The sequence below is a fragment of the Paenibacillus sp. FSL W8-0194 genome (genome assembly GCF_037969745.1).
Classification (GTDB): Bacteria; Bacillota; Bacilli; order Paenibacillales; family Paenibacillaceae; genus Paenibacillus_AQ; species Paenibacillus_AQ cookii.
In genome coordinates, this window is sequence record NZ_CP150205.1 from 3,928,562 (window position 1) to 4,043,904 (window position 115,343).

Annotated in this window: 102 protein-coding genes and 1 pseudogene (2 of these 103 running past the window's edge); 32 read left to right on the forward strand and 71 right to left on the reverse strand. The window is 51.7% G+C overall.

The window, feature by feature from the left end; translation table 11 throughout:
• The 3 genes in view from MKY58_RS17900 to MKY58_RS17910 are tightly spaced (at most 30 nt apart) and all read left to right on the forward strand, a layout consistent with a single transcriptional unit that may run on beyond the window.
• Positions 1–609, forward strand: the 3' portion of a protein-coding gene (locus tag MKY58_RS17900) for a D-alanyl-D-alanine carboxypeptidase family protein (protein WP_339321440.1). It extends 327 nt beyond the left edge of the window; 609 of the gene's 936 nt are visible here — the last part of the coding sequence; its start codon lies off the left edge, out of view; it ends in the stop codon at positions 607–609.
• Between the two features lie 30 nt (positions 610–639).
• Positions 640–1,338 carry a response regulator transcription factor gene (locus MKY58_RS17905; protein ID WP_339321441.1) on the forward strand — a complete coding sequence of 233 codons (699 nt, stop codon included), beginning with the start codon at positions 640–642 and terminating at the stop codon, positions 1,336–1,338.
• A complete protein-coding gene (locus MKY58_RS17910; RefSeq protein WP_339321442.1) occupies positions 1,331–2,434 on the forward strand; it encodes a HAMP domain-containing sensor histidine kinase in 1,104 nt (367 codons plus the stop codon). Before MKY58_RS17905 ends, MKY58_RS17910 begins: the two co-directional genes overlap by 8 nt.
• 83 nt (positions 2,435–2,517) lie before the next feature.
• Here MKY58_RS17910 and MKY58_RS17915 read toward each other — a convergent pair whose 3' ends face one another.
• Entirely contained in the window at positions 2,518–3,567 is a 1,050-nt protein-coding gene (locus MKY58_RS17915) for an aromatic acid exporter family protein (RefSeq protein ID WP_339321443.1), read from the reverse strand.
• A 230-nt stretch (positions 3,568–3,797) separates the two neighbouring features.
• Here MKY58_RS17915 and MKY58_RS17920 point away from each other — a divergent pair, with 230 nt between their 5' ends.
• Positions 3,798–4,298: a hypothetical protein gene (locus MKY58_RS17920; protein ID WP_339321444.1), complete on the forward strand. Its 501-nt coding sequence runs from the start codon at positions 3,798–3,800 to the stop codon at positions 4,296–4,298.
• A gap of 54 nt (positions 4,299–4,352) precedes the next feature.
• Here MKY58_RS17920 and MKY58_RS17925 read toward each other — a convergent pair whose 3' ends face one another.
• From MKY58_RS17925 to MKY58_RS17935, 3 genes are all read right to left on the reverse strand, one after another.
• Positions 4,353–5,429 (reverse strand): AI-2E family transporter, encoded by a 1,077-nt coding sequence (locus MKY58_RS17925; RefSeq protein ID WP_339321445.1) that lies wholly within the window; start codon positions 5,427–5,429, stop codon positions 4,353–4,355.
• A gap of 76 nt (positions 5,430–5,505) precedes the next feature.
• Entirely contained in the window at positions 5,506–6,174 is a 669-nt protein-coding gene (locus tag MKY58_RS17930; RefSeq protein ID WP_339321446.1) for a phosphatase PAP2 family protein, read from the reverse strand.
• A 181-nt stretch (positions 6,175–6,355) separates the two neighbouring features.
• Positions 6,356–6,562, reverse strand: coding sequence for a DUF1657 domain-containing protein (locus MKY58_RS17935; protein ID WP_036711707.1), 207 nt, complete (start codon positions 6,560–6,562; stop codon positions 6,356–6,358).
• Between the two features lie 127 nt (positions 6,563–6,689).
• Between MKY58_RS17935 and MKY58_RS17940 the strand changes: the two genes are divergently transcribed.
• The 4 genes from MKY58_RS17940 to MKY58_RS17955 all read left to right on the forward strand — a co-directional run bounded on the left by MKY58_RS17940 (position 6,690) and on the right by MKY58_RS17955 (position 10,378).
• Complete coding sequence (locus MKY58_RS17940) at positions 6,690–7,550, forward strand: DUF421 domain-containing protein (RefSeq protein ID WP_339321447.1); 861 nt, start codon at positions 6,690–6,692, stop codon at positions 7,548–7,550.
• 15 nt (positions 7,551–7,565) lie between these two features.
• On the forward strand, positions 7,566–8,048 hold the full coding sequence (gene spoVAC, locus MKY58_RS17945; RefSeq protein ID WP_339321448.1) for a stage V sporulation protein AC: 483 nt from the start codon (positions 7,566–7,568) through the stop codon (positions 8,046–8,048).
• 7 nt (positions 8,049–8,055) lie between these two features.
• Positions 8,056–9,066 carry a stage V sporulation protein AD gene (gene spoVAD, locus MKY58_RS17950; protein WP_339321449.1) on the forward strand — a complete coding sequence of 337 codons (1,011 nt, stop codon included), beginning with the start codon at positions 8,056–8,058 and terminating at the stop codon, positions 9,064–9,066.
• A 187-nt stretch (positions 9,067–9,253) separates the two neighbouring features.
• Complete coding sequence (locus MKY58_RS17955) at positions 9,254–10,378, forward strand: peptidylprolyl isomerase (protein WP_339321450.1); 1,125 nt, start codon at positions 9,254–9,256, stop codon at positions 10,376–10,378.
• A gap of 105 nt (positions 10,379–10,483) precedes the next feature.
• On the opposite strand, the gene MKY58_RS17960 is transcribed toward MKY58_RS17955, so the two are convergent.
• The 5 genes from MKY58_RS17960 to rhaD all read right to left on the reverse strand — a co-directional run bounded on the left by MKY58_RS17960 (position 10,484) and on the right by rhaD (position 16,774).
• Complete coding sequence (locus MKY58_RS17960; protein ID WP_339321451.1) at positions 10,484–11,179, reverse strand: response regulator transcription factor; 696 nt, start codon at positions 11,177–11,179, stop codon at positions 10,484–10,486.
• Positions 11,151–12,593, reverse strand: coding sequence for a HAMP domain-containing sensor histidine kinase (locus MKY58_RS17965; RefSeq protein ID WP_339321452.1), 1,443 nt, complete (start codon positions 12,591–12,593; stop codon positions 11,151–11,153). Before MKY58_RS17965 ends, MKY58_RS17960 begins: the two co-directional genes overlap by 29 nt.
• Positions 12,594–12,752: 159 nt before the next feature.
• Entirely contained in the window at positions 12,753–14,177 is a 1,425-nt protein-coding gene (locus MKY58_RS17970) for an NAD-dependent succinate-semialdehyde dehydrogenase (RefSeq protein WP_339321453.1), read from the reverse strand.
• 181 nt (positions 14,178–14,358) lie between these two features.
• A complete protein-coding gene (locus MKY58_RS17975) occupies positions 14,359–15,618 on the reverse strand; it encodes an MFS transporter (RefSeq protein WP_339321454.1) in 1,260 nt (419 codons plus the stop codon).
• Between the two features lie 307 nt (positions 15,619–15,925).
• Positions 15,926–16,774 carry a rhamnulose-1-phosphate aldolase gene (gene rhaD, locus MKY58_RS17980; protein ID WP_339321455.1) on the reverse strand — a complete coding sequence of 283 codons (849 nt, stop codon included), beginning with the start codon at positions 16,772–16,774 and terminating at the stop codon, positions 15,926–15,928.
• Between the two features lie 335 nt (positions 16,775–17,109).
• Here rhaD and MKY58_RS17985 point away from each other — a divergent pair, with 335 nt between their 5' ends.
• From MKY58_RS17985 to MKY58_RS18000, 4 genes are all read left to right on the forward strand, one after another.
• The gene (locus MKY58_RS17985) at positions 17,110–17,937 is read left to right on the forward strand and encodes a hypothetical protein (RefSeq protein ID WP_339321456.1); all 828 of its coding nucleotides are present in this window, start codon (positions 17,110–17,112) and stop codon (positions 17,935–17,937) included.
• Positions 17,938–18,081: 144 nt separating this feature from the next.
• On the forward strand, positions 18,082–18,858 hold the full coding sequence (locus tag MKY58_RS17990) for an ABC-2 family transporter protein (protein ID WP_339321457.1): 777 nt from the start codon (positions 18,082–18,084) through the stop codon (positions 18,856–18,858).
• Positions 18,855–19,655 carry an ABC-2 family transporter protein gene (locus MKY58_RS17995; protein ID WP_339321458.1) on the forward strand — a complete coding sequence of 267 codons (801 nt, stop codon included), beginning with the start codon at positions 18,855–18,857 and terminating at the stop codon, positions 19,653–19,655. The genes MKY58_RS17990 and MKY58_RS17995 overlap by 4 nt, the downstream gene beginning before the upstream one ends.
• Before the next feature lie 27 nt (positions 19,656–19,682).
• Positions 19,683–20,690, forward strand: coding sequence for an ATP-binding cassette domain-containing protein (locus tag MKY58_RS18000; protein ID WP_339325194.1), 1,008 nt, complete (start codon positions 19,683–19,685; stop codon positions 20,688–20,690).
• A gap of 99 nt (positions 20,691–20,789) precedes the next feature.
• On the opposite strand, the gene MKY58_RS18005 is transcribed toward MKY58_RS18000, so the two are convergent.
• The 21 genes from MKY58_RS18005 to MKY58_RS18105 form a co-directional block, all read right to left on the reverse strand.
• Positions 20,790–22,595 carry an ABC transporter ATP-binding protein gene (locus tag MKY58_RS18005; protein ID WP_339321459.1) on the reverse strand — a complete coding sequence of 602 codons (1,806 nt, stop codon included), beginning with the start codon at positions 22,593–22,595 and terminating at the stop codon, positions 20,790–20,792.
• Positions 22,596–22,631: 36 nt separating this feature from the next.
• On the reverse strand, positions 22,632–23,111 hold the full coding sequence (locus MKY58_RS18010) for a lasso peptide biosynthesis B2 protein (protein ID WP_339321460.1): 480 nt from the start codon (positions 23,109–23,111) through the stop codon (positions 22,632–22,634).
• A complete protein-coding gene (locus MKY58_RS18015; protein ID WP_339321461.1) occupies positions 23,108–23,404 on the reverse strand; it encodes a lasso peptide biosynthesis PqqD family chaperone in 297 nt (98 codons plus the stop codon). Before MKY58_RS18015 ends, MKY58_RS18010 begins: the two co-directional genes overlap by 4 nt.
• Before the next feature lie 104 nt (positions 23,405–23,508).
• Complete coding sequence (locus MKY58_RS18020; protein ID WP_339321462.1) at positions 23,509–24,678, reverse strand: nucleotidyltransferase family protein; 1,170 nt, start codon at positions 24,676–24,678, stop codon at positions 23,509–23,511.
• Between the two features lie 39 nt (positions 24,679–24,717).
• Entirely contained in the window at positions 24,718–26,049 is a 1,332-nt protein-coding gene (locus tag MKY58_RS18025; protein WP_339321463.1) for a UDP-glucose/GDP-mannose dehydrogenase family protein, read from the reverse strand.
• Between the two features lie 59 nt (positions 26,050–26,108).
• Entirely contained in the window at positions 26,109–27,485 is a 1,377-nt protein-coding gene (locus MKY58_RS18030; protein ID WP_339325195.1) for a sugar phosphate nucleotidyltransferase, read from the reverse strand.
• A gap of 2 nt (positions 27,486–27,487) precedes the next feature.
• Positions 27,488–28,627 carry a glycosyltransferase gene (locus tag MKY58_RS18035; RefSeq protein ID WP_339321464.1) on the reverse strand — a complete coding sequence of 380 codons (1,140 nt, stop codon included), beginning with the start codon at positions 28,625–28,627 and terminating at the stop codon, positions 27,488–27,490.
• Positions 28,624–29,823, reverse strand: a complete 1,200-nt coding sequence (locus MKY58_RS18040; RefSeq protein WP_339321465.1) for a glycosyltransferase family 4 protein — start codon at positions 29,821–29,823, stop codon at positions 28,624–28,626. The genes MKY58_RS18035 and MKY58_RS18040 overlap by 4 nt, the downstream gene beginning before the upstream one ends.
• Positions 29,820–31,010 (reverse strand): glycosyltransferase family 4 protein, encoded by a 1,191-nt coding sequence (locus MKY58_RS18045; protein WP_339321466.1) that lies wholly within the window; start codon positions 31,008–31,010, stop codon positions 29,820–29,822. The genes MKY58_RS18040 and MKY58_RS18045 overlap by 4 nt, the downstream gene beginning before the upstream one ends.
• A 72-nt stretch (positions 31,011–31,082) precedes the next feature.
• Positions 31,083–32,252, reverse strand: coding sequence for a glycosyltransferase (locus MKY58_RS18050; protein ID WP_339321467.1), 1,170 nt, complete (start codon positions 32,250–32,252; stop codon positions 31,083–31,085).
• A gap of 26 nt (positions 32,253–32,278) precedes the next feature.
• Positions 32,279–33,610, reverse strand: coding sequence for an oligosaccharide flippase family protein (locus MKY58_RS18055; protein ID WP_339321468.1), 1,332 nt, complete (start codon positions 33,608–33,610; stop codon positions 32,279–32,281).
• A 93-nt stretch (positions 33,611–33,703) separates the two neighbouring features.
• Positions 33,704–34,759: a glycosyltransferase family 4 protein gene (locus tag MKY58_RS18060; protein ID WP_339321469.1), complete on the reverse strand. Its 1,056-nt coding sequence runs from the start codon at positions 34,757–34,759 to the stop codon at positions 33,704–33,706.
• Between the two features lie 63 nt (positions 34,760–34,822).
• Complete coding sequence (locus MKY58_RS18065) at positions 34,823–35,944, reverse strand: glycosyltransferase family 4 protein (protein ID WP_339321470.1); 1,122 nt, start codon at positions 35,942–35,944, stop codon at positions 34,823–34,825.
• Positions 35,941–36,723, reverse strand: coding sequence for an SGNH/GDSL hydrolase family protein (locus MKY58_RS18070; protein WP_339321471.1), 783 nt, complete (start codon positions 36,721–36,723; stop codon positions 35,941–35,943). The genes MKY58_RS18065 and MKY58_RS18070 overlap by 4 nt, the downstream gene beginning before the upstream one ends.
• A 1-nt stretch (position 36,724) precedes the next feature.
• Positions 36,725–38,149 carry a hypothetical protein gene (locus MKY58_RS18075; protein WP_339321472.1) on the reverse strand — a complete coding sequence of 475 codons (1,425 nt, stop codon included), beginning with the start codon at positions 38,147–38,149 and terminating at the stop codon, positions 36,725–36,727.
• On the reverse strand, positions 38,128–39,057 hold the full coding sequence (locus MKY58_RS18080; RefSeq protein ID WP_339321473.1) for a glycosyltransferase: 930 nt from the start codon (positions 39,055–39,057) through the stop codon (positions 38,128–38,130). The genes MKY58_RS18075 and MKY58_RS18080 overlap by 22 nt, the downstream gene beginning before the upstream one ends.
• A gap of 17 nt (positions 39,058–39,074) precedes the next feature.
• Positions 39,075–39,773, reverse strand: a complete 699-nt coding sequence (locus MKY58_RS18085; protein ID WP_339321474.1) for a sugar transferase — start codon at positions 39,771–39,773, stop codon at positions 39,075–39,077.
• Between the two features lie 12 nt (positions 39,774–39,785).
• Complete coding sequence (gene galU / locus MKY58_RS18090; RefSeq protein WP_339321475.1) at positions 39,786–40,676, reverse strand: UTP--glucose-1-phosphate uridylyltransferase GalU; 891 nt, start codon at positions 40,674–40,676, stop codon at positions 39,786–39,788.
• Positions 40,677–40,866: 190 nt separating this feature from the next.
• The gene (locus MKY58_RS18095; protein WP_339321476.1) at positions 40,867–41,556 is read right to left on the reverse strand and encodes a CpsD/CapB family tyrosine-protein kinase; all 690 of its coding nucleotides are present in this window, start codon (positions 41,554–41,556) and stop codon (positions 40,867–40,869) included.
• Complete coding sequence (locus tag MKY58_RS18100; RefSeq protein ID WP_339321477.1) at positions 41,537–42,286, reverse strand: Wzz/FepE/Etk N-terminal domain-containing protein; 750 nt, start codon at positions 42,284–42,286, stop codon at positions 41,537–41,539. Before MKY58_RS18100 ends, MKY58_RS18095 begins: the two co-directional genes overlap by 20 nt.
• Positions 42,287–42,550: 264 nt before the next feature.
• On the reverse strand, positions 42,551–44,512 hold the full coding sequence (locus MKY58_RS18105) for a glycosyl hydrolase family 28-related protein (protein WP_339321478.1): 1,962 nt from the start codon (positions 44,510–44,512) through the stop codon (positions 42,551–42,553).
• Between the two features lie 734 nt (positions 44,513–45,246).
• On the opposite strand from MKY58_RS18105, the gene MKY58_RS18110 reads away from it, so the two are divergent.
• The 3 genes from MKY58_RS18110 to MKY58_RS18120 all read left to right on the forward strand — a co-directional run bounded on the left by MKY58_RS18110 (position 45,247) and on the right by MKY58_RS18120 (position 48,377).
• On the forward strand, positions 45,247–47,196 hold the full coding sequence (locus tag MKY58_RS18110; RefSeq protein ID WP_339321479.1) for an asparagine synthase-related protein: 1,950 nt from the start codon (positions 45,247–45,249) through the stop codon (positions 47,194–47,196).
• A gap of 16 nt (positions 47,197–47,212) precedes the next feature.
• Complete coding sequence (locus MKY58_RS18115) at positions 47,213–47,341, forward strand: paeninodin family lasso peptide (protein ID WP_339321480.1); 129 nt, start codon at positions 47,213–47,215, stop codon at positions 47,339–47,341.
• A gap of 259 nt (positions 47,342–47,600) precedes the next feature.
• On the forward strand, positions 47,601–48,377 hold the full coding sequence (locus MKY58_RS18120) for an aldolase (RefSeq protein WP_339321481.1): 777 nt from the start codon (positions 47,601–47,603) through the stop codon (positions 48,375–48,377).
• A 247-nt stretch (positions 48,378–48,624) separates the two neighbouring features.
• On the opposite strand, the gene MKY58_RS18125 is transcribed toward MKY58_RS18120, so the two are convergent.
• Positions 48,625–49,368 (reverse strand): CpsB/CapC family capsule biosynthesis tyrosine phosphatase, encoded by a 744-nt coding sequence (locus MKY58_RS18125; RefSeq protein WP_339321482.1) that lies wholly within the window; start codon positions 49,366–49,368, stop codon positions 48,625–48,627.
• 305 nt (positions 49,369–49,673) lie between these two features.
• Here MKY58_RS18125 and MKY58_RS18130 point away from each other — a divergent pair.
• The 3 genes and pseudogenes from MKY58_RS18130 to MKY58_RS18140 all read left to right on the forward strand — a co-directional run.
• A pseudogene (locus tag MKY58_RS18130) lies at positions 49,674–49,865 on the forward strand (helix-turn-helix transcriptional regulator); the annotation flags it as partial.
• Positions 49,866–50,136: 271 nt separating this feature from the next.
• The gene (locus MKY58_RS18135; RefSeq protein WP_339321483.1) at positions 50,137–50,784 is read left to right on the forward strand and encodes a metal-dependent hydrolase; all 648 of its coding nucleotides are present in this window, start codon (positions 50,137–50,139) and stop codon (positions 50,782–50,784) included.
• Positions 50,785–51,046: 262 nt separating this feature from the next.
• Positions 51,047–51,940: a cation diffusion facilitator family transporter gene (locus MKY58_RS18140; protein ID WP_339321484.1), complete on the forward strand. Its 894-nt coding sequence runs from the start codon at positions 51,047–51,049 to the stop codon at positions 51,938–51,940.
• A 38-nt stretch (positions 51,941–51,978) separates the two neighbouring features.
• Here the strand turns inward: MKY58_RS18140 and MKY58_RS18145 are convergent, their stop codons facing one another.
• Complete coding sequence (locus MKY58_RS18145; protein WP_339321485.1) at positions 51,979–53,736, reverse strand: beta-galactosidase family protein; 1,758 nt, start codon at positions 53,734–53,736, stop codon at positions 51,979–51,981.
• A 533-nt stretch (positions 53,737–54,269) separates the two neighbouring features.
• Between MKY58_RS18145 and MKY58_RS18150 the strand changes: the two genes are divergently transcribed.
• From MKY58_RS18150 to MKY58_RS18160, 3 genes are all read left to right on the forward strand, one after another.
• Entirely contained in the window at positions 54,270–55,514 is a 1,245-nt protein-coding gene (locus MKY58_RS18150; protein ID WP_339321486.1) for a sensor histidine kinase, read from the forward strand.
• The gene (locus MKY58_RS18155; protein WP_339321487.1) at positions 55,489–56,169 is read left to right on the forward strand and encodes a response regulator transcription factor; all 681 of its coding nucleotides are present in this window, start codon (positions 55,489–55,491) and stop codon (positions 56,167–56,169) included. The genes MKY58_RS18150 and MKY58_RS18155 overlap by 26 nt, the downstream gene beginning before the upstream one ends.
• Positions 56,170–56,316: 147 nt before the next feature.
• Positions 56,317–57,771, forward strand: coding sequence for a serine hydrolase domain-containing protein (locus tag MKY58_RS18160; RefSeq protein WP_339321488.1), 1,455 nt, complete (start codon positions 56,317–56,319; stop codon positions 57,769–57,771).
• A gap of 260 nt (positions 57,772–58,031) precedes the next feature.
• Here MKY58_RS18160 and MKY58_RS18165 read toward each other — a convergent pair whose 3' ends face one another.
• Together MKY58_RS18165 and MKY58_RS18170 are read right to left on the reverse strand one after the other, a co-directional pair.
• Positions 58,032–58,286, reverse strand: coding sequence for an anthrone oxygenase family protein (locus MKY58_RS18165; RefSeq protein WP_339321489.1), 255 nt, complete (start codon positions 58,284–58,286; stop codon positions 58,032–58,034).
• Entirely contained in the window at positions 58,261–58,647 is a 387-nt protein-coding gene (locus MKY58_RS18170; protein ID WP_339321490.1) for a VOC family protein, read from the reverse strand. Before MKY58_RS18170 ends, MKY58_RS18165 begins: the two co-directional genes overlap by 26 nt.
• Before the next feature lie 341 nt (positions 58,648–58,988).
• Between MKY58_RS18170 and MKY58_RS18175 the strand changes: the two genes are divergently transcribed.
• The 3 genes from MKY58_RS18175 to MKY58_RS18185 all read left to right on the forward strand — a co-directional run bounded on the left by MKY58_RS18175 (position 58,989) and on the right by MKY58_RS18185 (position 61,514).
• The gene (locus MKY58_RS18175) at positions 58,989–59,753 is read left to right on the forward strand and encodes a WYL domain-containing protein (protein WP_339325196.1); all 765 of its coding nucleotides are present in this window, start codon (positions 58,989–58,991) and stop codon (positions 59,751–59,753) included.
• A gap of 302 nt (positions 59,754–60,055) precedes the next feature.
• Complete coding sequence (locus MKY58_RS18180; protein ID WP_339321491.1) at positions 60,056–61,012, forward strand: sigma-70 family RNA polymerase sigma factor; 957 nt, start codon at positions 60,056–60,058, stop codon at positions 61,010–61,012.
• Between the two features lie 76 nt (positions 61,013–61,088).
• A complete protein-coding gene (locus MKY58_RS18185; protein ID WP_339321492.1) occupies positions 61,089–61,514 on the forward strand; it encodes an SRPBCC family protein in 426 nt (141 codons plus the stop codon).
• A gap of 79 nt (positions 61,515–61,593) precedes the next feature.
• Here MKY58_RS18185 and MKY58_RS18190 read toward each other — a convergent pair whose 3' ends face one another.
• The 14 genes from MKY58_RS18190 to MKY58_RS18255 form a co-directional block, all read right to left on the reverse strand.
• Positions 61,594–61,998, reverse strand: coding sequence for a VOC family protein (locus MKY58_RS18190; RefSeq protein WP_339321493.1), 405 nt, complete (start codon positions 61,996–61,998; stop codon positions 61,594–61,596).
• 266 nt (positions 61,999–62,264) lie between these two features.
• The gene (locus MKY58_RS18195; protein ID WP_339321494.1) at positions 62,265–65,084 is read right to left on the reverse strand and encodes an alpha-mannosidase; all 2,820 of its coding nucleotides are present in this window, start codon (positions 65,082–65,084) and stop codon (positions 62,265–62,267) included.
• Positions 65,085–65,198: 114 nt separating this feature from the next.
• Entirely contained in the window at positions 65,199–66,152 is a 954-nt protein-coding gene (locus MKY58_RS18200; RefSeq protein ID WP_052147280.1) for a carbohydrate ABC transporter permease, read from the reverse strand.
• Positions 66,153–66,167: 15 nt separating this feature from the next.
• The gene (locus MKY58_RS18205; protein ID WP_036713845.1) at positions 66,168–67,064 is read right to left on the reverse strand and encodes a sugar ABC transporter permease; all 897 of its coding nucleotides are present in this window, start codon (positions 67,062–67,064) and stop codon (positions 66,168–66,170) included.
• Position 67,065: 1 nt separating this feature from the next.
• Positions 67,066–69,669 carry a DUF5696 domain-containing protein gene (locus MKY58_RS18210; protein WP_339321495.1) on the reverse strand — a complete coding sequence of 868 codons (2,604 nt, stop codon included), beginning with the start codon at positions 69,667–69,669 and terminating at the stop codon, positions 67,066–67,068.
• Between the two features lie 12 nt (positions 69,670–69,681).
• Positions 69,682–71,739 (reverse strand): YIP1 family protein, encoded by a 2,058-nt coding sequence (locus MKY58_RS18215; protein WP_339321496.1) that lies wholly within the window; start codon positions 71,737–71,739, stop codon positions 69,682–69,684.
• A 16-nt stretch (positions 71,740–71,755) separates the two neighbouring features.
• A complete protein-coding gene (locus MKY58_RS18220; protein ID WP_052147278.1) occupies positions 71,756–72,628 on the reverse strand; it encodes a carbohydrate ABC transporter permease in 873 nt (290 codons plus the stop codon).
• Between the two features lie 3 nt (positions 72,629–72,631).
• Positions 72,632–73,540 (reverse strand): sugar ABC transporter permease, encoded by a 909-nt coding sequence (locus tag MKY58_RS18225; RefSeq protein WP_331480723.1) that lies wholly within the window; start codon positions 73,538–73,540, stop codon positions 72,632–72,634.
• Positions 73,541–73,608: 68 nt separating this feature from the next.
• Positions 73,609–76,575, reverse strand: coding sequence for an extracellular solute-binding protein (locus tag MKY58_RS18230; protein ID WP_339321497.1), 2,967 nt, complete (start codon positions 76,573–76,575; stop codon positions 73,609–73,611).
• Positions 76,576–76,665: 90 nt separating this feature from the next.
• A complete protein-coding gene (locus tag MKY58_RS18235) occupies positions 76,666–78,078 on the reverse strand; it encodes an extracellular solute-binding protein (RefSeq protein ID WP_339325197.1) in 1,413 nt (470 codons plus the stop codon).
• 486 nt (positions 78,079–78,564) lie between these two features.
• Complete coding sequence (locus tag MKY58_RS18240) at positions 78,565–79,704, reverse strand: GntR family transcriptional regulator (protein WP_339321498.1); 1,140 nt, start codon at positions 79,702–79,704, stop codon at positions 78,565–78,567.
• Positions 79,705–79,966: 262 nt separating this feature from the next.
• Complete coding sequence (locus MKY58_RS18245) at positions 79,967–81,781, reverse strand: S9 family peptidase (RefSeq protein WP_339321499.1); 1,815 nt, start codon at positions 81,779–81,781, stop codon at positions 79,967–79,969.
• Between the two features lie 204 nt (positions 81,782–81,985).
• Positions 81,986–82,948 carry an L-threonine 3-dehydrogenase gene (locus MKY58_RS18250; RefSeq protein ID WP_339321500.1) on the reverse strand — a complete coding sequence of 321 codons (963 nt, stop codon included), beginning with the start codon at positions 82,946–82,948 and terminating at the stop codon, positions 81,986–81,988.
• Between the two features lie 63 nt (positions 82,949–83,011).
• Positions 83,012–84,202, reverse strand: coding sequence for a glycine C-acetyltransferase (locus tag MKY58_RS18255; protein WP_212950806.1), 1,191 nt, complete (start codon positions 84,200–84,202; stop codon positions 83,012–83,014).
• Between the two features lie 285 nt (positions 84,203–84,487).
• Here MKY58_RS18255 and kduI point away from each other — a divergent pair, with 285 nt between their 5' ends.
• The 5 genes from kduI (at position 84,488) to MKY58_RS18280 (ending at position 88,856) form a co-directional block, all read left to right on the forward strand.
• Complete coding sequence (gene kduI / locus MKY58_RS18260) at positions 84,488–85,321, forward strand: 5-dehydro-4-deoxy-D-glucuronate isomerase (protein WP_339321501.1); 834 nt, start codon at positions 84,488–84,490, stop codon at positions 85,319–85,321.
• Between the two features lie 49 nt (positions 85,322–85,370).
• Positions 85,371–86,135 carry a DeoR/GlpR family DNA-binding transcription regulator gene (locus MKY58_RS18265; RefSeq protein ID WP_036706788.1) on the forward strand — a complete coding sequence of 255 codons (765 nt, stop codon included), beginning with the start codon at positions 85,371–85,373 and terminating at the stop codon, positions 86,133–86,135.
• A gap of 35 nt (positions 86,136–86,170) precedes the next feature.
• A complete protein-coding gene (kduD, locus tag MKY58_RS18270; RefSeq protein ID WP_339321502.1) occupies positions 86,171–86,923 on the forward strand; it encodes a 2-dehydro-3-deoxy-D-gluconate 5-dehydrogenase KduD in 753 nt (250 codons plus the stop codon).
• Positions 86,924–87,044: 121 nt separating this feature from the next.
• Positions 87,045–87,464 (forward strand): NUDIX domain-containing protein, encoded by a 420-nt coding sequence (locus MKY58_RS18275; RefSeq protein WP_339321503.1) that lies wholly within the window; start codon positions 87,045–87,047, stop codon positions 87,462–87,464.
• Between the two features lie 759 nt (positions 87,465–88,223).
• Entirely contained in the window at positions 88,224–88,856 is a 633-nt protein-coding gene (locus tag MKY58_RS18280; RefSeq protein ID WP_339321504.1) for a glycoside hydrolase domain-containing protein, read from the forward strand.
• Between the two features lie 66 nt (positions 88,857–88,922).
• On the opposite strand, the gene MKY58_RS18285 is transcribed toward MKY58_RS18280, so the two are convergent.
• From MKY58_RS18285 to MKY58_RS18305, 5 genes are all read right to left on the reverse strand, one after another.
• On the reverse strand, positions 88,923–90,737 hold the full coding sequence (locus tag MKY58_RS18285; protein ID WP_339321505.1) for a M56 family metallopeptidase: 1,815 nt from the start codon (positions 90,735–90,737) through the stop codon (positions 88,923–88,925).
• Complete coding sequence (locus MKY58_RS18290) at positions 90,737–91,123, reverse strand: BlaI/MecI/CopY family transcriptional regulator (protein WP_339321506.1); 387 nt, start codon at positions 91,121–91,123, stop codon at positions 90,737–90,739. Before MKY58_RS18290 ends, MKY58_RS18285 begins: the two co-directional genes overlap by 1 nt.
• A gap of 362 nt (positions 91,124–91,485) precedes the next feature.
• Entirely contained in the window at positions 91,486–91,833 is a 348-nt protein-coding gene (locus tag MKY58_RS18295; RefSeq protein WP_339321507.1) for a hypothetical protein, read from the reverse strand.
• Between the two features lie 322 nt (positions 91,834–92,155).
• A complete protein-coding gene (locus tag MKY58_RS18300; RefSeq protein WP_339321508.1) occupies positions 92,156–92,407 on the reverse strand; it encodes a hypothetical protein in 252 nt (83 codons plus the stop codon).
• Positions 92,362–92,694, reverse strand: a complete 333-nt coding sequence (locus MKY58_RS18305; protein ID WP_339321509.1) for a sigma-70 family RNA polymerase sigma factor — start codon at positions 92,692–92,694, stop codon at positions 92,362–92,364. Before MKY58_RS18305 ends, MKY58_RS18300 begins: the two co-directional genes overlap by 46 nt.
• A 168-nt stretch (positions 92,695–92,862) precedes the next feature.
• On the opposite strand from MKY58_RS18305, the gene MKY58_RS18310 reads away from it, so the two are divergent.
• Positions 92,863–93,039: a hypothetical protein gene (locus MKY58_RS18310; RefSeq protein ID WP_339321510.1), complete on the forward strand. Its 177-nt coding sequence runs from the start codon at positions 92,863–92,865 to the stop codon at positions 93,037–93,039.
• A gap of 240 nt (positions 93,040–93,279) precedes the next feature.
• Positions 93,280–94,149 carry a copper amine oxidase N-terminal domain-containing protein gene (locus tag MKY58_RS18315; RefSeq protein WP_339321511.1) on the forward strand — a complete coding sequence of 290 codons (870 nt, stop codon included), beginning with the start codon at positions 93,280–93,282 and terminating at the stop codon, positions 94,147–94,149.
• A gap of 62 nt (positions 94,150–94,211) precedes the next feature.
• Here MKY58_RS18315 and MKY58_RS18320 read toward each other — a convergent pair whose 3' ends face one another.
• Positions 94,212–94,940, reverse strand: a complete 729-nt coding sequence (locus tag MKY58_RS18320; RefSeq protein WP_339321512.1) for a hypothetical protein — start codon at positions 94,938–94,940, stop codon at positions 94,212–94,214.
• Between the two features lie 805 nt (positions 94,941–95,745).
• On the opposite strand from MKY58_RS18320, the gene MKY58_RS18325 reads away from it, so the two are divergent.
• The gene (locus tag MKY58_RS18325) at positions 95,746–96,636 is read left to right on the forward strand and encodes a DUF2268 domain-containing protein (protein WP_339325198.1); all 891 of its coding nucleotides are present in this window, start codon (positions 95,746–95,748) and stop codon (positions 96,634–96,636) included.
• Between the two features lie 314 nt (positions 96,637–96,950).
• Here MKY58_RS18325 and MKY58_RS18330 read toward each other — a convergent pair whose 3' ends face one another.
• From MKY58_RS18330 to MKY58_RS18410, 17 genes are all read right to left on the reverse strand, one after another.
• Positions 96,951–97,481 (reverse strand): hypothetical protein, encoded by a 531-nt coding sequence (locus MKY58_RS18330; RefSeq protein ID WP_339321513.1) that lies wholly within the window; start codon positions 97,479–97,481, stop codon positions 96,951–96,953.
• A 52-nt stretch (positions 97,482–97,533) separates the two neighbouring features.
• Complete coding sequence (locus MKY58_RS18335) at positions 97,534–98,721, reverse strand: MFS transporter (protein WP_339321514.1); 1,188 nt, start codon at positions 98,719–98,721, stop codon at positions 97,534–97,536.
• A 238-nt stretch (positions 98,722–98,959) separates the two neighbouring features.
• Entirely contained in the window at positions 98,960–99,718 is a 759-nt protein-coding gene (locus tag MKY58_RS18340; RefSeq protein WP_339321515.1) for a helix-turn-helix domain-containing protein, read from the reverse strand.
• 405 nt (positions 99,719–100,123) lie between these two features.
• A complete protein-coding gene (gene rarD, locus MKY58_RS18345; protein ID WP_339321516.1) occupies positions 100,124–101,002 on the reverse strand; it encodes an EamA family transporter RarD in 879 nt (292 codons plus the stop codon).
• Positions 101,003–101,112: 110 nt separating this feature from the next.
• Positions 101,113–102,324: an ABC transporter permease gene (locus MKY58_RS18350; RefSeq protein ID WP_339321517.1), complete on the reverse strand. Its 1,212-nt coding sequence runs from the start codon at positions 102,322–102,324 to the stop codon at positions 101,113–101,115.
• Complete coding sequence (locus MKY58_RS18355; RefSeq protein WP_339321518.1) at positions 102,321–103,040, reverse strand: ABC transporter ATP-binding protein; 720 nt, start codon at positions 103,038–103,040, stop codon at positions 102,321–102,323. The genes MKY58_RS18350 and MKY58_RS18355 overlap by 4 nt, the downstream gene beginning before the upstream one ends.
• 43 nt (positions 103,041–103,083) lie before the next feature.
• Complete coding sequence (locus MKY58_RS18360) at positions 103,084–104,721, reverse strand: efflux RND transporter periplasmic adaptor subunit (protein ID WP_339321519.1); 1,638 nt, start codon at positions 104,719–104,721, stop codon at positions 103,084–103,086.
• Positions 104,722–104,742: 21 nt separating this feature from the next.
• Complete coding sequence (locus MKY58_RS18365; RefSeq protein ID WP_339321520.1) at positions 104,743–105,891, reverse strand: TolC family protein; 1,149 nt, start codon at positions 105,889–105,891, stop codon at positions 104,743–104,745.
• Positions 105,892–106,208: 317 nt separating this feature from the next.
• Entirely contained in the window at positions 106,209–107,039 is an 831-nt protein-coding gene (locus tag MKY58_RS18370) for an energy-coupling factor transporter transmembrane component T (protein WP_339321521.1), read from the reverse strand.
• Positions 107,032–108,738, reverse strand: a complete 1,707-nt coding sequence (locus MKY58_RS18375; protein ID WP_339321522.1) for a DUF3744 domain-containing protein — start codon at positions 108,736–108,738, stop codon at positions 107,032–107,034. Before MKY58_RS18375 ends, MKY58_RS18370 begins: the two co-directional genes overlap by 8 nt.
• Before the next feature lie 42 nt (positions 108,739–108,780).
• Positions 108,781–109,329 carry an ECF-type riboflavin transporter substrate-binding protein gene (locus MKY58_RS18380; protein ID WP_339325199.1) on the reverse strand — a complete coding sequence of 183 codons (549 nt, stop codon included), beginning with the start codon at positions 109,327–109,329 and terminating at the stop codon, positions 108,781–108,783.
• A 294-nt stretch (positions 109,330–109,623) separates the two neighbouring features.
• Positions 109,624–110,697 (reverse strand): hypothetical protein, encoded by a 1,074-nt coding sequence (locus tag MKY58_RS18385; protein ID WP_339321523.1) that lies wholly within the window; start codon positions 110,695–110,697, stop codon positions 109,624–109,626.
• A 220-nt stretch (positions 110,698–110,917) separates the two neighbouring features.
• Positions 110,918–111,397, reverse strand: coding sequence for an EVE domain-containing protein (locus MKY58_RS18390; protein ID WP_339321524.1), 480 nt, complete (start codon positions 111,395–111,397; stop codon positions 110,918–110,920).
• Between the two features lie 135 nt (positions 111,398–111,532).
• Positions 111,533–112,645 carry an endospore germination permease gene (locus MKY58_RS18395; protein WP_339321525.1) on the reverse strand — a complete coding sequence of 371 codons (1,113 nt, stop codon included), beginning with the start codon at positions 112,643–112,645 and terminating at the stop codon, positions 111,533–111,535.
• 13 nt (positions 112,646–112,658) lie between these two features.
• Positions 112,659–112,883: a hypothetical protein gene (locus MKY58_RS18400; protein ID WP_339321526.1), complete on the reverse strand. Its 225-nt coding sequence runs from the start codon at positions 112,881–112,883 to the stop codon at positions 112,659–112,661.
• Positions 112,880–114,088 carry a Ger(x)C family spore germination protein gene (locus tag MKY58_RS18405; protein ID WP_339321527.1) on the reverse strand — a complete coding sequence of 403 codons (1,209 nt, stop codon included), beginning with the start codon at positions 114,086–114,088 and terminating at the stop codon, positions 112,880–112,882. The genes MKY58_RS18400 and MKY58_RS18405 overlap by 4 nt, the downstream gene beginning before the upstream one ends.
• A protein-coding gene (locus tag MKY58_RS18410) for a spore germination protein (RefSeq protein WP_339321528.1) crosses the window boundary here: on the reverse strand, positions 114,085–115,343 show its 3' portion. The gene runs 301 nt beyond the window's last position; only the last 1,259 of its 1,560 coding nucleotides appear in the window; its start codon lies beyond the right edge, outside the window — the gene reads right to left on this strand; it ends in the stop codon at positions 114,085–114,087. The genes MKY58_RS18405 and MKY58_RS18410 overlap by 4 nt, the downstream gene beginning before the upstream one ends.

Sequence of the window (115,343 nt, forward strand, 5' to 3'; positions counted from 1 at the left end):
CCCGGGGAATCGCTTCCGCTACGGACCATGTTCGAGGCGATGGCCATCCATTCCGCCAACGATGCCGCCATTGCCCTCGCGGAGCATATCAGCGGAAGCGAGCAGGAATTCGTGAAGCTCATGAACGAAACGGCCCGGGAGATCGGATTATCGGGGCAAACCGTGTTCGGCAACGCGACAGGGTTATCTTCGCAGGATTTGCGCCCGTTCAAATCGGCGGCTTCGGAACGGGAAACGATGATGACGGCCAAGGATTTGGCCATCCTGACGCGTTATCTGATCCGGACTTATCCGGAGATTTTGGACGTTACCGCCAAAACGGAGCTGCATATTCCCGAGAAACGCATGACGCTTCATACGACCAACGCCATGCTTCCGGGCGAGGCTTTTGCTTACGGCGGCAACGACGGCTTTAAAACGGGGTATACCCAAAGGGCCGGCTACTGCTTTACGGGAACGGCCGAACGGGACGGAAAGCGGTTCGTCGCCGTCGTCATGGGAGCGCCCGATGCCGGAAAACGGTTTGAGGACGCCGCCAAAATGTTCAATTATGCCTTTGAGGGCGGCGGCATTCCCGTGGTCGGGAGATGGTTTGCATCAGCAGAATAATCGTGAATTGTTGACTTGGAGGATCATGGAATGAGGAATATATTGGTCGTGGACGACGACAAAGAAATCGCGAATTTGATCTCTATTTATTTGAAAAACGAAGGGTTTAACATCCGCTGCGCCCATGACGGCGAGGAAGCGCTGAAACTGCTGAACGATCCGAACGAGCCGTTCGATCTGGTCATCCTCGACGTCATGATGCCGAAAATGAACGGACTGGAGGTTTGCCGGCAGGTACGGGACACCGCCTCCGTCATCCCGATCCTGATGCTCAGCGCCAAAACGGAGGACATGGACAAAATTCTCGGCCTCATGACCGGGGCCGACGATTATATGATCAAGCCCTTTAATCCGCTGGAATTGACCGTTCGGGTCAAAACCCTCCTGCGCCGCACCTTTCAATACAACACGGACACGCGCAGCCAGGATGACGCCGTCCTGCGCATCCAGGACGTCGAAATCAACCGCAGCACGCACCGCGTCATCGCCGACGGCAACGACATCCAGCTGACCGGAAGGGAATTCGACATTTTGAGCCTGCTTGCTTCGCATCCGGGGCGGGTGTTCAGCGCAGAGGAAATTTTCCAGCGGGTCTGGAAAGAAAAATATTATGTATCCAACAATACGGTCATGGTTCACATCAGCAATCTGCGGGACAAGCTGGAGAAGGAGCTCGGCTACAAGCTGATTCAAACCGTGTGGGGAGTAGGTTATAAAATCGATGCATAGTTTCTTTAATAAACTGCAGTGGAAGATCATCCTGCTGTTCTTTTTCAGCCTTGGTCTGACGTTTGCCACGCTTTTTGTGCTCGTAGAGGTTCTAGACGCCGTATACCACCGCTATTTTCATCAGCTGTACCCGATCGTGATTCGGATCATCGGCTTGAACAAGTACGTCGGCTTTTCGCTTTGGCAGTCGGTTATAGTCCTTTTTCTTTTTATCTTTTACGTCATGCTGCTAAGCTGGGGAACCACGCGAAAGTTCACCCGCATCATCCGCGGGGTGAAAAAAATGGCCGACGGCGATCTGGGCGAGCGCATTCCGGTGCGCTCCAAGGACGAGATCGGCCTGCTTGCGGACCAGATCAACGCGATGGCAAAGCAGCTGCAGCTCTCCCTTCAGGAGGAGCGGATGGCGACGCAGGCGAAAAACGAGCTGATCACCAACGTTTCCCATGATTTGCGGACGCCGCTGACGTCGATCATCGGTTATTTGCGGCTCATCGAGGAGGATAAATACAAAGACGAGGTCGAGCTTCGTTATTACGTCAATATCGCGTATGAAAAATCGAAGCGCATGAACCGGCTCGTCAACGACCTGTTCGATTATACCCGCATGGGCTTCGGCCAAATTCCGCTCAACCGCACCTCCATCGACCTGGTGCAGCTGGTTGGGCAATTGACGGCCGAATTTACGCTGCAGGTTCGGAACCATAAGATGGAGATCGAATGGTATCCGCCGCAGGAGAAACTGATCGTCCACGGCGACGGCGATAAGTTGATGCAGGCCTTCGAGAACCTGATCACCAATGCGATCCGCTACGGCAAAGACGGCAAAAGAATCGAAATTCACGCCGCAAAGGAAAACGATCTGGCCGTCGTGCGAATCGTCAACTTCGGCGCACCGATCCCTTCGATGGATCTGCCGTACATTTTCGACCGGTTTTACCGCGTGGAAAAATCCCGTTCACTGGATACGGGCGGCGCGGGCCTCGGACTGGCCATCGTCAAAAGCATCATCGAGCTGCATGAAGGCAGCATCATCGCCGTCAGCAATCCGCAGCAGACCGAATTTATCGCCCGGCTCCCGCTTCAATCCGGATAAACGGCCGTTTCATTGAAAAAGAGGCTTGTCTTGGGGAATTTTTTCCCCGTTAGACAGCCTCTTTCCTATAGGTCGCATTCGTCTTATTTTTTCAGCCATGACAACCACAACGCTTCATCGTCCGATTTATGATAATGCTCCACGAGACGGTTCAGACGCTCCAATTGATACCCGTAATCGTACATCGTCGACGCGACGATCGACAGGCGCAGCCGGCTTTCCGGCTGCTCGGCGGAATACTTCAGAACTTCCTTGACGAACTCCTCGCTTTCCTGAAGCAGCAGGCTAGCCTCCACGCTGTTCGGCTTCAAATTATCCTCGAATTTCAGCAGCACGTGCTCATGGAGTTTGATCAGCTTTTCAAGCTGCGTATCGAACAAAACATCGGTTTCCTCCGAACGTTCCGATTGGAAATAATGCTCCTCCACCGCATCAAGCACTTCCCGCCCTTTCCGCAGCGCATTCAGCATTTGCTTGTATACCACCAGATGGCGGTTTTGGCTGAACGAAGCCCGTTTCATCTTCTTCTGCTCTTCTTCGAGCAGCTTATATTTATCCGTTAACGATTTGATGGAATCTTCGAGCGCCCGCTTTTTGTCGCGGAAAATGTTTTCCTTGATCTCGTCGGAAATCGCCGTGCGCATCAGAAGCGACATCTGGTCGAAGGTCGTTTGGATCTGGGCGGTAAACTGCACTTTCGGCTTCGGCGGGAACAGCAGGATGTTGATCAAAAACGCCGACACGATCCCGATCAAACTAAGGGAAAAACGCGTCAAAGCAAATTGCCACTGGCCGGAAGCTTCCATGACGACGATGACCGTGACGAGGGTCAAACCGATCGTATCCCCCATTTTGAGCTTCAAACAAATCATGATGACGATAATGCATACCAGTCCGACCGCGATCGGTTCGTTCGAAAACACCAGCCCCGCAATAAGAGCCAACACAGCGCCCAGCGTATTGGTCTGGAGCTGGTCCAAAAAATAACGCCAGGAACGGTAAATGGACGGCTGCATCGCAAAAATGGCTGCTACAGCCGCGATGACCGGCGAGGATAAATGCAGCCACATGCTGATGTATAATGCGAGCGTGACGGCGATTCCCGTCTTTAACATTCGCGCTCCGAATGTCACGGCTTCATCTCCTCCTCATTTTGAATCCGCAATTTGAATGATTTATACGATAAAAAACCGGTCTCTGTTTCATTTTTCCTCTATACGAAATGTTACCCGATGTTTTTGGTTATGATGCAGCCCGCTTCCTCGGTCCTTGCCTCCAAAAAAGAAAGTATGTTTTTTCCAAAAAGGCCCATAATAAGTAGAGTCTTATGAAAGAATGACCATAACATCAAAGAGGTGACAAGATGAACCCGTTCAGAAAAACGATATTGGCAGGAGCCCTTTCCTGCATTTTGGCCGGAGGGGCTTTGTCCTTCGGGCATACAGCGGCGGCGGACCAGGCGCAGACAACGCCCTCCGAGGTGAAACCCGGGACGGAAACCGAAAAACGCGATGGGGAGCATCACAGACGCAACGGGCACCACGGCCGCAAATTCGTATTGTTCAAGGACGCAGCCACCCTGCTGGATATGACCGAAACCGATTTGAAAAAAGAATGGAAGCAAGGCAAAACGCTCCAGCAAATCGCCAAAGAGAAAAAGAACTGGGATGCCGAAGTGTTCGTGCAGAAGCTCGCCGCCGTACAAAGCGCCAAAATCGATAAGGCGGTAAAAGACGGCAAAATGACGAGCCAGCAGGCGGAGCAGCTGAAGAAAAAGCTTCCGGGCATGCTGAAACGCTTCACGCAGCATCAGTACCATCCGAGCCAGGAACGCCGGTTGCCGGCCGCCCACTCCGCGATTTGACTTTTTGGCGACACAATAAAATCCTAACGGACTTCGTTAGGATTTTTTGTTTTGCTATCCCCTTTTTTTCGCGTCCGTCTTCTGCCGGGTTTTTCGCGGTTCCCTGAGGTGGTTGTTGACCGGCACATCCAGCAGATCGAGCAGGAACATGAACACCGGCACGCCGAGGATCAGCCCCCACACCCCGAAGAAATGCTCGGAAACGATCAGCACCGCAAACGTGTAAAAAATCGGAAGATGCGTCTTGTCGGACATGAACTTCGGGTTCATGACGTAAGCTTCGAACGCGTGCAGAACAGCCACCATCAGCAAGACGTAAATGACCTTCGGAAGCCCTCCGATGCTGAAGGCGATGGCGCAGAGCGGAATAAGCGAAACGATCACGCCCATGACCGGAATGAGTCCTAGCAGGAAGATCATGATCCCGAGCGCAAACAAATTCGGAAAACCCATGATCCATAAAAACAACGTCGAAAAGACCGCGTTGATGACCGATATCAAAAATTGGACTTCGATCACTTTGCCGAACGAATCCGTGAATTTTTTTCCGAAGTAGGCCAGCTCGTCGTATACATAGGATAATTTGCTTGTTCTGAATTTTCCCGTGAAACTTGTCACTTTCTCCTTCTCAAGCATGAAAAACAAGCTCATGATGATGGCAAGCGCCAAATTCAAGCTGAACTTTCCTACGTTGGAAATGGTGCTCGATACGATGTCAAACCCCTGTTTGATGTAGGCCGCAACATCGATTTTGTGGATATAATCCAAAATATAATTCATGACTTCATTGTTCGTCAGCACCAACGGATTGCTGTAAAAATAAATGACCTGGTTGATCAAGCCGTTGAGCTCCGCGATCAGCTTGGGCGCATACATGTAAGCCCCGATCGACAATGCGGCCACAAACAGCACGTAGATCAGGATGAGCGCGATTTTTTTGCTGATCCCCATCCGGTTCGTGTAACGCCGGGTCACGGAAGAATGCACCCGGTTCACGAGGTATGTAAGAATGAAGGTGATCAGGATCAGGTTCATCATGCTTCTGAACAGGTACATGAACAGGATGAGCAGGATGAGCACCACGCCTCTTTTTACGGCAGGAAGCTGCAGCACTTCTTTCATTGACGTCATTGCTTTGCAATCATTCTCCTTTTATCTTTAAAGTTTCTCTCCATGTTTGGCTTGCAAAGTTCTCTATGCTTCCATATTACGCGAGGCCCGGCTTTCCATGCAAGTTTCCTGAATGCCTCCAATATTTTTCGAATAACAGAATCGAAACCATCAGCCATGCCGCGCTCGCCAAAAATCCTCCAAGCACGTCGCTCGGGTAATGAACCCCCAAATAGATCCGGCTGATGCCGATCAGGAGCGTTAACGCAACCCCGGCCGCAATCATGGCGATTCTTCCAGCAAGAAAAGGGATGTGCCTCCACACCAAAAATGCAAACGCGCCGTACAGCGAAAAGGCTCCCATCGAATGGCCGCTCGGAAAACTGTAGCCCGTAATCTCGATCAACCGGTGCGTATTGGGTCTGTCCCGCTGAATGGCGTACTTCAGAAGCAGGTTCCATAGCTCGGAACCGCCTACCGCCGTCAAAAACATCAGCAGCTCGCGCCGGTGCTTCAGGACGACCATCAGGAAAAAGAATGCCAAGACGGAAAGGATGACCGCCATCAGCGAGGACCCTAAAAAGGTAAACCATTTCATGACGCGCGTCAGTCCGTCGTTCTCCAACCCCTGCACGGCCCGGATGACGGCATCGTCGAACCATGCGATGTGACCGGTCTCAATCAAAACGGCCACGATCAAAAACAAAACGGCAAAAATAAACGCGGCGGTAATCAACTTTCGCAGCCGTTCGCGCCTTAATGTCATATTACGAATTTCCTCCCGTCTTTTGGATCAGGCTTCTTGCAGCCCTTCATTATTATCCACAAACCATATGCTTTTGTCACGCGTAAGCGTCCCTTAAAATGCAACGAAGCAACGGCCATCGGCCGCTGCTTCGTTTCGGGGTCGAGTCCGGTATGTAACAAGACCCTTTGGATGGAAAGGATTAGAATCCTTTGTATTGCGGTTCTTCGTTTTCAAGCTGCTGAACTCTGCTTTCCACCTGCTGCACGATTTGCTGGGTTTGCTGCGCGGCAGCGGTGAACAGGTTTTTGGCCTCTTGGTTTTGCGTGCTGAGCGCAAACGTCTCCAAGCTGGCTTGGGCGCTCTTCAGAGAAGCGAGAGTCGTTTTTACCTGGGAAGCTACTGTCATCTCGGTCACACCTCCTTCGAATGCAAAAGTACGAATCATAATCTAACCTGCATGGATTGAAAAAATTCATAAAATGAAGGAACGATGCAAATAATTTGGTTATTCAGACTGAAATGGGGGTTATGTTATGCCGGAATGGGTCGAGGTCATTGTCCGCACCCTGGCATCGATCATCGTATTGTTTGGTTTAACCAAGCTGCTCGGCAAGAGGCAGATTTCCCAGCTCTCCTTCTTCGAATACATTACGGGGATTACGATCGGGGATCTGGCGGCGGCAATCTCGCTTAACGTCAAGGAAGCCTGGTATTTGGGAGTCATCTCATTGACCGTTTGGGTGCTCGTATCGTTAGGCATCGAATTTTTGCAGCTCAAGAGCAAAAAGGCGCGGGATTTCATCGACAGCAAAAGCACCGTCCTGATCAAAGACGGCAAAATCATGGAGGACAATCTCAAAAAAGAGCGGCTGTCCAATGAGGAGCTGATGCAGCTGCTCCGGACCAAAAATGCCTTCAAAGCGGCAGAAGTCGAGTTTGCCCTCATGGAACCCAACGGCGAAATCAACGTTCTCCTCAAAAAGGAAAACCAGCCGCTTACGCCGACGCATCTGGGCATTAAGGTCGGGCCCGAATCCGAGCCGCAAACCGTCATTCTCGACGGCAAGGTGATGGACGAACCCCTCGCGACGCGGGGGCTCAACCGGAGCTGGCTTCATACGGAGCTTGAAAAACTCGGGGTTTCGCTCGACAACGTGTTTATCGGACAAGTGGATGCCTACGGTCAGCTGTACGTCGATTTGTTCGACGATCAGGTCAAAGTTCCCCAGCCGCAGCAAAAAGCATCGCTGTACGCGAATCTGAAAAAATGCCAGGCGGATCTTGAAATGTTCGGATTATCCACGGACCGGGCGGAGGCCAAAACGCTGTATGAGCAATGCTCAAACCAGCTTGAACAGGTCATCTCCGACGTCAAGCCGTTATTAACGCGTTAGGAGGACAAAAAGATCATGGTCAGCAAAAAGAAAAAAAAGCTCACCCCTGTCATGCAGGAATATCAAGCCCTGGCCAAAAAACGCGAGCCGAGCAAATTTGCTTTCATTAAATTATGCAGAGCTTTCCTGGTTGGCGGCCTCATCTGCCTTTTGGGACAAATCATCCAGCAGCTGTTCGTTCATTTCGGCGGTTTCAGCATCAAGGAAGCCGGCAGCCCGACCGTCGGCGTGCTGGTTCTGATCTCGGTCATTCTGACAAGCCTCGGCGTATACGATAAAATCGCCCAATGGGCCGGGGCGGGCACGGCCGTGCCGGTGACCGGCTTTGCCAATGCGATGGCCTCGGCCGCCATCGAATACCGCCGGGACGGAATCGTGCTCGGCATAGGCGGGAGCATTTTCAAGGTTGCCGGGCCCGTGATCGTGTTCGGCACGGTAGCGGCATTTGCCGTCGGCATCGCCCACATCATCTTTGATCCCAACATCGTAGGAGGTTGAACCGAACATGCTGAAAGGCCATCAAAGCTGGGTTTTTGACAATAAGCCTTCCATCCTTTCCGCCGCGACGTCCGTCGGGCCCTTTGAAGGACAAGGCCCGCTCGCCGAGGACTTCGATATCGTCCACAGCGAGCTGTATCTCGGGCAGGACAGCTGGGAGAAAGCCGAAAAGGCCTTCCTTGAGGAAGCGGCCAAAATGGCGATCCAGCATGCCGGATTGACCGAAGGGCAAATCCAGTTCCATTTCGGCGGCGACCTGATGAACCAGATCATTTCGAGCAGCTTTGCCGCCCGAACGCTGGCGATTCCGTATTTCGGGCTGTTCGGCGCCTGCTCCACGTCGATGGAAAGCCTGGCGCTCGCCGCTTACGTCGTCAACTCCGGCGGGGCGAAACATACGCTTGCCGCCACCTGCAGCCATAACGCAAGCGTCGAAAAGCAGTTCAGGTATCCGACCGAATACGGGTCGCAAAAACCGCCGACGGCCCAATTTACCGTTACCGGCGCCGGCGCCGCCGTGCTAGGGCGGGAAGGGAACGGGCCGTACGTCACATCGGCAACGATCGGACGCGTCGTCGACATGGGCATGACCGATCCGTTTAACATGGGAGCCGCCATGGCCCCGGCCGCGGTCGACACGATCCAAGCCCATTTCCGCGATCTTCAGATCGAACCCGGTTATTACGACCTTATCGTTACCGGGGACCTGTCGAAGGTCGGATACGAAATCGCCTGCGATTTGTTCAAAAAACATAACATCCCGATGGAGCAGACGACGTACTCGGATTGCGGCATGATGATCTACGATTACAAAACCCAAAACGTGCAAGCCGGAGCGAGCGGCTGCGCCTGCTCGGCGGTCGTCACTTACGGCCATTTGCTGAACCGGATGCGCCGCGGCGAACTGAACCGGATTTTGGTCGTCGCTACCGGGGCCCTTCTGTCCCCGCTGTCTTATCAGCAGAACGAATCGATCCCGTGCATCGCCCACGCGGTGTCCATCGAACGGGAAAAATAAATCGGATGGCAAACATGGCTGTTTTTGCTGCTAATGGCGGAAAACGGCCATGTTTTTTTGCCGTTTCTTAAAACCTCATTAAAATTTTTTGTTCACAATTTATTTCTTCTTAAGGATAAATGCTCCCGAATCTGGTAAAGTGATACGCATAAGTGTTATTGTTATATCAAAGGAGGAGTTAGATTTAATGTCGGAAAAAGAAAAAGACACATTGAATGAAGAAAACCTCACACCTGAAGAACAATCGGGGGTAAACCAAGGGCAGGACGCGCTGTCTTCGGACAAGCCTGCCGCGGAAAAGCCGGCTCCGGCAAAGACAGACAAGGACGCTCCGGCCTCCGCCCATGCAGCCAAAACGCCTAAAGCGGGTTCCGTACCGCCGACGCCGGCTCCTGCCTCGGGCAACAAATTGTGGATGGTCGTTTCCTTGGTGCTGGCGATCGTGCTGGTCGTCGTGCTGATCAAACCGCCGTTCGCCAAAGGCGGCAGCAGCGAAGCGGTCGCAACGGTCAACGGCGAAAAAATTACGAAAGACAAGCTTTACGGCGCATTGGTCAAAGTCGGCGGCACGCAAACGCTGGACAACCTGATCTCGGAAACGCTTCTGAACCAGGAGCTTTCCAAAAAAGGCCTCAAGGTTGCTCAAGCCGATATCGATAAAGAAAAAGAGTTCATCAAAAAACAATACGGCGACGAAGAAACGTTCCAATCGGCGTTGATGCAAAGCGGCATGTCCGAAGAGGACTTCAACGATCAAATGGAAATGCAGGCCAAGCTGCGCAAGCTGCTGGAGCCGGAAGTCAAAGTCACCGACGAAGACGTGAAAAAATATTTCGAAGAAAACAAAGCTTCCTACGACACGCCTGAAGAGGTCAAAGCATCCCATATCCTCGTAGCCACCAAGGAAGAAGCCGAAGACATCCTGAAGCAGCTGAAAAACGGCGCGGATTTCGCGAAGCTGGCCAAGGAAAAATCGACGGATCCGGGCTCCAAGGATCAAGGCGGCGATCTCGGGTACTTCCCTCGCGGCAAAATGGCCAAGGAGTTCGAAGATACGGCGTTTAAGCTGAAGGACGGCGAACTGAGCGGCGTGGTCAAGACCGACTTCGGTTACCATATCATCAAGAGAACAGGTTATAAAGCAGCCCATGCGGCGACGCTCGACGAGAAAAAAGCGGACATCAAGGAGCAGCTGATCTTCCAGCAGCTCATGCAAAAAGCTCCGACTTGGCTCGCCGACATCAAAGCAAAAGCGAAAATTACGAACAGCCTGGAAAAAGCGGAAGCTTCCAATAAAGAAGAAAGCAAATAATCGGTACATCAAAAAGGATACGCCAGGCGGCGTATCCTTTTTTGCGTTGGCGTATCCTTTTTTGCGTTCAGGATAAGATTTCGGGATTTTGCCATACGGCTCGCGTCAGCCTCTATGCCACCGGTATCCGACTCCCCAGACCGTCTGGATCGGCGTATAGGAAAGTCCGGCGCGCTGGACCTTTTCGCGGATATTTTTGACATGGGTGTCCACAACCCGGTAATCCCCTGCATAATCGTTGCCCCACACGTTTTCGATCAGCATGTCCCGCGAGTAGACGCGATGTTCGTTTTCCGCCAGCAGCAGCAAAATGTCGAATTCCTTTTGCGTCAAGTCCAGCGGCGTATGCTCAACGAGCACCTCCCGGCCTTCCGGGTAGATGGTCAACCCCGGCATTTCCAGCTTTCGGACATGCCCGGCCTGGAGCCGGGCCTGCCTCGATCTGCGGATCAAGGCGCGAAGCCGTTCCGTCAATTCTTCCGGCTGAAACGGCTTCGGCAAATAATCGTCCGCGCCGATTTTCAGCCCCTTCACGATGTCCTTCGTATCGGAACGCGCGCTCAGCATCAGCACCGGCGCCATGGAAAACCCCCGCAGCTCCTCGCATACCTGCCACCCGTCCATGTCGGGCATCATGACGTCCAGCACGACGGCATCGAATGCGCCGGCCCGCAGCAGGTCCAGCGCTTCGCTCCCGCTTGCCGCTTCCCTGACGCCGAACCCCGCCTGCTCCAAATAAATGCGCAGGAGATTGCGCATGTTCCATTCGTCATCAACGATCAAAACCCGGTCTTTTCCCATTTCCGTTTCCTTTCCCTTCAGCGGCGTCCCCGGCCGGGAACGTGAGGATGAACGAGGTTCCCGTTCCAGGCGTGCTGCGAACCTCGACCGTTCCTCCTTGAAGCTCCGCCAGTTTTTTCACGATGGAAAGGCCGAGGCCGCTCCCGCCGTGCTGCCGGGAACGCGACTTTTCGACCCTGTAAAAACGCTCGAAAATGTAGGGCAGCTCCTCCGCGGGAATGCCGGGTCCGGTATCGCTGACTTCGATCCTGATCCGGTTCCCTTCGTTTGCGGCGCTGAGCACAATCTCGCCTTTCGTCGTAAAGGAGACGGCATTATCCAGCAGATTGATCAATATTTGCTCCATGCGGTTGCCGTCGGCCCAGACATATTGCTCCTTCCGCGGATGGCGGACATGAATGCCGATGCCCTTGCTTTCCGCCCGAAGCTTTACCTTCAGCGCGCTTTTGTCGAGCAACCCGTTGACCTCCACCCATTCGGGACAAAGGTCGATCCGGCCTTCTTCCAGTTTCGCCAGATCGAACAGCTCGCGGATCAGAACCATCAGGCGGCGCGCTTCTTGGGCGATGATGTCGAGCGTTTTTCTCTGTTCCTCTTCGCCATGAACGAGTCCCTTCGAAAGCACGTCGGCATACCCCTCAAGGTACGTAATCGGCGTCCGCAGCTCATGGGAGATGTTCGCAAAAAACTCGTTTCTCGTATCCCTGTACCGCTGGAGTTCTCCGGCCAAATCGTTGATGGCCCCGATCAGCGACCCGATCTCGTCTTTCCTCGTGACCGGCAGCCGGGTTTCAAGTTCTCCCCTGGCAATTCGCCGCGCCGCCCTTTCGATCTGCAGCAGGGGACGCGACAGCTTCCTGGACAGCATGAACACAAGGCCCAGCGTGACGAGGAACGCGCCCGCTCCCGTCAGGGCAATCATCGTCCGGATCGAGCGGATCGAATGCTTCATCGCCTCCAGCGAGCTGATGACGTACACGCCTCCGATGAACCTGCCGTTTTCGTCCGTCATCGGTTTGCCGTGCAGCAGCAGCCATTTGCCGTTCGCGGAAAATTCCGTTTCCACCTGACGGGAAGCCAGCAAATTCGGGCGGTCCCAAATCCCGTCCGGGTATTGCCTCTGCGAAATCAACTCGGCATCCCGCTTGGAAAACGTGCCGTCCGCCCGCAGCAAAAAAATGTCCACGTTCGAAAATTCGGCCATCGTGCCGATCAGATCGTTGGCGGCAACCGATTGCTTTTGCAGCATGTGCACGACGTGAGCCGCAAGCTCTTCCGCTTCGTGATGGCTTTGTTTCGTCGTGAACTTGGTAAACAATCCGCCCATCACGACGCCAAGCAGCAGCAGCACGGCGACGAACATGCCCAGCATGACGGCGCCAAGCTTGACGTCGATCCGGTTCCATCTTTTCATTGGCATCATTCGCTCCCTCTAGGCGTTCCACCGGCTGCACCCGCAAGCCCTTCGCGGATTTTCGGCAGCCGGATTTTATCGTAAGTCCAGAGTCCAGTATAGGCTATAAATGTGTAGAATCCATGAAGCCGCCCGTTTTTCGAAAAAACATGCTGCCGGTTATAGTCCCAAAGAAATATATTTGACCTCCAAATATTCCTCGATGCCGAAATGGCTGCCCTCGCGTCCCAGCCCGCTCTGCTTAAAGCCCCCGAACGGGGCTTGCGCCGTGGATGGAAGCGGGTCGTTGACCCCGACGATGCCGTATTCCAGCGCTTCCGCGGCATACAGCGCTTCTTTGATGTTTCCGGTAAATACGTAAGCCGCAAGCCCGTACGGACTGCGGTTGGCGCGCTCGACCGCCTCCTCCAGCGTGCGGAAGGTCGTAATCGGCGCGAGCGGGCCGAACGTCTCCTCGTTCATGCATTCCATCTCGTCGGTGGCGTTCATCAGGACCGTGGGGTTCATGAAATAACCTTTGGCACCCTCCGGTGCATCCCCGCCCGTCAGAATCGTGCCGCCTTTGGCTTTGGCGTCTTCGATCTGGCGCTTCACCTTTTCGACGGCTTTGGCATTGATCAGCGGACCGATGTCCACGCCTTCCTCCATGCCGTTTCCGACCTTGAGCCGGGATGCGCGCTGCGCCGCCCTTTTCGCGAATTCGTCGGCGATCGATTCCTCCGCGTAAACCCGGTTCGTGCATACGCAGGTTTGTCCGCCGTTGCGGAATTTGGAGGCGATCAGCCCCTCGACCGCTTGATCCAGATCGGCCTGCGCCGTCACGATAAACGGTGCGTGGCCGCCCAGCTCGAGCGATATTTTTTTGACCGTGTCGGCCGCGCCGCGCATCAGCATTTTCCCGACCGCCGTCGATCCCGTGAACGAAATTTTGCGGACCCGTTCGTCCTGTTGCCATGCTTCGGCGATCGGAGCCGCATCCCCGGTCACGACATTGAATACGCCCGCGGGAATGCCCGCCCGTTCGGCCAACTGGGCCAGCTTCAAGGCCGTAAACGGCGTTTCCTCCGACGGTTTGAGCACGACCGTGCATCCGGCGGCCAGCGCCGGAGCGACCTTGCGCGTGATCATCGACGCCGGGAAATTCCACGGGGTAATCGCCGCGATGACGCCTACCGGCTGCTTATGCACCCATATTCTTTTGTTCGGGGAAGAAGCCGGGATCGTCTGCCCGTATACCCGTTTGCCTTCTTCGGCGTACCAGGAAACGAAGCTGTTCGCGTACCCGATTTCTCCGGCCGCTTCCTTGAGCGGCTTGCCCTGCTCCGCCGTCATGATTTCGGCCAGCTCCTGCGTGTGCGCTTCGATCAGCGCATGCCATTTCATCAGCAATCCGGCCCGTTCGTTCGCCGTCAAGGCGGACCAGGAGGGCAGCGCCGCATAAGCCGCGTCCGCCGCTTGGCGCGCCTCGTCCGCGCCGCCTCTCGGAATCGAGCCGATCACTTCAAGCGTCGCCGGGTTCCGAACCTCCAGCTCCTCCCGGCAGCTTTTCCACTCGCCATTAATATACATGTTCTGGATATACATCCGTAAGTCTCCCCTTTCCTGCGAAGGCTGATATGGATCCCCCTCATACCTATAAATATACCCTTTTTATAGGCCGTGCCGTCAATGTCGGCAGGAGCATATGGCATGAAATGCCAAAAGCCACCCGTTCCGCCGGAAAGGATGGCTTCTTGTCACCGCACGCGAAAGCGACGGATGACGTTTAGCTTCTGCCCAATATTTTTCTCCCGAAGGTGAATATCACGGCAAGCATGGACAGCCCCACGATCAGCTGCATGCCGTACACCTGCGTCCAATCCGGCCAATGCCGGATCGCCTCAGAGGCGTTGCCGCCGAGTAGAGGCCCGAAAAAGGCCGCCACCCCCGTAATCGCCGCATACATCGCCATGTACATCGGACGTTCGCTTTTCGGCGTGTCGCCGATCATGAAATTGAAGGCCAGCTGGTTAAAGCCCCCGACCCCGATGCCAAAGACGATATGGGCGGCAAACAGGACCGGCAGCATCGGCAACACGGACAACAACCCCCACATTAAACACGAAAGGGCGATGACCGGCAGCGTCCAAAAGAGGAGGCGCCTGTTGCTGTAGCGGGTGTTCAGGCTGCCCCAAACGTAAAAGCTTCCCATCATGAACACGGTCTGGGCGACGTTAAGCAGCGACAGCGTTTGATGGTTGACATGGAGCAGCTGGAGCATGACGAAGGAATACAGCGGCACGACCAGGTTTTGCAAAAACAGAAAGCTTCCCAAAAAAAGGGTCGCCTTCATGAACGCGCCGTCCTTCAGCGGCTTTTTCAGCATCGGAACGAAGCGGCGCTCCGAAGAATGTTCGAACGGCATATCGGGATACAAGAAAAACATCGCAATGTTGGCGGCGATGCAAATCCAGACGACCACGTACAGGATGAGGTAGCCCGTGCCCCCGGGTTCATGGTCCAGAAGCATCCCCCCGCCGTACATGACCAGCGTCCCCAAAGCGTTCAGCATCGTGTTGCGGATGCCGAAATACCGCCCGCGGACACGCGCGGGAACGATATCGCTGATCAGCGAGTTCCACAAAATACCCCCGACGGTGTTAAACGTAAAAGCAAGCGTATACAAAATGATAAAGGCGGTGACCCATAGCGGTTTGGGAAACAAAAACGGAATCAGTCCCGTGCTGCCCCACAAAATCCGGTGTATGGCCACGAACAGGACAAGCGTCCACTTGCGGCTGTGCAGCCGCTGGATCAAAAATGCGGCGAACAGCTGGGCAATATTGACGAACGTCGTAATCGCCAGCACGAAGCCCAGCTGACTGGAGTCGGCTCCGAGATACAGCAGATAACCCGTCAGGAATTGTCCCCCGAGCAGCGTCTGGAACATCACCGCGGGCACGCCTTCCATCGTGGCAATCCTGAGGTTTTTGCGCTGAATCGATTTTTTGCGCGCGTACTGCCGTCTCGTTCTTAATGAAATCATGATGTACTCTCCTTCGGAGCTCCCGTATGTTGGTTCCGGATTTCAAATATGGGGCGGATGCCTTCTTTTTCTTGTCTTTGATCATCATTCTACTCGCAAAGGGTCACGAGTCAATATGGGCAAACGGCCTTACGATCACAAAAATATTTGTGGAAATTCACGTGGAAATCCCTTGCCGAAAGCGATATATTGTAAGGTTGCGGCTCATGAACAAAAGCTCCCTCGCGAACATCGTAAACAAAGCTCCCCGGACTTGAGCAGCCTTGTTCTGACGGCGCATCATGGGTTGCATCGGTTCAAAACCGTTTTATGCCTCGATAATTCCGGCCGCTGGAATCACGCCGAACTTCGCGGCCAGCTCGGACAGCTCCCGGTCGGTTATCGACTGTTTGATTCCGTGGGCTGCCGTCAGCATGTACACCTGCGCCGCCTTTTCCACCGTTTCGATCAACCCGAAGGCTTCATCCATCGTTGATCCGCTGCCGAAAATGCCGTGATGCGGCCACACCACCGCTTTTTTCTTTTTCATTTGATCTGCGGTTTTCCGCCCGATATCCGTTCCTCCCGGAACCATCCACGGCAATACGCCCACTCCTTCCGGGAACACGACGATGCATTCGGTGCACATTTGCCAAAGCGTTTTTGTGAATTTTTTCTCATCCAAGTCGTGAACAAAGGTCATCGCAATGACATGCGTGGCATGGGAATGCATGACGACCCGGTGTTCGGGGTCCGCCCGCAAACGTTCGATATGGCTCATAAAATGCGCGGCCAGTTCGCTTGTCGGCAAAGCATTCCCTTCGAATCCCCACAATACTTCGGCGTGCTCCCCGTCTGCCGTAACGCGGATGATGCCGAGGCTCCCCGCCGGATCGGAAACGATGTTCCTGAAATATTTGCCGGAGCCGGTCACGAGGAATATTTTGCCTGCAAGCTCGGGAGCCGGAAACGATAAAGCGATCTTCCGCCCGACTTCGCCAAGGTGGAGGTAAGAGGCAACCTCTTCTTCTTCCAATATGCGGCTGATATTCCCGCCGTTCCGTTCGTCCCAACCGAGCGTCCACATATGGTAAGCCATCTCTGCCATTTCGCGGACTGCAGGAATCGCGGTTTTTGAAACATGATGCCGGTCCGATGCAATGATTGTCGTGCTCACGGTAAGCCTCTCCTTTGATCTGATCTGTATTTTTCACCTTCATCGTACTCCCGGGAATACGCCAAGTCAACATAAACAAAAAATATAAATGTTGTTTTGTTTTTGTTTGTGTACTTTTTTTGTCTGAGTAGAATAAACTTTGCGTACGTATGTTTTGGTGTTGACATATTTAGGAATATGTTCTATAGTAATATCAATTTTATTCGATGATCGGCTTACGCGAAGCACTCGTAAGGAAAGGCTCCATGCCTTTTTTTGCGGGTGCTTTTTTGCGTCTTTTGGCCTCTTTTTGTCCTTCGCCGCTCATCCCATTTTTATCGCAAAGGAGAATGTCCATGAATCCCGTCAAAAAAATCGCCGCTGTTTTTCTGTCCCTGTTGATCGCCTTGTCGTTATACGACTCCCGGATGGCCGAAGCGGCGGCCTCCATGCAGTGGTCCCCAACCCAGCAGCAGGCGGTGGACCGCGCCACGGCCTCGGACAGCGCCCTTCGCAGCCAGCTTTCTTCGCTGTACCGCATGTTTACCGATGTGCAGGAACAGCTGCGCCAAAGCGACCTTAACATCAGCGCCCAGCATTACAAAAACGAAGAAACCAAGTCCGGCCTGACCAAGCAGGTCAAAATGATCGACGCGGACAAAATCGCCAAACTGGAAGCCGCGGCCAAACAAGCAAAGGACAAATACAAACCTTTGTTTTCGATGTACACCTCGATCAACCAGCAGATCAAAACCGCAAACAAGCTCAAAAACAAACAGCTGTCCTCCGCGCTGAAAGCCCAGGCCGACACGATGAAAGTCGCGGTCCAAATCGCCAAAGCGGACATCAAAAACAAGGAGCAGGCGCTCAGCGCAGCCAAAACGAAGCGAACCGCCGCACAGAAGAAAATCCGCGGCATCATGGCGCAGGCCGACCCGCTCCGCATCCGGATCAAGGCCGAAAAAAGCACGGCCAGCAGCCTGAACAAAAACGTAAGCCCGCTTTGGAGAAACGTAACCCAAGCCGTTAAAGGCGGGAACGGCAAACAAGTGTATAACGCTCTGAACACCCTTGTCTCCCAGCTCCGCCAAATCCAGGAACGGAAGCAGAGAATTCTATCGCTGGAAAATCAAATCGGCGGCATCCTGCAAAACGCAAAAACGCAGCTCGCCTCCGTGTCATAACCGCCTTGCAAAGCAATTGAACGCCTTTCGAAAATGGTGATTGCGCCGTCCACCAGATTTTGGTATGATGGAGTCCTTCTCACTCGTTACGCCTTGACTGAAGTTGACGGTTTTCGTCGCCACAAAACTTATCGGAGGTGTTCAATGCTCTATTTCACTTTGGCTTCAAAAGCGTATGCCCGCAATTTGCACTACCGCGGGGCGCACATGCTGCACAATGTCGCAAGCGCTCTCTTCGGCTATCTGTACGCCTGCATCTGGATCGGGATCGGACAGGACCACTCGCTTGGCGAATACGGCGTGCACGGCATGGTCGGCTACATTGCTTTTAATCAGGCATCGCTGTGGGTGTCCGGCTTCGTGAGCAACGGGCTCGGCATACCGCAAGCGGTCAGGACAGGCCAAATCTCCCTCGATTTAATGCGGCCTGTCCATTTGTTTGTCATGTGCATGTGCAGGGAATGGGGACAGATCGCGTATCAGTTCGTCTATAAATCCGTCCCGATCTATCTGCTGTATATGCTCGCGTTCAAGCTGTCCCTGCCGACCCGGCCGGACACAATCCTGTTTGCGGCCGTCGCCCTCGCGGCTGCGGGTTATATGTCGATCTGCATCAACTACATGATCGGGGCGACGTCGCTGTGGACCACCGAATCAAGCTGGTTGTACTGGGTCAACCACGCGCTCATCAATTTGCTCGCCGGGTTTCTGATCCCGGTCGAATGGCTGCCGTCTTGGCTGCAGACGGTCGGCTGGTTGTCGCCTTATCCGTATCTGTTATACGTTCCGACGCGCATCTACATGGGTTATGAACAACCGGGTATCCTGCTCGGTTCAGTTGCTTGGTGCATGCTCCTTACGCTGCTTTGTCTGCTCGTCACCGCTGCGGTCAGACGGAAAGTCGAGGTGCAGGGAGGATGAAGATGAAGCATTGGCTCGACCTTTATGCCGTGTTAATCCGTTCGAGCATCCAAAGCCGGATGCAGTACAGGATGAACTTCGTGCTCGGCACCCTCCTTGCCGCCCTCATCCAAATCGCGGAATTTCTGATGATCGCCATCATTTTGAACAAATTCGGGGCCGTCAAGGGATGGTCGCTCCATGAAGTCGGTTACCTATTTGCCGTCATGACGTTGTCCAAAACGCTGTATCGCACCTTTGCCAGCGACGTGCACCACCTGGAAAGGTATTTGACGACCGGCGAGCTTGACCAGCTGCTAACCCGGCCGATGCCGGTCCTGCTTGCTTTGATGAGCCAAAACGTCCGGCTGATGCCCGCCGAATTGCTCCAAGGCAGCGCCGTGTTGTATTGGTCGCTGCATGGGTTGATGTCAGCGGGGCAGATCACATGGACGGCCGTGCCGTATACCCTGCTTGCGATCGTCACCGGTGCCGTGATCCTGTTCGCGATCGGTCTAGCGACCGCCGCGGTCGGTTTTTGGATGACGCGGATCAACGAGCTGCAGACGCTGACGGAAGACGCTTCGCAAACGGCGGCCCGTTACCCGCTGGTGTTGTACCCGTCCTGGCTCCGTTCCTTCCTGCTTGTCGCCATTCCCGTCGGTTTTGTCAATTATGTCCCCTCCCTGTTCATTTTGCGGGGAGAATACGGCCCTTGGCTCATTTTGGCCGTCGCGCTGCTTGCCGCCTGCGTACTGGGACTTGCGCTTACATTTTGGAAATTCGGGCTTTCGCGTTATCAAAGCACGGGAAGCTAAGGAAAAGGAGATCTGATCATGGGAGCAATGATTGAAGTATGCGGGCTTCATAAGCAGTTCCGGACGCCCGTCGTCAAGGAAGGCCGTTTCGCCGGAATCCGCACGTTGTTTACGAGGGAATACCGCCTCAAGGAAGCGGTGAAGGATATCAGCTTTACGATCCAAAAAGGGGACTTCGTCGGTTACATCGGCCCGAACGGAGCCGGCAAATCGACGACGATCAAAATGTTGACGGGCATTCTTCACCCCTCTGCGGGCGAAGTCAAAATCAATGGGTTCGATCCCCATAAGCACAGGCGCCGGGTGGCCCAAAAGCTCGGCGTCGTGTTCGGGCAGCGCAGCCAGCTGTGGTGGGATTTGCCCGTCAAGGATTCCTACGACATTTTGGCTCATATGTATAGAGTCGCCCCTGCTGAAAAGGAGCGGCGCCTGGCCGAGCTCGTGGAACTGCTGAACCTGAAGGAGTTTTGGGAGACGCCGGTCCGCAAGCTGTCGCTCGGGCAGCGGATGCGCGCCGATATCGCCGCCTCGCTGCTGCACGATCCGGACGTTTTGTTCCTGGACGAGCCGACCATCGGCCTCGACGTATCCGCCAAACGGAGCATCCGCGAATTTTTGAAAACGCTGAACGGCGAATTCGGAAAAACGATTTTGCTGACGACTCACGACATGGACGACATCGAACAGCTCTGCCGGCGGGTCATGGTCATCAATCACGGGGAACTCAGCTACGAGGGAACCATTGAGCATTTGCGGGACAAAATCGGGCTCCCGACCGTCATCCGGATCGTCTTCCGCGGCTCCTACCGTCTGCCGGCCCAGGAAGGCGCGGGGATGCCGCTGCAACTCCGCCTGGACGGCGCGGAAGGCGAATTCCGAATCATCGAAGCGAGCGACAGCGAGGTGCTAATCGAAGCGAACCGGCAGCAGGCCAAGGCGATGGACATTTTGCGGATGGTCGGCCGCTGGGGAGAAATTGCGGACATTCATATGGAGGAACCCAATTTCGAGGATATCATCCACCGGGTGTATTAACGATTTTTACCGGGGAGAAGCAGGATGCGCGGACGTACAACGTCCGCAGCCTCCTGCTTTTGTTTTTTTCACAGGTGCTCGCCCCATGATCAAAGGATTCTACATCTGGGATCCGGCCTGATAGTTAAGCAAGCGCTTAAAGGCGCCTTTGTTCTCTTGCGACAGCTGCATGTATCCGCCTTGTTGAATGACCCGGCCGCGATCCATGACGATCACGTGGTCCGCATTGCGAATGGTGGATAGACGGTGGGCGATGACGATAATGGTCACGCTCCCTTTCAATTCTTCCAGAGCCTGTTGAATTACTCGTTCGTTTTCGCTGTCCAGCGCGCTTGTCGCCTCATCCAGGACGAGGATCGCGGGGCGCTTCAAGATCGCCCTTGCCAATACGATTCGCTGCCGTTCCCCTCCCGATAACCGGATGCCCCTGTCGCCGATGACCGTATCCAGTCCTTGGGGAAGATGGCGCACAAATTCGTCGGAGGCGGCAAATTTCAAAGCGCTCCATAGCTGTTCATCGCTGGCCTCCGGATCGACCAGCTTCAAATTGTACCGGATGCTCTCATTGAACAGAAAAGGATCCTGCGGTACATAACCGATGGCGCTGCGCAAAGACAGAAGCTTCCGCTCGTCCCGAAGGGATACGCCGTCGATAAGCACCTGTCCTGATTCAGGCTGGATCAAACCCATGAGCATATCGATAAGCGTGCTTTTTCCAGAACCGGATTTGCCTACGATGGCCGTCATGCGGTTCGCGGGAATATGTACGTTAACGTTGCGCAAAGCGTACTGGGAAGCATGGGGATCATAGCGGTAATCCACGTCCAAACATTCGATCCCGTCCACAAACCGGAAATCCTCCGGCTCATCTTCGAACGCCGCTTTGCTAAGCTCCTGGTCGGCCTCGTATTCCTTTTGCAGTTGACGCATCGTGTGGAAAGCCGGAAGACAAGAAACGAGCTGCTCCATGTTCGATTGCATGCCGATAAATCTCGGCCACAGCCTGGAGAAAATCAGCACAACCACCACCAATTGTTGCGCCGGGGTATGCATGATTTCGAGCGCCAGATAAACGAAGCCGGCAATGAGTACGACAGAGGAGACGCGGTAGATGAATTGCGACAACGAATTCACCCGGCCAAACTGGATAAAATTCCGTTCCATATGTTCGGTCAGTTTGTTGAACCAGTGGATGTGAGACTGCTCGAGCCTGTTGCTTTTGATATCCTTGATACCGTTAAAATGCTCGCTAATGCCTGAAAAATAATATTTTGAGAGCTCCGTTGTCTGTTCCCCGATCCGTTTGGATTTCTTGATGAATTTACGTGAAAACAAGGCCAGCAGACCGCCGCTGATCAATACGGCTATGGTTAAAACTGGGGCGAGCCACAGGGCAATGGCGATTTGAAGAAGGGTGAATAAAAAAGAAGAAACCGCCTGCAGGAATAAAGATGTGCCCAAGTTTACCCGGCCCAGCTCATTGGACATGACATGGTTGAATTCGGATTTCCGTTTCCGGAGGTAAAACTCCCATTTGGCTTGCAGCAGGCCGCGGTACGTTTCCATGCGGAGCGTACGGATAAAGCTTTGCAATATCCTTGAGTTCAGCAAGGCTTGGCTCCGTTGAAGCCATGCCTGCCCCCCTATGATTACGATGTATAAGGCCAATACGATCGGCAAATTCAAATCAAGCGACCATGATTCGATGATGCCAATCATAGCGGACAGGAGCGGTATGCTTGACGTATCCATGGGAAATACTCCGATGATGCTCAGAAGGGGCACGATCAAATAGATGCCGAAACCGTCCAGCAAACTGATGAGCAAAACCATGGACATGTTCAGGTATAGTCTAAATCCCGCGAAATGATGCATTTTGCGAACATAATAAAACAGCTCTTTCATTATGCAAAGCTCCTTAAGCGGATTCCGGGCGGCGCTTCACTTCTCGGCCCTGCAACCTTCAGCGCCCATCCCGTTCCCGAATATTCCTACGACCGTGTATTTTTCATGGCCTTCTTTCCCGGTTACAATGTACGAACCGCTTCGCAGCCATGCATGGGCGACCATCTGTCCTTCGTTGTTTCTGGCGCTGCCCAAGTAGAGCGTGCTTGGAATCCCTCTTCTCTCCAACATCTTCATCGCAGCAATCGCCTTGACGAGACATTGGCTTTCCCACCATGTGAACCTGCTCATGGCATGGACTGCTCTGGACACCGTTCGCAACAGCTGCAGTTCCTGGTCCGTACGATTGGTATGAGGGGTCTCTTTCATTTTCTCCCCCAAGGTCGGGGCCACTTTGTGGAAGGGAAGCAGCTTAAGAATCCTCCCCCACGCCAGGTAAACGTAAGCTTCGGCATACATTCCCTTGACTTGCACGGGGGCATTCATAAAACGATGCACTTTTTGATAGAAGCTCATCGCTTAAAGCACACCTGTATCAGTTTCTCCGCCGCAAGGTGCCTCAGAAAAGCAAATACTTGCTGCTCACAGGCCTCCCGCCCGATTTCAAACTCTTCCACTAATTGATCCACGATCCCGGAAATGGTTACGGGGGAAGCAATAAGCTCCCAGATCCGGCTTCCGGTCTGCCCCAAATTATAATATTTTCCGTTTTCGATGCTCAGCATCACCTTTTCGCCATCCATCTCGCTGACCAAAAAACCTTCGGATTGTTTGACCAACACATCTGATGAAATCACGTCAACGCCCATAAATCGAGCCTCCTCTAATTGGATTATGCGCACTGCATTTGAATGATACATTTTGTATCATTATAGCAAAAACAGGTTGTTTTGTATACAACCGGCAGACGGTATTATGCGGACTGTTGCCTGAACCGCCGCCAGAACCAAAGCAACGGTCGAAGGGGGTAATATAAAAAATAAAGCGGCTTCGGCAGCGGTAGCAATAACGCATCCCGCGAACTGGGGAGCGTTTTGTTCAGAAGATAGGCGATTTTTTGCCGCGTTGACATTAACGAAAACAGGTAACGGTAATAATGCCAGGCAACGCTTTTTTCGGGTACGGGGTTTAATTGGACGATGCGCGAAACGTAAAAAAGGGCTTGGTCGGCAAGCCGGCGCGCTTTCGCATCCCTTGTCAGCTCCTCCAGTTCACCGGGAATCTCCGCCGACAGCAGCTGGGACGACAAAATCAGCGCCTGCCCAACGTGATGTTTGCCGCCATGCTGTTTCAGAACGTCCCTGAGCCGGGTTCCGCTGATTTGAGGCAGCAAACGTTCGATATCCATTAACCACCGCAACCGGAACCAGCCGTGCCTTGCCCCATGGTCCGTCAGGTAGTGGAGCTGATCTTCGTTTCCCAGGCAGTGGAAGGTTTGGTTCGCCAGGGCTACGGCGCGCTTGCGCTCCCATAGTTTTTCGAACGAATACGATTTGCTGAAGTGAGGATTCAATCTCCAGTGCACTTCCACTTGCGTCCGGTGCTCCTTATGTTCGTACGAAAGATGATGGGACTTTTTTTTCCAATTGCCCAAGGCACGGTAATCCATCAGTTCATAACCTAGCTGCAGCAGTACGTCCTCTGCCCGTTCCACTTCATCCGGTGACACGAGAATATCCAGGTCTTTGGATGTCCGATGGGCCAAATCTCCGTACAGCTGAAAGGCGAGCACCGGCCCCTTCAACAAAAGCGTCCGTACCCCTGCTTCGTCCAAACGTTCGTAGACGCGGCTCATTTCCCTGCTGAGATGGAGCATTTTGACGGTATTGCTTTGGTACTGGCGATGCAAGGATTCCATGACGCCCGGAGGAACCGAGGCGGCATACGCTTCTTTTAATTTGATATAGGCCAGAGGATATACCCGATGGTGCATCGCAAGCTTCATGAACCGATCCCAGTCCAGCGCCGCTCCCAGCTCCCGAATAAGATGCTGATCCGGGGATGTTCCCCCCAACAAGCTCAATAAAAAAATCAATTCTTCCGGCAAACCGCTGAGGTCTAGTTCCATGGCTTCTGCTCTCAAAGATTCCTCCCCCGCTATCTCCAATCGAATAGGTTCCATTTATAAGACCGGCGCCTGTTCCTTCGCGCCCCGATTCATGCCGGGCCGGCCCACGGAATAATAAACAAGATTCGTATTTGCAACTTGCCCTTCGTCATAAATGTTTCTGCCATCAATCAAATGCGGCAGCTTCAGCCAGCCTTCGATATCCGTTAACGGAATCTGCTGAAATTCCTGCCATTCCGTCAAAATGCAAAGCGCATCCGATTGCCAAGCCGCTTCCTTCGCGTTGTCGCAGTAGATTACGGTGTTCGACCCGTAAATATCCCTGAAATTGTCTTTGGCGATTGGATCATACGCTTTCACCTTTGCTCCGCGCCGTTCAAGCGCGGCGATGATTTCCAATGCCGGGGACTCGCGGACGTCATCCGTATCGGGTTTAAACGCAAGTCCCCAGACTCCGATCGTCGTACCCGCCAGTCCGTCCAGCAAGGACTCCAGCTTGCGAACGACGTTCAGGCGCTGATCCCGGTTCACTTCGATCACGGACTTCAGAAGCTTGAAATCATAATTCATTTGGCCCGCGATTTGAACAAGGGCCTGGGTGTCTTTCGGAAAACAAGAACCGCCGTAACCGATGCCCGCTTTTAAAAAAGAAGAGCCTATGCGCTTGTCGTAACCCATTCCGGAGGCTACTTTCGTCACATCGGCTCCGACCTTTTCGCATATATTCGCGATTTCGTTGATAAAAGAAATTTTGGTTGCAAGAAACGCATTCGAGGCATATTTAATCATTTCGGCGCTGCGGATATCGGTTACGATGATGTCGGGCGTCAAGCTTTTATGCAGTTCGACGAGCCATTCCTTCGCTTTTGGGCTGTCCGTGCCAATCACGATACGATCCGGGTGCAGCGTATCTTGGATCGCGGTTCCCTCGCGCAGAAACTCGGGAACGGATGCAACGTCAAAAGGTTTTTCTGTATGGTTCGCGATGATGTTGGCGATTTTTTCGTTCGTGCCTACCGGAACGGTGCTTTTGGTGACGATGATTTTATAACCGTTCATGGCGTTTCCGATCTCCCGGGCCGCTTCCTCGACATACCCCAAATTGGCCTGCCCGTTCGGCAAGGACGGCGTTCCCACCGCGATGATGACGATATCCGACCATTTCACGGAAGCGTTCAGGTCCGTCGTGAAACGAAGCCTGCCCGCTTCTTTATTGGAAGCTATCATGGACTGGAGCCCAGGTTCGTAGATCGGCACTTCGCCGCCGTTCAAGCGATCGATTTTTGCCGGGATCTTATCGACGCAAACCACCTCGTTCCCAAGCTCGGAGAAACATACGCCCGAAACCAATCCAACGTAACCTGTTCCTATGACCGCAATTTTCATTTTCGCTTCATTCCTTCTATAATAGAATTCGCTGTTTTGCCGTTTCGTAATTTCCGCTGTCAGCTCAACACATTGACTTCGATTTCCTCCCATTTCATCGCCAGTCTCACGACGTCCTCCTCGACCAATTCGCTGCCGGTCTGCACCTCTATCATTTCAATGTCCGTAATGGCGCGCAGGCTGTGTTTCGCACCCGCAGGGATGACGATGACGTCCCCTTTTCCAATGCTCCGCACTTTGCCGTCCAGCACCATTTCCCCGACGCCGGACACGACGGTCCAAACCTCGCTGCGATGCAAATGATATTGATAACTCAAATTTTTCCCTTGCAGTATGCATATCCGCTTCGTCAATACTTCATTTCCGTTGGGATACTTGATATAGTCCAGCACCCGGTAGCGGCCCCAGCGGCGCTCCTCATACATGGGACGCTGCTCGCCGAATTTCATCACGTCTTTAATCCGCATACTGGCGTTTTTTTCGGATACGAGAATGCCGTCGGGACTTGCCGCCACGATTAAGTTGGGAGCTCCAATGACCGTGATCGGAATGTCCAGCTCGTTAATGACATGCGTACGGGTCGAATCTTCGGTCAACGTGCCTTTCCCGATCAAAGGCGTACGGACCTCTTCCGTCAGCGCGTCCCAGGTGCCCAGGTCCTTCCAGATCCCGCGGTAAGGCATGGCGACAATATTTGTTGCCTGCTCCACGACGGCATAATCAAAGCTGATTTTTTCCATCCGGCTGTACTGGTTTAACAATTCGTCATATTGAATGGGAAGGGAACGCTGGATCAGATGTTCGATGATGTATTCCAGCCGGAAAGCAAATACGCCGCAATTCCATAGGGCCGATTGTTCCATCAAGCGGAGGGCCGCCGGTCCGTCGGGTTTTTCGACGAAATGGCTGACCCGGAAGAACTCCGTTCCATGCGCTTCGGTTATGGACGATTGGGGCACGATATAACCGAATTTAGATGATGGATGGTCCGGCGAAACGCCCATCAAGCCCAGCTCGGCCTTCGTATGTACCATTAGCGACTCCAGCTCTTTCACTTTATCGAAGAACAGGTCCTCCACAAAAAGATCCACCGGAAGGACGATCACGACATCGCTGAGTGCGGCGCCTTTGACGGAGTATAAATAACCGGCAGCCAAGGCGATCGCTGGAAAAGTATCCCTGCGCTCCGGCTCAACAACCAACTCCACCTCGGCTCCAAGCTGGCTCTGGATCAGTTCCACCTGGCTCCTCCCGGTCGCCAAAACGGAACGCTCCCGGAGATTCTTTTGTCCCAGTTGGCCCCAGACGCGCTGCACCATCGACTCCCGCTGGCCCGACGCGCATTCCAAAATTTTCAGAAACTGCTTGGACCGGGTGTCGTTCGATAAAGGCCACAATCGATTTCCGCTTCCGCCGGACAACAAAATGATATGCATCATCAGTAGCTCCTTTTTGCTTCCATAGTCATTTCGCGACTCGTCTTTTCCAGGACAAGCTCCTCAATGCTGGACCGGAGCCGCGCCATAAACACATGCTCGCCGAATTGCTCGGCATGCGCCCGAATATAGGCGGGATCCCAATCATATTGATGGAACCGCTCAATAGCCTCCATCAATGCACCGATCCGCTGTTCCTTAAAAAAGAGTCCCGTTTTTTCCGGCATGACCGTATCCAGAGCACCGCCTCCGCAAAAGGCGATGATCGGCCTGCCGCATGCATTCACCTCAAGCGGCGTAATGCCAAAATCCTCAATGCCGGGAAAAATCAATGCTTTGCAGCGCTGCATATATTGGACCACTTCTTCATCGCTTCGCCTGCCCAAAAACGTGACCGTCGCCCCCGCGATTTTTTCGAGCCTTTGCCGGTCCGGCCCGTCCCCCACGACCAGCAGTCTCTGTCCCAGCAGCGTGCAGGCTTCAACCGCCAGATCGATTTTTTTATAAGACACCAGCCTCGAGACGACAAGAAAGTAGTCTTCAGGCGGCTGCTCTGCAATGTGGAATCGGCTGATATCCACCGGAGGAAAAATAACGGGCGAATGGACGCCGTAACATTGGCCGATCCGTTCCTTGACGATCGTAGAATTCGCGATGATCCGATCCACCTTTTTGGAATTGTACCGGTCCCAGATCCGCAGCGGGTGCGTAAGCCATTTGGCGATCCGTTTTACGGAAGGGGGGACCTCGACTCCCTCCATATACGACTCAAAATTCCACGCAAATCGCATAGGCGTGTGGCAATAGCAGACATGGACGCTTGCCCTGCCCTTTCGCACCCCTTTTGCATACGCGCTGCTGGAGCTGAGGATCAGGTCGTATCCCTTCACGTTCATGGAGCGGACAGCAAACGGATATAACCAGAAAAACAGCTTGAATTTGGATAACACCCATGGAATCCGCTGCATCCAGGTCACCTTGATGACGGCATCCTTTAGTTCCGGAAGCAGCTTATCGCCATCCGCAATCGTCGTATAAATCGGCGCCTGCGGAAACATCTTGTGAAAGACGGCCACGACCCGTTCGGCGCCTCCCATTTGATTCAGGTAGTCATGGACGATTGCAACCTTTAAATCATTCATTTCAACATCTCCCCCGTACGCGGCCGGTCCAAATATTCGTGGTTTGAAGCTGCCAGCAGCTGGTCATAAATAAGCTCGATTTTTTGGGACGTATGCGCAATGGAAAACTTCTCCTTGACCCTCTTCGGCCCGTTCCGGCGAAGAGCCGACCGCAAAGTCTCGTTATCAAGGATGTCGCGGATCCGATGTTGAAGCTCCTCGACATTCCCGATTTCGTACATCAACCCGCTCACGCCATCTTGAATAATCTCCGGAACGCCTCCTCCCCGGGTGGCCACCACCGGCGTTCCTTGCGACATCGCTTCGATAATGACGCGGCCAAAGGGTTCATGGTCCGAACATAATAAAAGGAGATCCGCTGCGCAGCAGATCTCCAAAACATCCTCCCTAAACCCGGTGAATATGACCTTGTCTTCCAGACGCAAGGTTTTGACTTTTTTCTTCAATGTATCGAGATATCGATCATTCTCTTCCCTGAATTTAGCCTCACCCACGATCCAAAGAACGGCGTTCGGCTTCTCCCGAACAAGAGAGGCAAACGCTTCAATCGCATCTTCCTGCCTTTTCCATGGCGCAATTTGCCCGATGATCGCCAAAACTTGCGTCTCATCCGAAGCGCCCATTTCGGAACGGATTCTCTTCCGATACGCTAATCTATCGTCCTGATTCATTTCCCTTAACTCGACTCCGTTATGAACGAGATGGCAGCGCTCTTGCAAATACGGCTCGCCGATTCCCTTTATGACAGGTCTGGAAATGCCAATCAGCGCCTGAGCCCCGCTTCCCGCGATTTTGCGGATGCATTTTCCGATTAACCCCTGAGGAGGCATATCCCGAACATGCCAGACCACCGGCAGCCGATGGTACCATCTGAACAAACTCGCCATGATCCCCGCCCTGATGGAGTTTGCATGAATGAGGTCCACCCTGCTTTTTTTCATGGCCCGCGCAAGCCCCCAGCCCGCCCGCAACATTCCCATCGCATACCACCCGAGAACGAACGGGTTTTTGGTCATTCTTGCGCGAAAACTAGGCAGATGGACCGTTTCAAGCCCCTCGCTGCGTGCTTTTTGCAATAGTTCCCCATCAGGCGCGTAAATGATCGGATGGGCTTTCGTTAAGTGTTTTGCAGTAAGCAGCAGGCTGATTTCTGCGCCGCTAATCGTGCTGGTATGGTTATAAAAAGCTATTTTCATGTTCTGAATACCTTTCTTTTATCGATCTCTTCCGCGAATACTTCGGTAACGGCCTCGGCCACTTTACTCCATGTATACCGGCTCAGCACATGTTCTCTGCACGTTTCCCGAGAAGGAAGAAATGAATCCTTGTTGAGGACATCGATAATCTTTCTTGCAATGGCTTCGGAGGTTCCGTCCTCAAACATTAATTCATCCGAGAGGTGCCGCAAAATCTCCTTCGTTCCGCCTATGGGAGTGCCAAGCACCGGCGTCCCGCACGCAAGGGATTCCACGGTGATCAAGCCGAATCCCTCCAAAGCAAGGGTCGGGACCACGCTGATGTCCGCTGCTTGGTAATACTGCACAAGCTTCTCATCCGAAACCCTGCCAAGCAATGTCACATTCTTAATAAGTCCCAGTTCATCTATCAGCGCTTCATATTCTGCCCGCATCGGCCCGTCGCCCCCAATGAACAGCCGGACATCGGGATGGGACTTGACCACCTCGGCCATGGCATGGATCAAACGGTCAATCCCCATTCTTCGGACTAACCTGCGAATACAAAAAAGCATCGCCTGATTAGGGGCAATGCCTAGTTTAGCCCTCAGTCCTTCACGATCAGGATGGGGGCAAAAGCGATGGTGATCGACCGCGCCGGGGATGATATGGATTCTTTTTTCATCGATGCCGTAGTTTTCGGCCAAAATATTGCGGAAATATTCGCTCAGTACGATGAAGCTGTCCGCTCGGCGATAGGTGAGCTGCTCCACCTGTTTTTTCATCCATAACCTTGCTTCCTTTACGACTTTGGTCACCGACTTGCCCGACTGCACCTCGGTTTCCAAAGCCCAGGGACCGTGAAAATGGGAAACGATGGGGACGTGCGGCGGAATGATTCCCCTTGTGACCAGCGTCGTATAAAAAGCAAAATGCGGATTAAAAACATCCGGGCGAAAAGAGCGTATGGCTTGCAGGGTGTGATTTCGAACCGATTTCATCCGCGGAAGGAAATGTTCCGCTTCCAGTTCCTGCGCAACATTTTTGATGTTCAAATCGGTTTCCACTTGGATCCCCCTGGGTGCAACCACAAGTCCGAGCTCCGCATGGCCATGTTTCCTCATCGCATTTGAATAGTCGGCAAAATAACGATTCAATCCTCCATATTGGACGTCGATCCAACCCATTCCAGTCGAAAGCACATTCATTGTATCTCCCTTTTCTTCAGTAGAATTGTCAGGAACTCTCTTTCCAAATGCAGATTGTTTGGCGGTAAGCCTTTATTTCGCTGCCTGATTTGATATCAGTACTTTTCCGATTTGATCTACGATGTCGACCCTTTCGTCCGCGTAATTCATTTTGACTTGAGGAACCTCCTCTTTTTTCATCGTTTGCTTTATGGTTCTTGCCAGACTGTAAGGGTCCGGGGCTTCGGCGTTGGATATGCCCGTGATATATTCGTTCCACTCTGCAAGCCCGCCAACATTAAACACCACAACCGGTTTACCGTAACTTCGCGCTTCAGGAACTACCAATCCGGCCGGCTCGGGCAATATAGAAGGTACCACAATGACATCGGCTGCTTCATACCATTTTCCTACATCCGTGCCGGGTACCGACCCGATAAAAGCAATGGTGTGACTTAGATTTAATTCTTCGGTAAGCTGTACCAGCTTGCTTTCAAACCAACCTTTTCCTGCAATGGTGCATGTCACCTTCATGCCTTCATCCAATAAAATTTTTACCGCTTTGATCAAATATTGGACGCCTTTATTATATGAAAGCCTGCCCATGAACAATATATGGATCGGGTCATCGTTATTTTTCTCAACGATGTTTATCTCTTTAGGAAGTTCTAACACTGAGCCTAAAGAAACATCAAAAATAGTGATTTGTTCTTCCGGAATGCCTTCTTGCATTAAATACGATTTCATTGATTTGCTGATGGTGTACACCCAGTTGCATGATTTTAATGTATTCATCATCGTTTTATGCACCAATAAAGATTTAACGGCCTTGGTTGGCGAGGGGTTGGTCCCGCACCTTCTTGTATACCAGTTCTGAAGGCATTTTGCTCCGGAAGTGATATAACAAATTTCGTCTTTGTCCCGAAACAGCCGGGTTCCTGACGGGCACGGGATACTATGTACTATGGCTAAAACCGGATATTTTTTTGAAAGTTCCCTCACTAAACCGATCGTTCTGATACTGACATGCCACACGATGAGGTCCGGGTTGCATCCCGAAATTTTCTTATAGCTTGTTTCGTTGTTGTCATCCAGTTTAATGATATTTAAGGGCTGCTCCCCCCAGTTATTGTTTTCCTCAAGTTCATAAACCGCCGATATGGCACGGTTTGTTTGCTTTTCAAGTTTTAACGTCAAGTTATAGATAAAGCGGCTGACCCCGCCGATCGATAACATCCCATCCGCCAATTGGACGATAACCATGCGACTTCCCCTCCCTTTTAAAAAAATTACGTCATTCCTTTAACTTTCTGTTTTTTTCTGTTCAATATATTTAACGCTTTGACCGTCTCTGCAGGTCTGATGAACAACCGCACCATTTTGGGATGTATTCTCATCATGTTCGAGGCGGCAAGCCCCTTCTTATAACTCCAATAAAACATCAAGCACCATTTCACCAGGCTCGATACAATGACCCCCAAAGGAGCACCAATATTACCTACGACGGGCAATAACAAATACATCGCCGAAATGCCGGACGCCAGTCCGACGATCTCCGCGATCGTTATTCGGTTAAAGTCGCCTTTGGTATTTAAATATGACACCAAAATACTGTGAGCGACTTTAAAGGGGGCCACCAATAAAAACGCGATAGCCATGGGAATAGATAATAAATATTCATTTCCATAGAGAACCGGAAGTAAGAAATAGGTAACGATTGAGCCGCACAAGCACACCAACATCGAGCCGTAAAACAAAAGACTATGCGTGTCTTCCACCTTTTTTGCCCGTTCTTCCTCGTTAAGATCCATCAACTTCGGCCAGAAATAGAAGCTTAAGGAACCGATCATAAGAGACGGGACAATGGTGCCGATGCTGATCGCTACGCTATACAACCCTAAGACATAACTGGACAACAACATCGAAATAACGATCTGGTCCAGTCCCCCGCTAAATACGCCCACGACAACCGTTCCAAATATTTGCACCCCTTTTTTTGAAAGCTGCCGGGAATATTGAAGCACCGATTTGAATTTCGGCTTAATCATTCGAATTAATGATATAAATAGAATCGCAAGAACAAACATAACCCAAAGATAATAGATCGTGATGTAATTTTTAACATTGTATACGTTAAATGCAATCAATGCGGACATGATGACTAATGAACCTACAGGGAGGCTGAACTTGAACAACATGATTTTCTTAAACGCATTTAAAGTTTGCAGATTCCCTACAATCCCGTCCGAAAGCACGGTAAAGGGCAACGTAATCAGCAGAACTCTTAGCAGGCTAAGTACGTGTTCCGCGTCCTCCCCCATGGCATAAGGCAAAAAGACTTCTCCTGCAACAAGTCCTATTAAACCGGCCAAAGGAGCGATGATTAAGTAGGCTCCAAGGTAATATTCCCTTTCGTTTGATGAAGTCTTTCCCATATACACGACCGCCCCCGGCAAACCGAAAGCACATAGCCCTCCGAGCAACAGCAGCCACTGATTGATGATCGCAAGCTCTCCTCTGCCTGTAGGCCCAAGGTAGCGTGCACTTAGGATCCCCGTTATAAAATTAATGACTAATATCGATAAGTTCACCGCAAGTCCCGAAAAAAAAAGTTTCTTCACAATATATGCACTCACCTTAAGGTCCTATGGTTACATTCCATGAGACGAATTGTGGACGACAACTAGGATCAAAGCTCGTTCAACAGGATGAATTCAACCTCTCTTCAGTTCCTCGTAAATTCTCAGTGTTTCTCTTGCCACTCTTTCGATTGAATAATATTCCAGTCCTTGTAAAGCTCGTTTGCGATAATGTTCTCTGACACCGGCGTCTTTTAGCATTCTTAAAATGGCTTCGGCCAGCTGATCCGGAGATTTTGGCGGAACTAACATGCCCGATTTTCCAAAGTCCAATGCTTCCGGAATGCCGTCAACATTCGTTGCGACAATCGGACAACCCGCTTCCCGAGCCTCAATCAGTACCAAGCCAAACGATTCTTTGTGCGAAGGCAGCACGAAAACATCCGCGGCCCCCATATATTTTTGGGGATGCGGCTTATAGCCCAAAAAATGAATCTGCGACTTTCTCAGGGACTCGTTCGCCTTCATTTCAAATTTAGGCCTGTCTGGACCATCTCCCAAAAGATATAAATGGGCTTCAGGACATTCCGCACCAACGATTTCAAACGCCTCGATCAGATCCTGAATCCCTTTCCGCTCATAAAGTCCGGCTACGGTAACAATAGACGGTCCTTTCAGCTGGATTTCCTCATCGGCGGCTTCTTTTCTGGGACTCCCGACCGTACCGTTCAGAACAACATGCAATTTTTGCTCTTGTACGCCTCGGCTTAACATCGATTTGGCCACCGCTTGGCTTACGGCAATGACGGAATCGCCCACTTTCATGAAATCCGCGCTTTTCTGGAACTCGTTATGTACATGGGTGACGATTTTATATTTTCGAAGTCCTCTAAAAAGACGTGACAAAAGAGCCCCAGTCATCATATGCGCATGAACAATATCCGGCTTGAACTGTTTGACCAATTTCCGATAATGATAAAAAGCCCGTACCATCTGTACCGGCTTTCTCGTTTGATCAAGCTTGTAATGCCGTATGTTGTTTCTTTGCAATAATTCGACGTACTCCCCTCCCCCTGATGCAACCGCTACATTATGTCCGAATTTGGCTTGACTGCATGCAAGGTCTATCATAACGTTTACGATGCCGTTGCCGGATTGTTTAACATGGTTGGCTATATGCAGAATATTCAAGATATTCCCTCGCTTCATGATCGTTTATGAATACATTTCCTCAGGTTTTTGCAAGGATCCTCATCATCTTGTAGAGTGGATTAACCTTAAGTATTTTTCAGCCATGCTGCCCCAAGTGTGTTTCCGGGCAACTTCCCTGGCCCTTTTGGACATTATTTTCAGCCTCTCTTTGTTGAATAACAACTCATTTAAGATATGAACCAGCCCTTCGGTATCGTCAGGGTCTTCCATGACGACCGCCGAATCCTCCGACAACAGCTCCACAGCGCCGCATTTACTGCTCGTGATTACCGGCAGTCCCGATGCCATGGCCTCCAATACTACGAGCGAAAAGGGTTCGTATCTTGATGGAAAAATAAATAAATCGACCAGGGACATCAGTTCGGCAACATTCTTTCTGTAGCCCAGGAAATGAACACGATCGCTTAGGCCTAACGTTTCGGCTAATTTCGGATAACTGCTCTTCTCCGTATAGCCAAGCACCAGTAGGTGTATATTCTCCACCTTAACCAAAGCATGAAGGACTGTATCCAGATTTTTTCTGGAAGACCTTAAGTCTCCCGCAAACAAAGCATAAACCTTGTTTTCATCCAATTGATAATCCTTCCGGCTCATCGACCTCGGATAAAATTCATCCAAATCTACGCCATTGGTAATGACAGAGATCCGTGAGGGTTCTATTTTGGCGTCTCCTGCCAATTCCCGTTTGACCTGCTCCGATACGGAAATAATATGTTTGGTGCGTTTCATGGCAAAACGCTCCAAGGATGCGTTTAATCTGTTATATATATATTGGTACAAGGTTTTCAGGTTTTTCCTTTCACGGAATGGATGATATTTCGATTTGACCCACGCGCTGTGGACGAAATGTATACAGTTGATATCCGACCGTGCATAGGTAATAAAACCGTTGACCACGGTCAGATCGATATGTTTGCGGTGACTCCATAACCAAATTGCGGACAGTAACGCAAAAGCCTGATATCGCAATAATAATGTAGGAATTTTTCTCATATTGATTCGGATCCATTTGACTTGGCCATGATTCCGCAGTTCGTCCGAGAGCTCCGCAGATATAACCGTGATCTCATGCCCTTGCCTAATCGCTTCAACCATCACTTCATAGTTGACCCGTCCTTGTCCATCTCCCTTGATTACCTTATGCGTGACAAAACAGATTCTCATAGGCTTACCTCTTTCTTCGCCATGCGACCTCCCAGCGAGTGCCCCAATATCGTGTTCAATAGCGCCCTTGCTATTTTGTCGTGCCCCAAACCGTTAGGGTGAAACCGGTCTTCCAGATAGTCGTTCCACTTGTGCAAGTTCTGAGCGGCATCGCATACCAGTACCCGATTCGCGGATTGAGGATCATTGCAAATTTCATGAAACACTTGCCGGTACATTCGAATGGACTCCGATGCCCCCGGGAAATATTTGTCCTCAATATCGCTTGTCGCGAGCAAAATAATGTAGGTGTTCCTGTTATGGTTCAGCACATTCTGGACAAATTCTGTCGTGTGCATTCTGAATTCCTCTAAACTCATCCACGGCTTGCCACCAAACATTTGAATGAGCGCAACCTTGGCGCGCCAGCGAGCACCCGATTCAACCTTTTCCATGACCCTCCGGAACGTACGGGTCGAATAATAAGGTCTGGGATCCATCCAGCCCGGTCTTCTCCAACGCTTAGGCATCCATTTCAAATGCTTTTTCTGCACACGAGGGATCGCTTCGGTGATCCCATGAGCAAATACAACGATGTCCGGCTGCATTTCCAAGATGCGCTGCTCATGCCTTTCCCTGGACTCGCTGACCTGCATCGCACTGGAACCGAAGTTGACGATATGCACGGGCTGGGCTACCTGGGCTTTGAGTTGGGCTTGCAGCAGATTGGCATAATTTGTTTTAGATCTTATGACGCCCAGCCCTTCGGTAATGGAATCTCCTATAAAAACGATTTGCATGTTACGTGTCCCTCCGCTTTGGAATCGTATGCGAAAAAGCAAACGAAATCACGAGCATTAGAATGTACCCCGATAACCCGCTGAGCACATTGCTGCCCAACAGAAGAAATAACGTAGCGCTGATGGCTGCAAATGATATAGGGGCGTAAATTTTCTCCTTTTTACTGATTTTAAATAGAAGAAAAAAAATATAGATTAACATGAAGATCACGCCAAGCCCTAATGGTAAGCCGAATAAATAAAATAAATTCAAATACCCGTTATCAAAAACCTTTAAGGTGTCGGAACTTTGCGTCAGCTTAACTCCGAGCCCCGAACTGCCTATTCCTCGCCCGAGCGGATGTGAAATGACATCCGAAACGATATTCCTAGCAAATACCAATCGTTCATTGAATGAATGGTCTTCCTCCAGTGACTCGAATGTACTTATGCGAGAAGATACCTCGTTTGCGCCGGGCAATGCCGGAAGAACAAAGACATACGCCAAAATCATGAACACACTCAGGGCTAGCAATTTGACCTTACTCTTTAAATGGGAACGAGCAAAGTATCCCAGGATCATAATGATGCTGCAAATCCAGCTTACCCGAACCAATGTAAGCAACAATGCAAACCCTACAATCATGATGCCTACAATACCAAGCACTCTCCATTTCTTCTGTACAATCATGATCGAAAGAGCGAATCCGAGGAACAATCCGGCTGGTCCGGGAGAATTCAGGAAAGAAAACAGCCTGAATTTTTGAGGCTCCGGAAGACCGACCGAATTCATCTCTGCATGGACCATCCAAAAGTAATCCCATGGCGGGAGGACCAGATATTGGTATATCCCATATGAGCCGACGAGGACAGCAAGGCAAGCGTAACTTCGTAACCACCGATCCCAAACCGTACGATCGAATTTGCTGATATGAACATAGACGAATACCAGGAATGGGACGAGCAAGCTCAGCAATTCATACACGGAAGATAGGCCATATTTCAGAAACCCGAGAAGAAACCCGTAGATCAACGCTGCCCCAATAATATTCAATATCAATCTGACTCGAGAATCCATCTGTTTAAAATGTTTAAGGATGGGGATAAGCAAAATCAGACTGACGCAATACGGCGTCAGCATGATCATCGACGTATCGTTATACGTTTTAAAGGTCCAGTCCAAAAAGCGCCTTGCTTCCGGGCTGACCGTCCAGATCATGAGCGTATAGGGGATAAGATTGTGGGGGCTTTTAAAATACATATGCAGACCAAGCAACAAGCCGAGCAGCAGAAATGCCGTCTCTAACAGTTTCATATGCAGGGAATCAACCGAACCCGCATATCCAATTGCTGCCCCGAGCGCGACAAATCCACCAGTCCTTATCGTACCCGAAAAGATGCGGGAAACGGCTTTCAGCCCCACATTTATTCCAAAGACCCTTTCCATGTTTTCCAGCCACCCCATCTGCCTTTAAATGCCAGCGCTACTTTTTTCAAAGCCATGCCCTTTTGACTTGGAAGCATCCGCATGCCCTGGACCACTCCAGGCGAAGACTTGCTTCCTACCGCCACCACCCAGATCAAAAACATGATTCGGTTCATAAACCTCATATGTTTGAGCATCGCATAGGTTTCATTATGTGCAGCATTAAAAAAAGCTGTTTCGTTGAAACTGTGACGTTGGTCTTCATCGAATCTCACGGCCGGAAAATGGTCCACGAGTACATTAGGATCATAAAGAAGTTTCCAGCCTTTCTTCTTGACAGCCTGGCTGAATTCCAGCTCATTATGAATTTGTGCCCCTGTCCCCTTCAGCTTCTCGTCGAAAGTCAGCCCTCGTATTGCCTCTCTCCTAAAGCTCATATTGGCTCCCTTGAGGATATCCACTTCGCGAACGTCCCCCATACCAATATGATGATTGCCGATAATGCGCCCATAAGGCCTAATCATTCCTACCTGGCGTTTTTGGGGCGGAACCGGTTTCCCTCCATGATGGACAATATCCCTTCCGCCAACGCCGCCAACGTCAGGTCTTTTTATGTAATGTCGTTCCATGTTCAGCAGCCAATCGGGATGCGGGACCGTATCATCGTCAGTAAGCGCTACGATCGCGCCTGTGCTATTCAAGATCCCCGCGTTGAGCGCGGCAATCATGCCGCCTCGTTCAACCAAAGCAACTTTAAGCACGTTCAAGTCAAGCGAAGACAGGTAATGCAGCGTAGCATGATCCGAATTTCTAACGACGATCACTATTTCGTCGGGAAACCGGGCCTGCCTGCGTATGCCTTCAATGCAGTTCACGAGCGTATCCACTCTGTTATAAGTAGGTATAACCACACTTATTGATAATTTCATGATTTAAACACGCTCCATTAGTAGGCCGAATTTGGAAAAATCATGATTTTGATCGTCCGGAATATGAGTTTTACGTCTAACCAGAGACCTCTACGTTCAATATATTCCAAGTCCAATGCGATCATCTGGTCAAAACTGAGGTTGCTCCGACCACTCACCTGCCATAAGCCCGTACATCCCGGGCTTACTTTCAATCGAAGCTTATCCAAGTTGCTATAGAGTTCGACTTCCCGGGGCAATGCCGGCCTTGGACCTACTAACGACATATCGCCCCGAATCACATTCCATAGTTGGGGAAGTTCGTCAATACTTGTCTTTCGAATCCATTTTCCGATTCTGGTCACTCGTGGATCATTCTTCATCTTAAACATCGCACCGCTGACCTCATTTTGATCCAATAGTTCCTCCAACATTTCTTCCGCGTTCGACACCATCGAGCGGAATTTAAACATTCGAAAAGGCTTTCCTCCCTTTCCGATGCGTGTCTGGTAAAACAAAACGGACGCTTTCGGGTCATCCAGCTTAATAAGGATCGATATGATTAGTAAGAATGGGGATAAGACCATAAGTCCGATCAATGCTAACATAAAGTCCAGCAAGCGCTTAGTTCCCATGTAAATGATTTTAGGATCTGCTTCCAGAGCTATTTCGCCTGCATAACTGGACTCCCCCTTAAACCAAACATCCGTTTCGTTCCTTTGCGGATTGGGGTACATGAATCATTCACCTCAGCGATTTATTTTGCCTAAATGCTCTCTTTCAAGAATCTTCTCCATTCCTTGCAAAAGGGGCGTTCGCAGCTCCCTGTTTTGAAGGGCAAAGTCCAAAGTCGTCATGATAAATCCCAGCTTTTCGCCCACGTCGTACCGCGTTCCTTCAAAATCATACGCATACACGCCTTGACTTTCATTCAGCTGCTGAATGGCGTCGGTCAATTGGATTTCCCCGCCGGTTCCTTCCTCCAGCTGCTCCAAAAAATAAAAAATTTCAGGGGTCAGTATGTATCTGCCCATGATTGCCAAATTTGACGGAGCTTCACCTTCGGATGGTTTTTCCACAACGTAGTTCACTTCGTATAATTGTCCTGATTTTCCCAGCACGGACACGATTCCGTAACGTTGCGTTTGGTCATGCGGGACCATTTGCACGCCTATGACGGATTTCTGTACCTGCTCAAACTGTTCTGCCAGCTGCCTAATGCAGGGCGTCCGGGATTGTACAATGTCATCCCCTAGTAAAACGGCGAACGGTTCGTTTCCGATAAAATTTCTGGCGCACCATACCGCGTGCCCAAGCCCTTTCGGTTCCTTCTGACGTATGTAATGAATATCTACATTCGAGGAACGGCGTACTTCATCAAGCAAATCGAACTTCCCTTTGCTGAACAAATTATTCTCCAGTTCAAATGCATGGTCAAAATGATCTTCAATGGACCTCTTGCCTTTGCCCGTTACGATAATGATATCCTCAATACCCGAAGCCACGGCTTCTTCCACAATATATTGAATCGTAGGCTTATCCACGATCGGAAGCATTTCTTTAGGCATGGCTTTCGTGGCTGGCAAAAACCGGGTTCCAAGGCCAGCTGCAGGAATGATCGCTTTTTTTACTTTTCTCATCTTCATCCTCTACCAATCATTAGTTATTCTTTAATACAAGATATATCCTGTTAATTTAGGGGGCATTTAACCCCGCCTCACATCACACCCCCGACAATCATGTCTAAGGTCGCGCAAGTGACCCACAGTGTGACCGAGTGCCTACAGTGATAGAGGTTCAGTAGACATTACCTATTTTCATGATCAGTCGTTAACCCTTTGTACCGTAGTCATCCATATAAAATATTTGTTGGTCTTCCCGATTCATTCGATTGAGCACAATGCCCAACATTCGTGCATTCACATGCTCCAGCTGTTCCTTGGCCTTTCGCAAATGATCCTTTTTAACCCTGCCCGTGGCCACCACCATAACCACACCATCACATAACGTACTGGTTATAACAGGGTCTGTGACAGCAAGTACGGGAGGCGTATCAATTAGAATCACGTCATAATCCTGCTTCAGACTCTCAAGCAGTTCCCGCATAGCTGTGGAATCAATAAGCTCCGACGGATTCATAGGTACGGGTCCGGAAGGAAGCAACGATAAATAACCAACCATGGTTTCCTGGATTGCAGAATGAGCACTCGTACCGCCTGATAATAACGTGCTTAATCCGTGATTATTCGGCAGAGAGAATATTCGATGCAGGGATGGTTTACGCAAATCCGCATCAATGAGCAACACCTTCTTGCCTTCAAGAGCATAAGTGGTTGCCAAGTTGCAAATCGTTGTGGTTTTTCCTTCGCCTGCCAGCGCGGAGGTAACCATAATCAGTTTGGATTCATGGTCTTTGGACAAGTAGTGGATTTTTGTTCGAAGCAAACGGTATACTTCGGAGATCGTTGACGTTGGATTCACAGATACGATTAAACTTCGGTCATTGATTGAGCGCCGCATACTTGCTTTCACCTACTTTTGAATTGTGTACTGCTGCCGCCTTCTTCGTCGCCTTCAAATCTCCTTTGGTGATCTCGCCGACGGCCGTAAGAACGGGCAAATTGAGAATTTCAACGATTTCGGCTTCCGTTCTCAATGTATCGTCGAGATAATTAAGCAGAAACACGAGTCCGACGCCCAACATCAGGGAAACAGCAAAGCTGATCAAAATGTTCATCAACGGATTGAGATTAATCGGAGCAGGCGATGCCTTCGTATCCGCCATGCTAAGAATCGTGATATTATCCACGTTCATAATGTGGGGGATTTCATCCTTAAACACTTTGGATACAGCATTTACGATTGCGGCTGCCTTTGCGTAGGATGTATCCTTATATACCAAGTTCATGACTTGGGAGTTATTCGCGGTTATGACTGAAATGCCGGCCGACATTTCACCGGCAGTAGCCTTTAAATCGGGGAATTTCTGTACCACCTTATCCATGATCGCGGATGATTTGATAATTTCTTTATAAGAATTAATAAGAAAAATGCTGGTTTGTATCGTTCCCGTATTCAGGCTGCCGTCTGCTGATCCCTTCTGATTAACAATCAGCTTCGCATTTGCCGCATAAATCGGCGTCGTGAAGTAAAAGCTCTTGACGCAAGCCGCAGCAATCGCAACCACCACAATGACCATGATCAGCCACCATTTTTTTTGAATGATCCTAAAATATTGTTTGAGTTCCATTCTTTCGCAACCCTCCGATTAATAATGTGTGGAATAAAATCCACCGCATTTGATGCTCTCAACCCAAAATGATACAATATGTATATTCACATCCCATACTCTAAGATACAATTTGTATCATGTCAAGATTATATTTTTCCTATCGCCTATACGGATGACGCTTTGCTTGATGCATAGGCAATGGCCATCATTAAAAAAGGTTCACTTGTTGTACAACCAACAAATGAACCTTTTTTATGCATTATGTCCATGTAGAATGACATCTCACGATACCGGAAGAATCTGCAGCTGACCTTTGACGATGGATACTTGATATCTGGCGCCTGTAACGGAATCGGTTAGTATCAGCCCGTGCCCGCCGATTTCGAACGGGCCGGGGACGTAGTGGTGAGGATAAGGGGAATACGAACCGATATGATCCCACGTTACCATGACCCCGGCAATATAAGTTTCGCCTTTCGGCGGAATAAATCCGATGCTGAATTCATATAACAAACCTGTTTTGCTTGCCAGTTCTCTTCCGCGAAGATGCTTCCAGCCCTTCTCTTTCCAAGTAGCAGTGTCATTAAAAATATATTCCCCATTCTGCGCTGAAATCCGTCCGATCGACGCATAAAACGATGTGTTCGCAAATTCGGTTTCCAATATAAAATATTGCATGGCCAAATTTCGATTTGCATCCCCCTTGAGTGGCAGGGATCGACCATTGAATTTTATTCTAACGCTTGGAGAATTGGTCCCATCAGGTGTTACTTTTAATATGACCGGATTATTGCCGATGACCTGCTTCATCTCGTTGGAGATAGGCACCGGGACCTGATCCGCCGTAACTAGGCTGATGGTTCCGTTACTAACCGTCCAGTTTGACAGGATCTCGGGATTTTGAAGAAGATTTGGAGCAGAGACGGGCATAAGCGCCCTATGCTCTCTTTCTTGCATGCGCGCCTGCAAATCAACGGAAGTATATAGCGGCGTCAGCTTTCTCCGGATCACCGTATCGGCTACGGACAGCCCGGAAAGATCGGACTCCTTGTCGCCTGTCAATGTATCAATATAAGCTGTGCCAAGCGCTCCTACTGCGGTTGATTTTTTCAATTTGCCCAGATCATCATGGAATACGGCCGGAGCCGTAATAGTTCCGAACCAGACTGCATAACGTTGTTTTTCATACGGATGCTTCAGATCGTCCGGCAGCGCATATTCCCAAGCGGTTGGATTATTGGTGTGCTGTGTCGTTGACCACGAAAAACCGAATCCGAACATTCTTAAATTGTGCGTGGAGGATTTTGGCAGCAATTTTATGGCTGCTTCCCCGCATTGCTCAAACTGAGTATTCATGTATAAGCCGCTTAATCCAAGAACGGAGGGGGCTTTATTATAATCCTCCAGTCCGCCGTCTATGCATTGATAGATTGCATACGGGGAAAACCCAAGATGAGTCCTAAGAAGGAATGCTCCGAAGCCTCCGCGATGATCGGCTGTTAGCATGGTACCCATCATTATTCCAGCAAATGCTCCTGATATGCCGCCGCCTTGGTAATAATAATCGCCAGAATTAATGCGACAATACACGCCAATCATTCCGCTCCATGTACAATCATACGATGATACATGCCCGCTCGTGCTATTAAGCAGCTGACCGACCTTTACCTGAGACGTAATGATATTCCTGAATATTGGAGTGGCTGTGCCGGCGATCTCAATTGCAGCCGCTCCAACTTGAAACATGTCATATAAGTCTTGTTCGAATAGGCTCTTATTGATCCAGGTCGCAAGATTTTTCGAATTATAGCTCACAATTCCTTGAATGGAGAAATCCTCGAATACAGCTTTTATCCCAGCCTCTCTTATCCTTATGCAAGGGAGCAAGTCCGTTGCTTTATCCATGGGATCCCAAATGATCCGGGTACCTGATTGCCCGCCGTCCACGTATGGACCGACACCAAAAATGCCTCGGCTGTTATTTTCGATCGTTTGCCTGATCCGATAATTTCCTGCAGGGATAAATATTTTGTACCGCTTATTGCTCATAGCCATTGCCGCTTTGAAAGCTTCGGTATCATCCGTCACGCCATCTCCAACGGCGCCAAACCATTTGACGTTGATGCCGCGGCTTCCCATTTCTTCATCTAAATGATCAAAATTAGCGCTTAATTCTTCGGGTAATACCGCCTCATTTGCCAGCCACTTCCTCATCTTCATGAAATGCGTGCTCGGATCAGTCATGCAATCCCCTCCTTATCGCTATAGTAATCATCCATTTCAATAAATGTTCAGTACAAATTCCCAGTACGTTTGAAAATAAATCCAATTCAAATATTGAAACCATTGGATAACTGCAATATAATTCTAAAGATACAAAATGTATCTAGTTGCAGTCATTTGAAGCAAAACAGATTCCGAGCATAAAAGGAGAATCTATGCGTATGCGAATATTTCTAACACTAATATGGGCCTGCATTCTTTTTATCTTCACTTGCTCCGTCAATTTCCATATGCTGATCAAATATCAGTTCATCGATTTTCAAATCAATCCTGCACCCGACTGGCTGGATCTCTTGAAGTCGGATTATCAATGGTCGGACACGGAGTGGCTTCAACGAAAAGCCGGGCACATGTTGGGATTTTTCGTAATGGCGCTCCTGGGGTCCAAGTTCGGCAAATACCGGACCGCTTTTTATTTCTCGGTTCTCTATGCGGCTGTAACCGAAATTTTGCAGTTGTATTTTTTTCGCGGCGGACGAATTTATGATGTTTTCATCGATACCATCGGTGTCTTGCTCGCATTTCTATTTTGCCGGAATCCCTGGCAGTTCCTAAAAAAATCGAAGAGCCCGTAGAAATAATATTGATTTTTAAAACAGATGTTGATACATTTCGTAACATAATGTATGATATAGCCAAAAGGGACGATTCTTAGTGCATTTTTACTAGGCGGTACATAATGGGGGAGATATTCAATGAGTGCGATCGCCGCTATTTACGGCTTCAATCGGGAACCGGCTTTGCCCGAACACGGGAGCCTGATGATGGAAGAAATGGACCAATATCCGGCTAACCAAAGGGCCGTATGGCTGAAGGAAAACATCATGCTCATGTGCCATGCGCAATGGGTTACTGAACAATCCGCCCAGGAAATATTGCCTTATTACGATGCGCACCGGGGTCTTGCGATAACTGCGGATGCCATCATTGATAATCGCGACGAATTAATGGAGCAATTGCAAGTGCCGCAACACGATACGAAAAGCATTACAGACAGCGAAATACTCCTGAAGGCCTATGAGAAATGGTCCGAACAAATGGTGGAGAAACTTGTCGGTGACTTTTCATTCATCCTCTGGGATGAGAGAAAACAGTTGCTTCTGGGAGCAAGGGATTTTTCTGGAGCGCGTACGCTCTATTTCCATCGCAACAAGCAGCAATTATCATTATGCACAGCGATTAACCCCTTATTGTCTTTACCTTACATAAAAAAAGAGCTAAACGACCAATGGTTGGCTGAATTTCTTGCCATTACCGGTGTCTTTGAACCCCCGGATTTGTCAACGACAATTTATAACAACATTGAACAGCTGCCTCCGTCCCATACGATTACAGTAAAGGGAAATGAGGTAAGCATTCGCAGATACAACAGTCTTGCCGAAGTCACACCGCTGAAGCTTGCTTCGTCGCAAGAGTACGTGGAAGCTTTTCAAGAAGTCTTTAACAAAGCCGTGACCGCAAGACTCCGACGGACCCGTCAGAACATCGGCGCTCATCTTAGCGGAGGCTTAGACTCCGGATCGGTTGTAAGCTTCGCCGCCAAAGCTTTGGAAAAAGACAGCCGCAAACTTTACACGTTCAGTTACGTGCCTGTGGATGGATTTACGGATTGGACACCGAAACGCAGACTCGCCGATGAAAGACCCTTGATTCGTCAGACGGTACAGTTTGTGGGCAATATCGATGATCATTACATGGATTTCAAAGGAAGAAACGCCTTTACGGAGATCGATGAGTGGCTGAATATTCTGGAGACCCCCTATAAATTTTTCGATAATACGTTCTGGTTAAGGGGCATCTATGAGGAAGCCAAGCAACGAGGCATAGGGACTTTGCTTCAAGGTTCCAGAGGCAACTACAGCATCTCTTGGGGGCCTGCGATCGAATATTATACGAAACTCATGAGGAAGTTCAGTTGGCATCGCTTATCGCGTGAGGTTCGTTTGTACAGTAAAAATGTCGGATTAGGACGAAGATATGTTTATTCCAACATTTTCCGTAAAGCTTTTCCCGTACTCGGGCACTTGAAAGCAACCCCGGCTCCAATAAAAATTCCGCAGTTAATTAATTCCGATTTTGCAAAACGAGCCGGCATTTACGAAAAACTCCATGATGACAAATTTACCCGAATTGGTTCGACGCACGATTTGCCTTCGGATCCGCTTGAAGCGAGGAAGCAGCATTTTCACCGTGTGAATATGTGGAGCACGACGGGAGCCGTTGGATGCAAGCTCTCTCTTCGTTACTCCGTATATGGCCACGACCCTACCAATGACCTCCGGGTTATCCGGTTCTGCCTTTCAACTCCGATGGATCAATTCGTGCATGACGGGATGGATCGGGCATTGATTCGCCAGGCTACGAAAGGCCGGCTACCTGATTCTATTCGGCTGAATCAACGAACAAGAGGCATTCAAGCAGCCGACTCGATCCACAGAATGTTAGACGATTGGCCGGAATTCGTCGGCGAGCTTAACCGCTTGCGCCGCGACCCGCGAATGCAGCAAATCTTAAACATGCCTGTCCTCGAGCAGGCCATAGAAGAAGCTCGCCAAGGCATTGACATCAATCAAGCCTACGGGACGTCCATAAAATTATTAATGCGCAGCCTAATTCTGCACCGATTTCTCGAAAATAACTTCTGAAAGGAGGTGAATACAAATGAAAAAAGAATGGACAGCACCCGCTTTGGAAATTCTGGATATCAATATGACAATGGCCGGCCCTGGAGAAACGACTCCGGACGCGGTACAACCCGATCCTGACGAGCACGTACATCATACATCCTAGTTAGTACATAAAGGCATGTTTTTTCAAGGGGGGGAAACTCGATAACACCTTAACAGGTATATGGGTTACCCCCTAATTATTTATTGGTATTGGGGTGAAAGCATTGTTTCAAACGAAAACGAACGACGCGTATACCGCCTTCGGGTATTCCATTCAAAGCGTGATCCCTTTTCCGGAACTTCGAAAGACCAGCTCATTATCCGATACACCTGATATATCCATTCGGTACGGTGATCTGACGCATAGACGGACGGAGCTAATGAAATCACCCAAGAAAATCTCGGTTGGAAAAGATGAGGTCGTATTTCATATACCTCATCAGGCCACATTCTCGGTTGAAAAAGGAACGACGATCACCATCTCGCCTGAGCAACATGCCGACGTCGATATTGTTCGATTATATGTACTGGGCACATGTATGGGCGCTATTTTATTCCAAAGAAAAATACTCCCCTTGCACGGCAGTGCAGTTGTCATCGATGGTAAAGCTTACGCGTTTATCGGCCATTCCGGCCATGGCAAATCAACGCTTGCTTCCGCATTTCTGCAACAAGGGTATCAGCTGATAACGGATGATGTCATTGCTTTAACCCTGGATGACTGCAATAACCCTTACGTGACCCCCTCTTATCCGCAACAAAAGCTGTGGCAGGAAAGTCTGGATGTTTTTGGCATGAACTCGAATTTATATCGTCCATTGTTCGACCGTGAATCAAAATTTGCCGTTCCTGTCCACTCCTATTTTTCGGAAAACGTCGTTCCTTTGGCAGGTATATTCGAACTCGTGAAGATGGATTGCCAACATGCCGAAATTCGTGCCGTAACGAAGAAGCTAGAGCGTTTGTCGCTTTTGTATCGACATACATACCGTAATTATTTTCTTTCGGAGGGCGGGCTTACAGCATGGCATTTCGAAACGACGACCCGACTGTCGGCAAACGTCAGCTTTTACCAACTTCGCCGCCCATTACACGAGCAAACGGTAAACCAACTGGCAGACATTGTATTAGAAGCCATTAAAGATTCATGCGAATGACCGCAGTTTTTTTGAGTATTCCCCTTGTTCGGAGAGAAGGATGGGTACAATAGCCACCGAAACAGAGCCAGAAAAGCAGTAATGTCATCTTCATGTTCATAAACAAAAGTCATGGAGCAACGGCTTCGAGGCTATGCCCAGGCCAATCCACGACTTTCGGAAGAATCCAAATGTGGTTGATCTATTTACATTCAAGGGCCAAGTTAAGTATTAGGGCTAGTAATTTCATCATCCCTGTGGATACCTTCTATTCCGAACTGTGATGATGCAAGCTGGCCAATGTACTTCCATTAATTAATTTCGCTGCATGTTCCTGCAGCATCTTCAAATAAGAAGAACCACACATTTGTTTAATTGCTTCATAACCTTCTTGGAAGTGAAAATTCCGCAATGACAAATTATGTGCATCACTACCTACCAAGTGAATCCAGTGCTTCCGGCACAGGTAGGATGCCGTTTCTTGCACGTTCCGGCCAAAAACGCCGATTAAGGATTGAGTTGTAACCTGCAGCCTAACACCGTAATTCTCAATCCAGTCAAGTACTTGATCCGGGTTGTCGATAATTTCAAGATTCCTTTCAGGATGAGCAATGACCGGATGGATGCCATGATGTTTCATGTAGGTAAAAAATTCGTAAAGACAGCCGGGGATCATGCGGGAAGGGAGTTCGACGAGCAGATAAGAGCTTCCGGCAAGCGGCTGAAGCCGTCTCGCCCGATGTTCCGCCCGAAAAGAATCCGTTAGACGGTACTCCTGCCCGGGGAGAATCCTAAGCGGAATGTTATGTTTCTTCAGCTTGCCATTGAACAGACCTACCCTACGCTGTATTTTTCGTGCCGTGTTATTATACCTTTTCGCGGTATGATGGGGAGTGGCAATGATCGTTTGAATTCCATCCCTTACTGCAGAAGCGGCCATGCGCAAGGCGGCATCCATGCTTCTTGGGCCGTCATCCATGCCGGGCAGGATATGACAATGGGTATCAATCATATTTTCAACACCTGTCTTTATTTATTCGATACTAAATGTATCTAAAAAATGAATCCTCGACAACATTTTATGTTTGTAAAGCCCTTAATAGGAAGAGTTATGCCGAAAACCCTTCACCTCAGCACAACATTGCATCAACAGGAAGATTCCATCGTGTCATAAAGGGGTCAGCAACCTGTTTTCTTAGGAAAATGGTTACAAAATGGTTATTAGCTATTGACGTCATTGTAAATTTACGATACATTTTGTATCACGTCAAGTATTATTTCATTAGCCTTGGAATCATGTACGGAGGGTGGGAACGAATGAAAAACGGTCACCGGATCGCAGAGTTGCGGGAGCAGAAAGGTTGGACTCAAGAGCAGTTATCTGCCTCGATCGGCATCAGCAGAGCGGCGCTGTCTCATTACGAGAAAAACCGGAGAAAGCCGGACTATGAAACGTTGGACCGGCTGGCTGATCTGTTTCAGGTTTCAATTGATTACCTTTTGGGAAGGGGGGCGTCGCCCAAGGATTCGGCCGGAACGGAACCCGCCGATTCGAAAGAATGAAACCTCCGCAACGCACGGCCTGCAACAAATTTAAAGCTGATACATTGGCATTGGTTAGGCTTGGATACAGAATACATACATATCGATCCACAACTAGCTGTTCTATAAGACTTCCTTTTTTATCAAAAGAACCTTTGCGCGCCTCGCTCCCGGCATGTATAATAGGATAGCAAACATATGTTTGCCTATATCCACGTGGTCAGTCAGAGGAGGCATCATGAAAGGTTCAACGCATATGGCGATCGGCGTCGCCATCGGAGCGGCTGCGGCTGCCCATTATCCCTTTACGCTGCAGCATGCCGCGCTTTATATTGCGGTTTCCGCGTTGTCGGCGCTCAGCCCCGATCTGGACGGGCCCAGCATGCTCAGTTCAAAGATCGGGCAGTTTTCCAAGTGGCTGCGGGAGATGCTGTACTGGTCAGGCCTGCTTCTGATCGTCATGCTTATCTGGCTTTATTTCGCGAAACATCTGTTTGTCGTGGAATATTCGCTCGCGGCGCTTAGCTTGTTTTTGCTCGGCCTGATTATTAAAGACGGACTCATGCGCAACATCCTTGTCAGCGTGATCGGCTGCGCGCTTGCGTATATCGGCCTGTCCCATCAGATGACGTGGCTTCTCGGATTCGGGTTGTTCGTGGCGGTCGCCCCTTGGCTGAAGCACCGGGGATTAACGCACACGGTCTGGGCGCTGGGACTATGGGCATACATAGGTTCGGGCTTAGAGGAGCAGCTTCAGGTGGAAGGCATCATGCTGGTGGCCACCGCCGGATACCTGTCGCATCTGGTCGCCGATTCGCTGACGCCAAGCGGCGTGAAGTGGCTGTACCCCATCATCAAAAAATCGTTCAAAATTCCGATTGCGTAAACAAACATCGCCAGTAGCACAAGCGTCCCCATTCAAAAATGATCCAAAAAGCTCTCCAAGCGCCAAAAGCACATCCCTATGCAGGGAATATGCGCGCCGGGAGAGTTTTTTCGTGGTTCACCAAAAAAAGGCAGCCCGTTCCTTCCGGAATGAATAACATTTATTCATATGCAGAATACTTTTAACTTGAAGCTCTCCGCTATGAATGGTACATATTGTAAGAGGTCGAACGATTTTTAATTTGCCTTAAGGAGTAGAGCAGGTGGCCAATAAAACCATTGTTGCCGTTTGGATCAGCTTGATCAGTAACGTGGTGCTGACGGCGCTCAAAATCGTCACGGGTCTTGTATTTAATAGTAAAGTTCTCGTCGCGGACGGGATTCACAACGCCGGGGACGTCGTGGCAACCGTTGCCGCCTTGACTTCCGCCCTCGTCGCCAGGAAACCGGCCGATGAAGACCATCCTTACGGCCACGGCAAAGCCGAAGCGATTTCTTCCGGACTGGTGTCCATCATTTTGATCATGGCGGCGCTGCTGATGGTTTACAAGTCCGTCGAATCCTTTTTTTCGCCCCCCGCCGCAGCCAGCTGGATATCGCTGGTCGCCGCTTTTGTTTCCTTGGCGTGGAAGCAGGCGCTGTACATGTACTGCATCCGGATCGGAAAAGCGGAAAACAGCCGCAGCCTGATCGCGACCGCCTATGACCATATTGCCGACGTCTACGCTTCGGCAGCAGCCGTGATCGGGATCGGCATCGCGCTGATCGGCGACAAATACCATATCGCGTATACGGAATACGGCGACTCCGCCGCGGGCATTATCGTCTCTTATCTCGTCATCCGGCTCGGCTACAAAATGGGACGCGAAGCCATCGACATTTTGATGGACAAAAACGTCACTAACGAGCAGCTGGAACAGCTGACCGCGATCATTTATTCGGTTCCGAACGTCAAACGGGTGGACAGCATCCGCGCCCGGGAGCTCGGCAATGCGATTATCGTGGACGTGAAGGTCAGCGTCCCGAATCAATTGACCGTGAAGGAAGGACATGACGTAAGCCGCGAGGTGAAGCAAAGCATCATGAAGCGGATGAAGCACGTCGGGGACGTCATGGTGCATTTGAATCCGTGGTACGCGGACGGAGAGGAAGAATAAGAAAGGGACTGCCCCGAGATCGGGACAGTCCCTGTTTATTATCCGAGATCCGGCACGTCCACCAAGCTGACTTCCGGATTGCTTGTTCCGTGAAGCTCGAAAACGACAAGCTCGTTGCTGCCGGTCTTCAGCAGCGGCGCCGGAATGTACAATGCCTTCTGCGGTCCCGCTTCCCAGTATCGTCCGAGATTGAAGCCGTTAATATAGACGACGCCTTTCGTCCAGCCGTCCAAACGGATAAAGGTATCCGCCTTGTCGTCGACTTCGAACGTTCCCTTGTAAAAGGCCGGCGCTCCGCCCTTAACGGAAGCTCCTTCTTCCTTCAGCGGCGCAAAAGACAACGCCGACAAGTCGCTGAGCGGCAGCGGACGGATCGTCCAGTCGTACAGGAACTGGTTGCCGAGGCGGATGCCTTCCGTGATGCCCTTCGGATCCCTCATCAACGGGCCGTAGTTGACCCGGCCCATGTTTTCCACGAGCACGTCGAGCTGCAGCCCTTCGGCCGGGATTTCAAGCGGAATGCCTGCCGGGTTCCAGCGTTCCACCGTGCCTTTGTATTCGCCGTTCGCGAATACCAGCGCCCGGTCGCGCACGTCCTGAAGCACCAGCTCAAAGCCGTGCCGCGGACCGCTGATCCGCGTGGAATACAGGATAAAGCCGTAATTTTGGCCTACCTTCTCCATCGGCTCCGGACACGCCCTGCGGATCGGCTGCGACAACCGATCCAGCTGGCCGAACAATCCAGCCAGTTCCGTCATCTGCACGGTGCCGTACGCCTTTTTGCGGATCGGCTCAGGCAATTCCAGCTCCGGCAGGTCCGTGTAACGGGAAAGCACCTCGCGTACGGCATAAAACTTCGGCGTCGGATCCCCCCACTCGCTCAGCAGCGTATCGTAATCGTAGCTCGTGACCGTCGGCTCGAACTGCTGGCCGTGGTTGGCCCCGTTGTAAAACCCGAAATTGGTGCCGCCATGGAACATGTAAAAGTTCACCGATGCGCCTTCCTCCAGCATCTCTTCGAGCGCTTTCGCCACGTCTTCGGCCGGGCGGGTGTGATGCTCCTCCGTCCAATGGTCGAACCAGCCGTTCCAAAACTCCATGCACATCAACGGGCCTTCCGGCTGGTATTCGCGCAGCTTCGCGAACGCCTCCTTTGCTCTGGAACCGAAGTTGACCGTCTCCAGCACGCCTTCCACCATGCCGCCTTGAAGCATATGGTTTTCCGGGCCGTCGGAGGTGAACAGTAGCACGTCGATGCCGCGGCTGATCATGCCTTCTTTCAAGTAATTCAAATATTGCTTGTCATTGCCGTAGCTGCCGTATTCGTTTTCGATCTGCATGGCGATGATCGGGCCGCCGTTCGTGCATTGAAGCGGTTTCAATCTTGGCAGCAGCTCGTCGAAATAACGGTCGACCTTGTCCAGGAACGCGCGGTCGAAGCAGCGAAGCCGCATCGAGGAATCGGCCAGCAGCCAGGCAGGAAGTCCGCCGAATTCCCATTCGGCGCATATGTACGGGCTTGGACGCACGATGACATGAAGCCCCAATTCGCCGGCTAACCGGACGAACGCTTCGATGTCCGCCAATCCGTCAAAGACGAACTTTCCTTCTTCCGGTTCGTGGATGTTCCACGCCACGTACGTTTCGACCGTGTTAAAACCGCAGGCTTTCAGCTTCAGCAGCCGGTCGCGCCAATATTCAGGTACCACGCGGAAATAATGGATGGAACCGGAAAAAATGCGAAGGGGTTCCCCTTCATAAACAAAATCGTTTCCTTGAACCTTGAATTCTGCCATTACGTTCGATCTCTCCCTCTCGGTGCCTTTTTTTGGCCTTTCCTGCCAATAGCCCTATCCGGCTTATTATAAGCCAGAATGAGGGCTAATGGGAGAACTATTTTGACAATTTTTCCGCAAAAATCAGCCCTTGACCCCGCCGAGCATCAGGCCTCCGGATATGAACAGCGGCACGAGTTATACACTTCTCCAATGAACAACCCGCCATATGCAGGTTTGAAATGAGTTAAGGATCGTTCGCATTTAGTTGGACAGAAAAAATAGGGGCTAGTAGAATGAAGAGAATAATACTAGGAGCGGATCTGCTATGCCAAAACTCAGACGTCCATTTACAGCAGATTTTAAAAAATCAATGGTCCAGGTATATGAAAATTGAAAGCTTAAGGGCAGCGATTGCCAGAGAGTATGAACTTAGTCTTTCTGCCCTGCAAATCTCCAGAAGTACCTTCTACTATGACTTTCTTACGGATCGCGGAAACGATGTAATGGTATAATTCACATCATATTTATTATTGACGTCGAGGTACTTGCCCATGACAGAATTGACTAAGAAAAAGCAATCCAATGAGCCCCCCAGTTACGTTCTTTTAACGATGATTCGGTTAAGTTATTTTCTTGTGCTTAGCTTAATGTATCTATTGATCAAGTTTCCGGCTCCTGCTTGGAAGAACTACTTCATTATCGGCTGCATCGTTCTGTTTGTTCCTGTTCATTTTCTCTATCCGGTGGTTAAGGATAAATGGAAGAGAATCGTAACAGCCTGCATTGATATTGCCATTACGACCTCATACTCCTATGTTTTTCTGAACGAAGAATCTCCCGATCTGCTGTTCATGGGTTTATCCAGCTTGTTCCTCTTTATGTTCGTTCAATCCCGGTGGGTTATGATCGCTTGGTACATATTCTTCGGAGTGAATATCCTCATTCTAATTCTGATTCAACTGCACCAATACGGGAACATTGAAGGCGCCTATTATATTGTGAATGGATCGTTCGTGGTATTTGCAGGTCTAATCGGATCTTTAATTCGTTATTATAAACAATCGAGGATTGAAACCATGCGCTTGCATAAGGAACTGGAGAACTCGTATAGACAGTTGACTGAGTATTCGCTACAAGTAGAAGAGTTATCCGTCAGCCGAGAAAGGATTCGCATTGCAAGAGAGATCCATGACACGGTTGGACACAATTTGATCGCTCTTCTGATTCAACTTGACTTGGCCAGAAAGCTGCAAGCATCCGATGCTGAGAAAAGCCGAGAGTGCCTGCAGCAATGTGAGGATCTGGTTCGCTCGGCACTACACGAGGTTAGGCTCTCGGTACGTACTATACGCGAAGAGGACAACGGTTTGACTTTTGCCGAATCGGTCACAAGGTTGACTGGACAGTTCGCGGAGTTAACAGGTATGCAAGTTTCGGTCGAGGTGGATCCCCATTTTCCAGATGTGTCCGAAGCGTTGCGTCTCACCCTCATTCGGATTGTTCAGGAATCGTTGACCAATGCCCGGAAACACGGAGATTCTTCGCAAGTTTGGGTGACTCTCCGCTGCGCGGAACATGGGATTGATGTGAGCATCCTCAATAACGGGCTTGGAAATCCCGAATATTCCCCAGGATTCGGCTTGTTAAATATGCAGGAACGGGTCCATGAACATGGTGGAACTCTGCGGATTGTAACAGGTCCCGAAGAAGGATTCGAAGTGCGGGTTACAATCCCGTTGGATGAGATAAAAATGGATGGAGGCGAAACGAATGATTCAAGTGCTGGTTGCCGATGATCAACGTCTAATGCGGGACGGATTGTCCGCCCTCATCAGTTTGGACCCATATATTAAGGTGGTGGGTACCGCATCAGACGGCAAAGAAGCTTACGAGAAGGCCTTGGGGCTGCGTCCGGACATTGTTCTGATGGACATTCGCATGCCAGTCGTGGATGGTGTGGAGGGTACGCGACTGATTCGCAGCCACTTGCCGGAAGTCAAAGTGATGGTGTTGACGACGTTCGAGGATATCGAGCTTATTGTCAGGGCGCTAGAACAGGGAGCTAACGGCTATCTTCTAAAGGATATGCCATCGGAAGCGATCGTCAGAGCCATTCACACCATCCATTCAGGAGGAACCGTGCTGCAACCGAGCATTACAGCCCGCATTCTCGAGGAATGGAAGAAGCGCGAGAGCAGAATCAATGGCAATTCCGTTATTAGAGACGATCCCGGTTCATCCTTGATCGAGCAATTATCGGTTCGAGAGATGGAAGTACTTCGATTAATCGGCCGCGGGTTGAACAATAAAGAAATTGCAGACGAATTGATCATTACCGAAGGAACCGTGAAGAATCATGTCTCCAACGTCATCTCCAAACTGGAGTTGCGCGATCGGACGCAAGTGGCGATCTTCGCTGTGCAACGCGGTATCACGATACCTGAAACATGACTTTGTGCATAGTCCTATGCCATAAGTATTGAAATGCATACGTTCGTTTACATGCATGTTCTATCGGATTACAGATTCGATCGGTTATTGATTTTGTTATGCTTATTTCCAGATCGATAAACACGAAATGGAAAGAGGCGTTTCAACTTGTTCAGACCCATCTGGATTCTGCTGTCCATCTTTGTTGTACTAACTGCAAGCTATAATCATGTCTACGCTGATTCCCGGCTTCAAAGCGGTGATGTAAACGGTTATAACCAGCAAATCGAGCAAATGGTACGCGATCATATGGCCAAAGGCAAAATTCCCGGCGTCTCTCTAGTCGTCGTCAAAAACGGCCGTACGGTAATGAGCAAAGGATTCGGTTACGCGGATAAGCAGTCCAAGCGAAAAGTCACGATGGACACGAAATTCCAACTGGGTTCGTTGTCCAAATCATTTACGGGACTGGCGATTACACATCTTGCCGATAAACATCTATTGGAATTAGATAAGGCGGTCTCTTTCTATCTTCCTTGGTTCCAAGTTCGGTACCGTCAGGCTCCTGCGGAGATTACGCTCAATCAATTGATGGAGCACACGAGCGGATTTGGCACGGAGACATTCATCGATATTCCCGCCTCTTCGGACAAGGATGCTTTGGAACAAGGTGTAATGAAGTTGGCACACGCCTCCTTGAACTCCTCTCCTGGCGAAAAGTATGCTTACTCGAACGTGAACTTTAACATCTTAGGCCTTCTTATCGAGAACATCTCGGGTCAGTCTTATGAGGACTACATGAAAGATCATATTTTCAAACCGCTTGGTCTTCAGCATACGAACGTTCGCGGGCAACGGTTACCGCACAATCTGGCAACGGGATACAAGGCTTCATTTTTCGGGGCAAGCCCATATTCAGTTCCCTACAGTTTAAGCCAAGCCCCTGCGGGTTCAATTATTACGAACGGGACAGACATGGAAAAGTGGCTGAGATTCAACTTAGGAATTGAACGTGTCGACGGCTATGAGGTTGTTCATCCGACAGCTGCGACTCCCTTTCATTATTACGGCGGCTGGGAATTCGATACGGTTTCCAGTCAGACGCAGCACGCTGGGAATCTGGAGAATTACTCTTCTTTTATTGCGATGGACTCTCAGGAGAAAACGGGCGTTGTCGTCTTGGCCAATTTGAATTCGACCTACACAACAACCATAGGCGAGGGAATCATGTCTTTGTTGAAGGGACAGCCCGCGTTAAAGGGCGGAAGCTTGGACATGTATCTCTTGATCGACCAGGTTGCTTCTTCGATCATTTTGATCATGGGTCTGCTAATCCTAGTGATGTTTTGGCTTATAGGCAACACCTGGAGAGCCATCCGGACTGGAGGCATAACTCTCCGGTTGCGACCGCTGCGGGTCCTCATCTCCTTTCTTCTCCTATCGGTTCTTGTGTTTCTCTACGTTCTTATGATCCGATTGCCTGCTTTTATTTTCCCCAATGCGGATTGGAGCTTTATTAACGACTGGATGCCAAATACGACTTTGTACGGGGTTATGATTCTGCTCGGTTTCCTGACACTTCTAACCATTAACACAATCGCTAGGCTCGTATATAGAAAATAGGATGGCTAACTCTTCTATCCCGCAGTACTCGTAAGTTTGGACATATAAAAACTCCCCTTGGCAGACAGGTTCTGCTATTTCATTTCACCTGCCTGCCTAAAGGGGAGCACATCAAGGAATATGACTTAACATTGAACCAAGCTTACCACCTGCGAATAGCGCATATGAATGAAATGAGCGCCCCAATCGATGCGATCGTCCGCAAATGATTCCATCGTACCCAACTGTCCAAATATTCCCGCCATGTCTGAGTCCCCTCCCTAGCTACCGGAAATCGCGGCGGCTAAAGTATCGTTGAGCGGAACATTGAATACAGCCGTAACCATAAATACGCCGAAGATTATGAGCAGGCTTCCAACAATCACGTATATCGCGCTGGCTCTGCCCATTTTGATAAATGAAGCGATCCTCAATACGACACTTAATACCGTTGTGCCCATGAAGACCCACATAAAGGACGATTGTATAATCGTCGAATTGATGCTCTTTTTAGCTCCAACTGCTTGTTGTATCATTCAGAAAGAATTGGAACGTGATGTTAAAATGATCTTTTACGATTCCGAAGCAGGGACTGAATTCAGTTTCTTGCAACGGGAACAACACTTGCCCTTTTTCACTAAATTTATTAAACATGTCTTCAATCTCGCTTCGTTGCGTCGCTGTAATGCAAATATTCACCTGATCACCAACTGCATAAGGATGCCCCGGAAAAATATCAGCGACCATCATATCATTTTCACCGGTTTGCAACACGGCATGGGCAATACGGGTTTTCGCTTCTTCAGGCAAACCATCGGCACCCTTGCCTTCTCCATACGTCGTTTTGTACAGCAATTTCGAGTTCAATGCTTCCTGATAAAACTCAATCGCCTTCAACAGCTTGCCCATCCAGCATAATAAACGAGGTTGAACGCATTGACATGTAAAACATCTCCTTATAAATTGAATGGTCCAATTGTTTTGGACTTCACTTCATTAGCATCATATCGTACTATAGTGACAATACTTGTCGTGATTCATATAAAGGTGTAAATTATGGCAAAGTCCAAAAGACTGATCGAGATTATGATGGCCATTAACAAAAAGAAGTCCTTCAACGCCACAGAGCTTGCCAGTGAATTGGAGTTTCCACGCGGACGATTATGCGGTATATGCAGGAGCTGAGCGCGCTGGGGGTTCCTTTTTATTCGGAGGTCGGTCAGCATGGGGGCTATAGAATGCTTAACGAGAGAACGCTTCCCCCGGTTGCTTTTACGGAAGATGAGGCGCTCGCTGTATTTTTTGCCAGCCATGCCTTGAGGCACTTCGCTGATCTTCCCTTTGAGGCGGAAACAGATTCAGTGTTGCGGAAATTTTACTCTTATATGTCGGATGATATTCGGGACCGTATCGATCGGATGCGGAAACGGTTTGATCTGGTTACGCCGATGAGACAAGCAAGCACGCCTTATTTGAGCGTGTTGCTGGATGCTGCGATCGATCAAAAAGTGGTGCGTATGGAATACGAATCGAAACAGCATAAGCGGTCAAGAGATGTTCAGCCGATCGGAATTTATGCCAGCAACGGGTTTTGGTATTGTCCGGCCTATTGCTTTCACCGCCGCGCTATTCGCTTGTTTCGCTGTGACCGGGTTAGGTCTGTTGAACTGTCCGATATTGAAAGCGGTCGATTTGACGCATGTGCATACAGGAAACTGGGAGTCCTACATGGAACAGGAAGTCCGGATCTTGAACTGTATGTCGAGCTTACAGCGACCGGGGTGCAAAGATACGAGTCCGAAATGTGGCCCCCGCACAAAATGCAAATTCATGTTCGAGAAGACGGCACGGGATGGCTTGGCAATCCTGTCCCCGCGGGCAGCCTTCCCTTTTTCGGCCATTTTTTTATTGGATTGGGTACGGATGCAAAGGTAAAAGCGCCAGAGGAGTTGATCCATATTATGAGGGAAATGCTGGACAAACTAATGGCGCAATATCGGTAAGGATCCTCTCAGCGCGAAGGCTGCAGTTTACACCACGAGCCATCCTGCATTCCTCGACGCATTTTCCTTAAAACCGGACGGAGGACCCTTTGGGCCTGGAGGACCGGGACCATGGTAAAATTTCGGATAGAGGTGAAACAAGATGAGTAGCAGAAGATTTATGAACCCCCTGACTTCCCCCATCCACTTCCATACCGCAATGATTGAGCAAATACCCGCGGCGGTTTCTATGGGCCAGGAAATGATAGGTAGCAAAAAAATGAAGGTATCCCCCTTCGGGGAGATCGTTAAGGGAGGCCGCGATGAACGAGACCGCATTTGACGAAACATTATTTGCAAGCTTGAAGCCGGGCTTAACCGCGTTCTGTTACCGAATGCTAGGCTCGATGGACGATGCGGACGATGCCGTTCAGGAGACGAGTATTCGGGTCTGGCAGAGCTGGAGCACGTTCAGACAGGATTCCTCGTTCAAAACCTGGGTCTATCGGATTGCCTCCAACCTGTGCTTGGACAAACTGAGACAATCCAAACGCCGCGCGCTTCCCGTCGACCTGTTCGACCCGGCCGTCGCCATCGCCGAGCCGCGCGACACGCTGCCGGACTCTGCCTGGATCTGGCCGTCTCCCGACTTTGGGGGCAATCCGGAGGATCGGCTCGTCCGCAGAGATACCCTTCAACTGTGCTTCATCGCTCTTCTGCAGACCTTGCCTCCGCGGCAGCGCGCGGTACTCATTTTGAAGGATGTATTTGAATGGTCCTCCAAGCAGATCGCCGAAACGCTCGCGATGTCGCCGGCAGCGGTGAACAGCGCCTTGCAAAGAGCCCGAGAGACGTTGGACCGGGCGCAGCTCCGCTCGGATGAGCTCAGCAGCATGGACGTTCAACCGGAGCAGCAGTTGCTGGCCCGGTATGTGGAGGCCTTCGAGCAATTCGATATTGCTGCGCTCGTCGCGTTGTTCCACGAGGAAGGCTGCATGTCGATGCCGCCCTTCGAGATGTGGATCCGCGGCAAGGAAGATTTGTCCGCCTTCTATTCGCTTACTCGCTGGCATTGCGAAGGTTCGCGATTTGTTCCCATTACGGTGAATGGCGGTTATCCTGCGCTGGCCCAGTATATGCCGGACAAAGACGGCTCCAGCCTGGTACCCTGGGGCATCCACGTCATTGAGGCCAAAGAAAATCAAATTCTGCACGTTCAAAACTTCATTAATACAAAATTATTTTCGCGATTTGGGCTGCCTGAGCGACTCGACCGATGAATTTCGCCATTGGCTTACGTCTATATTATTGAGAATAACCAAAAGACGAATATGATGAGAGAGGTGTCTATTTAAAATGGAAACGAATCAACCGACGAAAGTAACCGTGCAAGCCGTCATTGAGGCCCCTGTCGAGAAGGTATGGCGCTATTGGACCGAGCCGGATCACATCACGAAGTGGAATCAAGCGTCCGAGGACTGGCATGCGCCGAGAGCCGAAAACGATCTGCGGGTCGGCGGCAAGTTTGTGACACGGATGGAAGCGAAGGATGGGAGCATGGGCTTTGATTTTGGCGGCGTTTACGATGTCGTGAATCGGCATGAGGCGATCGGCTACACCATGGGAGACGGAAGAAGAGTGGATATTGCTTTCACCGATCTAGGGAATAAGACGAAGGTCATTGAAACGTTCGACGCGGAAAGCTCCAATCCCGTCGAGTTCCAGCAAGCAGGCTGGCAAGCGATCATGGACAATTTCAAAGCCTATACCGAACAAAACTAATCATCGCGAAGAAGACGCCGGGGAAGATGCCCGGCGTCTTTCATTTTGAACCCTAGTACGAGTGTTTTCTCCGTTAGCCTTAACCTTGTGCCGCATTCATGTTCATGTAGTTAATGGCCCACAGATGGCCGTCCAAGTCCACGAAGCCCCAATGATACATGAACCCATGATCTTCAGGTTCAGCGTGCAATTTCCCGCCCAAGGAGACCGCGGTATTCACGATTTCATCGACCTTTTCCCGGCTCTCGAAGGCCATCTGCGCATACTTGCTCGTATCGACGGATTCCTTTCCCGTGAGCGTATTAAAGAATGCTTGATTGATCAGCATGACCTGCAGGTTGTCGCCGATCACGATGGCTACCGAATTCTCGCTCTCTGGGAATTGCGGGTTGAGCTCGAATCCGAGTCCGGTGAAGAACGCTTTCGATTGTTCTACGTTTTTTACAGGCAGGTTGAAGCTCGTGAATGCGGACGTTAATGCCATTTTCAAAACACCTCTTCGTCAAATTAGTTTGTGTTCATTCATGCCTTCGTTTATATAGACGACAGCCGATCCGGGAATTCATCGGTCTCATGGATTCGGAAGCGCAAATTTTGAAAAACAACTTGGTAGTGAGTTCGAATCCCCTCGATCCCCCCATCTGCATGGCCGGTGGTTTTTATGTTTCGCACTCTTCGCGAGCTCAACTGGCTGCAGCATAAAAAAACCGCCGCAGAAGACGCGAGCGTCCCTGCAGCGGCTGCAAGCATTTATCTCTTGGGCTGAAGCAAAACCGTTTTGATTTCCGCGGGCCCTGCGGCGATCTCCCTGAGATCCACTAGTTCCAGCGGCTCCTCCATAATGTTGCTCTCCCTTGCCTCTTGAACGGCAAAGGAAGGTTCGATGCGCAGAAGCCGCGGTTCTTTTTCGGTATTGAACCACCGAGCCACTACGGCATCCTCCGGGGACATTTTCAGCGCCGAGAACACGAGCCCCTTCCCTTCCCAGGACAGATAAGAATGAACGGCCGGGAGGCGGCCCCCATGCATCCCCGTTTGCTGCGCCAGCCACGGCACCTGGAATTGATGCGCCAGAACCATGGCGCCCTCCTCGTCCAAACCTCCTTTTCCTTGACCGGATTCTTCCGGCGAAAAAGGGACGATCATCAGGCGCGCCGTATGTTTTCCTTTGCACTGCGCCCCCGGCGTCGGAAAATGGCCCCAGTCTCCCATTTCCCCCACCGCCCGCAGCAGCGTTACCGCCATTCCCGCCGTCGATTCCTCCTGCACGATTTCGTATTCCGGCAGCCCCTGGTTGGCGATCAGGAGGCCCTGCCGTTCGTCCCGGATCGATACGAAGGCCTGTTGATGATGACAGTTGCTCGGGTTTTTCCATTCCGCGGCCGGGACGTTGTTTCTTTCCGCCGCTTCGAAGATCGAATCCGCCTTATGCGTCTGGGCGACGATGCCCGGTTTGAACAGCATCCGAAGCCGATGGTCTTCCGCTTGGTTGTCGAACGCGGACTCGACAAGGATGCCCTGGCCTTCGCGTTCGAGCGTGATCCGGGTGTAGATGCGCAGATCCGTCATGACGGAAGAACGGCCCGCCCTTCGTCCCGTGAACCAAACCAGCTCCCGCTGCTCCTCCCCGAGCGTGTCGTCCGCGGAAACGGGAATGCGAAGCGTATGCGCAATATCGAAGGAAGCCCGGTACGGCTCGTCTTCGGCCAACGTGACGTCGGCGGCCAGGCCCTTCGTCGTGATCGGCTGATCGCCGTCAGGCTGCTTGTACATATATTCGTTGCCGATATCGCCGGTGTCCTCATAGATGCACAGGTCCCGCAGCATCCGGCCGGTTGCCTTGTCCATGACGGTCAGGGAACCGTCGTGTTCGATCGTCACCGCCAAATATTCGTTCTCCATGCGGTTAGGTCCGGTCACCAGCGATGGACGGGGCGCATCGTTTCCTGCCGGAGCGTTGGCCGATGCGAAACCGGCGGCGGTTCGGCCTGCGATGCCTACGCCTCCTTGCTTTCCGCGGACGACGGCAAACGTTTTATGCCCGAGCCCCGGCACGCGCCCCGCTTCGAAGCGTACCCGGATTTTCCTTGCGAAATAAGGCTGGCGGAAGCGGTCATCCGGCAGGTCGTAGCCGAACCCGATGCCGAGGTCCTCATAGGCAAACGGCACCTCTTCCCCGTCCGGATCGATCATGCGCAACTGGCCGATCGGCAGCGTCTTCAGCGTTTTTTTCATTTCGGCAAAACCGATGCCGCTCCGGAAATAGATCCGCTCGATCTCAAGCTCCGCCGTCGCCACGCCGGAACGTTTCCAGCCGGTCGTATTCCATACCGCCAGCGGATGTGCGGTTTCCCCTTCCCGAAGGAACCGGCCGAACCGGCTCGTATCGATCTCATCCGCAAGCGCATCCAGGCTGTCGCTGACGATCGCTTCGGCCACGTGCCTGCTTTTGGCGAACCGGGCCACCATCTCGTCATGCACTTCGTCCACGCTGCAGCCGCAAATGCTGTCATGGGGATGGTTTTGCATCAGCGTTTTCCAGGCATATTCGAACAGGTGATGCGGATACGGCGCTTTCCCCGTCAAATGGGCGAAAACGGCGAGCGGCTCGGCCGTTTTTTCCAGCAGCGTTTGTCCCAGGTTGTTCATTTGCTTCAGGTATATTCTCGACGACGCGGTGTTGACCAAGGTCGACCAGCCGTCCGTATGTTGGCTGCGAAGTTCGCCGCGGACGACCGACAGATGCTCCGGCACGTTTTCGGATACGGCCTTGGCGTAATCCGCCAAGTTGGAATGGACGAAACGATGTTCCGGAAACAGGGCTTGCGCCGTTTGGATCGCCGCGGCGGCCGTCTGCTGCACCGGCTGGTGGTCGCATCCGTTCATCATCAGCAGATGCGGCGTTGAAGCGTACTTTTCCGCATCCTGCAGCTTTTGCTCCCAATAGGCCGCCGCTTCCCCGGGTTCCACGGGCATTTCGTTGCCGTTGCTGTACCAATTGGCAAACAAAATGCCAAGCACGCGCGAACCGTCGGGAGCTTCCCAGATCATTTCCGAATACGGCGATTCGTACGCCGCCGCCTCGCTGACTTCGTTGTTGAACCCCGTCGGCTTGACGCCCCGTCCGAAAAAGGCGTTCCCGATGCCGGCCTGGCGCAGCAGCTGCGGCGCCTGCCCCATATTGCCGAAGGAGTCGGGGAAATACCCGGTTTTGCTTATCGCGCCGTAACGGGCCGCATCCCGGTGACCGTATAGCAGATTACGCACGTTGGCTTCGCTGCTGGTCAGAAACTCGTCCTGCAAAACATACCACGGGCCGATATGGATGCGGCCTTCGCGTACGTATTTCTCGAGAAGCTCCCGCTTTTCCGGGCGGATCTGCACATAATCGTCCAGCATGATCGTTTGCCCGTCGAGATGAAAGCTTTTGAAACCCGGATCCTTTTCCAGGATGGCCAGCAGCTCGTCCATCAGCTTGACCAGGCGCACATGATGTTTTTCATAAGGCAGATACCATTCCCTGTCCCAATGCGTGTGCGAAACGATATGTACCGTCTTTGATTGTGCCAATATTCCGCTCTCCATTCTAAGATTTTTTCTTATGCCGCATGACAGGCCCGCCAACGCCCCGCGATCGGCGATGCGCAGGCCGCATGCATGAAACAGGCGATCGTATGTGCCGGTTTAACCGACGATCCCCGTCCGTTCCACGCTTTCCACGAAATACCGCTGCACGAACAGGTATAAAATGATCAGCGGCGCGGTCAGGAGCAGCACGCCCGTGTTCAGGAGCATCGACTGGTAGACCAGATCCGGTTCCTTGCCAAGCGCCGACCCCATATCCATCAGCTGCGTGGAAAGCACTTTGACCTTGCTCAGGAAAAGCGACACGTAATAGCTGTCATTCCACTGCCAGACGAACGAAAACAAAACGACGGTAATGATGGCCGGCACGGCGTTCGGCAGCATGATCCGGTAAAAGGTTCTCAGCACGCCCGCGCCGTCGACGAACGCCGACTCCTCGATTTCTTTCGGAATCCCGCGGAAAAACTGGCGGAAAATATAAATGTACAAGCCGTTTTTCAGCCCCATCGCGGTCGCGGAGGAAATCAGGAACGGCCAGAAAGTATCGATCAGGTTCAGGCTGGATTTGCCCGTAAACAGCTTGATCAAACCGAACAAATCGAAATAACGGTACGTCAGGTACAGCGGAATCATAATGGTTTGCGGCGGCACCACGATCGTGAAAATGACGAGGCCGAACAGCAGGCCGCTGCCCCGGAACTTCAGCCTTGCAAAGGCATAAGCCGCAAGCGCGCACGAAGCCAGCTGGACGATCGTCGTTCCGGCCGATATCAGGAACGTGTTCAGGAGGGCCGGGAAATATTGGGTCGCCTCCATCGCGATTTTGATGTTGTCGAGCGTAAAATGCCGCGGAATCCAAAGCACGGTCGGATCGTAAATGTCGGCTTTGCTGCGAAAGGCTACCGAGAGCCGCAAAAACAGCGGAAACAAAATAATGAAGCAAAAGCCGACGATCATGACGGTGCGGACGGCTTTCCACAGCCAAAGCTTGGATTTTTCCAGGGGATTGAATCGGTACTGGATGATATCCGCGTATGCGGCGGGCGATTTCATGGCCTTCTCCTCCTATCAGTCATAGTAGAATACCTTTCGGGAAATGATGGCCGTCGAAATGCCCAGGATCGCCGTCACGACCGCGAAATACACCCAGGACATCGCCGCGCTTTGGCCAAACTCGAACGATTTGAACGCCGTTTCGGAAATGAGGGAATTGATCGAATTCCGGCTGAAAGAATCGATGATCGAATACACCGTGTTCGTCAGGATGAGCGGCGTCATCATCGGAAACGTCACCTTCCAGAAAATTTCGTAGCCCGTCGCCCCTTCGATCCGCGACGCCTCGTACAAGGCCGGCGAAATCGACTGCAGCCCGGCAAGAAAAATCAGGATTTGCACCCCGGACGAGCTGATGATTTCGTATATGCGGTCCACCGCGCCCGTAATGTAATCGACGAACACCGGCGCAAGCCCGGATTCGGTCAGCATTTTTTTGAGCTCGAAGCTTTGCAGCATCCCGCCGCCGCTTTCGCCGCTGCTTCCGGACAGGGTCGAACCCCCGACAAAGCTGCTGATGTCCAGGTTGGCGATCGCCGCGGACGCCAAAATGACCGGCAGGAAAAATATCGCGCGCGCAAGCGCCCTCCCCCGGAACTTCTGGTTGAGCAGCACCGCGGCGAACAGGCTGAAAATGATGATGATCGGCACGTTGACGACCATGTTGACGACCGATTCGGTCAGTTTGCGCGGATAATCCGGGTTGGTCGTAAACAGGCTGCCGTAGTTGGACCATCCTTTGTAATCGACGGCAAAGCCGCCTTCAACGAGCCGAATGGTGCTGAGGCTGAACCGGAAGGACTGGATCAGCGGCAGCAGGAACAGGATGACGAGCCCCAAAATAAGCGGCGTGACGAACAGCAGGCCGTACAGCTGCTTTTTCTGGGACAAAGTTAACGATTTTCTGAACATGTTATTCACCGCCTACGTGATAGCTCTGCGGCTGAAGCTGCAGGCCGTCCACGGCCACCGCCGCCCGATTGTAATTGATGGTTACGGTTAGGCCGTTTGCGTACGTCGTTCTGACGACGCCCGGAGCCAGGGTGCTATGGGCCGTGATGACCTGATTCCGCACTTTCGCAAGCACCTGGTTCGACTCCTTGTACAATTCCGCCGCCTCGCCGATCCAATCCTTGTAGTTCAGCGCGTACAAGTGGTTATAGTCCGTATCCTTCACCTTGGACGCGTCGCTTGCGAACCATTGGTAATAGACGGCCGAGCCGGTTTCCAGCGACTTCAGCATGGACAGGCGCGGATTTTGCAGCCCGCCCATGTTGTATGGGGCTCCGGCAATATCGAAATAGCCGTGGAGCGCGATCTGGAAAAAAGGAATCTCTTCGTCGGTAATGTTAAGCCTGCTGCTGCGTTCAGGCGCATCGACGATCACGTCGGCATACGGCAGGCTGTAGGCGTTGCCGCCTTCGACCATCAGCGAGCCCGTCTTATTTTTGAGAAGCTCCATGGCTTGCACCGATGCTTTGAGCGAATCCTGCCTGCTCACGGGATGCGCCGGGTCGAAATCGGAATGGACCTCGCGGCCCAAATCCCGCAGCGACAGCCCGGGAACGCCCAGCTTGGCATAATCGGCCAAAAATCCGTCCACCTGCTTGGGCAACCGACGCGGCGACAGAAGATAGTGCGAAAATTTGCTCGCATCCTTTGCATGCGTCACCGGATTATAAGCGAATACCTCCGCTTTGCTGCGGTCGAGGAGCGTAGCCGCGCCTTTACCGCCTTTGTATTTTTCCACGAACGCGGCGTCCGGGTAAAACCGGAATCCGTTTTGCTTCATATCTTCCGAGAGCTTCAGCAATCCCTTTTTGCCGCCCAAAGCCCCGGTCACCTCAACGTCGTCCGGCGAACCATGGCGAATGCCTCCGTTGAACCAGCCCACGAACCGCAGGTCGATGTTTTGAACACCGGCAGCCTTCAGCTCGCCGACGATCGTTTGCGCTTCCTCAAAGGTCGTTAACGTTTCGGTCGACCGGTAAGGAATGCCGAGCATCGATTTCTGTTTGCGGAACGCGCCTTCAAGCTCGAGCACGAACGGGCTGCCGGACGAAGCCTGCAGCGGCTTCAAGCCGTATTTGCCTTCCAAGTATGTGCGGTAAGCCGCGGCCATCCCTGTATAATCGGCGTCATCGCCGGACAAAAACGTATACCGGACTTGCAGGTTCCCCTCATATTTGCCTGTTTGGAACATCGGCACCGCGCTCGTTTTCGTGCCGGACGACAGCGTGTAATAGTCCATCGCCGTGACCTGGAATTTGGCGCCGACCGTATTGTAGGAGTCGTTGCGCCCGCTGATGTCGGCCGCAACGCTGGCTCCCGCTTCCCCGTCCTCGATGATGCCGACGACCGCATGGTCGTTCTGCTTTAATCCGAACACCGGCAGGCGGGACGCTTCGTTCGTCTGGATTTTCTCCTTCACGTCGAATGCCCCGTCATTCCCGTAGATCGGCAGGTCATACCCTTCGGCATGAAGCTTTTGATTGTTGAGATGGATGAGTGCGCCGGAGCCGTCGGGCACAAAAATATATCCTTGTTTTCCGGTATCCGCCGCGCCGAAAAATTTCAACAGCTGAAGCGAGGCGATCGGAAACGACTTGTTGGCCTTCAGCTCCTTTGCCGGAACCGATACGACCAGGCTGTCCCCGTCAAGCGCATAAACCACCGGGACGGCAAATTCCGGCTCTTCGGATGCCGCCTCGCCGCCTGCTCCGTTGGCCTGGTTGTCGGCAGCGGCATCCTCCGCCGTATAGCCCGCCGCCTCCAATACGGCGGACACTTCCTCGGCTACGTAATCCTGCAGCTTCCGCACTTCGTATACCTGCTTTTTTTCGTCGAAGCGGAATTTGTATTTGATGTCGTCCCGCTGGTCCGGGTCCTGGATGTTGGCGAGGATGTCCCGCTCGAAACGCTCTTTGCCGATCACCTTCGGAATATTCGGGAAGGATTGCTTCACGTTCCCGATCCGGTAGTCCACCCGGATTCCGTTTTCGACCTGCGTCAGCTTGAACTGCTGTTTGGCCACGCTGTCGTCAAAGCTGTTGAAGGCATTGACCTGGCCTTTGTCGTTGTAATACGTAAGCAGCACCTGCGCGGACAGCTCGGATTTGTACAGCGGAGACGCTTTCGGGTCTTCGTTTCGCCCAGGCGGATTGGAAAACCATACGTATCCGTTGTCCTTCTCCTGCACGGCGATTTCCGCCGTCTCCCGGTTGACGAACAGCTTCAGCCGCTCATTTTCCGCCGCGACCTCCATCGTTTCCAGCGCTGCAAGCTCTTGCGGCGTGTTTGGAGCGGCCTGCGCATGGCGCGTAAGCGCCGGCATGGCGCTGTGACCGGCCGGATCCGTTTGCGACGCTGCGGATTTCGAAGACGCCGTTTCGGAGGTTGGAGCTCCGGAAGCTTCCGCCTCTTTGCGCGGCGGCACGCTGTCCGCGGCGCCCCAAACCGCCGCCGTCAGGAGCAAAACGCACAGGAAGCCTGCCGCTTGTTTTTTGCGAATGCCCACGTTTCATCCCTCCTACAGCCTGAATGTAATTTCCCTATAGATGGAGCTTGCGAAATTGATCATTTGCTGAAGCATGCTGAAGAAAAGCACGCCGAGGAAAATGATGATCCCCATCATGACCAAGGTCAGCAGCATCGTGACGACCGTTTTCCCTGCCGAATATTGGTGCACGGTCATCGTTCCGGTAAACAGCAGCCAAATGAACCAAATCATCGCGATCGTATCCAGCAAATAATAAAACGAGCTCTCATCCGCCGTAATGACGTTGCTGTACAACACCTGCGGAAAATAGATGAGCACCAGCGGAAGCAGGGAATACGCCGTCGCGGTCATGATTTCGGTAAATTTCCCTTCCCCGTCCATCAGCGTTGTCAGCGACCAGTTGGCGATGCACCAAAGGAGGAACGGAAGCAGGATGAATTTGAGTTCGTTCAGCGTGCTCAATTGATCCGGATCGTTAAAGTTAATGACAAAGCCGCCGAGCTGGCGTTTGACGATCATCGCCACGACAAGCAGCGCCACGATGGCAAACGCCACGCTGAGCCTTCCCTTCCGTTCGTATTTCATTTCCCAGAACCCGTTAAACGGATGAAGCAGCGTGTAGAAGGGATTCCGGATGATGCCGAATTCCCGATAAAACTGCCCCTTGGCCTTGCGCCCCGCCAGCTTGACGGCGGCGACCGCGACGGCGATCACCATCGCGATGACAAGAACGATCGTGCCGAAATGCTCAAAGACGACCTCCTTGCGGTAACGCTTGAAAGCTTCGGAATAATACTCGCGGCTGTTGCCGAGCTTGAAGTAGCTCATGGCTTCGCGGTTGTCGCCCTGCTTCAGCAGCGATTTGCCGATGCCGATATAAGCGACGTCGAAATTCGCGTTCAGCTGGAGCACCCGTCTCCAGGCCGCGGTGGACGCATCCGTCTGCCCTTCGCTCAAAGCCACGACCGCGCTGCGGATCAGGCTGCCGTAGGTGGTCGGCGCAAACACCGACAACCGGTTGTTATCCTTATCGAGCACGGCCATCCGGTCGCCGAGCAGATCGATCGCCACCGGCGTCCGGAAATTGCTTTGCTGGCTGCCGAGGCCGCCGAATTCATACAGCAGGTTGCCGTCCTTGTCGTAGGTGAACACCCGGCCCCGCTTCGCATCCAGCGCGCTGTACATCCCGGCCCGGTCCGGCGTCACGTCGACGAAAATCGAACTGCCCGTGACGCTTCCCCCTTCGAGATTGCCGACGTCCCCTTTCGGCGGAAAATACCCTTTGCTGCGCAAAATGTCCGTGCCGGAGGGATTCAGCCGCTTGAGCGGCTGGTCGGAATTTTCCTCGGAGGTCGAGGTGTAGATGAATCCGTTCTCGTCCACGTCCAAGTTGTTGAATTCGATCGGGATAAACTGCTGCATCTGCTCGCGCTGCGCTTTCGTGGATATCCGTTTCCAGAACAAATCCACCGGGCTGAATTTGACGCGATTGGTGCCGATAAAGCCGCTAAACGTGCCGTCCGACTCGAATTCCATGATGCCTTCGTAGCTGCCTTGGCTGATCACGTACAGCCGCCCGGCCTGATCCACGGCAAGCTTGGTCGGCGTATACTGGAACCCCTGCCGGAGAAGCGTCGACTTCGGTTCCCCAATGATTCTTTTCGCTTTTCCGCTTCCGTCAAACTCGACGATGCGGCGGTTATCCGTATCGGCAACGTAAACGTTCCCGTCCGGGTCGACAAAAACGCCTTGCGGCTGGTTCAAGCCGTCTTTTTTGCCCTCATGCTCGAATTCGCCAATGACCCCCGCAAGCTGCAAATCCCGATCCAAAATGACGATCCGATTGTTGCCGGTATCGGCGATGTACAGCTTGCCTCCGGGACCGGCGTACAGATCCTGGGGCGCGGACAACGGGCCCGCGCTCCATTCGTTTCCGTATACCACCCGCTCCAAGGCGTAGGGATCGGGGGCCGGGACCGGCGTTCCCCAATATGAGTAGTTGTAAGCATCGTTAGCCGACGCCGGGGCCGCCTCGGTGCCGGAGGCCAAGAGCAGCGCGATCATGAATGCAGCGAACCATCTCTTCATCTGTTAGCCCCCTCCGTTATTCCTTCAAGCCCGACGTGGACATCGTTTGAATGATACTGCTCTGGGTGACGATAAACACCGTAATCGGCACGAGCATCATCAGCAGCGTCACGGCCGCGACCGGTCCCGTCCGGACCAGGCCGCCGCTTGCGATTTGCCCGAATACGTAATCCACCGTCTTCAGCTGCTCGCTGTAAATAAATTTGTGGCTCGTGACGGAGCCGTTGGTCCACAGGCTTTGCAGCGAAAAAATAATGAGCGTCAGCCATGCGGGCCGCACGATCGGCATGACGATTTGCCAGTAAATCCGGTATTCGCTCGCTCCGTCGATCTTCCCCGCTTCAAGCAGCGCGTCCGGAATCTGCTCCATGAATTGCTTCATTAAATACAGCCCGAGCGTCATCCCGAAAGCCGGAAGCAATATCGCCCAATACGTATTGATCATGCCGAGGTACGAAATGATCATATAGTTCGGCACCTGGGTGACGTAGGCGGTAAACATCAGCGACAGCACCACGATGCTGAAAAGCAGCTTTCGGCCCGGGAAACGGATTTTCGCCAGCGGATACGCCGCCGCCGAGGCCAAAATGACATGGCCGACCGTACCCACGATCGCGATAAAAAACGTGTTGAATACGTACCTGGAAAACGGCACCCAGGAGTCGCTGAAGATCCCTACCAGGTCCGTAAAGTTTTTGAAGGTCGGATTGCGCACGAACAGCTTGGGCGGAAACGTAAAAATTTCGTCGATCGGCTTAAACGCGTTGCTGATCGTAAAGACGAGCGGAAGCGCCATAAAACACGCCACGCCTCCCAGCAGCAAAAACAGCAAAATATCGACGCCCCAGGACCTGTTCAAACGTTTCGGCATTTTCAAAACCAATTTCACGCTTTACTCACCCACTTTTCCTAGAAGCTTCTGGGTTACGAGATTCACGGTCAGCATGATCGTGAACAACACGGTCGCGATGGCCGAAGCGTACCCCATTTCGAACCGGATCGTGCCGTAGTCGACCAAATGGGTGACGATCGTATGCGCGGCATAATCCACGCTCGGAAAGCCGAGCAGATAGATCGATATTTCCGCGACCGAAAACGCCGAAGCGATCTGAATGACCGCGCCGAACATCAGCTGCGGGCGCATCGCCGGAAGGGTGATGAACCACAGCTCCTGCCAGCGGTTGCGGATCCCGTCGATGCTGCCTGCTTCGTACATCGTCCGGTCGACGTTTTGCAGTCCGGCGATAAACGCCAGGAAGGACGTCCCCAGACTGAGCCATAGCTGAACCAGAATAAGGATCGTCAGCACGTACCGCGTATCCTGCAGCCACTGGATCGGCTCCATGATGAAACCCCATTTCATCAAAAACGAGTTGGCATACCCGTAGGAATCGCCCGCAAACAGCAGCGTCCAGATCAAATAAGTATTGCCCGAGATGGAAGGGGCGTACAACACCAGCGTAAGCACCGCCCGCAGCTTGGGCGGCAGCTCGTTGATGAGCCAGGCGAAAATGAAGCAGGCCATGTAGCTGATCGGTCCGGTAATCGCCGCGAACAGCAGCGTGTTTTTCAAGGCGATCAGGAAGATGTCGTCCTGGACGAACAATCTCGCGTAATTTTGCCACCCGATCCACCGCGGCTGCTCCAGCAAATTAAAGTTCGTAAAGCTTAAAGCGAAGGACAGCAGCACCGGAATGACGGTAAACGTGCAAAAAATAAGGAAATAAGGCGCCATCAGCACATAAGCGTGCTTGTTTTTTTTCATTTCCGTCCACACCCGGACGGCCTTGCTTTGGAGCATGCGCCCCGGCTTGCCGCGTCCCGGCGCGTTCGCTCCCGCCATGACGGGACGTTTGGCGATTTGCTGTTTCATGGAAGGTCCCTCGTTTCTTGGACAGGGAGATTAAATTCCTTGCGTTTGAGCGTAATTTCCTCGTTCATCGCCCTGACGTAGTTATCCATCGTCTCGCGCGGGTCCTCGCCCTGCACGACGACGCGGCGGAACGCATTGTCGATGTTGCGGCCGGTCAAGTAACCGCCGGGCACTTCCGGAATGCCTTTGACCCACTGCATCTGATCCTGAAGCTTGCGCAAATCCTGCGTCGGCCACGGGAGCTGGGCCAGGGCTTCCTTGTTCGCCGTCGGATAACGGGCCGAAGCCCCCATGCGGATTTCCATTTGGCGTCCGTAGGCGATCTGCGTTTCTTTGCTGGTCCACCATTTCATGAATTGCCAGGCGGCGTCCTTATTGTCGGCCCCTTTGAACATCACCGTCGCCGACCCGCTGCTGCCGACCTCGCGGTGGAGCTTGCCGTCCGTCCCGGGCGTTCCCGGCACCGGCGCGAAGGACCACAGCCCTTTGATTTCCGGCGCAAACACGCTCAGCTTGTTGTACATCGTGTAGTCCACGATCCCGATCGGCATTTCCCCGGTGCGGAACCGGTTCGCGAAATCGACCGAAATCGGAAGCTTATAATTGACGTAAAAATCCGTCCATTGCTTGAACTCTTGGATTCCCGTCTCGGAATCGAGGTCGACGGCCATGCCGCCGTCCTTGTAAAACCGCCCCTGGTTCTGGAACAGGAACATCGCAAAAGCGGGGTTCGGCGGCATCGTGGCGATATTGGCGTTCGACACCTCGTTGCCGAAGGAATCGAGCGGCTTCTGCGGCAGTCCGAACTGCAGGTTATGCTTTTGCAGCACGGGCAGCATTTCGTATACGTCGTCCCACGTCTGCGGCACCTTCAAATGCAGCTCGTCCTCGATAATATCCTTGCGGTAAAAAAGCATCGGGAACGTTTGCTGCTCCGGCAGCGCGTAATAGGAACCGTTATATTCGTACGGAACGAGAGCGCTTGCTTGAAATCTGTCCTTGACTTCGCCGAAATCCGGAAAAGCCGACAAATCCTGGAGCGCGCTGCGGCTGGCATAGTTGACGGGAAGATCGTTCCCGATCTGCAGGGCGATGTCCGGCCCTTTGCCCGCGACGGTCGAAGGAAGGATCACGTCCGACGCCACCAGCTTCAGGTTCACCTGAATCCCCGTCTGCGGCGTGAATTGATCCTCGACGAGGCGTTTGATGACCTGCGCCTGATCCCGGGCGGAGGTCACCCATACGGAAACGCTGTTTTTGCCGTCGGCATCGCCTGAAATGTCGTCATAATCTTCGTAAAACGAAGCAAAAAAAGCGTCGACTCCCGTGACAAGCTTCTTCCAGGCCCCGGCCTGGGCTTCCGGCAGCTTGCTTCCCGGCGAGCTTACGATCAGGTAATCGAGCGCAAGCGGCTGCTCGTTGACCGTCAGCATCCAGGAGCTGAGCGCCCCGACGTTCGTTTTGAACGTTTCGACGCGGGAAGGCACGGTTTCCGGCTTATCGGCCATGTCTTTCAGCTGGTAAGCGACCGTGTGGATGATCGAGGTCCGCTCGTCGCTTTGCCCGGACGGCCCTTCGACGGCTTTGGCGATCGACTCGAGCTGCTCGCTGGATTCGCGGAATACTTTCGTCATCTCCGGAATGCGCTGCTCCAGGTTGTAATCGCGGAAGGTGTCGGGAACGGTGCCGGTGTAGCTGATGATTTTCCGGTACATCGCGTTGAGTTCCAAAATATTCGATTCCACGGAACGCAGGATCGGAGCGATGTCCCCGAGGGTCACCTCCATCCGGATCCGGTGTTTTCCTTGCGACAGATGGAACAGATAGGGTTCGCCCCCGCCGGGGCCGACCACTTTCGTTTGCCAGGCGCTGCCGTACGGGAAAGCGACGTTTTGCATCTCCTTGAACGGCAGCCGGCCGTCTATGTAAATCGAACGAAGCACGGAAAGGCCCCGCAGATAGTTTTGCCGATGTTTAATCGCGATCTGGTACAATCCGTCCTGCGGCACGTCGATTTCCCATTCCATCCATTGCCCCGGCAGCCGCCAGCCGTAACCTCCCATGGCGTTATTGCGCAGCTTCGAAACATGGAACGGCTCCACGGCCGGATTGGACCTGTCGTTGTACGGAAGCAGGCTCGGCGAAGATTTGTACGCCGCCTTTTCCGCCTGCACTTTCATGAAAACGCCCGATGCCGGCTGAATCCCTTGCCGCTCGTATTCGGACGCGACCTCTTCGTACGCCTTCGCGCCGGCAGGCGCCAAAAGCGTAATTTGACGGATCACCATCGGTTCTTTGATCGAAGTCAGCGACAAGCTGTGCTTGCCTGCGGAAAAATAAAACATAAACGGTTCTTCATAAGAGCCGGCGCTATCCTTTAAAGTGATTTCCTGCCACACATGCTCTTCGACTTGCCCCGGCGTCAGATCGTTGCCGGATGCATCCCGGTCGAACTCCTGTTTTTCGTTTTTCCAAACCCGGTTGAACACCAGGCTTTTGGCTTCCGAAAACGGCACGGCTCCGTCGATGGCCAGCTCCCGCTCGATATCGGAGTCTTTGCCCGGCTCCGTGAACATTTTCAGGCGTATGTTGTAGAGCCCCGCCTGCTTCACATCGAACTGCCAAGTTACGGTGCCGGCATCCGCCGTACGGATGGACTTGCCCGGTTCGCCTTCATAGTCCTGCAGGACGGACACCTGCATCCCTTCGGCCTTGCTGAATGCATCTGCTTCAATGACGACGTCTTCGGCGGAAGGCGCCTCATGTTGATGCTTGGACAAATATGCTTCGTATCCGCCCGCTTTCACGGATGGCTTGATGCCGCTCAAGTCCAGCCTTTCCGGCGTTTGCGCGGCCGAAGCCGAAACATCGCGGGAAAGCGGCCCTTGCGCGGCGGCGATCAGGCTTACGGTGATCGCTGCGGCAAGCAGGACGGATGCTGCCTTCATTATCGGTCTGTGCATGGGCTCCCCCTTTCTCTTGAGCAATGCCCCCATTTTCTTCTTCCAAAGGAAACAGGGGCATGCGTTATAGAGCTGTTATCTGCCGCGCGGTTATTTGCTGTCCTGAAGCAGCTTGTTGATGTTGGCTTCGAACTGCGGTTTCACCTTGTCGACTGCGGTAGAAGGAGAGATTTTGCCTGCCGTGATATCTTTGACGACGCTTTCGAACAGCGTTCCGCCGTCCGGAATGGCGTAGTAGGAAATGTAATCGATGCTGTCCGCCATTTGTTTGCGCGTATCCAGCGATTCCTTGTTCGGGTAGGAGCTTTCCCAAGATTGCTGCGCAAGCTTTCTGCCCGCATCGTGCAGGCTGATTTCATCCATGATTTTTGCGGCCACGTCGGCATGCTTGGAATATTTCGCGACCATGAACATGTTGCCGAACGGCGTATAAGAAACGTATTTATCCGATTTTGGCCCTTTCGGGAAAAAGACGTATCCGAGCTCCTGGTTTTTCATGTTGTCGAGAAGCCCGCCAAGCTCCCAGCTGAAGCCGCCGTACATGACGCCTTTGCCGGCGACGAATTCCTTGCTTGCGTCTTCCGGAACGGGCTGCATGATGGATTTGTCCTTGTTGTACAGATCGGCGACGAATTGAAGCGCTTCGATCGCGTTTTCGCTGTTCAGGGAGAATTTGATGTTGCCTTCGGCATCCTTATCGACGGAGCCTTTATTGGAGTACACCATCTGCTCCGTGAAATAATTCGTTTTGCCGTAAGCGCCGGCGATGCCGAAAATATCCGTTTTGCCGTCGCCGTTTGTGTCTTTCGTCGCTTTTTTGGCGAAGTCGCGGAACTTTTCCCATGTCCATTCGCCTTTTTGCTGGAGTTCGTACGGATCTTCGAGACCGAGTTTTTTCACGAGCGTTTTGTTGTAAAACAGGCCGTACGGTGAAGGAGAGGAGTCGGTCATGCCGTACTGCTTGCCTTTATAGCTGCCGCCTTTTTTCATCCAGTCGATGTACTTCGGATCGTTCAGATCCAGCTTGTCGTCGATCGGTTGGATGAAATCCTTGTTGGCGAGCGTCGGGAAAGCCCAGAACAGCTCCAGCAGCACGATGTCGGCAAAAGGCTCGCCCGAAAGGGAGGTCGTGGTGAAGTTTTCGACGTATTTGTTGTAGTCGCCGAATTTGACGAATTCGATTTTGGTGTTGTATTTCTTTTCCACTTCTTCGATGAGCTTGATTTGCTCTTCATCCGCAGGGCTTTTTTCCTTCAGCAATCTTGGATCGGCATCGTCGTACCATACGCCGATTTTGATCGTGTCCCCGCCAAGATCGATTTTTTGCTCTTCCGCCGCGGCCGGCTTGTCTTTGTCGGGCTCTTTGGCCGTCTCCTGCGCAGGCTCCTGCTGCGCGGCTTTATTGCTCTCATTGGAACCGCTTTCAGTTTTGCCGCCGCCCGAGCAGCCGGCAATCACGAATACGAACAGCAGCACTGCAAGCAGCATGGAAAGTCCTTTCATCTTCTTCACGCGTTCATCCCCCATTTTTTCCGTTTCGGATTAGAATTGTTGAATCGCCAATAAGAAAAGACCGATGAAACTTCAAAGCAATAAAACCGGATCACCCCTTTGCACGCTTGCGGAACCCGCAAAAAAAGAATGCGCTTACATGAATTACACAAAAAAATAAGCGATATGCAAAAGCGATTCTGAAACCTTGGAAGTCAGAACGAACTGCGTCATATATCATATTAGATATATCTTTTATACCGCTTACACGAGTTATTATAATCTGGTGCCTAGATTTTGTAAATAGTGAATATATCTTATATTCTATTTTTATGATATTAATTATACTCAAAACCGAATAGGCCACTCAAAAAATAGGATCGGAGAATGACAAACGTGAACGTCATGAACCCGACATCGACCCAAAAAAACGGACCCCGGAAATCGTTCCGGGGCCCGCTGGTTAAGACGGTATTGGCAAAAATTCCGCCGCGAAGTTCAGGTTTGTTGCTGTTCGGAAACATGGGTTGCGATCGCGGAGGTGGACGCCCTTTCGATCAGCCGCACCGGCACGAGCGCCCGCTCGCCAGGCCTGCCCCGCTCTTCGATCCGCGAGGCGATCAGCTCGGCCGCTTTGCGGCCGATTTCGCTGTAGTCCTGGGCGACAGTGGTCAGCGGCACTTCGACCAGGCTCGAAATCATATGGTTATCGAATCCGGCGATGGACAGCTGCCCGGGCACGTCAATGCCTAGCCCAATGGCGCTGCGCAGCAGTTCTACCGCCAAATGGTCATGTTCGGCCTGAATCGCCGTCACCCCAAGCTCCATCGCCTTGGCGACGAGTTTCGGGTAGAAGGCATTCGCGTCCTTGTCGGCTTCGCGGTAAAAGTCGGTGATCACAAGCTCGGGGTCGATCGGCAGCCCGTGGTCCCGCAGCGCTTTGCAGTAACCCTGATACCGGTCGCGGACCGTGCTGCGGAAATCGATGCTGATGCTGGATATGAACGCGATTCGTTCATGCCCAAGATCAAGCAGATGTTTGGCGGTCATGTAGCCGCCTTTGACGTTGTCCGAGACGACGCTCGTCACCGGCAGGCTGTCGGCGTACTGATCGATCATCACGAGCGGATAGTCGTTCCAATACAGCATGTTCAGCAAATCGATGTTGCTGTTCGTGCTCATCGGATACAGGATGATGCCCGCCGAGCCGTTTTTCGGAATCCGGAGCAGAAATTCGCGCTCGCGTTCGCTGCTCCAGTTGCTGTTGTGGATGCTCAAATAATAACCTTTCGAATCCAGGTAATCCGTTGCGCCTTTAATGAAATCAAGCTCGCTTGTCGCCATGTAGGGCAAAACCATGGAAATGATCGGAGCGGCCGTGGACGCAGCGCCGCCTTCGAACGCGTGTTTCGGCTCCTGCTTCTTGACGTAGCTCCCGCTGCCGCGCTTGCGGTAGATCAGGCCTTCGCGTTCCAGTTCGATCAAGGCTCGTTTGGACGTGATCCGGCTGACGCCGGACTGCTCGGCCAGCTCCACTTCGGTCGGAAGCTGCTCTTCTTCTTTGTAATGACCGGTGAGGATCTTTTCCTTCAAGTCTTCCATGATGATCATGTATAGCGGTTTTTGGCTTGACTGCATCCCACTCACTTCCAGTCTGTCCTTTTATTCACATAATAATGCCTCGATTGATTATATCAAATTAAGGTTTGTATATGCAAACTATATACCTAATGTGATACATCCAGTATGTAAGCCAAAGCATAAGCGTTCATCTTTCTATGTTCTTTCTCCGGTTTATACAAGGGCGGCCCCAGCCCAACTTGCCGGCTGCAGGCCGCTCCCCGCCTCTGATCGATGGAATCTGCGTTACACAGGAACTTTAAACCGGAAGGACTCCCGTTTACGGCTTAAGGACGGCAGCTTGGCAGCGGTCCAAAAACTCGACCATCCGCGCATAAGCTACTTTTTCGTTCGCCTTTTTCGTTATGCCATGGCCTTCATCCTCAAAGACGATATACTCGACGTCGCGCCCTTTCGCCCGCAGCGCCTCCACGATTTGGTCCGATTCGGCCTTGACCACGCGTGGATCGTTTGCGCCTTGGATGATGAGCATCGGGTTGACCATTTGGTCGAGATACGTAATCGGCGAATCCTTGACGAAACGTTCGCGGTCGCGCTCCGGATCGCCAAGCCACTGCTCCATGATCGGTTTCCAATGGTCCGGCACCGAACCGTAAAACGAAAACAGGTTGCTGACGCCGAAAATGTCGATGGCCGCCTTGAAATATTCCGGATTCCGCCCGGCCAGCAGCAGCGTCATGTAACCGCCGTAGCTGCCCCCGACCACGAACAGGCGATCCGGGCTCGAAATGCCCTGCTCGAACAGCCAATCCATTCCGGCCAGGCAATCCTTCCGCGGCCCTTCGCCCCAATCCTGCTCCACCAGCTTCGTAAACGAGCTGCCGTAACCGGTGCTGCCGCGGAAATTCGGGCAAAAAATGTTGTACCCCCCGGCCAGGATATATTGGAACATCGCGCGGAATTGCTTGCGTTCCGCCGCCTGCGGCCCGCCGTGCGGCCAAAAGACGGTGCAGCCGTTGGCGGCCTCCGCTTTGGCCCGGAACAGGAGCGCTTCGATCTCCATGCCGTCAAAGGATGCATAGGTCACCACTTCCGGCGCGACAAGATCTTCCTCCGTCAGCCCGGTCAGCACGTTTTTGGTGAGCATCGCCCATCCGCTTCCGTCGTAGCGGTAAATGTTCAACGGCTTCACCGCGCCTCGTCCCAGGATATACAGGTTGCCCGAAGCCGCGACAAACATCTGCTCGAGAATATCGACCGGAAGCGGGATGGGCGTCAGTTCCCCGCTGTCCAAGGCGTAGGCGTAGAGGCGGTCTTCGACGCCTTTTTCCGTCACGATATAGACGGTTTGCGTTTCCTTATGCAAGCGAAGGGCGCCGATCGATTCCCGGCCGATTCCACACAGCCGTTTGAAAGCCCCCTCCTTGATGCTGAAATGCGCCATGTATGTAAAATCCGAATCGTAATCCGTCGCGAACACGACGTTGTCGTTATCCAGAAACTGCACGTTCCCCGACATGTGGGGCCGCTCCGGAGAAGGAGTAAGGCAAATCTCTTGGCCGTTTTCGAGCAAAAGATAACTTACGTAGTGGGTATTGGCGTACATTTGGGTGTAGGCAAAAGTCTTTTCGTCCGGACTGACGGCGCTGATCATGGTCACCGTGTTTTTGCCTTCCAGCAGCAGCCTGTCCTGCTTCGATTCCAGATCGTAAACGCGGGAATTAAGGAAATTCGGATTGTCTTTGGAGGTCGTGTAATAAACGCGGTTGCCGTCTTCGGACAGATGCACGAATTCATGTTTTTCGTCCGGTGATGCGTTTTCAAACAGCGGGAGCGGCTCGCCGCCGTTCCAGCGAAGGGCGTGCAGCTGGTAGTTTTCGTTCCCGTCCCGGTCGAAGGCCGTAAGCAGGTGTCTGCCCTGCGGGTCCGCCTTCACGAAATTGCACATCTGATCGTTGTACGTGAGCGGATACGGGTACTGCGTATCCCCGTTTAAATTGATCGCCCACAAATTGAATTTGCCGTTTAGCGTGCTGCTGAAAACCAGCCGCTTTTCATCTTTGCTTATGCCGAAGGAACGAATGAGATAGGTTTGAAAAAACTGCTCTACGTCAGGCCTCGGAAATTGGATCATGATTATGCAACTCCTTCTCCCTGAAAATGGACCTCCGGTCAAACCGGGGCTTGCTTCATATTATAGTCGATCCATGGACCGGATGACCACTTCGGGCATGCCTCGCGAATTCCGCTTTTGCCCGGCAAAAAAAAACGGCTGCCTGCGTTTGCCCCCGATCGGGCAAGGCAGGCAGCTCGCTGAAGCTGCTGAAGGTTAAAATAATCAAGCGTTCCGGGCCATCCGCTCTTTGGCGCCGAGCTGGCTCAGCATATCCGTCGTCATCGCGTCCAGGTCGTATCGCGCCTTGAAGCCCCATTCTTCCGCGGCGGCGGAAGCATCGATGCAGTCCGGCCAGCTCTCGGCGATGGCCTGTCTTTTCGGATCGACGTCGTATTCCAGCACGAAGGAAGGCAGCACCTTGCGGATCGAAGCGGCGATCGCTTCCGGGTCGACGCTCATCGCCGTCACGTTAAAGGCGTTCCGGTGCTTCAGCTTCGAACCGTCCGCTTCCATCAGCTGCACGATCGCATCAAGCGCGTCCGGCATGTACATCATGTCCATGAAGGTGCCTTTGTCGATAAACGATGCATAACGCCCTTTGCTCACGGCAGCGTAATAAATCTCGACCGCGTAATCGGTCGTGCCTCCGCCGGGAGGGGTAACGTAAGAGATGAGCCCGGGAAACCGCAGCCCCCTCGTATCGAGTCCGTATTTATGAAAATAATAGTCGCACAGCAGCTCGCCCGACACCTTGTTCACGCCGTACATCGTCGTCGGGCGCTGGATCGTGTCCTGCGGCGTATGGCTTTTCGGCGTCGACGGGCCGAAGGCCCCGATGGAGCTTGGCGTGAAAAACTGGCAGCCGAGCTCCCTGGCCGTTTCCAGCGCGTTGACCAGCCCGCCCATGTTCAGATTCCAGGCGAGCAGCGGTTTTTCCTCCGCCGTTGCGGAGAGGAGCGCCGCCAAATGGATGACCGTGTCCACCCGATGGCGCTTGGCGAGCTCGAACATCGCTTTACCGTCGGTTACGTCCAGCGTTTCGAAAGGTCCGGATCGCGTCACCTCATGTCCGGACATTCGGATATCGGTCGCAACGACCTGATCGGCGCCGTACAATTGTCTCAGTTTCGCGACCAGTTCGGACCCGATCTGGCCGAGCGCTCCCGTCACCAATATTTTTTTCATCGTTATTCCTCCCCTGTTGGCTTCCCGGCAACCGGACTTGCAGCATCCCGCAATCGATCCCGCTTAAATAATCCCCAGCTCTTTGCCTACGCGTTCGTAGACGGCAAGAACCTGATCCAGCATTTCCTTGCTGTGGGCAGCCGTCGGCATGTTGCGGATCCGTCCGGTTCCTTTCGGCACCGTCGGGAACACGATCGCTTTGGCGTATACGCCTTCCTCATACAAACGTTTGCTGAATGCCTGGGTTTTGACTTCGTCCCCGATAATGCACGGCGTAATAGGCGTCTCGCTGTTTCCGATGTCGAAGCCGATTCTTTTCAGCCCGTCTTTCAAGTAATTCCCGTTGTCCCACAGCTTCTCGATCAGCGTTTTGTCGTTCATCAAAATGTCGACCGAAGCGATGCAGGCGGCCACGGGCGCTGGCGGCAAAGCTGTCGAAAACAGGAACGGGCGGCTTCTCAGCTTCAGCCATTCGATCAGCTTTTTCGAGCCGGCCACGTAACCGCCGACGACGCCGATCGCTTTGGAAAGGGTGCCGATCTGGAAATCGATCCGGTCCGACAAGCCGAAATGCTTCACCGTCCCGGCTCCCCCGCCCAGCACGCCGGAGCCGTGGGCATCGTCCACGTACGTGATCAGATCGAACTCTTCGGCGATTTGCACGATTTCGGGCAGCTTCGCGATATCGCCGTCCATGGAAAACACGCCGTCCGTGATCACCATGATTTTGTTGTACAAACCGGATTCCTTGGCGGCTTTCGCCTGCGCTCTCAGGTCTTCCATGTCCGAGTGCTTGAACCGGATGATTTTCGCCTTCGACAAACGGCAGCCGTCGATGATGGAGGCATGGTTCAGCTCATCCGAGAGGATCGCATCGTTTTTGTCCATGACCGCGGAAATGGCCGCCATGTTGCAATTGAAGCCGGACTGGTAGGCGATGACCGCTTCCGTATGTTTGAATTCGGCCAGCTTGCGTTCCAGCTCCAGATGAAGATCCAAAGTGCCGTTGATCGTCCGGACCGCCCCCGCGCCTGCGCCGTAGGTTTTTGCGGCTTCAATGGAAGCGTTTACCAATCGTTCGTCCGTAGCGAGCCCCAAATAGTTGTTGGAGGACAGGTTGATCAGCGTTTTCCCTCCGATCAGGATGGTCGGTCCGTTGGGTCCTTGAAGCGGGTCAATGACGTTGTACAAGCCTTTGCTTTTTAAATCCTCGATGTTTTCCGTTAAAAACCGGTCCAGCGAATGACTCGGCATGCGAATCCCTCCTAAATATACATATGTCCGCAATCAGAGGACATTAATATTGTTAAAAACCCTTTATATACAAGTAATTATGTATATTCAATGTAGCACCTTTTTTAAGTTTTGTACATCCACCAAGGACATTATTTGCAAAATATTTTTGCATGCCGCATGTTTGCCTTCGAAAGTTCCTGCCCGGTCCGGCGTCAAAAAGTGGTTGCCAAGAACAGCAAAAAGAGCTAAAGTGAACGTATATGAACGATATGAACATAAATGAACGAAAAGGGAGTGTTTCTTTTGGAAAGAAGATATGCATCGCATCCGCGGGAAGTGAAACAGTTCGATACGGCGCGTTTGCGCGAAGAATTCCACATTCCGGTGCTGTTCACCCCGGACCGTCTGGAGCTTGTCCTCACGCATGAAGACCGCATGATCATCGGCGGCGCGTTTCCGGTGAACGAATCGGTGCGTCTGGACGTGGATTTGAAAGAGCTCGGCGTAGGTTACTTCCTGGAGCGCCGCGAAATCGGCATCATCAACGTCGGCGGCAAAGGCACGGTCGTCGTCGAAGGCGAGTCTTACGAGCTGGACCACAAGGAATGCCTGTTCGTCGGCATGGGCAACAAGGAAGTCGTTTTCAAAAGCGAAAGCGCTGCCGCTCCGGCCAAGTTTTACCTGAATTCGGCGCCTGCCCATCAAGCGTACCCGACCCAAAAGGCAACGCTCGCCGATGCCGAATCGGCCGATCTCGGCTCGATCGAAAATTCCAACGAACGCACCATCTACCGCTTTATCCATCAAAACGGCATCCAAAGCTCGCAGCTTGTCATGGGCATGACGCTGCTCAAAACGGGCAACATGTGGAATACGATGCCTGCGCACGTGCATCCGCGCCGGATGGAAGCATACATGTATTTCGACCTGCCGGACGATGCCGTCGTGTTCCATTTGATGGGCGAGCCGAGCGAAACGCGCCACATCGTCATGCGGAACGAGCAAGCCGTCATTTCTCCGAGCTGGTCGATCCACAGCGGCGTGGGCACAAGCAATTATACGTTTATTTGGGGCATGGCCGGCGACAACAAAATTTATTCCGATATGGACCCGGTGGACATGAAGGAATTACAATAGAACGTAAAATGCATTCAAGTTTAACCCTGATTCGAAATGAGGCTTGTACATGAACCCGATCCTGCGGCACGAGAAGATTATGGAAGCGCTGCTGACCAATCAAGAAGTTACGGTGGCGGAGCTTAGCGACATATTGAAGGTCACGGGCAAAACCATCCGCGAGGACCTGACCAAGCTGGAGGAGCAGGGGCTCATCCGCCGCGTTCACGGCGGCGCCGTTTTGGCCCAGGCGGACCAATTCGGCATATTGCCCTCCAAAGAGCCGATTTCCAAAAACCTGGAGATGAAAAAAAACATCGCCCAAGCGGCGCTGAACCGCATCGTGCCCGGCGACATCGTCGCCCTCGACGGCGGCAGCACCACGCTGGAAATCGCGCGCCTGCTGCCCAACCAGCCGTATACGGTCATTACGAACGACGTCTATATCATCAGCGAGCTTTCCAAAAAAGACAAAATCAATCTCGTGGTTCCGGGCGGTTACCGGGTGCGCAACATCTTGACCGGCCCCGAAGCCGTGGCGTACGTCAAAGAGCTTAACATCCAAAAAGCGTTTATTTCGGCGACCGGCATCCATCTGGAGCATGGGCTGTCGGTCTATACCGGAGAACTGCTCGCATTCAAACGGGCGCTCATCGACACCGCCCGCGAAAGGATCGCGGTAGCGGATCATCATAAATTCGGGCAGACGGCGCTCCGGACCTTTGCCCGGCTTGAGGAACTCCACGGTCTCATCACGGACGACGGTTTGCCGGAAGCGGTGCTTGCGGAGTACCGCAAAGCCGGCCTTCCGATCGAGCTTGCGGGAGACCGGTGAAGGATAAAAGTCACAGTCAAGGAGCGGATGAAAGCATGAATCTGTTTAGTTTGGAAGGCAAAACGGCGCTGGTCACCGGCACCTCCGGCGGCCTGGGTCAGGGCATCGCCATCGGGCTCGCCGAAGCCGGCGCGAACGTCGTGTGCGTGGCCCGCGGTTCATCCGAAGCGGCCGTCGGAAAGGCCGCGGCTTTGGGACGCAAAGCTTCTGCCGTCAAGGCCGACCTGAGCGATGCCTCGGGGCTGCAGGCCGTGTTCGACGAAGCTTTGCAGCTGACGGGCAGCATCGACATACTCGTCAACAACGCGGGGACCATCCGCCGGACCCCTGCCAAAGACCACAGCGAAAAAGACTGGTTCGACGTCATCGACCTGAACCTGAACTCCGTGTTCCTGCTGTCGCAAATTGCCGGCAGGCATATGATCGAACGCGGCAGCGGCAAAATCATCAACATTTGCTCCATGCTCTCCTATCAAGGCGGCATCAACGTGCCGGGGTATACGGCAAGCAAACACGGCGTCGCCGGTTTGACCAAAGCGCTTGCCAACGAATGGGCCGCAAGCGGCGTACAGGTCAACGGCATCGCGCCGGGATACATGATCACGGATAATACGGCGCAAATTTTGGCCGACGAACAACGCAAAAAATCCATCACCGAACGGATCCCCGCCGGACGTTGGGGAACGCCGGAGGACATCCAGGGCGCGGCGATTTTCCTCGCCTCCTCCGCATCCGATTACGTCAACGGCCATGTCCTCTGCGTGGACGGCGGCTGGATGGCAAGATAAAACGAAGCAAGGCGTGCTGCCCGGGTTCTCCCGACAGGCACGCCTTTTGCATTGTCCGCCACCCCTCTTTTGTGCTATCGTCATGATCAAACATGCAGTTCTGTATAAGGGAGAATCGAACATGCAAGGATACAATGTCGTCATGATCTACAGCAAAGACATGGACCGGCTGCTCATGTGCAAACGCCTGAAAGATCCGTACAAAGGCTTAAGCAATCTGGTGGGCGGGAAAATCGAACCCGGCGAGCGCGGCATGGATGCCGCTTACCGGGAGCTTATGGAGGAAACCGGGATCTCCCCGGAAGACGTGACGCTTCATCACGTCATGGATTTTACGTATTATTTGCAGCACTGTTACGTCGAGGTGTATGCCGGCAGGCTGAAACGAGACGTCGATGCCGCGGGGGACGAAAACGAGCTGTATTGGAGCGATCTTGGCCAAAACTTTTTCGACATGACCTTGTACGCAGGCGAAGGCAATATCGGCCATATGATCGAGCAGGTCAACATGAGCGGCATTTTGCAGCAGTCAAAGGAATAAGCCGGCTACAAAAAGCTTCATCGTAACTGTTAAAAAACAAATCCGTTTAGAATTTGATCCAAGGTATTGACTATGACGTTAGGTCATAGCGCATAATTCTCACTATAAAACGACTTGGAGTGAGAGTTATGAATATAAAAACACTGCGTTCAGATCGGATTTACCAGAGATTAACGGCAATTCGGATTTTTGCATGCGAAAAACCCGGTATTTCCTACGCTAAGGAATTACCGGGTTCTGTTTCTTGGATACGGAGTGGCCATAACGCATTTGGTTGCGCTACTGTAACCTGCAAAAAGTTGAATCAGGGATCACTTTGCTTCAAAACCTGGTTGATGAGAAGTACCTAAAAGATAAAATCAAATCCCTTGTTTCTCGTATGATGGTCCTTTTGCCTGATGCAACAGAGAAATATCATTTCGTCAAGATTTAAGGATTTACATGTCAACCAGAAAGTATAAATACTCCTACAGACGAATAACTCGGAGAGCTGAGCACTGAAAAGAGCAAAGCCGTGTCTTTGGGGTAGTTCTAAAGTAGAACTAAGGATCCTGCGTTTCAGGAGTCCTTGCCGCACGGGACATTCATTGCTCTTTTTAGGGGAGGCTTCACTTTTTTTGTACTATAAAAAATAAAAGGGCGTTTCATTTGGTTGTAATTCATACTGATCAATCTCCTTATTAAGTGAAGGCGAGAAAAGTTCAAACCCGGGAACGGACTTTTCATTGTCAAAACTATTAAATAAGGAGTTGTTTTCATATGGCACTTGGTTGTGATACAGCAACAAGAGTGACGGCGGCACGGTTGAAGACGCTTAAAGATTACAAAATGACCTTTGTTGGCCGCTACCTGAACCGCGTTGAGGGAGCGCATGACGAATTGACAACTGCCGAAGTGGACACCATTTCGGACGGCGGATTGTTCATTGTATCCATTTATGAAAAGAATGGGGCTACCAAACAAGACTATTTTACTAACGCTAATGGTGTTAGCGATGCCACAGACGCTGTAAAGCTGGCAGGCAACTTGGGACAACCCAATGGAACTCCCATTTATTTCACAGTGGACACTCGGGATTGGACTACACAGGAGATCAAGGATAAGGTCGTTCCTTATTTTCAAGGGGTACTGTCGGTCTTGAATAACAGTTCCAAGAATCCGCACGGGTACAAAATGGGTATTTACGGTTCAAGAGCAGTTTGTTCTTACATCCGTGGCGCTTACTCGGCTACCGAACGGTATACGTTCATCGTAGATAGTTGGCCTGGCACTTTCGATGATTGGAACCTTCGGCAGTATAAATACAACACCGACCTTGGCACTGATGCTGCAAAAATTAAAGTAGACTATGTAGAGTCTTCTTCTAATGGCGGCGGAGGTTGGAAAAAGTAATTTTTCATGAATGGCAAAAGAAAGAGCGGCCTGTATAGACAGCCGCTCTTTCTTTAATTTTTTTGGTTATTTTAACTTATCCAGGGATGCGTCATAAGCCCAAGTTAAGCCTCCATCCTTGCTGGATAAATAAATGGTTCCAATAATTCCATTATCCCCGGACAGGCTAATAGGAAAACGTCCTTCTTTCCCGTTAAAGAAAGGCGAGAGCGGGTTTTTTGAATAATTCTCAAACTTTTCTGGCAGGCTGACAGGGAGTCGATCCCAAGTCTTTCCTCGATCCTTAGTCCAATAAATGATCGGATCGGGCGCTGTGAAATATCTGTATCCTAAAAAGCCGGTATCGGGGTTAGAGAAACCGACCCCCGTTAAATGTTCCGAATACTGATCATTCGGATTTCCTGTTTCGATCCATGTTTTTCCGCCATCCGAAGTCTGAAAGACAAAGTTTTCTGCGCATGCGACTCCGCATCCGTGGCCGACAACCATCCAGCCTTCTTTTTCCGATGTGAAACCGATGAATAGCTCATCACCCTTGGCGTCTTCGTTTTGAACGACGGTCTCGTTCCATGTCTTGCCCATGTTGTCGCTGATCAGAACATGAACCGGAGCGAATTTGTCAGGATCGGGATTATATACAATGGCAGTTTTATCTTCGGAGATGAAAAAGCTGCCTTCGCTTAGTCCTCGGTCGAAGGATTCCCTTGCCATATCTAATTGTAAAGGCGTTTTTGCAGTCACTTTCCCATTTCGATATGAGATGGAAACATGGCCTTCCTTATCAATCGAATAGGAATTGCCCGCGTCATAGGAGACAACTTGGTCCCCGACGAGGTTAGAATAGATCGTACCGGGTTTGAAGGCCGCGCTGTTTCCGCTTGTAACATTGGCGCAGGCTGCTAATACGCCCAGCGAAAGGACAACGGCACAGAACAGCATAAGTCCACTTCGTTTCTTCTTCATACTCAGGATGGACTTGAATCTTTGTTTCATGGTATGTTTCCCTCCTAAAAAATTCGTGGATAATGCTAAAAAGCGAGGACTCGGCTTCTGCATGACAGAGAGAATGACTTCGCAATATTTTTTGCGATAGGCTAGGCTTTGCTTAAACACGACAGTATCGTCGCAGTACAATTCAATTTCTCGACTGGCTTCCCGGACGAGCAGCCATACAAAAGGATTAAACCAATGTAGAGCATGCACCGTTACGAGCAGCAACTTATACAGAATGTCATGGCGCTGATAATGGACCAGCTCATGCTTGATGATGAACGTCAATTCTTCTTCGGAATACTGCTCATGCGGCAAAAGCAGCAGTGGTTTTCTGAAACCGACAAGCATCGGATTTGGCACTTTTTCGCTGGTTAGCACAGGGATAGACAAGGGGACGCCCATTTCGAGCATCATGTTTCGAATTCGGGCTGCGATTAGTTTACTCTCGATGGGTCTGCTCCAGCGAAGCGCCTGTTTTCTGAACGTGTAGTATCCTGCGACATGATACGCGAAAAACAACACCGCCCCGATCAGCCAGATTGTAGCTAGAATGTAGAAAAGAGACGGGGCATGGACGGCCGGTTCGACGGCTGTCTGTACCTGTATGGGCTGTGCTGCAAGTGGATTTTCTACTTGCGTGTTTACTTGCGACATGCCTTGAGCGGTAGGGTTCATAATTGGGTTACTGGGTAACGGAATGTCGATTAAGCTCTTGTCAAATGAGAAATGGAAAGGCAATAGCAATCGGATCGCTAAAACCATCCATATCCAGTAAGTCCATTTTGCCGAATAATGCTTGCGCAACAGGGGAGTCAGGAAAAGTAAGATTACAATGAGTAAGCTGGTCGTAACCGAAATGTTCAGATAGTCTGAAAACAGGCTGGTCATCAGCTCTCCTCCCTTTCCACTTTATCAATGAGCTCCCGCAGCTCGGCAAGATCGTTTTTGTTAATCGCTTTCCCGTTGTACAAGGACATCACCATGTCTTGAACCGAGTTGCCGAACAGCTTCATCAAAGTGGATTTGCCTTCGCTCTCCTTATATTCGCTTTCAGATATGGCTGCATAGTACCTGTTATTTCGACCTTCTTTCTCACAAATTAGAAATCCTTTTTCCGTTAACCGTGCAAGGACAGTCATAAGAGTAGGCAATGACCAATTCCGCTTATCCCGAAGTTGATCCAGAATGTAAGAGGAATTTATCGATTGCCCCGTCTTCCAGATGATTAGCATTACTTCCAGTTCTGCATCTGGCAATCGTTTTATTTTTTCCATGGTTTTCCCTTCCTGTTATACAATTGTCTAATACAATAAATTATACAATTGTATAATTGAAATGCAAGTTATTCCTAAGATTTTTGTTTCCCTGATCTTTGACGTCCCGGAAGGATGAAAGGTTGCATGTGGGGGACGTTTCGTGTAAACATGCAAGCGGAAACTGAATCCGTTCAGCCTTCTGTTTAATTAAGCCCGGCCTTGATTTCACTGGAGTTCTCCGGTTCCCCAGCCTTGAATTCCAACTATTTCCGGAAAAAGCGGCAGGTTCCATTGGGATTTTTTACGGGCCTCGTAAGATGGCGTACCTCCCTAGTAGAAAAAAGAGCCCTTTTAGGGCTCTATGCTCTCTATAGTTTCTTTTAAAATAAATCTGTCATAAGTTTTTTGTACATTTTATCATCGATTTCGAGCAAGCTTTTTGAACCATCTTTAAATTGTACTGCGACAGTATGCGTCCCTTTCTTTTTCGCCGAGAGTCCTGCCAGCATACCGACAGGCCCCAAAAGAAGCGAGCCAGCTAATCCGCGACCTACAGCACTAACAGCGCTGGTCTGACTGCTTTCATCTACAACTTCATATGCTTCTACCGTATCTTTTGTAAGCTCTACTCTCTTGAGAAAACCAGTCGCAATCGCAATACATTTGCCTGTATTTAACACTATTTTTTTTTGATAGTCACCTGCTATAACCGCGTTTTTAGCCCCCATGATTCGGCTCCTCACACCAATATTTTCCTACATAATAACATAGAGTGATAAAATTCGGCTATTTTCGTTTTAATTTGTTTAGATTCAAATAATTTCATGGTTTTACTGCAATATGATGAAGTATCGTGGTCCATCGAAATGAGGCCCCCTAGGGTCATATTATAATGCGGGTTATTCCGTATTTTTTGTTAACAAGCTCAAGTTGATCGAAGAGCTCTTATTCAGAACTGACTTGTCTGATTTTAGCCGAGGTCAATGCACGATCAGTCTTTCTGGGGTCAGGTCGAGGTAAATGGCCAATGGCTCTAAAGTTGGAATGCACTTATGTAATATTCTTGTTGTATTGCATTACACCATTGTTATCTGAAGCTTGTACAAGTTCAAGAAACTCAGTAATGATAGCTGATATCGCATCTTCCTTAGGCAAATGGATAAATTGACTAATTCTCAAAATATCCTCTCTAAAAAGGTCTATGAGTTGTAACATCGCAGTACGATCCTTTTGTTTGGCAGCTTCAAGAAGTTTTATCATTTCGCTATTAGAGATAGTTGTGCAAGCATTTTTCGCTTCCATTTGTTCACCGCCTGTTGACTAATGTTAAGCTGTTTCGCTACTTCAACTTCTGTAAGGCCTTGTAGATATATTTTTTCAATAATTAATTTCCCCTGAGGGGGTAATGTGTCAAGCAATTGATGAACCCACATTTTTTCTTCTGTTTCCGTAGCAAAGTTTGAGTAGAAGGGCTCTTTATCATTGAAGGAATGTTCACGATTTCGTATCTTTTTAGCTTGATACTGAACCCTCCAACCAATACGATAAATTTCTGTTTTATAGTGTTCATAAATTTCTGTTTGTTCCATTTGTATCTCTCCCTTTTGTGATCATCGTGTATATATAGGGAAAACAAGGGGTAATTTTACAACTAAAATAGGAACGTTTGTTCCCATTTTTTATTGTATCATTTTTGGTTGTTAAATGGTAAATCGAGTTTCCTAATAGATAGAAATTCGAAAAGGAGGGTACGGTATATGGAAGTTACGGATACAATATCATTAATTACAAATGTGGGTTTTCCGGTAACTTTGTGTTTCATTTTGATACGCTATGTCTTACAGACGATAGGTGAGAAACTGGATCGTTTGGACTTCTCCTTAAAGCAGCTTGCTCAAGCCATTCAATCGGTTCATAAAGAAACACAAGATTAAAGGTGTTGTCTATATGAATTGAAGTGATTACTTTGAAGTTAATTTCAATTTTGTATAACAGGATCTGCGAAATTACCTGGTTAATGAGAAGTCGGTCTAGGCTTTCTGTTCATTCTTCTCGTTATATTTTTTCCGGAAGATCATGGTCAATGGATCATGGTCTTTTTGCATGGGTAATGTAACAAAGTAGAAAGAAATAGTGTCTATATATCTGATGACATGAAAGTTGGGAGGATTTTTATGCTTAAAAAGTGGACTGCATCCGTACTTGCCTTCGCCTTATTTGCTTTGCCTATGACATCTGTTCCGATTTATGCTGCGGATGCATCAAAAGAAGTGATAATTAATAATGGTCAAATTAATAGTGGTCGAGTCCTCATTCCGCTGCGTGCCGTTTCTGAAAATCTGGGAGCGAATGTAAAATGGTCTCAAGAAAACAAAGAAGTTAAAATTCAAAAGGGCGACTCGACAATTCGCCTTGCTGCAAATTTCAAGGGGGCTATTGTTGAAACGCCGCCGACTGCTGAATTTCCTAATACTCCTCATCGGGAATACATTAGTCTCGATACTGCTACGCAAATTATGAAAGGAACGACTTATGTTCCGTTAGGATTTGTAAGTCAATCACTCGGAGCCAGTGTTACATGGGATAATAAAGCGAAGAAAGCAAGCGTCGTATTGGATGGAAAGCACATCATTATTAACATGGATCAACCCTCTGTTCAAATCCCAGAAAAACAAAAAATTACGGATGCACGTTTAAAGGTGTTGTCCGAGAAGCTAAACGAAGCAGGGAATACAGCATCACTGAAAAATGTTAGTGCACATTTTAAACCGTATTTTACTGATAAACTGATAAAATCGGTTGTTCAAAATAAAGGACTGGGTACAGAAAATACTTATACAGCTCCTATTACTTTGCCTGAATATATCAGTCAGACAAAAGCTCTACTTTCACAGTCTGTCATACTAGCAAATGGTTTGATGGGTGAAGACCAATATATAGAGGATCGGTCAATTACGCTTGTGTTTACAAATGGGGTATGGAAGGTGGACAATGTTAGCAGGGGATCTCGAACTCTGATTACAGGATACGCATTTTATGAATAATTAGTTTATTCAGACCAAGCAAAGAAGCCCCTTCGTAGGGCTTCTTTGCTTGGTTTTTTTGTTTATACAGTTTGGAATGCAATGAGTGCAGGAGTAGATGCCCCACCTGCAGTTGACATAGTAATTGTTCGAGTGATCGAGGCTCCCGGTGCAAGCTTTACAGTAGCGACCTCAACCGCTGGTTGTTCATTTCCAGAGACTTTCAGGTATGATTCAAGCTTAGGCACCTTGTATGTTACGCCTTCTCCGCTCCACCGAACTGCACCGGCGTAATAGTTTGTTCCGCGGGCGGCAACATAAACCTTGACGGTCTTTTCAGCACCAGTTGTATTGTTCAACGTAACATCAAGGTTATATTTAATTCCATAGTGACCTTTATTACTACTTGCTGGTCCTTGCGCAGGAGGAGCTTCGGGGTCTTTGTATGAATTGCTTGCTTTCATTAGATCATCCGTATCCCCGTTACTTGCATTGTAATATTTCCAACCACTGCCGGCACTATAGCTGACAGAGCTTTTAATATCGGCAAAATTCCAGGAACCACGAGGATGTGTTGCCCCATCCTCTGAATAGTAATTAACGACGGGATTTTGATTCTTTGTCAGGTCTGCGGTTGTATTATTGGCAGCAACTGTACGAACTCGATAATTCATAGCGGTATTGGATACAGTGTTGCTGAGCGAAAATTCAATGATTCCACCAACGATAGACTTATCTGGAACGGTCCATTCCTTTACTACTCCAACCTGTCCAGCAGCAACAGAAGAATTTTTCGGAGTAACACTATCCATCGTGCCTCCCACAAGTGCAGTAGCTCCGCAGATTCCGTGCTGAAGAATTGAACCACTTGGTAGTACTTGAACGGCGTCGTTTACATTATGGATCGAGTAGGAGGAAGTACCCGCATTGCCGACCGTAATTCCGACTTTGATAGAAGCTCCGGTATCATTATAGTGCCATACAAAAAAGCGGTAACGTACCGAAGAATTACCGGAAGAAGTATCGCTCCAAAGTGTGGCAAATCCATTTTTGAATGTGGTTGTTGTGGAGTTGATTTTTTCCGGATTGTCAGAACAAAAAAAAACGGGTGCCTATAGCAGACTGAGAACCAACCAATAGCGTTGGTGTACCGGTTGGCTTAGGAATATTAACAATTGTTTTTGTGGTTTGATTACAAGACATATATAATCCCCTCTTTTTTTGGAAGTACAGCTTGTGGGGATAGATTTTCTATTTGTTGTGTATCCCTCACAACATTAGAACGGTCACAAGCTGGTTGGTGGATTGAGGGGATTTTTGTTCCCCTCAATCATATAGGAGCTTCAAGAGGGGCAAATACAACTCTACAAATAAAAAATAATAGCACTCTTTTTGAATAGAATTAAGAAAAGAATAGGGAACAGGCTCATGCTACCGGCTCTAAGGCGGCAAAAAACGCCACCTAAGAGCCGGTACGCACCGCTGCGGGGGTACTCGGGCCGATAACGAGAGCGCCTAAACCGGAAAAAGCGTCGGCTAAGGCGCTCTACGTTCCTGTCCCTCGCTTCACCCCCCCGCACGGAGCGAAAAGCTTCTGTGGGTGTGGGCAAGGGAGGCATGCAAAAAGTTGCCCAAGCTTCGCCCGAAGAAAAACTTGAATTATTCAGAAACGAAATGATGGCCCCCTTTATGAAGCAATGGCAAATTCAACAGATTCCTTTTAAAGCTGAAGAGCCGCATGGGTTTGATGTTATTGCGTTTAATAGCATGATGCATCGGTCCCCTGATCAGATTACCCCTCAGCTTTCGGCAGAGATCGGGCTGATTTCGTCCGAATCCTTTTGGCAAGAGTGTGAGGAGGCTGTGAAGAAAAGCTTGTCTTTATTTGTAGAGCATGGAATAAACCTCCCCGTAACCGATTATTTATTTACCATTCAACTCGGGAATCCGGAAAACCGTTCCTTAACAATAAACGAAGGATACAGCGGCTTCGGGGGCATTCCCGGGTTTATCTGGGGCACGCTCTTGCCGAATGGGTACACGATTCCCCGAATGAAGGCAGCACTGGCGCATGAATGCAACCATAACGTGCGATATCAATTTATTCAGTGGGATCATACCGTTCATTTGGGCGAGCTCATTGTCAGCGAAGGATTGGCTGAAAACTATGCCACGTTCATGTTTGGCGAAGAATGGCTCGGCCCTTGGGTGACGAAAACAAACGCAGACACGCTGAACAGGCGCATCAAGCCTGTGCTTAGGGAGCAATGGCACGTAACCGGGTTTGATCAAATCGTTCCGTATCTTTACGGCGACGAGATCGCGAAACTTCAAAACTTTAAACCGGTCCATATGCCTTATAGCGCTGGTTACGCTTGCGGATATTATTTGATCCAATATTATTTAAGAAAAACAGGAAAAACGATCTTTGAGGCCACCCTAACGCCTGCTGATCAAATATTAGACGAAGCAAAAGGATTTTGGGATGAAGAAACCATTATTAATTAACGGTTAAAAATATTGTCCTGATTACGGGCATTACCAGCCGGACCCTGCATTTTTCATGCCTCGATGCAGAGTTGCCGGCTTGCATTGCCCATACCTACAAATTCGATGCCCGATCCAAAAAGTACTTCATCAATACAACAATGAGGATTTGGCTAAAAAATCGCAAAAAGAAACCCTGTTCCTCCGTAAAAGGACAGGGTTTCTCTGAAGGTTGGCGGATAAGCCAAGCCTTTTCTTAGAACTGCAATCGAAAGAACGCCCGTAGCCGGAATCGTTCCGCCTCGCATCATTTATAACCTTGCATGAATATCGGGCTATACCAGCACCGCAAACGCCTCGTATGGCCGCAGCCTCATTTTTTCCGTCAACACGATTTCCGGATAAACGGCCACCCGCACTTTGCCCTCGACGAAATCGCGGCCGAGCGCAAAATCAAGCGGCTCCTTGCTCCAGTTCGATACGATCAGAAAACGCCTGCCCGAAAGGCTGCGCTCATAGGCGAACACATGGGCATCTTCCGGGGCGGCCAGCTTAAATTCACCGTGGACCAAAAGTCCGTTGATCAGCGGATCGCTCCGCAGCAGGGCCAATTGATCGTAAAAATCCAGCAGCGATTGCCGGCTGATCTCGATCTCCCCCCGGGCTTGATCCGCAGGCCTAACCGGAGTTTGGGTGCCCTTTTCTGCCGATGCCCCGGCGGCGGCCGTTTCGGCGCGCTGCTCGCACACCGCTGCCGGGCGATCCAAGCCCAGGGCCGCCCCGCCATCCATCCCCGGAGTTCCCTGCATCAGCTGCAGCGTCAAAGCCATGCATTTGGCCGATTCCAACAGATAGGATCCGCTCATAATTCCGCCGCCCCGCCGAACTGCCGGGAACGGCATTCCCTCCCATCCATGGTTAGTGCAGCTGCCGTGCCGTCGGCGCCGCATCGGCGGCTGCCGTCCGGGCGGACTTCCACTTGATCGACGCCACGGCGCTTGCGAGCGCCAGGATGACGAATATCACCCCGACCCAAGCATTGTAATAAACCGAGGAGCTTTCGATCACGATCCCGCCGACCGCGGAACCGACGGCGATCCCGACATGCGTCGCCGAGCTGTTCAAGCTTTGCTGAATGTTGGACGATTCCGGCGCCGACTTGATCAGGTAGCTTTGCATCGACGGAGAAATCGACCAGCTGAGCGCGCTCCACACCAGCATGACGATCAGGCATACATACATCGAAACGGTCGAAAGCGGCATCAGGAACATAATGACGGCAAATACGCCCACGATCGCCAAAATGCTTTTTTCCGCCCCGAACTTATCCGTCACCCAGCCTCCGAAACCGCCGCCGAGCACGGCCGCAATGCCGAACAGAAGATAAAACAAACTGAGTACCGACGGGCTCAAATGCAGCGTCTCCTGCAAAAACGGCGTCAAATACGCGTAAAGCGTCAAATGTCCGGTCAGCATCAAGACCGAGATCAGCTGCCCGAAAATGATTTTTCCGTTCTTCAGGGAAGCCAGCTGACGGCGCAGCGGAATGGCCGGCTCCGGCTCCGTTTTCGGGATCAAAAGCTGAATCGCGACAAGCGAAACGACGGACAACGCCGTGATCATCACGAAAGGCGCGCGCCAGCCGAACGCGTTTCCAAGCATCATGCCCAGCGGCACGCCCAGCACCAGCGAACCGCTTACGCCCATAAAAATGACGCCGATGGCTCTGGCCTTAAATTCCTCGCTGGCCATTCTTGAAGCCATCGTGATCGACAATACGGTAATCAGCGCGCTGCTGGCCGCCGACAAAATCCGCGCGACGACCATCGTCGCAAAATTAGGGCTGACCATCGACAGGACGTTCCCGGCAATAAAGACGAGAAGCGCGCATTGGTACAACCGCTTCCGCTCCATGCGTGCCGTTGCCGTCAGCAGCAGCGGGCCGGAAATCGCAAACACGATCGAATACAGCGTAATGAGCTGCCCGGCGGCGCTCAGGGAAATGTGAAGATCCCTGGAGATCAAATCCAAAATGCCGCCGACGATCAGCTCGACCATGCCGGTCACGAAACAGGCTATCGCCAAAATGTAAATTTTAAAATTCATATGCCGGTGTTGCTCCCTTCTCTCTGGTTGTCGTTCTTTGGTTACTACCGTAATAGTAACTTATATCAAATTCGTGAGCAAGCACATTTTTTTCCTTCCAGGCTCAGCTGCCCAAGAAGCCGCATCCGGCTGTTCATGAGCCGTTTTGGACTCGTCTTCCGGCGGATCGCATAAAAAAAGCGGGCAGAGCATAAGCTCCACCCGCTTGAGGGGATCGTCTTTCAGCGTCCGACGCGGATCAGTACCGCAGCTGCAGAAGCTGGGCCATGATTTCCTTGTCGTTCATCAAAACATCATGATATTTGGTCGTAATTTGGGTCAGCAGCACGTCATGGTGGAAATAATCCGTAAAAACGCGCACAAACGGCTGGGATCTTGTTTTGATCGCCTGCCAGGAGCCGTCTTCCATGCCCGCAAAAATCGCTTCCGCATCGTCCACGATCAGCAGCCTGAATCGTTCCAGCGTCACATGCTGCTCGTTCGGCTCCATCACCGCCAGTTTTTTCAGCCCGCTTTGGACTTCCCCGACCGATAGCGCCTCGACGGAAACGCCTTCGCGCTCTTTTTCCTCGAGGATCGGCAATACCGTTTGGAAATCGTCCTTCCACGACGAATAGCGGATCGAACTTTTCGCTTCCAGCAGCATTTGCTTGATCTGGGCGTGGATCGAGGCGTCGGCCTTCAAACTCCAGACGCGGTCGTCCACGATCTCTTTTTTCGGCTTTTGCCGCTCAAGCTCCTGGATATCCGCCTGAAACTCGGCCGTCAGCTTTTCGACGACAAGCGGAATCGGCAGCGCCGTATACAGCTTTTTCTTTTCGGAAATCGACTCGAGCACCATCCCCTTCTCCACCATCCGGGAAATGACCTCGTAGATTTTTGCCTTGGGCACGCCCGAATATTTGACGATCATCGTCGCGTCCATCGGCTGCACCGACTGCGCCAACGTTTCATAAACTTTGCTTTCATACTGGGAAAAACCGAATTTATAGAGCAACTTGTCCAACTCCCGATCTTTCGAACTTGGTATTAATGTACCATAATTCCGGCATCCAATGTCAATTTTCATCATGCTGTGCCAATTGCTGTTTGAAATAAGCTGCGCAGCATCCATCCCCCCCATCCCCCCGGTATTGAACTATATCTCGATGCTTATTGGAGAGGACTATCTGCTAGTGATAGGGCTGGGGATTGTCGGATTCCGTCCAGCTAACCTTTCTGATTCAGCCATCCGGATGAACAATATGAAAGCCAGCTGCCCAACAGGGCAACTGGCTTCTCACCGGAAAGATATTTTCCGAAGAATTCCGTCATTTTGTTTACGGCTTGATCGACGTATTGCGGTTGGTCATACAACTCAAAATGGTTTCCCCGTTATGACGGTACCGGGACGCCTTTGCGGTCAGCCCGCCTTTGCGATTTTCGTGCCGCGAACCGATGCCGCACCATATACTACGAGCGCCGTCCAGATGAGCGCGAAGCCGATGAGCAGAACCGGCGAAACCGATTCCTTGAACACGAATACGCTCAGCAGCAACATGATCGTCGGCCCGATGTATTGTACGAAGCCGAGCGCGGACAGCGTCATCCGGGCGGCCGCCCGCGCAAAAAAGAGCAGCGGCAGCGCCGTTACCACCCCGGAAAGGAGCAGTTCGACGAACATGGGCGCAGGCAGCGTCCATGCCGTCGCCTTTCCCGCGGCAGCCAAATAGATCCAGTAGCCGAGCGCGACGGGCAAAACGACAGCCGTCTCCGACAACAAGCCTACGGAAGCGTCTTGCACGATCTTCTTCTTCGCAAGGCCGTACAAGCCAAACGACGCGGCCAGCGAGATCGCGACCCACGGGAACCGCCCGTAGTCGATGGCGATGATGAGCACCGCCGCGCCTGCGATGGCAATCGCAAGCCATTGGCCGCGGTTTGGCTTCTCACGAAGGAAGAAGACCGCCAGCAGTACGTTCAGCAGCGGGTTCAAATAATAGCCGAGACTCGTCTCGACGACATGGCCGTTGTTGACTGCCCAGATGAAGATGAGCCAATTAGCGGCGATCAACAGTCCGCTGGCGGCAAGCGCTAGCAGGAGCGAGCGGCTAGCCGCAATCCGCTTCATGTCGCCCCAGCGGCGCTGGACGGCGACGAGCATACCCATGAAGACGAACGACCAGACAACCCGATGTGACAGAATTTCGCCTGCCGGCACATGGTCAAACAACTTCCAATAAAGAGGGAGAACCCCCCACATGATATACGCGATGATCGCGTTGATCAACCCGTTGTTCATCATTCTTTCCCCCTGCTCTCTCTGATGTCTGAACGGATTATACGCCTCGATCGTCGCTTAAGTAAAGTAAATTATTGCTTGGCAGTCGCCGCACTTGATAGATGCGTAATTTATTCGTAACTTAACGCATCAATCGGTTTCAAACGCGAAGCCTTGTAGGCCGGATAAACGCCGAACAGAATGCCAATCCCTACCGCGCTAAGGAAGGACAGCAGGATGGGCGGAAGCGTAATGACGATCGGCAAAGAGGCGAATTTTTCGAGCAGGACCGCCGCTCCGATGCCAAACAAAATACCGGTTGCCCCACCCAGCATGCTGAGGATCACCGCTTCGGCCAGAAACTGCGTCATAATATGTCCGCGTCCGGCCCCAATCGCCTTGCGTATCCCGATTTCGCGCGTCCTTTCCGTCACGGATACGATCATGATGTTCATAATGCCAACGCCCCCGATGAACAGCGATATCGCGGCGACGCCCTGAAGCAGGTTGGTCATGATCCGGTTGACGCCCTGCGCCGACTCCAAATATTCCTTCTGGGTTTCGATCCTGAAATTTCTGGCGTCGCTTGGCTTCAGATTATGCTGAATCCGGAGCGACTCTCCGATATCCGCGCTTGCTTTGTCGATCAGTTCCGGGGTTTTCGCCGAGATGAACATCGAGTCGATCCTTTTTGCGCCAAAACGGTTTTTCATCGTGGTCACCGGAATGTATAATTGATCGTTTTGCGTAGTGAAACCTTCCATTTTTTCAAGCACGCCGATGACCGTATATGGAATCCGGTTGATCTGGATCGTCTGGCCGACGATATTCCCTTGATCCCCGGAAAACAGGCGTTTCGCGGCTTCGCTTTCCAGAATGACCACATTCATGCCGTGTTCCATTTCATGTTGGGTAAAACTTCTGCCTTGCGCGAATTTAAATCTGAATACCTTGTCAAACCGGCTGAGGGTTCCCTCCACTTGAATATCGAAATTCCGGTGCCCCCTTGCCGCCTTTGCGCTGGCGGAGGCGCCTTTGGGGGCGACGCCGGCAACGGTATGCAGCTTTTCGATCCGTTGAACGTCATCCAGCGTCATTTGGTTGGCTTCATACGAATTTGTTCCATTTGCGCCAACGTCCGGAACATAAGAATAAACAATGATGAGATTGCTGCCCATGCTGTTGATTTCTTTTTCAACGCTCGCCGCCGAACCTTTGCCGATCGCTACGATCGCGATGACCGCCCCGACCCCGATGATGATCCCCAGCATGGTCAGCAGGGATCGAAGCTTATTGGCCATCAGGCTCGCCAGCGATACGCGTACGATTTCCGTTACATTCATCCGCCCGATTCCTCCGCCGCCAGTCTGCGGTTCATGATGTCCCTCGACCCGACGATCGCGCCGCCGCGGAAATCGACCAGCCGTTTGGCGTATTCGGCCGTTTCCATTTCATGCGTGACAAGCAGTATGGTCGCTCCCCGGTCATTCAGCCTTTGGAAGATTCCCATAATCTCCGTGCTTGTCCGGCTGTCCAGGGCGCCCGTAGGCTCATCGGCCAGCAAAATGACCGGTTGGTTCACGAGCGCCCGCGCGATGGACACCCGCTGCTGCTGTCCCCCCGACAGCTCGCTCGGCTTGTTTAGCAGCCGGTCCCCCAGCCCTACCTGAACCAAAGCTTCAATCGCTCTTTCACGCCGCTCCTTGGCGGGTACTCCCGCGTACATCATCGGCAGTTCCACGTTGGCTAGCGCCGTCGCCCGCGGAAGAAGATGAAACTTTTGAAATACGAACCCGATTTTTCGGTTTCGAATGATCGCCAGCTCATGTTCCTTCGCTTCCAGAATCGAATAGCCGTCGAGATCGTATTTTCCGGAAGTGGGCCGGTCCAGGCAACCGATCATGTTCATCATCGTCGATTTTCCCGATCCGGAGGGACCCATGATCGCTACAAATTCCCCTTCGCCAATGGTCAGGTTTACGCCGCGGAGGGCTTCTATCTTCTGATCTCCCACATGATATACCTTTTTCATGTCTTCGATTTGGATTACCGTTTTCATATGTTCATGCTCCCCCTTATGCGTGTGTAACGCGTACGGCTGTTTAACCGCTCCAAGCGGCGTTCTCGGGGCTGTTGTCCGCCGGAGGTTCGGCCGGTATGACGACGGTGGCTCCTTTGTTCACGCCTGATATGATTTCTACCCGGTCGGGTGCGTAAATGCCGATTTCAACGGGCTGGAACACGTACGTTTCAGGGTGCGCCGGGTCGGGCACCAAATACACGCCGTCTTGCCCGCCTTCCGACTGCAGCGCAGCCAAAGGGATATACAAAACGTTGTTATGAGTAGCCAAATGGATCGATATCTGCATATTCATCCCCGTCTTCAGCGTCCCTTCCGGATCCTGGATCGAAAGCTCCACGGTGTAAGTCGTTATTCCGGCATCGGTCACGGCTTGCGGCGAAACGAAGCTGATTTTGCCTTCGTATTGCTTGTCAGGATACGAGTCCGTCCGCATGGTCGCTTCAAGCCCCGTTTTCATTTTTGCAATGTCGGTTTCGTCCACTTTGGCCTGCACTTTCAGCCGGTTGGAGTTCGCATTGTTCATGACGATGAATGGAGCGGTCGGGGTTGTTCCGACATCCCCGTTTACCTTCAAAATCAATCCGTCCCACGGAGCGGTGATCTGCAGTTTGGACAGCTCGCTTTCTTTTTGTTTCAAATCTGCTTCGGCCTGCAATACGGCAGCTTCGGCCGACAACACCGCGGAAGGCTCCGGCGGCGCTTCGGCGGCTTTTAAGCCCGCCAAAGCGGATTGGTAGGAAAGTTTGGCTTCCTCCTCCGCCTGCTTGCCTTTGATCACCGTTTTTTCATATTGCAGCTCTGCGTTTTCATATTCTTTTTGCGCCTTATCTAACGCATCCTGCAATGCCGTTTGCGCTTTGGCATATTGAAGTTTGGCGTTCTCATATTCGATGTTGGCTTTTTCCAGGTTTCTCTCGGCCTCCGTCGCTTCATTCAAAGAAACGGCGCCAAGGCCGAACAAATAGGACTGGTCGTCATACTCTTTTTGGCTTTTATCCAAATTGGCTTTTGCCGCCGCAACTTGCTGCTCCGCTTCCCTTAATGCGGCGTTTTTCCCCGGCTCCAGGACGGCCTGCTTGGCTTTTTCCAGATTGGCTTCGGCCGCCGCTTTCTGATTTTCGGCTTCCTTTAAGGCAAATGGATCATTCGCCGAATCGAGTGCCATTTTCGCTTTTGCGACATTCTCTTTTTGCGCCTCGATTTCGTTCGGCTTGGCGCCTTTTTGCACCTCGGCCAGCTTTGCTTTGACAATCGCCAAATTGGACTCGGCGCTTTTAATCTGCATTTTCGCTTCCGAATCGTCCAGCTGCGCCAGGACCTGTCCGGCTTTCACGCTGTCGCCGGGTTTGACGTTCACCTTGACCAGTTTGCTTGTCCCTGCGCTGGTAAAGTTCAGGTTTGCCTCTTTGGTCGCCTGAACGATCCCTGCCAGGCTAAGCGTATCCGTCACGTCTCCCTGCTCGACTTTCACGGTTTCATTCGGGAGCGCCGTGGCAGGTTTCGGGGTGGTTTCGAAATAGATCAAAATGCCGGCGCCGCATAATAAAACGACCGCGAACGCCATCCAAATCCAACGTTTTCTGCGCTTCCGCCTCAGAGAGGTTAATGTCTGATGATTTTCGATTTCAAGCACGCCGTTTTCCTCCACATTCATCATTTCGCATCCGCTTGGCCTTCTTTATAAAAGCCATGGTTTGTACAGCGCAAATTCCGCTTCCTTCTGCCGGATCGCAAGCTCCGTCGCCTTTCTTTCCCATTGCTTTACCTTGGTCTCGATCGTTTTGATTTCAATGCCGGGCACGAGCCCTCTTTTCCATTTATTTTCGGCCAGCGCCAGCTCGTTCCGGGCATTCTGAAGATTGCGCAGCAGTTCTTCGTATTGCGATTGGTACTGCTGAATGCTTAAATAAGCGTTTTTTAGCGTATCCGCCAACTGTTCCTTGGCTTGGGAAAGCTCCATCTTGGCCGTTTCGACGTCCATCGCTTTCAGCCGATATTCGCTCGCCGCCGTCCCGTTGTAAAAAGACGCTTCCGCCATCGCTTGCTTCACCGCATTTTCCTGCTTGTACAACGCCGGGCTGCCGGAAGAAGTCATGTCCTGAATATGTAACCCGATGTCAAGCGCTTTGGGCTTGCTGTATATCGGTATGTCTACCAGTTCGTATGCCGTCCCTTGCTTTTTCCCCAACAGTTTGCTTAGGGCATCCTCGGCTTTTTGCGAAGCGGCTTTGCTTTCCGCGAGTTTTTTCTCGGCTTCCATTCTCGCCTGAACCGCCTTCGCTTTGTCGATCTCCGATATTTTGCCGCGGGCCGCCTTGGCGAGCGCAATGTTCTCCTCCTGGAGCGCAACGTCCAACGCTTCTTTGTCCGCTGCCTCATGATCGGCAGCCATGATCGCCTCATGGTAGGCTTTCATCGTTTGAAATTCCAGCTGATCCATGGCAAGGGGAACTTGCTTCTGTGCATCTTCGTACATGCTTGCGGCGGCCTCGTATCGTTTGTACGCCGCGCGCAGCGCTTCCGCGTCACTTGGACCGTTGTCATCCTCACCGTCATGGTTGTCCCGCCTGGTCACCTGCTTCAGCTCGTCCGCCGCGCTTTGGAGCATGATTGCGTTCCGCTCCACGTTTTGATTGGCCGCCTTCAGCAAATGGCTGCTTTCTTTCGCCCATTGGACGGCCTGCTCCAACGTCAGCTTGACTTGGTCGGCGCTTGATTCCACGATATAACCTTTGACCGCCGTTTCCGCCCGGGCAGGCTGCAGCATCGCCAATGCAACAAAAGCCGCCGCGGCAGCGGTCAAAGCCAAACGTCCAGTCCCTTTCATCGTCGCCCTCCCGATCCTGATCTTTTTTCATGCCGGCTTATGCCGAAACTTCCGGAACCCTTTCACATGGGACATATTCCCATAACACTGTACCATTGCGCATTTTTTCATTCCATCGTTCTCCCTTACATTCGCCTTACATTTTTGTCATCTACATCGAATGGATGAAAGAAAGTCCCGACTTTCACGCGGGATTCCCCGTAGATCAAGGAGAGGCAAGTAAACCTTTTGTGTCAAAACGCAAAAAAAAAGAACCCGGAGAGGATGACGATCTTCTCCGGGTTCCCTTCATGTTGTAGCCAAAGAGGGACGGGATGTTATGAAAAAGGATACCAAAATCCGCGCAGCACCTGAACTTTCAGCCAGATTCCGGCTGCGAGCAGCACGACCGCAAGCACGGCCATCGTCCAATCGAGCGGTTCCATGTCTTTGCCGCTGTACCAGGTACGGCGTTTTTGCGTCCCGAAACCGCGCAGCTCCATCGCGTTCGTGACGGAATCGATCCGGTGGAGCGCCGATTGAAGGACCGGCACGACGACCGCAGCCAAGTTTCGGATCCGCTGGGCGATGCTGCCGTCCTCTTTGGAGATGCCCATGCCGCGCGCCTGCATCGAATTCAGCGTGCTGCGGAATTCCTCCGTCAGATCCGGGATATACCGGAGGGCGATGCTGACCGCGTAGGCGATTTTGTACGGGACGCCGATCCGGTTCAGGCTTGCCGCAAACGCGCTCGGCTGCGTGGTGAAGATGCACAGGATCGTAATGGGCAGCAGCGTCAAATATTTGGCCGACAGCGTCAGCACGTAAAAAAGCGTTTCGCTGTTGATCGTATTGTACCCGAGCGGAATGACCGGCGTATCTGTGCCGGTAAGCAGCGTCGCGAACGTTGGCGTGATCAGCACGATAAAAATGCTGTTCAGCACGGTAAATATGATCATCAGCCAAAACAAAAACGCCATCCGCTTAAACGGAATGCCCGCCGTGACAAGCAGGGCGATGCCGACGACCAGCATCGGCACGAAGACGCGCAAATCCAGAAACATGTAGGTCATGACCGTCCAGGCCATAAAAAGCACCAGCTTGACCGCGCCGTCCAGCCGGTGAAACAGCGAGTTCCCAGGGGCGTAGAGGCTTCCCGTTCTATTCATGGCCTTTCCCCTTTTTCTCTGCGTTAATGAACGCCTGCACGAAACGCTCAGGCGATGCCAGCCCGTTGGCTTTCGCAAACAGCGACAGCGACGTTTCCTTCAAATGGGCGGCCTCCGTCACCTCCGGATCGCTCAGCACCTGCGCCACCGCATCCTCGGCGATGACCCGCCCCCCGCTCAGCACGACCGCGCGCACGGCATATTCCAGCGCCAAATACATGTCGTGGGTAATCAGCAAAAAGCCGATGCCTTGTCCCGCCAACGAAGCGATAAAATCCATAAACTCTTTATAATGGCGGTAATCCTGTCCGGCCGTCGGCTCGTCCAAAAGAATCAGCTTCGGTTCGAGCACCAAAATGGACGCGATGCTCAGCCGTTTTTTCTGCCCGTAGCTGAGCGCAGAGACCGGCCAATTGCGGAACGGGAACAGCCCGCACACTTTCAGCGCGTCCTCCACCCGCCGCTTGATCTCGGCCGCCGGCACGCCTCTCGCCTTGAGCCCAAGGCCCACCTCGTCGGCGATCATATGCTGCGTGATCATCCGGTTCGGATTCTGCATCACGTACCCGATCGCTTCGCCGCGGCGGCGGATCGACCAGGAGCCGATATCCTGCCCGTCATAACGCAGCTCGCCCGATTGCGGCTTCAAAATGCCGGTAATCAGCTGGGACAACGTCGACTTGCCTGCGCCGTTGTTGCCGAGCAGCGCCACGATTTCCCCGGCGCCGATCCGCAGGGACACGTCCTTGATGACCGGATGCTCCGCCTCGTAGCCGAAGTTCAGCCCTTTGACCTCCAGCAGCGGCGCGGCAGGCTGCAGGTCCGAAGCGTCCCCGCAGGTTTCGCACCAATGGTCGAGTTTCTCCTTCAGGTCCGGGATGTCAAGCCGCTGCGGCAGCCGCAAGCCGCTTACGCCTTCCAGCGGTACGCCCGCATACTGAAGCGCGTCGACGTACAGCGGCGGCCGCAAGCCGAATCCGTGGAGCGCGCCCGAAGACAAAATTTCGTCCGGGGTTCCTATGGCCGCGATTCTCCCTTCATTCATAAGCACGATCCGGTCCACCGGCTGCTGCAGCACGTCTTCGACGCGATGCTCGATGATGATGACCGTCTTTTGGCTTTGGCGATGGATGTCGTCGATCAGCTGCATCGCCTTCCGTCCGCTAGCCGGGTCCAAATTCGCCAGGGGCTCGTCGAACAGCAGCACCTCGGCGTCGGTGGACAACACCCCGGCCAAAGACACGCTCTGCTTTTGGCCGCCCGACAGCTCGTACGGGCTGTGCTCGGCATATTCCAGCATGTCGACCCTATTTAAAGATGCCGCCACTTCCCGCTTCATTTGCGGGCGCGGCATCGCTTTATTTTCCATGACGAAGGCGGTATCTTCGGCAACCGTCAGCCCGACGAACTGGGAATCCTGATCCTGCAGGATCGTTCCGACGGTGCGGCTGAGCTTAAATATGCTCGATTCCGACGGGTTTTGGCCGGCAATTTTCAGGCTGCCGCTGGTCTCCCCTCCGTACGTAAAAGGAATAAGCCCATTGATGCAATGGGCCAACGTCGATTTGCCGGAGCCGCTGGGACCCGCGATCCAGATTTTCTCGCCGGGATAAATATCCAGCGTAATCTCTTTCAGCGTAGGCTCCGACTGGTTTTTATACTTGAATCCGTATTGTTGAAACGAGATGATTGGCTGCATAACCTTCAAAAACTCCTATTCCTTCGGGCGCTTCCCGCGCGCCTACTCGTTCACGCTCAAGTGGCTCGTTTTGGCGTTTCTTTTCGCAAAGCCGATGACGGCCGGAACGCCAAGCACCAAAAAGACGACGATGTTCGAAATCGAGGCCGCGGCCACCTGCACGACCAGCTTGTCGGAAGGTTCGCCCATAAACGCGATGTCGAACCAGCCGGAGAAAAGCAGCGACAAGACGATGCCGACGATGCCGTACACGATAAACAGTCCGATATGCTTTCCTTTAAAACTTCCGTTTTGCGGATCGAATCCTTTGGACAAATAGATGAGTCCCATAAACGCGGCCGTAATGCCCGAACCAAGCGCCCAGCCCCACCATACCGTACCGCTGGTCAGCAGGTCGTTCAGCACGTGGCCGATCAGCCCTGCGACGAATCCGACGACGGGCCCGAACAACGCGCCGAAAATCGCCAGCAGCGCGATGGCCGGACGCAGCGACGTATCGGGACCAACGGGAATGCCGATGAAGCTGGTGGCTCCGTACAGGGCGGCGCCGATGCCGATGGTCACCACGGTTCTTGTGCTGAATTGAAAAATGGATTTCTTCAAAGCAATATCACCTTTCCGAAAGCGAGATATTCCAACATCTTTCACGTCCAAATACGAACATTAATCGATGATTGTACTCTTAATATAAGGGCACATGGGCGGGAAGGCAAAACTTTTTTTGTAAAAAGGCATATAGATTTTTTTGCAGCTAAACGCGGAGTGACGCAAAATGGAGCATAAAAACAAAAAAAGACCCATTTCTTTGATCGGAAATAAGGTCTTTTAAACACATTGTTTGCTTTTCGGGGAATGGCTCCGGGCAGCCGTTCGGCTTCTACGGCGTTAGTAAAACATGTACCGCCCAGCCGTCAGATTCAAGTCCGCCAGTTCATTTCCCTTCTGTTTGAAAATATAGTCGTTTTCGCCCTCCGCTCCGGCCCAGGCCACGCACAATATGACCCCTCCTTCGCCGGATGCGGCGAACAGGACCGAGAACATTCCGGGTACCATCTCCCCGCCGTCGTCCACGCGCCAGGTCGAAACCGGATCGTAGTCGGCCGTGAAATCCTTTGCCGCGATCCGCTCCCCCTCCCGCAGCACGAGAGACGCCGTGATCTTTTTTCCCTGCTTCCGGAATTGGACCACGTACAGCTCTTTGTCCGGCGCAATGTCGGCTATTTTCCAAATCTTATCGATCTTTTGGGATTTGGCAGCCTCGATGTTCCGCTTTACTTCGTCGCTTGCCCCGACCCTTGTTTCGGGCTTCACCTGCAGCAGGGAGGCGACGTTAAACCTGCCGCTGTTGGCCAAATAATAGGTTTCGTTCGGCTCGGCAATGCCGTCCACGACTTCGTACAGCAGTCCTTGGACGTTGCTGAAGTTGTTCGCGGACCGGGTTCCGTTATCCTGAGGGCCTTGGGGCTGTTTTTTGACGAATCGGATGTTGAGCGGCCGACCGTCTTTTCCAATGGCTGTATCGAGATCGTCTGCCTCCATGTTTTCGAACGAAAGGATGTACTTTCCGGTGTTGTCCGCAAAACCGTAGGTGTTTGCAAGCCGGGCCGCATCCAACCGCGGCGGGCTGCCGGCCCGGGCTCCGGCTTGCTGCTGCGAAGCAGTTGTTTTCGATCCTTCCGTGCCTGCCCCACGGGTTGGGTCGGGCTCGGAGCCCGCAGCCTCGGAAGTCCCGTCTTTCGGTCCCGATGCTTGCTTCGCCGGTTCGTCTGCACCCTTACGATCCGTTCCGCTGCCGCCGGGATCCGCCGTTTCGCCGCCGGGATCCGCCGTTTCGCCGCCCTCTTGCATGACCGTTCCGGACGGCACCGGGTCGGCATGACGCTCCGTCTTGCCCGCCTCCGTATTGGAACATCCTCCGATCACCAATGCGGCCAATAGAATAAAAAGCGGTCTTTTCATCTCCTTGCTCCCTTTTTATGGATTTATGATCTAAACGCAGCGGCGCTGAAAAAAGTTTCAGCTCCTTATCGCCCTTTTCGGGCCGGGTGAACATGCCATTTTCGACAAGCAGCGTACCTAGACCAGCCTTGTGCAGAAACACAGGTGACACCGATCTCCATCAGGCCAAACGAGAAGGGGCCTTATTTCCTGGGGAATAAGGCCCTTTCCACCCGCATTTTCATTCGGCGCGGCCGATCGCGCCGCAACCTTGGTCGGCTTCGCGCAGCATCGCATCGGCAATCGTCATAAAATCGTCCCGTCGGATCTCAAGATGGCCATAACGGAACGAATAACCCCAATGCGCATTTCCGCGCGCAAAGCTGAGCCGGTCGAGCAGGCCGGCGATCTTCACTTCGCGGCAAGGGGAATACCGGATATTTCTTCGGAAGGGCACAAACGATTCCGACATCGGGAATGCGTACACTTCGTCGTCGGCAACCTCCCCTATGGCGGTAAACGCCTGCAGCGGACGACCTGTACCCATTTCCGTTCGCGGCGAGTAGTAGATCAGCCAATCGCCCCGACGCATCTTTAGCAGCGGCGCCGACTTGCCGTGGCAGAGCTGGGCAAATCCTCCCAATACCCCTCGTTTGACATGAGACGCCGATACCACGCCGATCCAGAAGCGGCTCTGTTCGTTGATTTGTTCGAGTTGCATATCCGTTTTCCCTCCCTATGGATGAAGAAGGCTTGTTTTCCTGTGAAGCAGCCTTCCTGGTCTTCCTTTTCAATATACAAAAACGCTCCTGACACCCTTATGTCAGTAGCGTTCGGAAGTTTTTTCGACTTAGACTTACATGTTTTTTCCGCGGGTTTTCCGCCGGCCGAACAAGGAGCGGATCCCGTCGGCGGCCAAATAAAGCAGAGGAATCAGCTCGGCGACGATCAGGAACGGGACAAAGCCGTGATCGATCAAATAATCCAGCTCGGGCACCGTCCGCACCATAACCAGGGAAAGACCCACCATCGCGACGGTCATCGAAAGCGAAAACGGCTTATGGTCCTTCAGACCGAAGGCATGCGTCAAGCCGATCACGGATATGAACAGCAGCAAGCTGATCTTGATGAACAAGCTGGAGAGCCAAATCGCGATAATGAGCGGGTCCAAGTTTTCAAAAAAACCTCCCGGAGGAATGTACCGGATCAGCTCCAGCTCCGGATAAGTCAAGTTTCCGACCAGGGACGGCCCAAACAGCAAAATCGATGATATCAGGCCGACCAGAACGATGACGATCGAGGTGACGGTCGCCCAACAAAGGGACTTCATCGTTTTTGCGTGTTTTGCGAAAAAAGGAAACAGGAACACGATAAACGCCATTTCCCCGTACTGTGCCGCCATCGAATAGCTCCCGTTCCAAATTCCCGCCAAATTGAAATGGTTCACAAGGGCGATGGCCATGTTGAAATTAAGCTCTTTGTAAACAAACGGCGGAACCATAAAAATCCAAACGGCGCTGATGAAGAAAAAACCTTGCGCGGCTCGGAAAATGGTTCCGACTCCCGAACGGACGACATAAACGAAGGTGCACCCGAACAGCATCGCAATCGCCCAATCCGGCGTATCCTGCAAATAAATTTGTAAAATCAGATCCAATAGCTCCCGCAAAATAAGCGCAGCGACGAACAAGGCCGTAAACAGCATCACGAAGGTCAACGGATAATGCAGCCATTTGCCGACCAGTTCCCCGCCGTAGCTTGCAAAAGTCCGATCCGGCCGCTTCAATGCCAACCGGTAGGCGCCGTACGTCATTACCAAGCCCAGGCCGGCTCCCACAAGCAGTGAAACCCAGGCCATGTATTGGGCGCTTTTGATCAGCAGGGGGATGATAAAACCGAGCGTGGTCGTATACAGGTATTGCGAATACAGCATATAGATCTGGGATTGCGAGACCTTCTCCTTCGGCATGACAGCCTTCCTTTCATTTCCCTGCTTTCAACAGCTTCTCGACAGGGCCGAATATCCCTTCGATCAGCTTGGCGATCGTCCACTGGTGTTCCCAAAAGTATAATGCCTCCAGGAACAGGCACATCACAACCGCAGTACCCAATACGGCAGCAAACGTGCGTTTTTTTCGTCTTTTCTTGGTGAGGTACCGCCACTCATAACCGATGATGCAGATGTATGCGATGCCGATGACGATCATTTTTCATCCCTTCGTTTCGGAGTCAATGTATTCACGACCGATTCCTTGATCGTGCCGATCTGCCGAATCTTCACGTCCGGCCGCACACTGAACGCCAGAGATTCCGCGTAAATCTCCCTCCAATGCGGTTTGATGCGTTCCCACTGGCGGGGGTAAGTCCAATCGATGTAGCTCGAGAAATTGAACGCGTCCGTTTTCATGCTCCTGGTTTTGGTAATGGCTCCGGTAATTCTCCGGTGTATTTCGCGGTTCAGGCTCTGTTCGACGAGCTTCAGCATTCGAGGATCTTCCAAATCGATGTTGGAATCGGATGACAGAACGCCGGCGTCCGCGTCCGTTTCGATCTGTATCAGAATCCGGCTGCGCGACAGTTTCGGTTTCGTACGGGTATGTGCATTTCGGATCATGAAGCTGATATCCTTTCCATCCGTCGGCGATTGCACCGTAATCTCCGCATCCTTCAATTTGCCGAGGATCCATAACCCGCCCCGCATTTCCTTCATGGTTAACATGCCGACCATCCTCCCCTCTTTCAGGACGGCCGCGCCCACCGGATGAACCCATGTCTGCTCCTTTTCCTTTTCCGTTTCGATCCTGATCTTGTCAAGCTGCAATAAAGGAAGCACCGCATCCCCGCCGTTGTAATTGGCTGCCATTACATCTTTGGAGGCCGTATCGATCGTGGAGCGGAATTGGGAAAAGGCCGCCACAACATCGCTGGGAAACCTTTCGCTGACGGTGGCGATCGTGGCGATATCACGAGCTTTTTCCGTCGTGACGTATATTTTGGAATTCAAGTAAAAAGGCGCGTTGCGCCCGATAAACTCAAGTACCGGTTCGATCCCCTCCTCCGCCAGCTCCCTGCCGACGACGATCACCCTCGTTTGCCCAAAATTGATTCTTCGGGTCAGATTGGCCTGTATGTTGCGGTAAGCTTGACCAATGTCGGCTCCGGCTTGCGTCATGTAAGAATGGGCCTTCCCCTCCTGCTGCCCGGTACCCTCCGCTGTTCCCGGAATCAACCGGTTCGGAAGCGGAAAAACGAGCGTCAGTTCGATGCCTTGCTCCGCTTTGTCCACGATCAACATTCGCACGAAAAGCCGCTCGTTCAGCTCCAAAGAAGACCAGCAGCCGCTCAGTATGAGCAGAGGGAGGGAAAAGACGGCCAACATGACGGCTTTACGTATCATCGGTGCCTTTTTCAATCCCCTTCATCCTCCTGCACGACGTTTTGCCTTCTCCGGTTCGCCCCTGCGAAAGCGGGCCGTTTGTTCATCAGCGGCCACGGCACCCGGATGAATGTATCTTTGAGATCCCTGATGATCAATGGCGTCAGCGGCGATAAATACAGCGTCCCGAACGAACGCAAATTGATCAGATGGATATAAATTAAAATCAAGCCGCAAGCCAGTCCGAACAGGCCGAACACCCCCGATAAAATCATGATGGGAAACCGGAGCAGCCGAAACGCCAATCCCAAATCGAAGTGGGGGCTAATGAAAGAGGCGATGCCGGTAAGGGAAACGATAATGACCATAAAGGCCGAGACGATTCCCGCCTGCACCGCGGCCGTCCCGATAATCAGCGCACCGATGATGGAAACCGATTGGCCGATCGCTTTCGGGATGCGGACGGTGGCTTCCCGCAGCGCCTCGAAGGCGATCTCCATAATAAAAGCCTCGACAAGCGCCGGAAAGGGAACGATCTCCCTGGAGGCCGCGATCGATATCAGCAGACTCGAAGGGATGATCTCCGGGTGAAACGATGTGATGGCGATATAGGTGGAAGGCAGCGTCAAGGAAGCAATCAGAAAGACGTACCGGATCCACCGGATCCATGTCGCCGCCACGTAATGCTGGAAATAATCCTCGGCGGCCTGCATCAGCATGAACAGGGTCACCGGCGCCATCAATACGATCGGCGTTCCGTCCACGAGAATGGCTACCCTTCCTTCGAGCAGGGAAGCCGCGGCCACGTCGGGCCGTTCGGTGTATTGCATTTGGGGAAACGGAGAAAACGGGCTGTCTTTGATGAACTCCTCCAAATAGCTGCTTCCGATGACGCCGTCGATCTCGATTCCCGACAATCGTTTTTTTACTTCTTCCAGCAGTTCCGGCTTGCAAATCCCCTGCATGTAAGCAATGACCACTTTGGTTTTGGTTTGCGTGCCGATGTCCATCGACTCTAGTTTTAAGGACGGGGTTTTGAGGCGTTTCCGGAGCAGCCTGATATTGACGTCCAGGTCTTCGATAAAGGATTCGCGCGGCCCCCGGATGACGGATTCGTTCGGCGCTTCCTCGATCGCCCTTTTTTCGATCGAACTGCATGGTATATCAAGCATTCGCGGGTCTCCGTCGACCAACAGCAGCGCGTGCCCGTCCAAAACGGCGGCAAGTCCCTGATCCATGTCGGTGACGACGCTCAGGTCCGTGACGGACAAACGCTTTTGCTCGAACAGCT

Coding starts and splice junctions, on each gene's coding strand:
- MKY58_RS18360 (WP_339321519.1), bottom strand. CDS start 104,721: ATGATGAATGTGGAGGAAAACGGCGTGCTTGAAATCGAAAATCATCAG.
- MKY58_RS18025 (WP_339321463.1), bottom strand. CDS start 26,049: ATGAAAATTGCGGTCATAGGAACAGGTTACGTTGGATTGGTTTCGGGC.
- MKY58_RS18150 (WP_339321486.1), top strand. CDS start 54,270: ATGACAGAATTGACTAAGAAAAAGCAATCCAATGAGCCCCCCAGTTAC.
- MKY58_RS17985 (WP_339321456.1), top strand. CDS start 17,110: ATGAATCCCGTCAAAAAAATCGCCGCTGTTTTTCTGTCCCTGTTGATC.
- MKY58_RS18310 (WP_339321510.1), top strand. CDS start 92,863: ATGGAAGTTACGGATACAATATCATTAATTACAAATGTGGGTTTTCCG.
- MKY58_RS18300 (WP_339321508.1), bottom strand. CDS start 92,407: ATGGAAGCGAAAAATGCTTGCACAACTATCTCTAATAGCGAAATGATA.
- MKY58_RS17940 (WP_339321447.1), top strand. CDS start 6,690: ATGCCGGAATGGGTCGAGGTCATTGTCCGCACCCTGGCATCGATCATC.
- MKY58_RS18105 (WP_339321478.1), bottom strand. CDS start 44,512: ATGACTGATCCGAGCACGCATTTCATGAAGATGAGGAAGTGGCTGGCA.
- MKY58_RS18355 (WP_339321518.1), bottom strand. CDS start 103,040: ATGAAAACGGTAATCCAAATCGAAGACATGAAAAAGGTATATCATGTG.
- MKY58_RS18330 (WP_339321513.1), bottom strand. CDS start 97,481: ATGAGCGGATCCTATCTGTTGGAATCGGCCAAATGCATGGCTTTGACG.
- MKY58_RS18305 (WP_339321509.1), bottom strand. CDS start 92,694: ATGGAACAAACAGAAATTTATGAACACTATAAAACAGAAATTTATCGT.
- MKY58_RS18285 (WP_339321505.1), bottom strand. CDS start 90,737: ATGACCAGCCTGTTTTCAGACTATCTGAACATTTCGGTTACGACCAGC.
- MKY58_RS18335 (WP_339321514.1), bottom strand. CDS start 98,721: ATGAATTTTAAAATTTACATTTTGGCGATAGCCTGTTTCGTGACCGGC.
- MKY58_RS17935 (WP_036711707.1), bottom strand. CDS start 6,562: ATGACAGTAGCTTCCCAGGTAAAAACGACTCTCGCTTCTCTGAAGAGC.
- MKY58_RS18155 (WP_339321487.1), top strand. CDS start 55,489: ATGATTCAAGTGCTGGTTGCCGATGATCAACGTCTAATGCGGGACGGA.
- MKY58_RS18165 (WP_339321489.1), bottom strand. CDS start 58,286: ATGATACAACAAGCAGTTGGAGCTAAAAAGAGCATCAATTCGACGATT.
- MKY58_RS17965 (WP_339321452.1), bottom strand. CDS start 12,593: ATGAAAAGATGGAACCGGATCGACGTCAAGCTTGGCGCCGTCATGCTG.
- MKY58_RS17905 (WP_339321441.1), top strand. CDS start 640: ATGAGGAATATATTGGTCGTGGACGACGACAAAGAAATCGCGAATTTG.
- spoVAD (WP_339321449.1), top strand. CDS start 8,056: ATGCTGAAAGGCCATCAAAGCTGGGTTTTTGACAATAAGCCTTCCATC.
- MKY58_RS18385 (WP_339321523.1), bottom strand. CDS start 110,697: ATGAAAAGACCGCTTTTTATTCTATTGGCCGCATTGGTGATCGGAGGA.
- MKY58_RS18295 (WP_339321507.1), bottom strand. CDS start 91,833: ATGGGGGCTAAAAACGCGGTTATAGCAGGTGACTATCAAAAAAAAATA.
- MKY58_RS18370 (WP_339321521.1), bottom strand. CDS start 107,039: ATGAATAGAACGGGAAGCCTCTACGCCCCTGGGAACTCGCTGTTTCAC.
- MKY58_RS17925 (WP_339321445.1), bottom strand. CDS start 5,429: ATGACGTCAATGAAAGAAGTGCTGCAGCTTCCTGCCGTAAAAAGAGGC.
- MKY58_RS18290 (WP_339321506.1), bottom strand. CDS start 91,123: ATGGAAAAAATAAAACGATTGCCAGATGCAGAACTGGAAGTAATGCTA.
- MKY58_RS18085 (WP_339321474.1), bottom strand. CDS start 39,773: ATGTACCCCAATCCGCAAAGGAACGAAACGGATGTTTGGTTTAAGGGG.
- MKY58_RS18225 (WP_331480723.1), bottom strand. CDS start 73,540: ATGCTCCAAAGCAAGGCCGTCCGGGTGTGGACGGAAATGAAAAAAAAC.
- MKY58_RS17910 (WP_339321442.1), top strand. CDS start 1,331: ATGCATAGTTTCTTTAATAAACTGCAGTGGAAGATCATCCTGCTGTTC.
- MKY58_RS18325 (WP_339325198.1), top strand. CDS start 95,746: ATGCAAAAAGTTGCCCAAGCTTCGCCCGAAGAAAAACTTGAATTATTC.
- MKY58_RS18045 (WP_339321466.1), bottom strand. CDS start 31,010: ATGAATGTGCTTTCGACTGGAATGGGTTGGATCGACGTCCAATATGGA.
- MKY58_RS17975 (WP_339321454.1), bottom strand. CDS start 15,618: ATGATTTCATTAAGAACGAGACGGCAGTACGCGCGCAAAAAATCGATT.
- MKY58_RS18065 (WP_339321470.1), bottom strand. CDS start 35,944: ATGAGAATCTGTTTTGTCACGCATAAGGTAATCAAGGGAGATGGACAA.
- MKY58_RS18125 (WP_339321482.1), bottom strand. CDS start 49,368: ATGATTGATACCCATTGTCATATCCTGCCCGGCATGGATGACGGCCCA.
- MKY58_RS18255 (WP_212950806.1), bottom strand. CDS start 84,202: ATGCCGAGTCATTCGCTGGACCGGTTTTTAACGGAAAACATCGAGGAT.
- MKY58_RS18120 (WP_339321481.1), top strand. CDS start 47,601: ATGAAATCACCCAAGAAAATCTCGGTTGGAAAAGATGAGGTCGTATTT.
- MKY58_RS17990 (WP_339321457.1), top strand. CDS start 18,082: ATGCTCTATTTCACTTTGGCTTCAAAAGCGTATGCCCGCAATTTGCAC.
- MKY58_RS18200 (WP_052147280.1), bottom strand. CDS start 66,152: ATGAAATCGCCCGCCGCATACGCGGATATCATCCAGTACCGATTCAAT.
- MKY58_RS18215 (WP_339321496.1), bottom strand. CDS start 71,739: ATGAAGAGATGGTTCGCTGCATTCATGATCGCGCTGCTCTTGGCCTCC.
- MKY58_RS18315 (WP_339321511.1), top strand. CDS start 93,280: ATGCTTAAAAAGTGGACTGCATCCGTACTTGCCTTCGCCTTATTTGCT.
- MKY58_RS18035 (WP_339321464.1), bottom strand. CDS start 28,627: ATGAATGATTTAAAGGTTGCAATCGTCCATGACTACCTGAATCAAATG.
- MKY58_RS18050 (WP_339321467.1), bottom strand. CDS start 32,252: ATGGTTATCGTCCAATTGGCGGATGGGATGTTATCGATCGGCGGGGTC.
- MKY58_RS18190 (WP_339321493.1), bottom strand. CDS start 61,998: ATGGCATTAACGTCCGCATTCACGAGCTTCAACCTGCCTGTAAAAAAC.
- MKY58_RS18175 (WP_339325196.1), top strand. CDS start 58,989: ATGCTTAACGAGAGAACGCTTCCCCCGGTTGCTTTTACGGAAGATGAG.
- rarD (WP_339321516.1), bottom strand. CDS start 101,002: ATGAACAACGGGTTGATCAACGCGATCATCGCGTATATCATGTGGGGG.
- MKY58_RS18235 (WP_339325197.1), bottom strand. CDS start 78,078: ATGAAAGGACTTTCCATGCTGCTTGCAGTGCTGCTGTTCGTATTCGTG.
- MKY58_RS17930 (WP_339321446.1), bottom strand. CDS start 6,174: ATGACATTAAGGCGCGAACGGCTGCGAAAGTTGATTACCGCCGCGTTT.
- MKY58_RS17955 (WP_339321450.1), top strand. CDS start 9,254: ATGTCGGAAAAAGAAAAAGACACATTGAATGAAGAAAACCTCACACCT.
- MKY58_RS18100 (WP_339321477.1), bottom strand. CDS start 42,286: ATGGAACTCAAACAATATTTTAGGATCATTCAAAAAAAATGGTGGCTG.
- MKY58_RS18145 (WP_339321485.1), bottom strand. CDS start 53,736: ATGGCAGAATTCAAGGTTCAAGGAAACGATTTTGTTTATGAAGGGGAA.
- MKY58_RS18250 (WP_339321500.1), bottom strand. CDS start 82,948: ATGAAAAAAATATTGGTGACGGGAGCGCTCGGCCAGATCGGGTCCGAA.
- MKY58_RS18015 (WP_339321461.1), bottom strand. CDS start 23,404: ATGGGCGTTGACGTGATTTCATCAGATGTGTTGGTCAAACAATCCGAA.
- MKY58_RS18395 (WP_339321525.1), bottom strand. CDS start 112,645: ATGCCGAAGGAGAAGGTCTCGCAATCCCAGATCTATATGCTGTATTCG.
- MKY58_RS18070 (WP_339321471.1), bottom strand. CDS start 36,723: ATGCAAATCGTTTTTATAGGAGATTCCATTACCGAAGGGCTGGGCGTC.
- MKY58_RS18080 (WP_339321473.1), bottom strand. CDS start 39,057: ATGAAATTATCAATAAGTGTGGTTATACCTACTTATAACAGAGTGGAT.
- MKY58_RS17960 (WP_339321451.1), bottom strand. CDS start 11,179: ATGGGAAAAGACCGGGTTTTGATCGTTGATGACGAATGGAACATGCGC.
- MKY58_RS18245 (WP_339321499.1), bottom strand. CDS start 81,781: ATGATCCAATTTCCGAGGCCTGACGTAGAGCAGTTTTTTCAAACCTAT.
- MKY58_RS18205 (WP_036713845.1), bottom strand. CDS start 67,064: ATGTTCAGAAAATCGTTAACTTTGTCCCAGAAAAAGCAGCTGTACGGC.
- MKY58_RS18390 (WP_339321524.1), bottom strand. CDS start 111,397: ATGCAACTCGAACAAATCAACGAACAGAGCCGCTTCTGGATCGGCGTG.
- MKY58_RS18280 (WP_339321504.1), top strand. CDS start 88,224: ATGGCACTTGGTTGTGATACAGCAACAAGAGTGACGGCGGCACGGTTG.
- MKY58_RS18375 (WP_339321522.1), bottom strand. CDS start 108,738: ATGCAGCCAATCATCTCGTTTCAACAATACGGATTCAAGTATAAAAAC.
- MKY58_RS18010 (WP_339321460.1), bottom strand. CDS start 23,111: ATGAGCTTCTATCAAAAAGTGCATCGTTTTATGAATGCCCCCGTGCAA.
- MKY58_RS18350 (WP_339321517.1), bottom strand. CDS start 102,324: ATGAATGTAACGGAAATCGTACGCGTATCGCTGGCGAGCCTGATGGCC.
- galU (WP_339321475.1), bottom strand. CDS start 40,676: ATGAGAAAAGTAAAAAAAGCGATCATTCCTGCAGCTGGCCTTGGAACC.
- MKY58_RS18095 (WP_339321476.1), bottom strand. CDS start 41,556: ATGCGGCGCTCAATCAATGACCGAAGTTTAATCGTATCTGTGAATCCA.
- kduD (WP_339321502.1), top strand. CDS start 86,171: ATGAATCTGTTTAGTTTGGAAGGCAAAACGGCGCTGGTCACCGGCACC.
- MKY58_RS18110 (WP_339321479.1), top strand. CDS start 45,247: ATGAGTGCGATCGCCGCTATTTACGGCTTCAATCGGGAACCGGCTTTG.
- MKY58_RS17995 (WP_339321458.1), top strand. CDS start 18,855: ATGAAGATGAAGCATTGGCTCGACCTTTATGCCGTGTTAATCCGTTCG.
- MKY58_RS18005 (WP_339321459.1), bottom strand. CDS start 22,595: ATGAAAGAGCTGTTTTATTATGTTCGCAAAATGCATCATTTCGCGGGA.
- MKY58_RS18400 (WP_339321526.1), bottom strand. CDS start 112,883: ATGATCGTCATCGGCATCGCATACATCTGCATCATCGGTTATGAGTGG.
- MKY58_RS18135 (WP_339321483.1), top strand. CDS start 50,137: ATGAAAGGTTCAACGCATATGGCGATCGGCGTCGCCATCGGAGCGGCT.
- MKY58_RS18185 (WP_339321492.1), top strand. CDS start 61,089: ATGGAAACGAATCAACCGACGAAAGTAACCGTGCAAGCCGTCATTGAG.
- MKY58_RS17920 (WP_339321444.1), top strand. CDS start 3,798: ATGAACCCGTTCAGAAAAACGATATTGGCAGGAGCCCTTTCCTGCATT.
- MKY58_RS18265 (WP_036706788.1), top strand. CDS start 85,371: ATGAACCCGATCCTGCGGCACGAGAAGATTATGGAAGCGCTGCTGACC.
- MKY58_RS18030 (WP_339325195.1), bottom strand. CDS start 27,485: ATGCATATCATTTTGTTGTCCGGCGGAAGCGGAAATCGATTGTGGCCT.
- MKY58_RS18000 (WP_339325194.1), top strand. CDS start 19,683: ATGATTGAAGTATGCGGGCTTCATAAGCAGTTCCGGACGCCCGTCGTC.
- MKY58_RS18180 (WP_339321491.1), top strand. CDS start 60,056: ATGAACGAGACCGCATTTGACGAAACATTATTTGCAAGCTTGAAGCCG.
- MKY58_RS18115 (WP_339321480.1), top strand. CDS start 47,213: ATGAAAAAAGAATGGACAGCACCCGCTTTGGAAATTCTGGATATCAAT.
- MKY58_RS18040 (WP_339321465.1), bottom strand. CDS start 29,823: ATGAAAATAGCTTTTTATAACCATACCAGCACGATTAGCGGCGCAGAA.
- MKY58_RS18365 (WP_339321520.1), bottom strand. CDS start 105,891: ATGAAAGGGACTGGACGTTTGGCTTTGACCGCTGCCGCGGCGGCTTTT.
- MKY58_RS18275 (WP_339321503.1), top strand. CDS start 87,045: ATGCAAGGATACAATGTCGTCATGATCTACAGCAAAGACATGGACCGG.
- MKY58_RS18320 (WP_339321512.1), bottom strand. CDS start 94,940: ATGGATAGTGTTACTCCGAAAAATTCTTCTGTTGCTGCTGGACAGGTT.
- MKY58_RS17970 (WP_339321453.1), bottom strand. CDS start 14,177: ATGTATATCCAGAACATGTATATTAATGGCGAGTGGAAAAGCTGCCGG.
- MKY58_RS18240 (WP_339321498.1), bottom strand. CDS start 79,704: ATGCAGTCAAGCCAAAAACCGCTATACATGATCATCATGGAAGACTTG.
- MKY58_RS18075 (WP_339321472.1), bottom strand. CDS start 38,149: ATGGAAAGGGTCTTTGGAATAAATGTGGGGCTGAAAGCCGTTTCCCGC.
- spoVAC (WP_339321448.1), top strand. CDS start 7,566: ATGGTCAGCAAAAAGAAAAAAAAGCTCACCCCTGTCATGCAGGAATAT.
- MKY58_RS18230 (WP_339321497.1), bottom strand. CDS start 76,575: ATGCACAGACCGATAATGAAGGCAGCATCCGTCCTGCTTGCCGCAGCG.